The sequence below is a fragment of the Mycobacterium shunyiense genome (assembly GCF_058270035.1).
Genome location: NZ_JBZDPT010000040.1, coordinates 293,796 through 395,623 on the forward strand (window position 1 = coordinate 293,796; position 101,828 = coordinate 395,623).

102 protein-coding genes, 1 pseudogene and 2 riboswitches are annotated in these 101,828 nt (G+C 66.7%); of the genes and pseudogenes, 54 read left to right on the forward strand and 49 right to left on the reverse strand.

The genetic code is table 11. The features are described 5' to 3' along the window. Nucleotides 1–204: 204 nt before the first annotated feature. On the reverse strand, nt 205–507 hold the full coding sequence (locus tag AC4ELS_RS22740; RefSeq protein WP_499049397.1) for a hypothetical protein: 303 nt from the start codon (nt 505–507) through the stop codon (nt 205–207). 294 nt (nt 508–801) lie between these two features. Between AC4ELS_RS22740 and imuA' the strand changes: the two genes are divergently transcribed. Both imuA' and AC4ELS_RS22750 read left to right on the forward strand, forming a co-directional pair. After that, nucleotides 802–1,509, forward strand: a complete 708-nt coding sequence (gene imuA' / locus AC4ELS_RS22745; protein WP_499049399.1) for a DnaE2-dependent mutagenesis accessory factor ImuA' — start codon at nt 802–804, stop codon at nt 1,507–1,509. Nucleotides 1,510–1,512: 3 nt separating this feature from the next. Then, on the forward strand, nt 1,513–3,099 hold the full coding sequence (locus tag AC4ELS_RS22750) for a DNA polymerase Y family protein (protein WP_498885305.1): 1,587 nt from the start codon (nt 1,513–1,515) through the stop codon (nt 3,097–3,099). 7 nt (nt 3,100–3,106) lie between these two features. On the opposite strand, the gene AC4ELS_RS22755 is transcribed toward AC4ELS_RS22750, so the two are convergent. From AC4ELS_RS22755 to AC4ELS_RS22765, 3 genes are all read right to left on the reverse strand, one after another. After that, nucleotides 3,107–4,141 (reverse strand): nucleoside hydrolase, encoded by a 1,035-nt coding sequence (locus AC4ELS_RS22755; protein WP_448446041.1) that lies wholly within the window; start codon nt 4,139–4,141, stop codon nt 3,107–3,109. 90 nt (nt 4,142–4,231) lie between these two features. Further along, the gene (locus AC4ELS_RS22760) at nt 4,232–4,549 is read right to left on the reverse strand and encodes an SMR family transporter (protein ID WP_448445682.1); all 318 of its coding nucleotides are present in this window, start codon (nt 4,547–4,549) and stop codon (nt 4,232–4,234) included. Nucleotides 4,550–4,565: 16 nt separating this feature from the next. Then, nucleotides 4,566–5,312 (reverse strand): SDR family NAD(P)-dependent oxidoreductase, encoded by a 747-nt coding sequence (locus tag AC4ELS_RS22765; RefSeq protein WP_448445680.1) that lies wholly within the window; start codon nt 5,310–5,312, stop codon nt 4,566–4,568. 51 nt (nt 5,313–5,363) lie between these two features. Between AC4ELS_RS22765 and AC4ELS_RS22770 the strand changes: the two genes are divergently transcribed. Continuing rightward, nucleotides 5,364–6,011, forward strand: a complete 648-nt coding sequence (locus AC4ELS_RS22770) for a TetR/AcrR family transcriptional regulator (RefSeq protein WP_448445678.1) — start codon at nt 5,364–5,366, stop codon at nt 6,009–6,011. A 1-nt stretch (nt 6,012) separates the two neighbouring features. Here the strand turns inward: AC4ELS_RS22770 and AC4ELS_RS22775 are convergent, their stop codons facing one another. Continuing rightward, nucleotides 6,013–8,040, reverse strand: a complete 2,028-nt coding sequence (locus AC4ELS_RS22775; protein ID WP_448445677.1) for an SDR family oxidoreductase — start codon at nt 8,038–8,040, stop codon at nt 6,013–6,015. A gap of 69 nt (nt 8,041–8,109) precedes the next feature. On the opposite strand from AC4ELS_RS22775, the gene AC4ELS_RS22780 reads away from it, so the two are divergent. The 3 genes from AC4ELS_RS22780 (at nt 8,110) to AC4ELS_RS22790 (ending at nt 11,524) form a co-directional block, all read left to right on the forward strand. Continuing rightward, nucleotides 8,110–8,979, forward strand: coding sequence for a MaoC family dehydratase (locus AC4ELS_RS22780; RefSeq protein WP_499049401.1), 870 nt, complete (start codon nt 8,110–8,112; stop codon nt 8,977–8,979). Nucleotides 8,980–9,092: 113 nt separating this feature from the next. After that, nucleotides 9,093–9,983, forward strand: coding sequence for a universal stress protein (locus AC4ELS_RS22785; RefSeq protein WP_448446039.1), 891 nt, complete (start codon nt 9,093–9,095; stop codon nt 9,981–9,983). Beyond that, the gene (locus AC4ELS_RS22790) at nt 9,980–11,524 is read left to right on the forward strand and encodes an APC family permease (RefSeq protein WP_064878419.1); all 1,545 of its coding nucleotides are present in this window, start codon (nt 9,980–9,982) and stop codon (nt 11,522–11,524) included. The genes AC4ELS_RS22785 and AC4ELS_RS22790 overlap by 4 nt, the downstream gene beginning before the upstream one ends. A gap of 88 nt (nt 11,525–11,612) precedes the next feature. Here AC4ELS_RS22790 and AC4ELS_RS22795 read toward each other — a convergent pair whose 3' ends face one another. Further along, complete coding sequence (locus AC4ELS_RS22795; RefSeq protein ID WP_499049403.1) at nt 11,613–12,614, reverse strand: hypothetical protein; 1,002 nt, start codon at nt 12,612–12,614, stop codon at nt 11,613–11,615. Between the two features lie 141 nt (nt 12,615–12,755). Between AC4ELS_RS22795 and AC4ELS_RS22800 the strand changes: the two genes are divergently transcribed. Continuing rightward, nucleotides 12,756–16,040 carry an error-prone DNA polymerase gene (locus AC4ELS_RS22800; RefSeq protein ID WP_499049405.1) on the forward strand — a complete coding sequence of 1,095 codons (3,285 nt, stop codon included), beginning with the start codon at nt 12,756–12,758 and terminating at the stop codon, nt 16,038–16,040. Here the strand turns inward: AC4ELS_RS22800 and AC4ELS_RS22805 are convergent. After that, nucleotides 16,023–17,030 (reverse strand): hypothetical protein, encoded by a 1,008-nt coding sequence (locus AC4ELS_RS22805; protein ID WP_499049407.1) that lies wholly within the window; start codon nt 17,028–17,030, stop codon nt 16,023–16,025. The genes AC4ELS_RS22800 and AC4ELS_RS22805 overlap by 18 nt on opposite strands. A gap of 263 nt (nt 17,031–17,293) precedes the next feature. On the opposite strand from AC4ELS_RS22805, the gene AC4ELS_RS22810 reads away from it, so the two are divergent. Continuing rightward, nucleotides 17,294–17,866, forward strand: coding sequence for an XRE family transcriptional regulator (locus tag AC4ELS_RS22810; protein WP_499049409.1), 573 nt, complete (start codon nt 17,294–17,296; stop codon nt 17,864–17,866). A 146-nt stretch (nt 17,867–18,012) separates the two neighbouring features. Next, entirely contained in the window at nt 18,013–18,666 is a 654-nt protein-coding gene (locus tag AC4ELS_RS22815; protein WP_064880188.1) for a nitroreductase family protein, read from the forward strand. Between the two features lie 111 nt (nt 18,667–18,777). Here the strand turns inward: AC4ELS_RS22815 and AC4ELS_RS22820 are convergent, their stop codons facing one another. Further along, complete coding sequence (locus AC4ELS_RS22820) at nt 18,778–19,242, reverse strand: tRNA (cytidine(34)-2'-O)-methyltransferase (RefSeq protein WP_448448561.1); 465 nt, start codon at nt 19,240–19,242, stop codon at nt 18,778–18,780. A 331-nt stretch (nt 19,243–19,573) separates the two neighbouring features. Here AC4ELS_RS22820 and AC4ELS_RS22825 point away from each other — a divergent pair, with 331 nt between their 5' ends. From AC4ELS_RS22825 to AC4ELS_RS22845, 5 genes are read left to right on the forward strand one after another with little or no spacing between them, the layout of a single operon-like run. Beyond that, the gene (locus tag AC4ELS_RS22825) at nt 19,574–22,558 is read left to right on the forward strand and encodes a HAMP domain-containing sensor histidine kinase (RefSeq protein WP_499049411.1); all 2,985 of its coding nucleotides are present in this window, start codon (nt 19,574–19,576) and stop codon (nt 22,556–22,558) included. Further along, on the forward strand, nt 22,555–22,962 hold the full coding sequence (locus tag AC4ELS_RS22830; protein WP_019346515.1) for a roadblock/LC7 domain-containing protein: 408 nt from the start codon (nt 22,555–22,557) through the stop codon (nt 22,960–22,962). The genes AC4ELS_RS22825 and AC4ELS_RS22830 overlap by 4 nt, the downstream gene beginning before the upstream one ends. Nucleotides 22,963–22,996: 34 nt before the next feature. Then, a complete protein-coding gene (locus tag AC4ELS_RS22835; protein ID WP_082448780.1) occupies nt 22,997–23,362 on the forward strand; it encodes a DUF742 domain-containing protein in 366 nt (121 codons plus the stop codon). Then, nucleotides 23,343–23,954: a GTP-binding protein gene (locus AC4ELS_RS22840; protein WP_003882325.1), complete on the forward strand. Its 612-nt coding sequence runs from the start codon at nt 23,343–23,345 to the stop codon at nt 23,952–23,954. The genes AC4ELS_RS22835 and AC4ELS_RS22840 overlap by 20 nt, the downstream gene beginning before the upstream one ends. A gap of 3 nt (nt 23,955–23,957) precedes the next feature. Then, nucleotides 23,958–24,521: a pentapeptide repeat-containing protein gene (locus tag AC4ELS_RS22845; RefSeq protein WP_499049413.1), complete on the forward strand. Its 564-nt coding sequence runs from the start codon at nt 23,958–23,960 to the stop codon at nt 24,519–24,521. Between the two features lie 286 nt (nt 24,522–24,807). On the opposite strand, the gene AC4ELS_RS22850 is transcribed toward AC4ELS_RS22845, so the two are convergent. After that, nucleotides 24,808–27,465 carry an FHA domain-containing protein gene (locus AC4ELS_RS22850; RefSeq protein ID WP_499049415.1) on the reverse strand — a complete coding sequence of 886 codons (2,658 nt, stop codon included), beginning with the start codon at nt 27,463–27,465 and terminating at the stop codon, nt 24,808–24,810. Nucleotides 27,466–27,541: 76 nt separating this feature from the next. On the opposite strand from AC4ELS_RS22850, the gene AC4ELS_RS22855 reads away from it, so the two are divergent. Next, a complete protein-coding gene (locus tag AC4ELS_RS22855; protein WP_499049417.1) occupies nt 27,542–29,302 on the forward strand; it encodes a BamB-related PQQ repeat family beta-propellar protein in 1,761 nt (586 codons plus the stop codon). On the opposite strand, the gene AC4ELS_RS22860 is transcribed toward AC4ELS_RS22855, so the two are convergent. Together AC4ELS_RS22860 and AC4ELS_RS22865 are read right to left on the reverse strand one after the other, a co-directional pair. Further along, on the reverse strand, nt 29,299–30,183 hold the full coding sequence (locus tag AC4ELS_RS22860; protein WP_064880195.1) for a hypothetical protein: 885 nt from the start codon (nt 30,181–30,183) through the stop codon (nt 29,299–29,301). The genes AC4ELS_RS22855 and AC4ELS_RS22860 overlap by 4 nt on opposite strands. A gap of 23 nt (nt 30,184–30,206) precedes the next feature. Further along, on the reverse strand, nt 30,207–31,430 hold the full coding sequence (locus AC4ELS_RS22865; RefSeq protein ID WP_064960809.1) for an NADH:flavin oxidoreductase: 1,224 nt from the start codon (nt 31,428–31,430) through the stop codon (nt 30,207–30,209). Between the two features lie 37 nt (nt 31,431–31,467). Between AC4ELS_RS22865 and AC4ELS_RS22870 the strand changes: the two genes are divergently transcribed. Further along, nucleotides 31,468–32,319, forward strand: a complete 852-nt coding sequence (locus AC4ELS_RS22870) for a bifunctional methylenetetrahydrofolate dehydrogenase/methenyltetrahydrofolate cyclohydrolase (protein WP_064880194.1) — start codon at nt 31,468–31,470, stop codon at nt 32,317–32,319. After that, on the forward strand, nt 32,316–32,609 hold the full coding sequence (locus AC4ELS_RS22875; RefSeq protein ID WP_055109665.1) for a DUF3017 domain-containing protein: 294 nt from the start codon (nt 32,316–32,318) through the stop codon (nt 32,607–32,609). The genes AC4ELS_RS22870 and AC4ELS_RS22875 overlap by 4 nt, the downstream gene beginning before the upstream one ends. Nucleotides 32,610–32,683: 74 nt before the next feature. Here the strand turns inward: AC4ELS_RS22875 and AC4ELS_RS22880 are convergent, their stop codons facing one another. Together AC4ELS_RS22880 and AC4ELS_RS22885 are read right to left on the reverse strand one after the other, a co-directional pair. Next, a complete protein-coding gene (locus AC4ELS_RS22880) occupies nt 32,684–33,307 on the reverse strand; it encodes an ATPase (RefSeq protein ID WP_499049419.1) in 624 nt (207 codons plus the stop codon). Between the two features lie 9 nt (nt 33,308–33,316). After that, nucleotides 33,317–33,661 carry a type II toxin-antitoxin system Phd/YefM family antitoxin gene (locus tag AC4ELS_RS22885; protein WP_064880174.1) on the reverse strand — a complete coding sequence of 115 codons (345 nt, stop codon included), beginning with the start codon at nt 33,659–33,661 and terminating at the stop codon, nt 33,317–33,319. Nucleotides 33,662–33,766: 105 nt separating this feature from the next. On the opposite strand from AC4ELS_RS22885, the gene AC4ELS_RS22890 reads away from it, so the two are divergent. Both AC4ELS_RS22890 and AC4ELS_RS22895 read left to right on the forward strand, forming a co-directional pair. After that, nucleotides 33,767–34,390, forward strand: a complete 624-nt coding sequence (locus AC4ELS_RS22890; RefSeq protein ID WP_498885288.1) for a TetR/AcrR family transcriptional regulator — start codon at nt 33,767–33,769, stop codon at nt 34,388–34,390. Then, on the forward strand, nt 34,387–35,934 hold the full coding sequence (locus AC4ELS_RS22895) for an FAD-dependent monooxygenase (RefSeq protein ID WP_064880170.1): 1,548 nt from the start codon (nt 34,387–34,389) through the stop codon (nt 35,932–35,934). The genes AC4ELS_RS22890 and AC4ELS_RS22895 overlap by 4 nt, the downstream gene beginning before the upstream one ends. On the opposite strand, the gene AC4ELS_RS22900 is transcribed toward AC4ELS_RS22895, so the two are convergent. Continuing rightward, nucleotides 35,924–36,343, reverse strand: a complete 420-nt coding sequence (locus AC4ELS_RS22900; protein WP_498885285.1) for a nuclear transport factor 2 family protein — start codon at nt 36,341–36,343, stop codon at nt 35,924–35,926. The genes AC4ELS_RS22895 and AC4ELS_RS22900 overlap by 11 nt on opposite strands. Nucleotides 36,344–36,425: 82 nt before the next feature. On the opposite strand from AC4ELS_RS22900, the gene AC4ELS_RS22905 reads away from it, so the two are divergent. Then, nucleotides 36,426–36,929 (forward strand): winged helix-turn-helix transcriptional regulator, encoded by a 504-nt coding sequence (locus AC4ELS_RS22905; RefSeq protein WP_064880191.1) that lies wholly within the window; start codon nt 36,426–36,428, stop codon nt 36,927–36,929. A gap of 11 nt (nt 36,930–36,940) precedes the next feature. Here the strand turns inward: AC4ELS_RS22905 and AC4ELS_RS22910 are convergent, their stop codons facing one another. Genes AC4ELS_RS22910 through AC4ELS_RS22920 form a run of 3 tightly spaced genes read right to left on the reverse strand, consistent with a single transcriptional unit; the run spans nt 36,941 to nt 40,136 of the window. Next, complete coding sequence (locus tag AC4ELS_RS22910) at nt 36,941–37,666, reverse strand: class I SAM-dependent methyltransferase (RefSeq protein WP_064880169.1); 726 nt, start codon at nt 37,664–37,666, stop codon at nt 36,941–36,943. After that, nucleotides 37,663–38,793 (reverse strand): homoserine O-acetyltransferase MetX, encoded by a 1,131-nt coding sequence (gene metX / locus AC4ELS_RS22915; RefSeq protein ID WP_064880167.1) that lies wholly within the window; start codon nt 38,791–38,793, stop codon nt 37,663–37,665. Before metX ends, AC4ELS_RS22910 begins: the two co-directional genes overlap by 4 nt. A gap of 20 nt (nt 38,794–38,813) precedes the next feature. Next, nucleotides 38,814–40,136, reverse strand: a complete 1,323-nt coding sequence (locus tag AC4ELS_RS22920; RefSeq protein WP_448448568.1) for a bifunctional o-acetylhomoserine/o-acetylserine sulfhydrylase — start codon at nt 40,134–40,136, stop codon at nt 38,814–38,816. A gap of 170 nt (nt 40,137–40,306) precedes the next feature. Continuing rightward, nucleotides 40,307–40,426, reverse strand: a riboswitch (SAM riboswitch). Nucleotides 40,427–40,704: 278 nt separating this feature from the next. Between AC4ELS_RS22920 and AC4ELS_RS22925 the strand changes: the two genes are divergently transcribed. Beyond that, nucleotides 40,705–42,945 (forward strand): NADP-dependent isocitrate dehydrogenase, encoded by a 2,241-nt coding sequence (locus AC4ELS_RS22925; RefSeq protein WP_448448569.1) that lies wholly within the window; start codon nt 40,705–40,707, stop codon nt 42,943–42,945. A gap of 85 nt (nt 42,946–43,030) precedes the next feature. Here AC4ELS_RS22925 and ephH read toward each other — a convergent pair whose 3' ends face one another. Beyond that, entirely contained in the window at nt 43,031–43,858 is an 828-nt protein-coding gene (ephH, locus tag AC4ELS_RS22930) for an epoxide hydrolase EphH (RefSeq protein ID WP_448448570.1), read from the reverse strand. A gap of 88 nt (nt 43,859–43,946) precedes the next feature. Between ephH and AC4ELS_RS22935 the strand changes: the two genes are divergently transcribed. Then, a complete protein-coding gene (locus AC4ELS_RS22935) occupies nt 43,947–44,738 on the forward strand; it encodes an exodeoxyribonuclease III (protein ID WP_499049488.1) in 792 nt (263 codons plus the stop codon). Here AC4ELS_RS22935 and AC4ELS_RS22940 read toward each other — a convergent pair. Then, complete coding sequence (locus tag AC4ELS_RS22940; protein ID WP_499049422.1) at nt 44,729–45,346, reverse strand: TIGR03086 family metal-binding protein; 618 nt, start codon at nt 45,344–45,346, stop codon at nt 44,729–44,731. The genes AC4ELS_RS22935 and AC4ELS_RS22940 overlap by 10 nt on opposite strands. Nucleotides 45,347–45,374: 28 nt before the next feature. Here AC4ELS_RS22940 and AC4ELS_RS22945 point away from each other — a divergent pair, with 28 nt between their 5' ends. From AC4ELS_RS22945 to yhjD, 3 genes are read left to right on the forward strand one after another with little or no spacing between them, the layout of a single operon-like run. Further along, the gene (locus tag AC4ELS_RS22945) at nt 45,375–45,812 is read left to right on the forward strand and encodes a MarR family winged helix-turn-helix transcriptional regulator (protein WP_499049424.1); all 438 of its coding nucleotides are present in this window, start codon (nt 45,375–45,377) and stop codon (nt 45,810–45,812) included. Nucleotides 45,813–45,846: 34 nt separating this feature from the next. Beyond that, nucleotides 45,847–46,860: a tryptophan--tRNA ligase gene (gene trpS, locus AC4ELS_RS22950; protein ID WP_064879329.1), complete on the forward strand. Its 1,014-nt coding sequence runs from the start codon at nt 45,847–45,849 to the stop codon at nt 46,858–46,860. Nucleotides 46,861–46,884: 24 nt separating this feature from the next. Then, entirely contained in the window at nt 46,885–47,901 is a 1,017-nt protein-coding gene (gene yhjD / locus AC4ELS_RS22955) for an inner membrane protein YhjD (RefSeq protein WP_448448572.1), read from the forward strand. Between the two features lie 172 nt (nt 47,902–48,073). On the opposite strand, the gene AC4ELS_RS22960 is transcribed toward yhjD, so the two are convergent. Further along, nucleotides 48,074–48,391, reverse strand: a complete 318-nt coding sequence (locus AC4ELS_RS22960) for a DMT family transporter (RefSeq protein ID WP_499049427.1) — start codon at nt 48,389–48,391, stop codon at nt 48,074–48,076. A gap of 12 nt (nt 48,392–48,403) precedes the next feature. Then, nucleotides 48,404–48,468: riboswitch (guanidine-III (ykkC-III) riboswitch) on the reverse strand. A 31-nt stretch (nt 48,469–48,499) separates the two neighbouring features. Between AC4ELS_RS22960 and AC4ELS_RS22965 the strand changes: the two genes are divergently transcribed. Further along, on the forward strand, nt 48,500–49,348 hold the full coding sequence (locus tag AC4ELS_RS22965) for a nitronate monooxygenase (protein ID WP_499049428.1): 849 nt from the start codon (nt 48,500–48,502) through the stop codon (nt 49,346–49,348). Between the two features lie 97 nt (nt 49,349–49,445). Here AC4ELS_RS22965 and AC4ELS_RS22970 read toward each other — a convergent pair whose 3' ends face one another. From AC4ELS_RS22970 to AC4ELS_RS22995, 6 genes are all read right to left on the reverse strand, one after another. Continuing rightward, entirely contained in the window at nt 49,446–50,702 is a 1,257-nt protein-coding gene (locus tag AC4ELS_RS22970; protein WP_499049430.1) for a glycosyltransferase, read from the reverse strand. Next, nucleotides 50,703–50,933: a F0F1 ATP synthase subunit C gene (locus AC4ELS_RS22975; RefSeq protein WP_165617822.1), complete on the reverse strand. Its 231-nt coding sequence runs from the start codon at nt 50,931–50,933 to the stop codon at nt 50,703–50,705. A gap of 7 nt (nt 50,934–50,940) precedes the next feature. Then, nucleotides 50,941–52,212 carry a glycosyltransferase gene (locus tag AC4ELS_RS22980; RefSeq protein ID WP_499049432.1) on the reverse strand — a complete coding sequence of 424 codons (1,272 nt, stop codon included), beginning with the start codon at nt 52,210–52,212 and terminating at the stop codon, nt 50,941–50,943. Beyond that, the gene (locus AC4ELS_RS22985) at nt 52,209–52,838 is read right to left on the reverse strand and encodes a TetR/AcrR family transcriptional regulator (RefSeq protein WP_064936397.1); all 630 of its coding nucleotides are present in this window, start codon (nt 52,836–52,838) and stop codon (nt 52,209–52,211) included. Before AC4ELS_RS22985 ends, AC4ELS_RS22980 begins: the two co-directional genes overlap by 4 nt. Nucleotides 52,839–52,887: 49 nt before the next feature. After that, entirely contained in the window at nt 52,888–53,499 is a 612-nt protein-coding gene (locus AC4ELS_RS22990; RefSeq protein ID WP_499049435.1) for a hypothetical protein, read from the reverse strand. Nucleotides 53,500–53,772: 273 nt separating this feature from the next. Next, nucleotides 53,773–54,987 (reverse strand): D-alanyl-D-alanine carboxypeptidase family protein, encoded by a 1,215-nt coding sequence (locus tag AC4ELS_RS22995; protein ID WP_499049437.1) that lies wholly within the window; start codon nt 54,985–54,987, stop codon nt 53,773–53,775. Between the two features lie 274 nt (nt 54,988–55,261). On the opposite strand from AC4ELS_RS22995, the gene AC4ELS_RS23000 reads away from it, so the two are divergent. Next, nucleotides 55,262–55,468 carry a winged helix DNA-binding protein gene (locus AC4ELS_RS23000; protein WP_448448579.1) on the forward strand — a complete coding sequence of 69 codons (207 nt, stop codon included), beginning with the start codon at nt 55,262–55,264 and terminating at the stop codon, nt 55,466–55,468. On the opposite strand, the gene AC4ELS_RS23005 is transcribed toward AC4ELS_RS23000, so the two are convergent. From AC4ELS_RS23005 to AC4ELS_RS23015, 3 genes are all read right to left on the reverse strand, one after another. Then, complete coding sequence (locus AC4ELS_RS23005) at nt 55,465–56,463, reverse strand: SMP-30/gluconolactonase/LRE family protein (RefSeq protein WP_448448580.1); 999 nt, start codon at nt 56,461–56,463, stop codon at nt 55,465–55,467. The two genes, AC4ELS_RS23000 and AC4ELS_RS23005, sit on opposite strands and share 4 nt — an antisense overlap. 89 nt (nt 56,464–56,552) lie before the next feature. Further along, nucleotides 56,553–57,941: an aspartate aminotransferase family protein gene (locus AC4ELS_RS23010; RefSeq protein WP_064879349.1), complete on the reverse strand. Its 1,389-nt coding sequence runs from the start codon at nt 57,939–57,941 to the stop codon at nt 56,553–56,555. Next, complete coding sequence (locus AC4ELS_RS23015; RefSeq protein WP_038566321.1) at nt 57,938–58,453, reverse strand: Lrp/AsnC family transcriptional regulator; 516 nt, start codon at nt 58,451–58,453, stop codon at nt 57,938–57,940. The genes AC4ELS_RS23010 and AC4ELS_RS23015 overlap by 4 nt, the downstream gene beginning before the upstream one ends. 123 nt (nt 58,454–58,576) lie before the next feature. Between AC4ELS_RS23015 and AC4ELS_RS23020 the strand changes: the two genes are divergently transcribed. The 11 genes from AC4ELS_RS23020 (at nt 58,577) to AC4ELS_RS23070 (ending at nt 69,300) form a co-directional block, all read left to right on the forward strand. Then, nucleotides 58,577–60,064: a gamma-aminobutyraldehyde dehydrogenase gene (locus tag AC4ELS_RS23020; protein ID WP_064879351.1), complete on the forward strand. Its 1,488-nt coding sequence runs from the start codon at nt 58,577–58,579 to the stop codon at nt 60,062–60,064. 28 nt (nt 60,065–60,092) lie between these two features. Continuing rightward, on the forward strand, nt 60,093–61,241 hold the full coding sequence (locus AC4ELS_RS23025; RefSeq protein WP_498886175.1) for an FAD-dependent oxidoreductase: 1,149 nt from the start codon (nt 60,093–60,095) through the stop codon (nt 61,239–61,241). 238 nt (nt 61,242–61,479) lie between these two features. Continuing rightward, nucleotides 61,480–62,073 carry a type II toxin-antitoxin system RelB family anti-toxin gene (gene relB / locus AC4ELS_RS23030; protein ID WP_003882365.1) on the forward strand — a complete coding sequence of 198 codons (594 nt, stop codon included), beginning with the start codon at nt 61,480–61,482 and terminating at the stop codon, nt 62,071–62,073. A gap of 73 nt (nt 62,074–62,146) precedes the next feature. Beyond that, a complete protein-coding gene (locus AC4ELS_RS23035; protein ID WP_498885267.1) occupies nt 62,147–63,271 on the forward strand; it encodes an ABC transporter substrate-binding protein in 1,125 nt (374 codons plus the stop codon). 14 nt (nt 63,272–63,285) lie between these two features. Then, nucleotides 63,286–64,173 (forward strand): ABC transporter permease, encoded by an 888-nt coding sequence (locus AC4ELS_RS23040; protein ID WP_499049439.1) that lies wholly within the window; start codon nt 63,286–63,288, stop codon nt 64,171–64,173. Beyond that, nucleotides 64,170–64,970: an ABC transporter permease gene (locus tag AC4ELS_RS23045; RefSeq protein WP_236734645.1), complete on the forward strand. Its 801-nt coding sequence runs from the start codon at nt 64,170–64,172 to the stop codon at nt 64,968–64,970. Before AC4ELS_RS23040 ends, AC4ELS_RS23045 begins: the two co-directional genes overlap by 4 nt. After that, nucleotides 64,960–66,048 (forward strand): ABC transporter ATP-binding protein, encoded by a 1,089-nt coding sequence (locus tag AC4ELS_RS23050; RefSeq protein ID WP_499049441.1) that lies wholly within the window; start codon nt 64,960–64,962, stop codon nt 66,046–66,048. The genes AC4ELS_RS23045 and AC4ELS_RS23050 overlap by 11 nt, the downstream gene beginning before the upstream one ends. 53 nt (nt 66,049–66,101) lie before the next feature. Then, nucleotides 66,102–67,520, forward strand: coding sequence for an NAD(P)/FAD-dependent oxidoreductase (locus tag AC4ELS_RS23055; RefSeq protein WP_499049443.1), 1,419 nt, complete (start codon nt 66,102–66,104; stop codon nt 67,518–67,520). Between the two features lie 4 nt (nt 67,521–67,524). Next, nucleotides 67,525–67,875, forward strand: a complete 351-nt coding sequence (locus tag AC4ELS_RS23060; protein WP_499049445.1) for a cupin domain-containing protein — start codon at nt 67,525–67,527, stop codon at nt 67,873–67,875. A gap of 22 nt (nt 67,876–67,897) precedes the next feature. Next, entirely contained in the window at nt 67,898–68,806 is a 909-nt protein-coding gene (gene sigJ, locus AC4ELS_RS23065; protein WP_064879364.1) for a sigma-70 family RNA polymerase sigma factor, read from the forward strand. After that, nucleotides 68,806–69,300 (forward strand): PPOX class F420-dependent oxidoreductase, encoded by a 495-nt coding sequence (locus tag AC4ELS_RS23070; RefSeq protein WP_499049447.1) that lies wholly within the window; start codon nt 68,806–68,808, stop codon nt 69,298–69,300. Before sigJ ends, AC4ELS_RS23070 begins: the two co-directional genes overlap by 1 nt. 3 nt (nt 69,301–69,303) lie before the next feature. On the opposite strand, the gene AC4ELS_RS23075 is transcribed toward AC4ELS_RS23070, so the two are convergent. The 4 genes and pseudogenes from AC4ELS_RS23075 to AC4ELS_RS23090 form a co-directional block, all read right to left on the reverse strand. Then, nucleotides 69,304–70,095: a phosphatidylethanolamine N-methyltransferase family domain-containing protein gene (locus AC4ELS_RS23075; RefSeq protein WP_064879367.1), complete on the reverse strand. Its 792-nt coding sequence runs from the start codon at nt 70,093–70,095 to the stop codon at nt 69,304–69,306. Between the two features lie 126 nt (nt 70,096–70,221). Then, nucleotides 70,222–70,836, reverse strand: a pseudogene (locus AC4ELS_RS23080) (carboxymuconolactone decarboxylase family protein); the annotation flags it as partial. A 79-nt stretch (nt 70,837–70,915) separates the two neighbouring features. Continuing rightward, a complete protein-coding gene (locus AC4ELS_RS23085) occupies nt 70,916–71,338 on the reverse strand; it encodes a nuclear transport factor 2 family protein (protein WP_448448590.1) in 423 nt (140 codons plus the stop codon). Nucleotides 71,339–71,347: 9 nt separating this feature from the next. Continuing rightward, complete coding sequence (locus AC4ELS_RS23090; RefSeq protein ID WP_448448591.1) at nt 71,348–72,082, reverse strand: SDR family NAD(P)-dependent oxidoreductase; 735 nt, start codon at nt 72,080–72,082, stop codon at nt 71,348–71,350. Nucleotides 72,083–72,208: 126 nt separating this feature from the next. On the opposite strand from AC4ELS_RS23090, the gene AC4ELS_RS23095 reads away from it, so the two are divergent. Beyond that, nucleotides 72,209–72,805, forward strand: a complete 597-nt coding sequence (locus AC4ELS_RS23095; RefSeq protein ID WP_448448592.1) for a TetR/AcrR family transcriptional regulator — start codon at nt 72,209–72,211, stop codon at nt 72,803–72,805. 5 nt (nt 72,806–72,810) lie between these two features. On the opposite strand, the gene AC4ELS_RS23100 is transcribed toward AC4ELS_RS23095, so the two are convergent. Next, the gene (locus AC4ELS_RS23100) at nt 72,811–73,278 is read right to left on the reverse strand and encodes a MarR family winged helix-turn-helix transcriptional regulator (protein WP_448448593.1); all 468 of its coding nucleotides are present in this window, start codon (nt 73,276–73,278) and stop codon (nt 72,811–72,813) included. A 98-nt stretch (nt 73,279–73,376) separates the two neighbouring features. Here AC4ELS_RS23100 and AC4ELS_RS23105 point away from each other — a divergent pair, with 98 nt between their 5' ends. Genes AC4ELS_RS23105 through AC4ELS_RS23120 form a run of 4 tightly spaced genes read left to right on the forward strand, consistent with a single transcriptional unit; the run spans nt 73,377 to nt 76,350 of the window. Further along, entirely contained in the window at nt 73,377–73,997 is a 621-nt protein-coding gene (locus tag AC4ELS_RS23105; RefSeq protein ID WP_448448594.1) for an NADPH-dependent F420 reductase, read from the forward strand. 29 nt (nt 73,998–74,026) lie between these two features. Continuing rightward, nucleotides 74,027–74,989, forward strand: a complete 963-nt coding sequence (locus tag AC4ELS_RS23110; RefSeq protein WP_499049450.1) for an SDR family oxidoreductase — start codon at nt 74,027–74,029, stop codon at nt 74,987–74,989. Between the two features lie 28 nt (nt 74,990–75,017). Next, entirely contained in the window at nt 75,018–75,443 is a 426-nt protein-coding gene (locus tag AC4ELS_RS23115) for a nuclear transport factor 2-like protein (RefSeq protein ID WP_499049452.1), read from the forward strand. A gap of 58 nt (nt 75,444–75,501) precedes the next feature. After that, complete coding sequence (locus tag AC4ELS_RS23120) at nt 75,502–76,350, forward strand: type IV toxin-antitoxin system AbiEi family antitoxin (RefSeq protein ID WP_499049490.1); 849 nt, start codon at nt 75,502–75,504, stop codon at nt 76,348–76,350. Nucleotides 76,351–76,420: 70 nt separating this feature from the next. On the opposite strand, the gene AC4ELS_RS23125 is transcribed toward AC4ELS_RS23120, so the two are convergent. Genes AC4ELS_RS23125 through sdhC form a run of 4 tightly spaced genes read right to left on the reverse strand, consistent with a single transcriptional unit; the run spans nt 76,421 to nt 79,853 of the window. Further along, the gene (locus AC4ELS_RS23125; RefSeq protein WP_064879385.1) at nt 76,421–77,206 is read right to left on the reverse strand and encodes a succinate dehydrogenase iron-sulfur subunit; all 786 of its coding nucleotides are present in this window, start codon (nt 77,204–77,206) and stop codon (nt 76,421–76,423) included. Between the two features lie 2 nt (nt 77,207–77,208). Then, the gene (gene sdhA / locus AC4ELS_RS23130) at nt 77,209–78,963 is read right to left on the reverse strand and encodes a succinate dehydrogenase flavoprotein subunit (protein WP_055109597.1); all 1,755 of its coding nucleotides are present in this window, start codon (nt 78,961–78,963) and stop codon (nt 77,209–77,211) included. A 3-nt stretch (nt 78,964–78,966) separates the two neighbouring features. Then, nucleotides 78,967–79,389: a succinate dehydrogenase hydrophobic membrane anchor subunit gene (locus AC4ELS_RS23135; protein ID WP_003882378.1), complete on the reverse strand. Its 423-nt coding sequence runs from the start codon at nt 79,387–79,389 to the stop codon at nt 78,967–78,969. A 47-nt stretch (nt 79,390–79,436) separates the two neighbouring features. Next, complete coding sequence (gene sdhC, locus AC4ELS_RS23140) at nt 79,437–79,853, reverse strand: succinate dehydrogenase, cytochrome b556 subunit (protein WP_082448777.1); 417 nt, start codon at nt 79,851–79,853, stop codon at nt 79,437–79,439. A gap of 214 nt (nt 79,854–80,067) precedes the next feature. Between sdhC and AC4ELS_RS23145 the strand changes: the two genes are divergently transcribed. From AC4ELS_RS23145 to AC4ELS_RS23165, 5 genes are all read left to right on the forward strand, one after another. Then, a complete protein-coding gene (locus tag AC4ELS_RS23145; RefSeq protein ID WP_064879387.1) occupies nt 80,068–80,466 on the forward strand; it encodes a cytidine deaminase in 399 nt (132 codons plus the stop codon). A 49-nt stretch (nt 80,467–80,515) separates the two neighbouring features. Next, nucleotides 80,516–81,817, forward strand: coding sequence for a thymidine phosphorylase (locus tag AC4ELS_RS23150; protein WP_499049454.1), 1,302 nt, complete (start codon nt 80,516–80,518; stop codon nt 81,815–81,817). Nucleotides 81,818–81,928: 111 nt separating this feature from the next. Further along, on the forward strand, nt 81,929–83,017 hold the full coding sequence (locus tag AC4ELS_RS23155; protein ID WP_064879391.1) for an adenosine deaminase: 1,089 nt from the start codon (nt 81,929–81,931) through the stop codon (nt 83,015–83,017). A 127-nt stretch (nt 83,018–83,144) separates the two neighbouring features. Beyond that, on the forward strand, nt 83,145–83,417 hold the full coding sequence (locus tag AC4ELS_RS23160; protein ID WP_499049456.1) for a hypothetical protein: 273 nt from the start codon (nt 83,145–83,147) through the stop codon (nt 83,415–83,417). Nucleotides 83,418–83,491: 74 nt separating this feature from the next. Continuing rightward, the gene (locus tag AC4ELS_RS23165) at nt 83,492–84,898 is read left to right on the forward strand and encodes a DUF1254 domain-containing protein (RefSeq protein ID WP_499049458.1); all 1,407 of its coding nucleotides are present in this window, start codon (nt 83,492–83,494) and stop codon (nt 84,896–84,898) included. Nucleotides 84,899–84,913: 15 nt separating this feature from the next. Here AC4ELS_RS23165 and AC4ELS_RS23170 read toward each other — a convergent pair whose 3' ends face one another. From AC4ELS_RS23170 to AC4ELS_RS23195, 6 genes are all read right to left on the reverse strand, one after another. Continuing rightward, complete coding sequence (locus tag AC4ELS_RS23170) at nt 84,914–85,723, reverse strand: alpha/beta fold hydrolase (protein WP_499049460.1); 810 nt, start codon at nt 85,721–85,723, stop codon at nt 84,914–84,916. A 45-nt stretch (nt 85,724–85,768) separates the two neighbouring features. Beyond that, a complete protein-coding gene (gene satS, locus AC4ELS_RS23175) occupies nt 85,769–87,043 on the reverse strand; it encodes a protein export chaperone SatS (protein ID WP_499049462.1) in 1,275 nt (424 codons plus the stop codon). 72 nt (nt 87,044–87,115) lie between these two features. Continuing rightward, nucleotides 87,116–88,243: a C40 family peptidase gene (locus AC4ELS_RS23180; RefSeq protein WP_498885249.1), complete on the reverse strand. Its 1,128-nt coding sequence runs from the start codon at nt 88,241–88,243 to the stop codon at nt 87,116–87,118. A 3-nt stretch (nt 88,244–88,246) separates the two neighbouring features. After that, nucleotides 88,247–88,552: a hypothetical protein gene (locus AC4ELS_RS23185; protein ID WP_498885247.1), complete on the reverse strand. Its 306-nt coding sequence runs from the start codon at nt 88,550–88,552 to the stop codon at nt 88,247–88,249. A gap of 175 nt (nt 88,553–88,727) precedes the next feature. Next, nucleotides 88,728–89,465, reverse strand: a complete 738-nt coding sequence (locus AC4ELS_RS23190) for an SDR family NAD(P)-dependent oxidoreductase (RefSeq protein ID WP_448448606.1) — start codon at nt 89,463–89,465, stop codon at nt 88,728–88,730. Between the two features lie 19 nt (nt 89,466–89,484). Continuing rightward, nucleotides 89,485–90,123: a sigma-70 family RNA polymerase sigma factor gene (locus AC4ELS_RS23195; protein ID WP_499049464.1), complete on the reverse strand. Its 639-nt coding sequence runs from the start codon at nt 90,121–90,123 to the stop codon at nt 89,485–89,487. Nucleotides 90,124–90,281: 158 nt separating this feature from the next. On the opposite strand from AC4ELS_RS23195, the gene upp reads away from it, so the two are divergent. Beyond that, the gene (gene upp / locus AC4ELS_RS23200; protein WP_064879401.1) at nt 90,282–90,905 is read left to right on the forward strand and encodes a uracil phosphoribosyltransferase; all 624 of its coding nucleotides are present in this window, start codon (nt 90,282–90,284) and stop codon (nt 90,903–90,905) included. Here the strand turns inward: upp and AC4ELS_RS23205 are convergent. From AC4ELS_RS23205 to AC4ELS_RS23215, 3 genes are read right to left on the reverse strand one after another with little or no spacing between them, the layout of a single operon-like run. Continuing rightward, the gene (locus AC4ELS_RS23205) at nt 90,902–92,407 is read right to left on the reverse strand and encodes a hypothetical protein (RefSeq protein ID WP_499049466.1); all 1,506 of its coding nucleotides are present in this window, start codon (nt 92,405–92,407) and stop codon (nt 90,902–90,904) included. The two genes, upp and AC4ELS_RS23205, sit on opposite strands and share 4 nt — an antisense overlap. Nucleotides 92,408–92,418: 11 nt before the next feature. Continuing rightward, entirely contained in the window at nt 92,419–94,035 is a 1,617-nt protein-coding gene (locus tag AC4ELS_RS23210; RefSeq protein ID WP_448448610.1) for a phospho-sugar mutase, read from the reverse strand. Further along, nucleotides 94,032–94,478, reverse strand: coding sequence for a MarR family winged helix-turn-helix transcriptional regulator (locus AC4ELS_RS23215; RefSeq protein ID WP_499049468.1), 447 nt, complete (start codon nt 94,476–94,478; stop codon nt 94,032–94,034). Before AC4ELS_RS23215 ends, AC4ELS_RS23210 begins: the two co-directional genes overlap by 4 nt. 109 nt (nt 94,479–94,587) lie before the next feature. Between AC4ELS_RS23215 and AC4ELS_RS23220 the strand changes: the two genes are divergently transcribed. After that, nucleotides 94,588–95,694 carry an AbrB family protein gene (locus AC4ELS_RS23220; protein WP_499049492.1) on the forward strand — a complete coding sequence of 369 codons (1,107 nt, stop codon included), beginning with the start codon at nt 94,588–94,590 and terminating at the stop codon, nt 95,692–95,694. Nucleotides 95,695–95,707: 13 nt separating this feature from the next. Here AC4ELS_RS23220 and AC4ELS_RS23225 read toward each other — a convergent pair whose 3' ends face one another. After that, on the reverse strand, nt 95,708–96,856 hold the full coding sequence (locus AC4ELS_RS23225; protein ID WP_498885240.1) for an FAD-dependent oxidoreductase: 1,149 nt from the start codon (nt 96,854–96,856) through the stop codon (nt 95,708–95,710). 100 nt (nt 96,857–96,956) lie between these two features. Between AC4ELS_RS23225 and AC4ELS_RS23230 the strand changes: the two genes are divergently transcribed. Continuing rightward, nucleotides 96,957–97,502 carry a TetR/AcrR family transcriptional regulator gene (locus tag AC4ELS_RS23230; protein WP_064959617.1) on the forward strand — a complete coding sequence of 182 codons (546 nt, stop codon included), beginning with the start codon at nt 96,957–96,959 and terminating at the stop codon, nt 97,500–97,502. Here AC4ELS_RS23230 and AC4ELS_RS23235 read toward each other — a convergent pair. Beyond that, nucleotides 97,499–98,290 (reverse strand): purine-nucleoside phosphorylase, encoded by a 792-nt coding sequence (locus tag AC4ELS_RS23235; protein ID WP_498885238.1) that lies wholly within the window; start codon nt 98,288–98,290, stop codon nt 97,499–97,501. The two genes, AC4ELS_RS23230 and AC4ELS_RS23235, sit on opposite strands and share 4 nt — an antisense overlap. A gap of 47 nt (nt 98,291–98,337) precedes the next feature. On the opposite strand from AC4ELS_RS23235, the gene AC4ELS_RS23240 reads away from it, so the two are divergent. From AC4ELS_RS23240 to AC4ELS_RS23250, 3 genes are all read left to right on the forward strand, one after another. Beyond that, nucleotides 98,338–99,522 carry a M20 family metallopeptidase gene (locus tag AC4ELS_RS23240; protein ID WP_064879411.1) on the forward strand — a complete coding sequence of 395 codons (1,185 nt, stop codon included), beginning with the start codon at nt 98,338–98,340 and terminating at the stop codon, nt 99,520–99,522. After that, the gene (locus AC4ELS_RS23245; RefSeq protein ID WP_064879413.1) at nt 99,519–100,685 is read left to right on the forward strand and encodes a M20 family metallopeptidase; all 1,167 of its coding nucleotides are present in this window, start codon (nt 99,519–99,521) and stop codon (nt 100,683–100,685) included. Before AC4ELS_RS23240 ends, AC4ELS_RS23245 begins: the two co-directional genes overlap by 4 nt. Before the next feature lie 146 nt (nt 100,686–100,831). Continuing rightward, nucleotides 100,832–101,722: a hypothetical protein gene (locus AC4ELS_RS23250; protein ID WP_499049470.1), complete on the forward strand. Its 891-nt coding sequence runs from the start codon at nt 100,832–100,834 to the stop codon at nt 101,720–101,722. Nucleotides 101,723–101,828: the final 106 nt, after the last annotated feature.

Sequence of the window (101,828 nt, forward strand, 5' to 3'; positions counted from 1 at the left end):
CAATCCTGGTGGATTCCCACTACCTGCAACGCAAAGTGGTGGCCAGTCCCATCCCGAAGCGGGTGCTGGTGAACCGAACTCTAACTTAAGGTCCGCGTGGTCGCAGAGCCATTTGCTGCAGGCACTGCCGATCGGGGTGTGACGGGACGACGTTGCTTGCCGGGCATGTGGCGCCAGGGCCCGGCAAGCCGCCGGAACCGCGTTCTACCCGGAGTTCGACCTGTTGCCGGGGATGGCGGTCGGTGCCGCCGGTGCCTTCACGCCGGGGGTGAAGAGGTTGCCGCCGGTGGGGTTGATCGACTTCTCGGTCGGCTCGACCGTTGGCGGCGGGGCAGGAGTGGCCGGGGTGGTCGTGGTGGTGGTTGTCGTGGTGGTTGTGGTCGGCGTGGTGGTCTCGGGGCCCTTCTGCTCTTCGGTACCGCATGCCGCGGTGAACGAGATCATCCCGATGACTGCCGCACCGCCTGCGATGACGGTGAGCCGACGAGTCAACTGCCCAGACTTCATGATGCTGTCCTCACTGTCCCCCGTGCTGTTACAGATACTTGCCTTCGGCGAATCGCTGCGGATTCCCGCTACCTGCAACGCAAATGGCGGCCCAGTCCCATCCCGAAGCGGGTGCTGGTGGGGCGAACTCTAACTCAGAGTCGGCACGGCCGCAGAACGGTCCCGGCCGGCCCCGCCTTCCCGGGGCGGTCGCCGGTGGGCGCGGCTTGACGCTGTCGGGGGGTAGGTGTTTACTCGAGCCATCGAACATACATTCGAAAATCATTCGATACAGATGGTGCGGGAGGTGTTGTTGTGACTGTTGCGGCTGAGCGTGATTTGCGCCTGCTTACCCGCTCTGAACAGGTAGAACACCTCCGTCGCAAGATTGCCTCGGTATCGGGGAAGGTCGGTCCGGTGCATCGCGGCGCGCCCCGGTCCGAAGCGATGGTACCGGCTCCCGAATCTTTGCTGGAGCCGCCTGAAACCCTGGTTGAGGCGTTGCCTGAGGGCTTACCGACGATGCTGCCTCGCGGGTCTGTCGCGGTGGCTGCGGGTGCCCGGTCGCTGACGCTGGGCATGGTGGCGGCTGTGACATCCGGGGGTGGGCATGCGGTGATCATCGGCCAGCCCGATGTCGGCCTGTTGGCCGCGGTGGAGATGGGCGCCGATCTGAGCCGGCTCGCGGTGATCCCCGATCCGGGTGCCGACCCGGTCGAGGTGGCCTCGGTGCTGATGGACGGGATGGATCTGGTGGTGCTCGGGTTGGGTGGGCGTTCGGTGCCTCCGAGTCGGGCCAGGGTGATGGTGGCGCGGGCCCGGCAGAAAGGCTGCACGCTGCTGGTCACCGACGGTGACTGGCGGGGCGCATCGGCACGGCTGGAGGCCCGGGTGTGCGGTTATGAGGTGGCCGGTGCGGGCCAGGACGCTCCGACACCTGGGCGCGGCCGGATCAGCCGGGTCCGGCTGGCCATGCGAGCCAGGGGGCGGGGCGTCGGATCGGCTTGTGCGGCAGGCGGATAGCTCGTGCCAGCTGATTCCAGGGTGCTTGCCCTCTGGTGTATGGACTGGCCGGCGGTGGCCGCGGCGACGGCAGCGGGTCTGGCTTCGACGGTGCCGGTCGCGGTCACTCTGGCCAACCGAGTGATCGCCTGCTCGGCGTCGGCACGTGCGGCCGGGGTCCGGCGCAGGCTGCGTCGGCGTGAGGCGCAGGCCCGGTGCCCACAACTGCACGTCGTCACTGCGGACCCGGCCAGAGACGCCCGCCATTTCGAGAACGTGACGCTCGCCGTCGATGATCTGGTGCCGCGCGCCGAGGTGCTGCGTCCGGGACTGCTGGTGCTCTCGGTGCGTGGCGCGGCGCGGTACTTCGGGTCCGAACCGGTTGCGGCCGAACGGTTGATCGATGCTGTCGCCGCGGCGGGGGCCGAATGCCAGGTCGGTATCGCCGACCAACTTTCCACCGCGGTCTTCGCCGCCCGGGCTGGTTGCATCGTCGAACCCGGGAACGACGCGCGGTTTCTGTCCGGCCTGTCGATCCGGCAACTGTCCACTGAACCGGCCCTGGCTGCCCCAGGGCGCGAAGAGCTGGCAGATCTGTTGTGGCGGATGGGTATCCGGACCCTAGGGCAGTTCGCCGAGTTGTCCCGCACCGACGTCGCCTCCCGGTTCGGGGCCGACGCGGTGACGGCGCACCGGTTCGCCTGCGGAGAGCCCGACCGTGGCCCCTCCGGGCGGGATCCGGCCACCGAACTCGATGCGGTGATGAACTGTGACCCGCCGATCGAAAGAGTGGACGCCGCGGCTTTTGCGGGACGGTCCCTCGCCAGTGATCTGCATCGGCATCTGGAGGCAGCCGGGGTGGGTTGTACCCGCTTGGCCATCCACGCCATCACCGCCAACGGTGAAGAGCTGGAACGGGTCTGGCGGTGTGCCGAACCCTTGACCGAGGATGCCACCGCCGACCGGGTGCGTTGGCAGCTGGACGGCTGGCTGAACCGTCGCACCTCCGAGCGGCCCACCGGCCCGGTCACGGTGCTGCGCCTGCGCCCGGTGGAGGTGGTGTCGGCGGCGGCGCTGCAATTGCCGCTGTGGGGCGGGCTGGGGGAGGAGGATCGGCTGCGGGCCCGGCGGGCGCTGCTGCGGGTTCAGGGGCTGCTCGGTCCGGAAGCGGTGCAGGTTCCGGTGCTCAGCGGCGGGCGCGGGCCTGCCGAGCGCATCACCCTCACGCCGTTGGGGGACGAACCGGTACCGCGAGCCGATCCACGCCAGCCCTGGCCTGGCCAGTTGCCCGAGCCCTCACCGACCGTGCTGCTGGATGATCCGGTGGAATTGCTTGATGGACAAGGAAATCTGGTGCGAGTCACCAATCGCGGATTGTTTTCGGCAGATCCTGCGCAGCTGGCCGGTGCCGGCCGCCGTGACGGCAGGCTGCGCTGGTGGGCCGGGCCATGGCCGGTCGACGAGCGGTGGTGGGATCCGGAGAACCGAGGGGCCGGACGGACGGCGCGGGTCCAGGTGCTGCTGGGCTCTGGAGGCAGGGAAGGGGACGATCTCGCACTGCTGCTGTGTTATCGGCAGCGTCGGTGGTATCTGGAGGGCGCCTATGAATGAGGGCTGATCAGCTCAGGCGTTGTGCGAAAGCCCCGACCCGGCTGATGAACCGGTCGAAGAATGCTGTGGGGTCTACCTCGGTACCGATCAGCGCATTCGGTGGACGGCCCCAGTGTCCCCGCCAGTCGGCCACAGTCATGCCGCGGGTCAGGGTGCCGCTCAGCTCCACGTCGACGGTGGTTTCCCGGTAGCTCACCAGTTCTGGATCCAGGGCGACCGCGGCGGCCAGCGGATCGTGCAGGTGCGCCAGGTACCCGTCACCGGTGTCGAAGTGGAATTCGAAGTAGAACCGCATGGCGTCCTCGAGGGCCCGGATCAACGGGTTGTCGGCGCTCGATCGGGTGCCCCGCTCGTCGAGCACGCTCATCGGCGTCGACGGTGACCCAGCTGCGGAAGCCAGCCGGTTCAGCAGCGCGGGTGTCATCGCGATGTTCTCGGTGAGGTTGAGGCCCAGCACGATTGGAACATGGGTGGCTTCGTCGAGACCCCAGGCGGCGTTCCAACCGCTGAACACCTCGGCTGCGGATTCGGGGTCTACGCTGATGTTCCATTCCGACACGGGTGTGGTGTTGCCCCGGTAATCGAATGCCCCACCCATGATCACCAGCCGGCGCAGCAGCTTGGGCAGGGTGGGTTCGGCGCGCATGGCCAGCGCCAGGTTGGTCAATGGGCCGGTGGCCAGCCCGATCAGCTCACCGGGGTAGGCGCGCGCGGCCCGCGCCCAGGCCTCGGCGGCGTCGTGGGCGGTGAGCAGCCGGTCGCCGGCCGGCAGCTCCGCATATCCCAGGCCCTGCGGCCCGTGGGTGTCCTCGGCTGTCCGCAGCGGAGCGCTCAACGGCTGTTCGGCTCCCTTGGAGACCGGTACTCCGGTCACCCCGCACAGCTCCAGCAGGCCGAGGTTGTTGGCGCAGACCTGTTGTACCGGAACATTTCCCGCGGTCGAGGCGATACCGACCAGCTCGGCTTCCGGGCTGGCCAGCAGATACGCCAGCGCCATGGCGTCGTCGACGCCGGTGTCGACGTCGGCGAACACGGGCAGCATCGATTCGCTGCTCGGCGGCTCGGTTGATTCGCCGCTCGGCGGCGGTGGCGTCACGGCGTCAACGATATGCCAACGCCATGGCGTATCGGCTCACGACTCGACGAACCGCAGTCCGACAAGGCCAACCACGATCATCGCGATGAACGTCATTCGCAAGGGCGTCAACGCATCGCTGAACATCACCACTCCCGCGATGGTGACACCGACCGCGCCGATGCCTGCCCAGACCGCGTACGCGGTGCCGACGGGCAGGTGTCTGACCACCATGGCGAGAATCACGAAGCTGGCCACCGCAGCCACGACGCACACCACACTCCACCACAACCGGGTGAACCCATCCGACTGCTTGATAGCCAGTGCCCACACGATCTCCAGCAGGCCGGCGAAGACCAGCAATGCCCACGACATCTTTGTCTCCACGGGGTCAGGCGTTGTAGCCGCCGTCGACGGTCAGGGTTGCGCCGTTCACGTACTGCGCATCCGGACCGGCGAGGTAGGCGACAGCGCCGGCGATTTCGCCGGCCTGAGCGAAGCGTCCCAGTGGAATGTTCGGTAGATCGGCGAGAGCTTCTGTGCTGTCGGCCGGATTCATCTCGGTGTCGGTATTGCCTGGCTGCACCACGTTGGCGGTGATTCCACGGGGCCCGAGATCGCGGGCCAGTCCTCGGGCGAGCGCGCCGACGGCGGCCTTGGTCGTCGAGTACAGCGTCACCCCGGGAAAGGGGGTGCGGTCGGCGAGATTGCTACCGATCGTGATGATCCGGCCGCCTTCGCTCATGGCTGTCGCCGCGGCCTGACTGAACAGGAAGGGCGCGCGGATGTGCAGATCGATCGCCTGGTCGATGTCGGTGGCTGTCACTGTCTCCAGCGGACCGTTGGGGAAAACTCCGGCGTTGTTCACCAGGATGTCCAGCCGGCCGAACGTCTCGACGACGGCGTCGACCGCGCGCCGTGCTGCGTCGGGTGCAGCGCTGTCGATCTGCAGGGCAAGGGCTTTCGCGCCGACGCCGGTGATCGCGTCGACCACTTCGGCCGCCCGCTCGGGCGATGAATGGTAGGTGAAGGCCACGTCGGCGCCTTCGGCTGCGAGGCGGCGCGCGATTGCCGCACCGATTCCGCGGCTGCCGCCGGTGACGAGTGCGGCCTTGGATGTCAACGCCTTCAACGCCATACCTGGCTCCAATCAATTTTGTAATGGATACTACAAATATAGACTGTTGGCATGCCCCGTCAACCCGCTGCCCGCCGCGGCCGGCCACGTGCGTTCGACCGTGACACCGCGCTGCAGGCAGCAATGGACGTGTTCTGGGAGCGTGGCTACGAAGGCACCCGGGTGAGTGACCTGACCGGCGCGATGGGGCTCAACGCGCCGAGCCTGTATGCGACCTTCGGCTCCAAGGAGGACCTGTTCCGCGAGGTGGTCGCGTATTACGGTGCCCCGGAACGTTCGCCGCTCATGATGGCGCTGCGACGTCCGGTTCCGATTCGGGACGCGGTCGAGGCCATGTTGCGCGACAGTGTGCGCCAGTACGCCGACCCTGACAGTCCACCCGGCTGCCTGATCGTGCTCGCGGGGATCGCGTATTCGACCGAGACCGAGACCTTGCGCGACCTGCTCAAGCGCTACCGGGACGAAGATCGCGCGCAGTTGCAGGCCCGGATCCGGGCGGCCGTGGCCGACGGCGAGCTACCCGCTGATGTGGATCCGCAGCGGCTCGCGTCGTTCCTGATCACCGTGCTTCACGGGCTGTCCATCCAGGCGAGGGACGGCACATCCCGGGCCGGCATGGATGCGGCCGTGGACCTGGCAATGCTGGCCTGGGACGGCGCGGTCGGGAATGCCGGCGCGAAAAGGTTTGGTACGCCGTGACTTACCAGTGCACGCCCGGCACCAGCCGGACCGCCCGCTTCACCGGGCGGGCCACCGTACGCGGGACCCGCAGGCTTCGGGCGCTGCGGACCGGCCGCTTCGGCCGCCGCTGCGTCAGTTCGACCGCCTGCGACTGAGGGCTCTCCCCGGCCTCGCCGCGCGCGGCCGCCGAGTCCGGGTAGCCCAGATACAGCTGGTGCAGGACGCGACGAGACAGTTTCGGGGTCAGGTAGTTACCGAAATCGGCGACGGTACCCAGCGGGGTGTCGATCCGGGCCGGCTTGTCCACCAGGCCGCGCACCACCATGGCAGCGGCATGCTCGGCCGAGATCGGCGGCACCGGATTGAGCTTGCGCGACGGCGCGATCATCGGCGTCTTCACCAGCGGCATATGGATATTGGTGAAGGTGATGTGATCCGAGAGGGTTTCGGTGCCGACCACCTCGGAGAAGGCGTCGAGCGCCGCCTTGGAAGGCAGGTAGGCGCTGTACTTCGGGGTATTGGCCTGCACGCCGGCGCTGGACACGTTGACCACATGGCCGAACCGGCGTTCTCGCCAGTGCGGCAGCAGCGCCAGCACCATGCGCACCGAACCGAAGTAGTTGACCGCCATCACCCGCTCGTAATCGTGCAACCGGTCCGTCGAGTTGGTCACCGAGCGGCGGATCGACCGGCCGGCGTTGTTCACCAGATAGTCGACGTGGCCGAACCGGCCGAGGATGTCCTTGACGGTGTGCTCGACCGACGCGGAATCGGTGACGTCACAGGTGAATGCGTAAGCCTGCCCGCCCGCTGCGCGAATCTCGGCGACCAGGTCGTCGAGTGCCTCACCGCTGCGGGCCAGGGCGAAGACGCAGGCACCGCGTTCGGCCACCGCGATCGCCGAGGCTCGGCCGATGCCGCTGGAGGCTCCGGTGATGATGACGTGCTTGCCGACCAGGGGGCCGGCCGGATCATCGCGACGGGCCCGGTCGGGATCGAGGTGTTCAGCCCAGTACCGCCATAGTTTCGGTGCGTACGAAGAGAATTCGGGCACGGAGATCCCGGTGCCGCGCAGCGCAGCGGTGGCGTTGTCCGCGGTGAAGGTCGGCCGTAACTCCGCCACGTCGAGCACGTCACCCGGAATGCCCAGCTGGGTGGCGACGATGTTGCGCACCGCCTTGACCCGGCCCCGCGCCCGCAACACGGGTGCCGCGGTCGCCCGCGGCAGCGAGCCGCGCAGCGGCGGCAGCCCGGCCTCGGCGGCCACGCCACGGTAGATGTCGCGCAGCCCGATGGTCTCGGGTGCGGTCAGGTGGAACGCCTCACCGTCCTTGCCGTCGGTATGCATCAGCGCGACCATCGCTTCAACGACGAAGTCCACCGGCACCACATTGGTCCGGCCCGAGTCGGGCAGCATCATCGGCGTGAACTTCGGAAGCGCCGCCAGCCGGGCCAGCACGCCGAAGAAGTAATACGGGCCGTCGATCTTGTCCATCTCGCCGGTTTGGGAATCGCCGACCACAACGGCCGGGCGGTACACCCGGTAGCGCAGGCCTGGCGTCGACCGCACCAGCAGTTCTGCCTCGAATTTGGTCTGGTGATATGGCGTCGGCAGGTCCTGGGCGACGTCGAAATCGTCCTCGGTGAACACGCCCCGGTGGTTTCCCGCCACCGCGATCGAGGACACGTGGTGCAACGTGGCGTCGAGGCGACGGGTCAGCCCGATCACCGCGCGGGTGCCCTCCACGTTGGCCGCCCGCTGTTCGGCTTCGCCGACCGTCATGTCGTAGATCGCCGCGCAGTGCACCACATGCGAGACGTCGCCCAGCTCGGCGATATCGGCGTCGGATAGCCCCAGGTCGGCCACTGTCAGGTCGCCGACCAGCGGTTTCACCCGCTCGTCCCAGTGTTCGGCCAGCCGCTCGAACCGCGTCAGCGACTCGCGGCGCACCAGCACCCACACCTCGGCGTCGGGTTCACGGGACAGAATCCGGCTGATCACTCGACGGCCAATAAACCCGGTACCGCCGGTAACGACATAACGCATGCGAGCCATCGTGGCCTTAGATCGGGCAAACGTCAACAAGGCCGGTCGACTCAACTATCGTCGGCACGCATGCCCCTCAATCCGGACGCCGTTGGCGAGACAACCGATCCGATTCCGTTCGACTGGACCGACCGCGACACCCTGCTGTACGCCATCGGCGTGGGCGCGGGCACCGATGACCTCGCCTTCACCACCGAGAACAGTCACGAGATCGAACAGCAGGTGTTGCCGACCTATGCGGTGATCGCCTGCTCGGCCTTTCCGGCGGCACTCAAGATCGGCACGTTCAACTTCGGCATGCTGCTGCACGGCTCGCAGGAGATCCGGTTGCACCGGCCACTGCCCCCGGCCGGGAAGCTCAGCGTGATCTCCGAGGTCGTCGACATCCAGGACAAGGGCGAGGGTAAGAACGCGGTGGTCATGCTCAAGGGCATCGGCACCGATCCGGCCAGCGGCGAGGTCGTCGCGGAAACCCTTACCACCGTGGTGATTCGGGGCGAAGGCGGGTTCGGCGGGCAGCAGGGGCAACGCCCCGTCGCGCCGCAGATTCCCGATCGCGACGCGGACGCCCGCGTGGCGTTGCCCACCCGCGAGGATCAGGCGCTGATCTATCGACTCTCGGGGGACCGCAACCCATTGCACAGCGATCCGTGGTTCGCGAAGAATCTGGCCGGGTTCCCGAAGCCGATCCTGCACGGTCTGTGCACCTACGGTGTGGCCGGGCGGGCGCTGGTCGCCGAACTCGGTGGCGGCGACGCCACGAAAGTCCATGCCGTCGCGGCGCGGTTCAGTTCTCCCGTGTTTCCGGGGGAGACGCTGACGACGTCGATCTGGCGCACCGAACCGGGGCGGGCCGTGTTCCGCACCGAGGCGGCCGGGCCCGACGGTGCCGATGCTCGACTCGTACTGGAGGACGGTGTCGCCGAGTATTCCGACTGATCCGGCAGGCGCAGCAATTTCGTAGAAGCGGCTGCATACCGCGTGGTGGATTGACAGGATCGAACCACTGAGGTCGCACGGCGGTGCGGGAATGGTGGTGGCAGATGACGCAGGTGAACCTGGTCGTTGGGTATCTGGCCACTCCCGGTGGCGCCGACGCACTCGCGTTGGCGGTTAGGTTCGCCCGAACGCTGGCCGCCGAGGTCCATGTCTGCATCGTGCTGCCACCCGACAACGCCCCGCCGGGCACCGTCCCCAAGGGTGGCTACGAGGAAGTACTGGCCGAGCAGGCGCAGGGCTGGCTGGACGATGCCCTGGGCCTGGTGCCCGACGACGTTGTGGCGCACACGCATCTGAGTTTCGACGAGTCGTACACCGACGGTCTGATCCGCGAAGCGCTGCGGCTTCAGGCGGTCGCAATCGTGGTCGGCGGTGCCGGTGGCGGGTTGATCGGCAGCTATTCGCTGGGATCGGTGGTCAACGAGCTGTTGCACGCCTCGCCGGTGCCGGTCGCGGTGGCGCCACGCGGAACCCGCGATTCGAAGGTCGAACGGGTGCATGAGATCACCTGTGCCATCGGTCAACGTCAGGGTTCGGATCTGTTGCTCGCCACCGCGGTACGGGCCAGCCGGGCCGCGGAGATCCCGCTGCGGTTGGTCTCGCTGGTCGCGCTCGATCCGACCTTCGGCTCGCTGCGCGGCGACACTGAAGCCGTGCGAGCCCACGCACTCGCGCACGCCGAACGGACCTTGGAGGCCGCCAGAAATGAACTGCCGGCGGATTTTCCGGTGTCCTCGACCATCGTGACCGGTCCCAGCGTCGAGGCCGCCGTCGAACAGTTGGGTTGGGACGACGGTGACATCATCATGGTCGGATCCAGCCGGCTCAGCGCGCCGCGACGGATCTTCCTCGGTTCCACGGCGGCCAAGATGTTGCGGGTGTTGGACGTGCCCATGGTGGTTGTGCCCCGGGACGAACTGAAAGACGGCGAGGATCACTCATGACGGAATCCGCGTCGCATCAGAAGCTCGAAGCCGCCGAGCACTCTGCCGGGCTGGTTTCCAAGGGCCTGGCCGCGGGCAAGGTCGGCACCTTCTCCGGTGCGATCCTCGGCATCTCGTGTGTGGCACCCGGATACACGCTGACCGCGAGCATCGGGTTGATCGTCGCCGCAGTCGGACTCAAGATGCCCGCGATCTTCATCGCCGGGTTCATCCCGATGTTCCTGACTGCCTACGCCTATCGCGAACTGAACTCGCGCGCACCTGACTGCGGGGCGTCGTTCACCTGGTCCACCAAGGCATTCGGCCCGTATGTCGGCTGGATGTGTGGGTGGGGCATGGTGGTCGCGTCCATCATCGTGCTGTCCAACCTCGCCGCCATCGCGGTGGAGTTCTTCTATCTGTTCATCGCTCGGATCACCAACCACCCGTCGATCGCCGAGCTCGCCGACAACAAGGCCATCAACATCATCACCACACTGGTGTTCCTGGTCATCGCGACTCTGGTCGCCAGTCGCGGCATCACCACCAGTGAACGCGTGCAGTACGTACTGGTCGGATTCCAGATGGTGGTGCTGTTGGCGTTCGCGGTGATGGCGTTCGTGCATGTGGGGCGCGGCGATGCGCCGGCCGGACTGTCATTCGACCTGGACTGGTTCAATCCGTTCAACGGACTTGCGCTGAGCGCCTTCGTGGTTGGGGTAACCGGATCGATCTTCGCCTTCTGGGGTTGGGACACCTGCCTGACCCTGGGGGAGGAGTCCAAAGATCCGACGAAGGTGCCGGGCCGGGCCGGGCTGCTGTGCGTTCTGTCCATCTTGGCGACGTATCTGCTGATCGCTGTCGCGGTCATGATGTACGCCGGTGTCGGGGAAACCGATCTGGGGCTGGGCAATCCGGACAATGCCGAGAACGTTTTCGCCGCGTTGGCGGATCCGGTGCTCGGCACCTATGCCGGGCCGCTGCTGTTTTTGGCGATCCTGGCTTCGTCGGTGGCCAGCCTGCAGACCACGTTCCTGCCTGCCGCACGGGCGATGTTGGCGATGGGCGCCTACAAGGCGTTCCCGCCGCGTTTCGCCGAGGTCAGCCCACGCTATCTGGTGCCGGTGTTCGCAACCGTCACCGCCGGCGTGGTCACCGGGGTGTTCTACACCGTGGTGAGCCTGCTCTCCGAGAGTGCGCTGCTGGATACCATTGCCGCTCTTGGCATCATGATCTGCTGGTACTACGGCATCACGGCGTTTGCCTGTGTCTGGTACTTCCGCCGTGAGCTGTTCGACAACGCCCACAACATGGTGTTCAAGTTCCTGTTTCCACTGCTCGGCGGAATCGTGCTGGCTGCGGTCTTCGTGATCTCGATCAAGGAGAGCATGGACCCGGAGAATGCCAGCGGCGCGGCGATCGGCGGCATCGGCCTGGTGTTCTTCATCGGCTTCGGCGTGCTGATCCTCGGTGCCGTGCTGATGATGGTCTGGCGGTCTCGCAGTCCCGCGTTCTTCCGGGGCGAAACCCTGCGGTACGACACGCCTTCACTCGTGGAGTAGAGCCCACCCCGGGACCGCGAAATCAACGAAATGGTCGCCCCCAGAAGGTTTTGCGACCACAGCGTTGATTTCGCGGTGAAGGTGCGGCTCAGCCGGCCGCGCCGCCGATGCCGGAGTTGCCCTTGTTGTGTGCCAGCTCGAACGGATCCAGCAGGTCCCACACCGTGGTCACGGCCTGGACCTTGAGTTCGGCGCCGGGCTCCTCCAGGTTGATCAAGTCGGCGATGATGTCGTAGCCGTAGTACACCGCTGACCCCGGCGGCGTGGTCTTGATCAGCTCGTTGATGATGGTCTGCCGGGCATCTCGCGCGGCGGGATCGTCACCCAGCGCGGGGGCCAGGCTGGGCAGAATCTTGCTGATCGGGATCACCGCGTTCACCCACGGCACGATCTGGGTGCCCCGGTAGATCTGCTCGGTCGCCTCGCGCACAAGCGGTTTGAGCTCGTTCGGCGCGGCGCCCATCAACGCATCCCGCAGATTCAGGATCTCGGGGGGAATGTCTTTCGGCTCGGGATCATTGTCGCGCAGCGGGTTGGGGTCCCACGGCGTAGCTGCCTGATCCTGGACCGCCGCGACCTTCGGGGTGACCGAGGTTTTGCTCGTCGGCTGCGCGACTGTCCGGGTATCCGGCTTTTCCGCCACCACGGGCGCCGGCTTGAGAGTTGCGGCCTGCTTGGGGGAGAACAGGTCCTTGAGCTTGGCGACCTCGCCGGCCTCGAACTCCTCGGCAGTGGGCTTCGGTTTGGGCGCGGCGGCCACCGGCTTGGCGGACTTGACGGTGTCGGTGACCTGGGCAGCGGCTTTGTCGATCTTGCCGGCACGCTTCTCGAGGTCGTCCCTGACGTTTTCTTTGACCTTGGCCAACGGGACCTTGGACAACGGCTTGGGGCGCTTGACCTCGCCGGCCTTGGCAACTCCGCGCTTGGGCCCGGCGTTGACGTGCTGGGATGTGCTGCCGGTCGACTCCTTGGGCGCACCGTCCGTCGAATCAGCGTGAGCAGTGCCCTGGCCGGCCACGGCGATCGCCGCGCCGACTCCTGCCGCCACCGCGACACCACCGACATAGCCGATGTATTTCGTTGACGCCATTGCCGTCCTTTCACAGCCGATCCCCAGCCCAGAGGCATCGTAGGGGGCTACGGCGTGATCGGCATCTCTTGGGTTGCATCGGGCTACACCTGGTGCCGCATACCGACCAGGCATCGAACAGACGTTCGATACACTGGTGAAGTGGGATGGCACAACGGGCCGCCGAGCTGGTCGGAGATGGAGCGGGTACTCACCGGCAAGCCCCGCCGTTCCGGCCTGCCATTGGGGCCCGCCGGCGACGGTGGGGACAGCCCGGCCTGGTCGCGCAAACGCGGCAGCTACCAGCCACCCGAGGTTTCCCGCACACCCGGCTCGGTGCCGTATGCCGAGCTGCACACGCACAGCGCCTACAGCTTCCTCGACGGGGCGAGCACGCCGGAGGAGTTGGTCGAGGAGGCGGCCCGGCTGAACCTGCGGGCCATCGCGCTGACCGATCACGACGGGCTCTACGGCGTGGTCCGGTTCGCCGAGGCGGCCCGGGAGTTGGACGTGGCCACGGTGTTCGGCGCCGAACTGTCGCTGGGGAACGTTCCCCGCACCGAGGATCCGGACCCACCCGGCCCGCATCTGCTGGTGCTGGCCCGCGGCCCGGAGGGGTATCGGCGGTTGTCTCGCGAGATCGCCAAGGCACACCTGGCCGGTGGTGAGAAGGGTAAGCCCCGCTACGACTTCGACGGGCTCACCGAGGCTGCCGGTGGGCACTGGCACATCCTCACGGGCTGTCGTAAAGGCCATGTCCGCCAGGCACTCTCGGAAGGCGGTCCGGAAGCTGCCGCCGCCGCGCTGGCGGATCTGGTGGACCGGTTCGGGGTCGACCGGGTCAGTATCGAACTCACCCATCATGGCCATCCATGTGACGACGAACGCAATGCCGTCCTGGCCGGGCTCGCGACGCGGTTCGGGATACCGGTGGTGGCCACCACCGGTGCGCACTTCGCGGCACCCGACCGAGGCCGGCTGGCCATGGCGATGGCGGCGATCCGGGCCCGCAACTCGATGGACACCGCGGCGGGCTGGCTGGCCCCGCTCGGCGGGTCCCACCTGCGTTCCGGGGAGGAGATGGTCCAGCGGTTCGGTACTGAGATCGTGACGGCCGCAGCCAATCTCGGTGAGCAGTGTGCCTTCGGCCTGGCGCTCATCGCTCCGCAGCTGCCGCCGTTCGACATCCCGGCCGGGCATACCGAGGACAGTTGGCTGCGGCATCTGGTCATGGCGGGAGCAGCCGAACGCTACGGGCCCGTCGACAATGCGAAAAAGGCCTATTCGCAGATAGAACACGAGTTGCGCATCATCGAGCAGCTGAAGTTTCCCGGCTATTTCCTGGTGGTGCACGACATCACCCGGTTCTGCCGGGACAACGACATCCTGTGTCAGGGCAGGGGATCGGCGGCCAACTCGGCGGTCTGCTACGCGCTCAAGGTCACCAACGTCGACCCGATCGCCAACGAGTTGCTGTTCGAACGGTTTCTGTCCCCGGCCCGCGACGGGCCGCCCGATATCGACATCGACATCGAATCGGACTTGCGCGAGAACGTTATCCAGTACGTCTACGAGCGTTACGGCCGTGACTACGCCGCCCAGGTGGCCAACGTCATCACCTACCGCGGACGCAGCGCGGTCCGCGACATGGCCAGGGCGTTGGGCTTCTCCCAGGGCCAGCAGGACGCCTGGAGCAAGCAGCTCAGCCGGTGGAACGGACGTCCGGACTCGCCGGAGGCGGAAGACATCCCGCAACCGGTGATCGAATTGGCCACTCAGATCGCCAATCTGCCCCGGCACCTCGGCATCCACTCGGGCGGCATGGTGATCTGTGACCGCCCGATCGCCGACGTGTGCCCGGTGGAGTGGGCCCGCATGGCCAACCGCAGCGTGTTGCAGTGGGACAAGGATGACTGCGCGGCAATCGGTTTGGTGAAGTTCGATCTGCTCGGCCTCGGCATGCTCTCGGCGCTGCACTACGCCATCGACCTGTTGGCCGAGCACAAGGGCATCGTCGTCGACCTGGCCAAATTGGATCTGTCCGAACCGGCGGTCTACGCGATGTTGCAGAAGGCCGACTCGGTAGGGGTGTTCCAGGTGGAGTCACGCGCGCAGATGGCCACCCTGCCCCGGCTCAAGCCGCGGGAGTTCTACGACCTGGTGGTCGAGGTGGCGCTGATCCGGCCGGGCCCGATCCAGGGCGGCTCGGTGCATCCGTATATCCGTCGCCGCAACGGACTTGAGCCCGTCACCTACGACCATCCGTCGATGGAGTCCGCACTGCGCAAGACGCTGGGCATCCCGTTGTTCCAGGAGCAGCTCATGCAATTGGCAGTCGACTGTGCGGGTTTCACCGCGGCCGAGGCCGACCAGCTGCGCCGGGCGATGGGTTCCAAACGCTCCACCGAGAAGATGCGGCGGCTACGCAGCCGGTTCTACGACGGCATGGCCGAGCTTCACGGGATCACCGGCGACGTGGCCGAGCAGATCTACGAGAAGCTGGAAGCGTTCGCCAATTTCGGTTTCCCGGAAAGTCATTCGCTGAGTTTCGCGTCGCTCGTCTTCTATTCGTCGTGGTTCAAGCTGCACCATCCGGCGGCGTTCTGCGCGGCTCTGCTGCGGGCTCAGCCGATGGGGTTCTACTCGCCGCAGTCCCTGGTTGCCGACGCCCGTCGGCACGGGGTGGTGGTGCACGGCCCTGACGTCAACGCATCCTTGGCCTATGCGACGTGCGAGAACCGCGGGATGGACGTGCGGTTGGGGCTGGGCAGTGTCCGCCACATCGGTGACGAGTTGGCGGGCAGGTTGGTCGATGAGCGAGATGCCAACGGGCCGTTCACCACCCTGATCGACCTGACCAACCGGGTGCAGCTGTCGGTGCCGCAGACCGAGGCGCTGGCCACTGCCGGTGCGCTGGGTTGTTTCGGGATCAGCCGGCGCGAGGCGCTGTGGGCGGCAGGTGCGGCGGCCACCCAGCGGCCCGACCGGCTGCCGGGGGTGGGCTCGTCCTCGCACGTGCCGCCGCTACCCGGGATGAGTGCGCTGGAGCTGTCGGCCGCTGACGTGTGGGCTACCGGTGTCTCACCGGACAGTTACCCCACCCAGTACCTGCGCGCCGACCTCGACGCCCTGGGCGTGATTCCCGCCGACAAGTTGCTGGACGTCGTCGACGGGACCCGAATTCTGGTTGCCGGGGCGGTGACTCACCGCCAGCGTCCGGCGACCGCGCAGGGGGTGACGTTCATGAACCTGGAAGACGAGACCGGGATGGTCAATGTGCTGTGTGCGCCGGGGGTGTGGGCGCGCTACCGCAAGCTGGCGCAGACGGCACCGGCGCTGGTGGTCCGCGGCATCGTGCAGAACGTCAGTGGTGCGGTCACCGTGATCGCCGACCGGATGGGGCCGGTAGAGCTGAGAGTCGGCTCCCGGTCACGAGACTTCCGCTGAGCGCGGAGTATCCGCGCTCAGACCGACTGGGTCGCTGTCCGGGTCGACGGTCGGAGCGGCGCTGTCCTCCAGCCCGGTCCGCAGCAGCGACCAGGCCAGCCGCCGCGCGGCGGTGGCCCGCTCGTGCAGGAGATGCTGGACGGCCGGGATGGGGTTGGTCTCCGGGGTCCGGCCCTCGACGACATCGGCGTGCAGATCCTCGGCGACCTGGATCGCCATCAGTACCGCGTCGTTGACCCGGTTGAGCGCATCCTGCAGGCGGTCGTCCTGGCTGAGCAGGTGGGCGTTGTCGAGCTCGACCGAAACGTCGCTCACCACCTGGCTGATCTGCCCGAAGAGCGCGTTCATCGCGGCTTCCCGTTCGGCGCGGTCAGGGTTGCGCAGCTGCGTCGCGCCTTCGGTCCACAGCGTCGCGAGCATCCGGGTGTGTGCGCCCACCGCGCGGGACACCTCGATCATCGCCTGCTTCTGCAGTTGTTCCAGCAGGTTGTTGCGTTCGATGCGGGCGAGTTCGTGCTGGGCCACCAGTTCGGCGTGGTGCAGTTTCTGCTGCGATTCCATCTGGGCCCGATGCCATTTCTGGGTCAGGGCGAGTTCCAGCGCCGACCGCTCGTCGGCGGCCGCCAGCTCACGGCGCAGCCGCTCGTCGGCCTGGGCGATGTCGTTCTTGGCCTGACGCTGGATGGTGAGGGTCAACCACATCGTCACCATCACGACGACGAAGACGACGCCACCGAAGAACCACTCGGCCTTACTGCCGGATGCTCCCGGGCCGAACACCAGATAACCGACGATCGCCAGGCCCGTCAGGCCGCCGCACACCAGCCATCCCTTGTTCGCCTTGGTGTCGACCGACGTCGGGTTGGGGGAGGCGGCTTGACCCACCACAGCCACCCGCATCGGCTCGGTCACCTCGCCCACCTGGTCGTAGTCCGGCGGGGCGCCCACTGAAGACTCAGCGGCCCTTGTCGATTCAGTTAGTCCGGCCATGTCGACCTCCCGTCGGCCAAGCCTGCCACCGTGCCGGCGTTCAGAGTAAGGCCACCCTCGACGCCGTGTGTTACCGGCCGGTGCACCCGCACCCGCATACCCTGTTTTTCGTCATTCTTCAAGTGCCCCTAGCGATGACGTGCCGCTCCGAAACCGCTAGTGTCATCGGCGTGCTCACCGTGAGCGGCGGTGAATCGGACCCGATGGTCCGGCAATCGGCCGCCCACTTTCTGTTGATCTGTTCGCTTGAGAATTGAGGGCCCATGGGACAAAACGCGACGCTGGAAGGTGATTCGGCGGTCATCGTCAGTCTGTCGGAAGCGGCGATGCACATGTATTCCGCTGCTATCGACGCACTGCCCTTCCCCGAGGACAAGAAGTTCCACAAGCGCGCCGACGTCGTCCTGTCCGGCCTGCGCAAGCTGCGTGCCTCGCTGGCCGAGGCGGCCAGCAGCAACCGGCCGTCTCCTGCGGTCATCGTGGCGCTCAGCGGGGTTCGTCAGCGCTATGACTCGCTGATGGCCCACGCCGCATCGGCTCCGGGTTCCTCTCTGGGACAGCAGATCTACGTCACCCGCGTCCACGCCAAGCTGTCGGCTCAGGAAGTCGCCAACGGCGCCGGTCTGCGCGACGGACTGCTCGACGAACTCGAGGCCGGCGCAACGCCGACCGATGCCGAGGCCGCCAAGATCCGCGACACCATCGCCGCGCTCGGCGGGTTGCCCGGCGACGATCACGGCATCCACGCCGTCCCGTCCTCGGTTGACTACGCGTCATCGGACGAGTCGCAGGCCAACGGCTGGGAGCCGGTCCTGGTCTCGGAGAACGCCGGCTGAAAAGCCCGTGCGCCGTCGTCGGTCAGGCGTCGGCGCGCAACCTCCATCGGTTAGCTGAGTTGTAGTGCAGCGCACGATGATTGGAAGCTCCCCAGCAAACTGCTGGGGAGCTTCTCTGGTTCGGCGAACGGTTGTAGTCTCGCGGCATGACAGCCGAACCAGACCTGAACTTGACCGTTGACGAACTCCTCACCACCACGCGCTCGGTGCGCAAACGTCTCGACTTCGAGAAGCCGGTCTCGCGCGAGGTGCTCATGGAATGTCTCGACCTGGCGCTTCAGGCCCCGACCGGGTCGAATGCACAAGGCTGGCAATGGGTTTTCGTCGAAGACCCGGCAAAGAAAAAGGCTCTGGCTGACATCTACCGGGCCAACGCGAACCCCTACCTCGACCTACCCAAGCCGCAGCGCGGCGACATCCGCGACCAGCAGATGGATGCGGTGACGAGTTCCGCCAGGTACCTCACTGACAACTTCGAGAAGGCGCCGGTGCTCATGATCCCGTGCCTCGAGGGCCGTCCCGACGGTGCACCCGCCGGCATGAGCGCATCGTTCTGGGGTTCCCTGCTCCCCGCGGTGTGGAGCTTCATGCTGGCGCTGCGGTCGCGGGGGCTGGGATCGGCCTGGACGACGCTGCACCTGCTCGGCGACGGCGAGAAGCAGGCTGCCGAACTGCTGGGCATCCCGTTCGATCGGTACGCCCAGGCGGGTCTGTTCCCGGTCGCCTACACCGTGGGCACCGATTTCAAGAAGGCCAAGCGTCTTCCCGCCGAGCAGTTCTCGCACTGGGACAGTTGGTGAGTCCGGGCGCCCTGGGGCGCCTGATGTCCGAGATGAAATTGTGAAGCCGGAGTATGAACACTCTGTGGGATTCGGGCGTGGGTCGCGTGTCGGCCCACGCCCGCGGCGTAACTAGACGCCGCCGGCGAACCCGTGTTGGCGCCAGGCCTCATAGGCGGCGACGGCCGCCGCATTCGACAAATTCAGCGACCTCCTGCCGGAGAGCATCGGAATGCGCACCTGCGCGGTGATATTGGGATCGGCCAGAGTTTGTGCATCCAGTCCGGTGGGTTCCGGGCCGAACATCAGTACGTCGCCGGGTTGGTAGGAGACGTCGGTGAACGACGTCGACGCGTGCGCGGTGAACGCGTAGACCCGGGCCGGCATCAGTGCGTGCCACGCCGCCGCCAGGTCAGCGTGCACCGTCACCGATGCCAGGTCGTGGTAGTCCAGGCCGGCCCGGCGCAGCTTGGGTTCGGACAGATCGAAACCCAGCGGCTCGACCAGATGCAGCTCGCATCCGGTGCCCGCCACCATCCGGATCGCATTGCCGGTGTTGGGTGCGATACGGGGAGAAAAGAACATCACCCGGAACATCCGATGATGATCGTATGGGGGACCGCCCGGTGACGAATCGGGATGCAATTCCAGGCGTGAATCAGCCTGCGAATCGGAGCGGGAAATCGGCAGGTGTTTGGGCAAGCACATCGCTGTTTGCTCGATTACCACACAACTCCGCTACAGCTCGGTCACGAACTCTGTCTGTTCAGTAAGAATTGTGGAAACGCTCGCGAGCTGCTGTCATACTCGTGCAATTGCCAAGGCGTTTGACGCCCGCCCCCGCGTGGGCGGAAACAGCAGGAAGTCTTATGAATCACGCCCCACGAGTAAATTGCGGCCACGCAGCCGGTAGTGCGGTTGGGCGCCGATGACTGCCTTTACGCAGCTGAAACAGGCTGACGGCACCCTCGTCGAATTCTCCCCAGCACCATCGGCTCCGGCCAAGCGCCCTTCGCGCTGGTCTCCGGCCAACTGGCCGGTCAGCCGGAAAGTCCTTGCCATCGTCCTCGTGCCGCTGATCCTGGCCGCGACGTTCGGTGGCTTGCGCATCTATGCCAGTGCCAGCGCTGCCGGAGATCTCCGGTTGGCCGCCGACCGGGCCGAATTGATTCCCGGTATCGACGACTACATGGCCGCCATGGAGGGTGTGCTCATCGCAGCTACCGAGGGTGGCGATGGGCAGGCCGCGATGTCCACTTTCAATGACCGGAAATTGGACCTGCAGCAACGTCTGGAAGCAACCGAGGTGGCCGAAGACGTCGGCCAGGCGGTGGGCAGTCTGCTCACCAAGGGGCCGGAACTCGTCGATGCCGTGATGTCGAATTCGATCGACCTCCGTCAGCGCATCCTCAACTACGGCCCGCTGCTGCTGACTGGGGAAGCTGCCATCACCGGTTCGGTGCACAGCAACCAGCAGTCGCTTCAAGCTCAGGTCGAGGCGCTGGCCCGGGCGGTCGGCGCGCGCGGGCAGATGGCCATCCAGCAGATGCTGGTCACTGCGGGCGGTGCCGAGCCGGAACCCTTGCTGCGTACCTCGATGATCACGATGGCCGGTACCGAACCGTCCACGGTCGCGGCACTGACCAAGGTCCTCGGAGGTGGCTCCGAGGAGGCGGCCACACTTCGCGCCGAGATGGTCAAGCGCATGGCGATGATGTCCAACCCGGGCATTCCGCTGGTCGGTAACCCGGACATGCTGGCCTCGCTGCAGGCCACCGACAAGATCGCCGGGCAGATCATCGAGAACACCACCTCGGCGATTCCGGCCGCGGTCGAGGCCCAGGCCAACGACGCCCGCAACGACGCGATCCGCGACGCGATCCTGGTTGCGACCGCCATCGTCAGCGCGATGGTCATCGTTTTGCTGGTGGCCCGCTCGCTGGTGCGTCCGCTGCGGACCCTTCGGGACAGCGCCCTACGGGTGGCCCATCAGGATCTGGCCAAGGAGATCGAACGGGTCCGCGCCGGCGGCGAGCTGGTTCCGGTCACCCCGATCCCGGTGCAGACCACCGAGGAGGTCGGCCAGGTGGCCCACGCCGTCGATGAGCTGCACGAGCAGGCGGTGTTCCTCGCCGGCGAGCAGGCGCAGCTGCAGTTGCAGGTCTCCGACATGTTCGAGACGTTGTCGCGGCGCAGCCGCTCACTGGTCGATCAGCAGTTGACGCTCATCGATCAGCTGGAACGCAACGAGGACAACCCGGAGCGCTTGGAGAGCCTGTTCCGGCTCGACCACCTGGCTGCCCGCATGCGCCGAAACGGCGCCAACCTGTTGGTGCTGTCCGGATCCAAGCTGGCCCGCGAACACAGCCGCCCGGTCCCGCTGGCGACGGTGATCAACGCCGCGGCCTCGGAGGTGGAGGACTACACGCGCGTCGTCACCGCTTCGGTGGCCGACGTCGAGATTGCCGGTGCCGTAGCCGGCGACTTGATCCACATGCTGGCCGAGCTGCTCGACAATGCGCTGCGCTATTCGCCGCCGATCTCGCAGGTGCGGGTGTCGGCCGTGCACGCCGCCAAGGGTGCGTTGGTGATCGAGGTCAGCGACGTCGGCCTCGGCATGACCGAGGCCGACCTGCGGGTCGCCAACACCCGTCTGCAGTCCGGCGGCGAGGTCAACCCCTACACCGCACGCCACATGGGTCTGTTCGTGGTCGGACGACTGGCCACCCAGCACGGTCTGGTGGTGCGGCTGCGCAGCACCGTCGCCGAGGAACCGAGCTCGGGCACGACGGCGGGGGTGTACGTTCCGGCGACGCTGTTGGCTCGCGACGGCGGCGACGCCGTCGACGAGCTGCCCTATGGCATGCCCGTCGATGCCCATGCCGGGATCGCCACGGCGTTGTCGTTGGACGCCGATCCCGCCGACACCTCTATGTTCGGCTCCGGTCTCGACGAGCCTCATGTCAACGGTGCCGATGTTCCGTTCGACCTGCTGCCTCAGCGCAGTCCGGGAGCCAGCGGTATCTCGGAACTACCGGGCACGCTGGCCCCCCAACCGGAACCCGAGGCCGAGGAACCGGCTGAGGAGTCCGAGGACGAACCGGTCAGCGAGTGGCCGCAGCAGTGGCCGGTGCACACCGAAGAGAGTGCGGCCCTGGCCAAGGGCCAAATCGGCGCAGCGGCGGAGCCGGCTTCGGACACAGCCGCGGACACAGGGGCCGACACCGCGGCCGACGAAGACGCGGAGCCCGGACGTCTGTCACCCACCAACACGTCGTCGTTCTTCGCCTCGCGCGGCCAAGCCGCCACGAACGGCGTCAACGGTCTCAATGGTGTCAACGGTCTGAATGGCCACGGCGACCTCAACGGCCACAGCGACCTCAACGGGGTCAACGGTGTGCACATACCGGATCCCGGCGAGGGACCGGAAGAACCCGTCGAAGCGCCCCAGTCCGAAAGCGCAGAGGTCGAGGGCGACTCGATCTATCAGTCGATGGTCTCGGAATTCGAGATCGACCCGACGACGCACGTGCGCAGCGCCGACCTGGACTGGAAGACCGTCTGGGAGAAGGGCTGGTCGGTGGCTGCCGCGGCGCAGGACGCGCCCGTCGAGGAGCACACCGAGGAAGGCCTGCCCATGCGTACGCCGGGCGCCCGGCTGGTGCCGGGTGGCGTCGCCGCCGCGGTCGGGGTGGCCGGCGAGTCCAACGGTCGTCACCGCAACGGTGGAGTACACCGCACCGACGACGGCTTCGAGGCGGTAGCATCGGCAGACGAACCTGACAGCGGCATGTTCGCGGCGTTCAAACCGCGTGACCCCGAGGCTGTCCGTACGAGCACCAGCAACCTTTTCGGAGGCGTGCACGCCGGACGATCGCATGCCCGTGAGACCAGAGGAACCGATAACGAATGACCCGTCCGACGCAGCGCGACTCCCTGGACTGGCTCGTGTCCAAGTTCGCCCGCGAGGTATCCGGGGTGTCCCACGCGGTGCTGGTTTCGGCCGACGGACTGCTGATGGCTGCCAGCGAACACATGCCGGTCGAGCGGGCCGACCAGCTCGCCGCGGTCTCCTCCGGCCTGGCGAGCCTGGCCACCGGTGCCTCCCAGTTGTTCAACGGCGGTCACGTGATGCAGTCGGTGGTCGAGATGGAGAACGGCTACCTGCTGCTCATGCGGGTGGGCGACGGCTCCAACCTGGCTACCCTGACCGCCCCGTCGTGTGACATCGGGCAGGTCGGCTACGAGATGGCGATTCTGGTCGAACGGGTCGGCGCGGTGGTGCAGTCTTCGCGCCGTACACCGCAGCCGTCCTGAGTCCCCGACCCCTTCTGCCCTTCGCGAGGTGCCTGTGGACGAACCGGAAACTACTGACCGTCCGAGTCTGGTGCGGCCGTACACGCTGACGGCCGGCCGCACCGACTCGCGCGTGCACCTTCCGCTGGAAGCGCCGATACAAAAAACCGACACGACACGTGAACCGCGCTGGACTGGGCACGATGTGCGCGCACAGATCGTAGAGTTGTGCACCGGCAGTCCATCGGTTGCCGAGATTGCCGCTCATTTATCTCTCCCGCTCGGCGTGGCGCGCGTGCTGATCGGGGACTTGGTGACGCAGGGTTATCTACGGGTGGAAGCCACCCTTGATGATTCGGCTAGCTTCGACGAACGCCGCGAATTGATTGGAAGGACCCTGCGTGGCCTACGAGCACTCTGAACCCCGCTCGGCCTCCGGCGGCGGCGCCCCCCGACGTGGGGCCGCCTCGACGAAGATCGTCATTTCTGGCGGGTTCGGGGCAGGGAAGACGACATTCGTCGGTGCGGTCTCCGAGATCATGCCGCTGCGCACAGAAGCGTTGGTCACCAACGTGTCTGAGGGCGTCGACGCCCTGGACGGCACCCCGGACAAGCGCACCACGACGGTCGCCATGGACTTCGGCCGCATCACGCTGGACGAGGATCTGGTGCTCTACCTGTTCGGCACCCCCGGCCAGCGACGGTTCTGGTTCATGTGGGACGACCTGGTGCGCGGCGCGATCGGGGCGATCATCCTGGTCGACGTGCGGCGCCTGCAGGACAGCTTCGCGGCGGTCGACTTCTTCGAGGCCCGCAAGCTGCCGTTCATCGTCGCGGTGAACGAGTTCGACGACGCGCCAAAGCATCCCACCCAGGCAGTCCGCAAGGCTCTGGCACTGCCGGAGCACATCCCGGTGGTCGCCGTGGACGCCCGTGACCGCAACTCGGCCAAGGCTGCGCTGATCGCGGTCACCGAGTACTCGTTGACGACGATGTCGGCGTTGCCCGGCTGAGGCGTGGTAGCTGACGAAACCGCCTGGGCGGATAGGGAATTCACAGGTCACGACTTCCGCGAGGAAGATCTGAGCCGGTTGCGCACCGAGCGGGTGGTGTTCACCGAGTGCGATTTCAGCGGTGTCGACATGTCCGAGTCGCAACATTTCGGCTCGGCGTTCCGCAACTGCACGTTCCGCCGCGCCACGCTGTGGCACAGCGAGTTCACCAACTGCAGCCTGCTGGGTTCGGTGTTCACCGAGTGCCGGCTGCGGCCGATCAAGATCGTGGAATCGGACCTGACGCTGGCCGTGCTGGGCGGCTGCGATCTGCGCAACGTCGACCTGTCGGACTGCCGCTTGCGGGAGGCCAGTCTGGTCGGTGTGGACCTGCGCGAGGCGGTGCTACGGCAGGCGGACCTGACCGGCGCACGCGTGCAGGACGCCAAGCTCGATGAGGCCGATCTGCGTGGTGCCCGCGTCGACCCCACCTTCTGGACCACTGCGAAGCTGCGCGGCGCCAAGATCGACATCTCCCAGGCGCTGGCCTACTCCGCTGCCCACGGCCTCGACGTCCACGGCGGCTGACCTTTCCGCGCTGTTGGCGCGCAACCATTGGCGCGTCGCGCCCGCGCTTTGTCGCGCCCCGCTTTGTCACGCCCCGCTTTGTCGCGCCCCGCTTTGTCACGCCAGAGTGGCTCTCGGCGCCGAGCGTCACGCCAGAGTGACGCCCCGGCACGCTCCGACACCGCTTTGTCACGCCAGAGTGGCACCCGATGCCGAGCGCCACTCCAGCGTGACAATGGGGAACCAGCGGGTTAGCAGCAGCGGGGCAGACAGCGCCGCACCCAGCGGGTCGGGGGACCGAAGCGCGTCAGGCCGATTTCAGCCGGATCCGCCAGCGGACGAACCCGGTGTAGACGATGCAGATCAGCACGAGGATGCCGATGTTGATCAGCCACACCGACGGGGTGTGCTTCCAGTGCGAGTCGGCGGGCAGCAGCGGTGGCGGCACCAGGCGGGTCAGGTCGATGGTCGATGCCGAGGCTGCGAAGCCCCAGCGCGCCGGGGTGATCCAGGACAACTGATCCAGCACGACCCGGTCGGTCACCGGGATCATGCCGCCGGAGAACACCAGCTGGCTCATCACCGTCACCACCAGCAGCGGCATGATCTGTTCCGCTGAACGGGCGAGTGCCGAAAGCGCGAGCCCGACCATCGCCGAGGCCACACACGTCATCGAGATGTCGATGAACAATTCGAGGTTGCGGCCGCCGAGGAACGCACCTCTGTCGACGGCGCCAGGGCCCCAGCCCTTTCCGAGGATCGTGATCACCGTGACGATGGCGGACTGGATGACCGCGAACACCGCGAAGACTGCGATCTTGGCCATCAGGTACGCCGTCGTCGACAGGCCGACGGCCTGTTCACGCCGGAAGATCGCCTGCTCACCGATCAGTGCCCGGATGGTCAGCGCGGTGCCCATGAAGATTGCGCCGACGTTGAGCATCACCAGGATCTGGCCCGGTTCGTTGGGCGCTTCACCGCCTTGGACGGCCGGCACCGGCAGACCGAACCCGACATCACCGGGCACCGACAACGACAGCACACCCATGATGAACGGCAGCATCAACAGGAACGCGGTGTAGCCGCGGTCGGACACGATCAGCCGGACTTGTCGTCGGGCGATCGTGGACAGCTGGCGGAACAGGCTGGTGTGCGTCGGCTCGCCGAGGCTCTCCGGTTTCTCGGCGGGCGGTTTCGGCGGCGGAGGGCCGTGCTTGGCGAGGTACCGCTGCTTGGCTCCTTCAGGGTCGCCCGCGACGGTGCTGAAGATGTCGGCCCAGTTGGTGGTGCCGAGTTCCTCGCCGATCTGGTCGGGTGGCCCGCAGAATGCGGTCTTCCCACCGGGCGCCAGCAGCAGCACCTGATCGCACACGTCCAGATACGTCAGGGAGTGGGTGATGACGAGCACGACGCGGCCGGCGTCGGCGAGCTGACGCAGCATCGTCATGACCTGGCGGTCCAGCGCCGGGTCCAGTCCCGACGTCGGTTCGTCGAGGATCAGCAGCGACGGACCGGTCAACAGTTCCAGGGCAACCGAGGCGCGTTTGCGCTGCCCGCCGGACAGCTTCTCGACCCGAGTGTCGAGATGTTTGGTCATCTCGAGTTCTTCGAGCACCTGCATGACGACCTGTTCACGGTCGGCTTTGGTGGTGTCCGGCGGGAGTCGCAGTTCGGCGGCGTACATGAGTGCCTGCCGGACGGTGAGCTGGCCGTGCACGACGTCGTCCTGAGGCACCATGCCGATTCGGGATCGCAGCGAGGCGTACTCGGCGTGGACGTCGTGGCCCTCGAACGTGACCGTGCCGCTGGTCGGATGGGTCAGGCCGGCGACCTGGCGGGCGAACGTCGACTTGCCCGCACCTGACGGGCCGATGACGGCGGTCAGCATGCCGGGTCGTGCGTCGAGCGAGATGTTCTCGAGCAGCGTCTTGTTGCCCTCGATCGTCCAGGTCAGGGCCCGGACCTCGAGCCCCCCGGTACGGGTGTCGGCCTCGGTCTCGCTGCGGCGCACCAGGGTGCCGCCGGAGAACACCAGGTCGACGTTGCCGATGGTGACCACGTCGCCGTCATGCAGGATCGCGGAGTCCACGCGGGCGCCGTTGACGAACGTGCCGTTGATGCTGCGTTCGTCGCGGATCGCGGTGCCGCCGGTCATCGGGATCAACGTGGCGTGATGCCGCGAGGCCAGCACATCGGGGATGACGATGTCGTTGTCGGTTTCGCGGCCGATCTTCACCGCGCCTGCCGGGGCCGGGCTGGGGCGTCCGGGGCGCAGGATCTTGAGCATGCTGGTCGCGATGTTGCCGCCGGACTCACTGCTGCCGCGGACGCTGGCGGCCGGCCCCATCGTCGTCGGCGCCGCGCCCGGGTTCGAGTTGCGAACGGGAGGGGGCTGATAGGCCTGTGGACCGCTGGGGTGGCCGGTCTGCGGGCCACTCGGGTAGCCGGATTGCGGCCCGCTCGGGTAACCGCCCTGTGGGCCGCTGGAATACCCGGTGGGTGGCGTCGGGTAGCGAGGTTGTGGGCCCGACGAGAAGCCGGGGCGCTGGGCGGCGGGCGGCTGGCCGTACTGCTGTCGGCCGGGCGCGGCCTGGGTGGGCCAGGCGCCGCTCGGCCGGTTCGCGATCGGTACTGCCGCTGTCGGCGTGCGGCCGACGGACCCCTCCTGGACCCGGCCGACCTCGAAGGTCAGCTGTGGTCCGTCCGGGTTGCCGATGTTGACGACCTGGCCGTCATGGATGTCGAGCGTGGGCACCCGGCGGCCGTTGGCGTACATGCCGTTGAGGCTGCCGTTGTCGATCGCGACCCATCGGCCTTGGTCGAAGCGCAGCACCAGGTGGGCACGCGAGATCAGCGGGTGGGCGATGCGGACGTCGGCGCGGAGGTCTCGGCCGATGACGACATCGTTGCCCGGGGCAAAGGTACGGGTCGACCCGTCGTAACGAACGGTCAGCGCAGGGCTCATCGCGCTCAACTCTATCTGTTGTTCTCACCGGGGCTGGGCCGTTGCGGGGGTGTGGCGGCGTGTGACGATGGCACGCATGGGTTCTGAAGGGGCGCAGAAGGTGGCCGTCCGGGTGCTCGGCGCGCTGCGGCAGGTGGGCATTGTGCTGGCCGGTGCGGCGGCGGTGTGGTTGGTGTGGGCCTTGGCGCTGAGCGCCTGGGCGCGGCTGGTTGCGCCGCGCAGTGCAGGTGAAAGCGCCTGGTACACGCTCAACCTGCACCGCTGGGGCGACGCGTTGCCGAATCGGATGGCGCTGGTGGTGACCATGATCGTGGTGGTGCTGATCGCGGCGATGGCCTACAGCGTCTGGCGCGGACGCACCGACCGTGATCTGGCGGCCACCCCGGCCGGCGCCGCGGGTGTGGCGGCATTACTGGTCATCGCTTACGTCAGTCAGGGCATCCCGGCGTTCTACCGCCGGGTGATGGACAGCGCCCCGGTCACCGCGGCGTTGCCTCTCGGTGCGGCGTCGTGGTGGTTGTGCCTGGCCGGTGCGGCGGCGACGTTCCTGGCCGCGCGAGCGTTCCCGCGGTTGGAACGCGGCTCGGTGAAGTTGCTGGCGGTCGGCGCAGCGATCGCCGTCGTGGTTGCCGCGGTGGTGACCGTCGGCGCCTCACGCGCCGGTGACGACGGGCGCTTCGTCGACGCGTCGACGGCGGCAGCTACCGATGTGCCCGCGATTCCCGCCGCGTTGGGGAAGCGGACGTTCACCGTGTCGTTGCCTGACGCGTTCGGCGACAAACACGTGTCGTTATACGACATCGATTCGGCCGGAGCCGGTTTCGTCGTGTATCAGAACGGCCGCATCACGGCCTACGGTTCCGACGGCAAGGAGCGGTGGCACTACGCCCGTACCGGGCCGGCGGAGATCGGCGTCAATGGGATGCGGGTGGTCGACGACGGCGCCACGGTGTTGGCGTTCATCGATGGTGGCCTGGTCGGTCTGGATGCAATCACCGGTGAGCAACTGTGGACCAGTGGCGATGACGCCCTGACCACGGCGGCCCGCGGACGTTTTCGCGCCGCGACCGGGCCGTTCATCGTGGCGTGGAACGACGAGCGCATCTGGTCCCGGTACGACGGCCGGACCGGCCGCGCGTTGTGGAGCGTGCCCGCTCCGCATCCCGGATGCGGAATGGTCGAACCCGTGGTGGCCGCCTCCGGCGTGGTGTCCGCAGTTCAATGTGAGGACGGCAAGGTCTGGTTGAGCGTGCTCGATCCCGAGACCGGCCAAATCGGTTGGGACACATTGCTGACGGAGCGAAAGATCGACCCGAAGGCGCCGCTCGAGCAGCGCTATCTGAGATTGTCGGACCGGCCGGCCAACGGCATCGGAGTCTTCATTTCCATTCTGGGATCCGGAACACCCGCGGATGTCAGGTATGCCGATATCGTTCACCGCACTGTCAGCCCGTTGCCTGCGGATGAGCGTCTGGCCGAGTCCTATGGTCCCGGTGATGATTTCGTGGTGTGGTATCTCGACGATCGGGCTACCCGGCTGACCCTGTTCGGTGCTGACGGTCGTCAACGGTGCCAGCTTCCCGACGGCCTCGAGCCGGCTCGCTCGACGGTGCCGAGTCGGCGGGTCGATCAACCTGCCTACGTGGCGTTCCCCGACACCCTGGTCCTCGCCGACCGGGGCGCCGCGGGATCACTGCGCACCTTCGACTCGAAGACCTGCGCTGAGACCGCAACGGTGCCAGCTCAATCGGTGGAGGGCTTCGTCCCGTCCCCGGGTGCGGTGTTGGTGTTGCGGAGCGAGGGGAAGACGCTGCAGATCGACGGGTACAGCGGCTAAGCCGGCGTAGTGGCCAGGGCCGGCACGGCTTCTGCCGGGTAGCGGTCCTGGGCGTCCCAGACGTCCCAGGTCTGCACCGCCCAGAACACCGCGAAAAGCACGATGAGGATGAGTTCGACGGTGATCACGCCGAAATGCCATCCCAGGATCAGCAACACGACGCCGGCCACGACGGTGACGAGCATGAGCGCGGCGATGGTCGCGTAGAACCGGGCCAGGTGCTGTCGCACCGCGGCCCGCGCGTAGCACGCGTGGTAGACCGCCACGAGCGTGATGGCCAAGAACATCGCCACCGCGGCAATGACGTGTGCATGCTCGGCGAACCAGTCCCACAGCATCAGCGGGGCGCCGGCGATCGCGATGGCCAACAGCGCTGTCGGGAGCCACTTTTCGACCCGAAGCAGCGCAGTGGCAACGGTCTTCCACAGGGTGGCGGCCTCGGCACAGGACGGTTCGGACGGCACGGGCGGCACTTGCGGGCGCCGCCAGCGGTCCAGCGCCAGATACATCCCGGTGCCGACGGCGACGGCCACGAACAACGCGGCGACATTGTTGGCGACGCCGCCGAAGGGGTCGGCCACGCTGGGAAGCCATGGCTGACACAGGTCGTCGCCGGGGCCGGTCGGTACCAGCGCCACGATGAAGGCCATGAAACCGGAGTAATTGAGCAGTGCGTCCTCACCCACCCGGCTGCCCTTGTAGGCGATCAGGCAGATGCCGATGGCGCACAGGGACGCCAGGAACACCGCGTGGGTGCGGGTGTAGAAGAACGCGCTGATCGACCCCTGCGGGCAGGTGTGTGCCCAGGTCAATGCCAGCGAGGTCAACAGGAACACCACCAGCGCCACCAGGCCGACCCGCACGTAGCGGTAGGTCACCATGGTGTCGCTGACGGCGTCTGTGCTCACTTCACGAGTGTGTCCGGGGCTCCCGTCACCACGCAATGGGTATGGCTGTAGATCGTCGGCATGCACTCGTTGCAGTGCGTGCAAAGCGATTTGACCGAACCCTTTTCGTCCTCTGCCTTGATCCGGTTGAGCAGATCGGGCTCGGCGAGTAGTGCGCGGCCCATCGCGACAAAGTCGAAACCCGCCGCCATCGCCCGGTCCATGGTCTCCCGGTTGGTGATGCCGCCCAGCAGGATGATGGGCATGGTCAGCTCGGCGCGGAACTTCTCGGCGTCGCGCATCAGATACGCCTCGTGGTACGGGTATTCGCGGAAGAACTTGTTGCCGCTCATCCGGATGCCCCAGCTGATCGGTGGCTTGAAGTTGGCCGCGAACTCCTTGACCGGAGCGCCGCCGCGGAACAGGTACATCGGGTTGACCAGCGAGCTACCTGCGGTGAGCTCGATGGCGTCCAGTCCGCCGTCCTCCTCGAGCCACTTCGCGGTCTGCAGCGACTCGTCGATCGGGATACCGCCGCGGATGCCGTCGCTCATGTTGAGCTTGGCGATGACGGCGATCTTCCTGTCGCCGTGCTTGTCGACGGCGTCGCGCACCGCGCGCACCACACCGCGGGCCACCTTCGCCCGGTTCTCCAGTGAACCGCCGAACTCGTCGGTGCGTCGGTTGATCAGGGGGGACAGGAACGAGCTGGCCAGATAGTTGTGGCCGAGGTGGACCTCGACCGCGTCGAATCCGGCGTCGATGGCCAGCCGTGCGGCATTGGCATGTGCTTCGGTGACATCGCGGATGTCCTCGATCGAGGCCTTCTTGGCGAACCGCATCGACAGCGGGTTGAAGAACCGCACCGGCGCCAGCGCCTTGGCCTTGTTGGTGCGCGAGTTGGCGACCGGCCCGGCGTGGCCGATCTGGGCACTGATGGCCGCGCCCTCGGCGTGGATGGTCTCGGTGAGTTTGGTGAGTCCGGGCACGGCCTCGGGCCGCATCCAGATCTGCCAGCCGTCGGTGCGGCCGCCGGGGGAGACCGCGCAGTACGCGACGGTGGTCATGCCGACGCCGCCGGCCGCGGGCAGGCGGTGATAGTTGATCAAATCATCGGTGACCAGCGCATTGGGTGTGGATGCTTCGAAGGTGGCGGCCTTGATGATGCGGTTGCGCAGCGTCACCGGGCCGAGTTTGGCCTCACTGAATACGTCAGTGAACACATTGGGCTGGGTGTTCATATGCTGAGCCTGCCACGCGGCTGACACAATGGCACCCGTGGGTTCCATTGTGTTGGACGGTAAGGCGACGCGCGACGAGATCTTCGTTGATCTCAAGCAGCGCGTCGCGAAATTGACCGAAGCGGGCCGGACGCCCGGGCTCGGGACCGTGTTGGTCGGTGACGACCCCGGTTCGCAGGCTTACGTGCGCGGCAAGCATGCCGACTGCGCCAAGGTCGGGATCAACTCGATCCGCCGCGACCTGCCTGCCGACATCACCCAGGCGCAGCTCGACGAGACCATCGACGAGCTCAACGCCAACCCGGAGTGCACGGGCTACATCGTGCAGCTTCCGCTGCCGAAGCATCTGGACGAGAACGCCGCGTTGGAGCGCATCGATCCGGCCAAGGACGCCGACGGTCTGCATCCGACCAACCTGGGCCGGCTCGTGCTGGGCAAGGAAGCGGCTCTTCCCTGCACGCCTCGCGGCATCGTGCACCTGCTGCGGCGGTTCGACGTGCCGATCGCCGGAGCGCATGTCGTGGTGATCGGGCGCGGGGTGACGGTCGGCCGGCCGATGGGCCTGTTGCTCACCCGGCGCTCGGAGAACGCGACGGTCACGCTGTGCCACACGGGTACCCGCGATCTGCCCGCTCTGACGCGGCAGGCCGACATCATCATCGCCGCGGTCGGGGTGCCGCACATGGTGACCGCCGACATGGTCAAGCCCGGTGCCGCCGTCGTCGACGTCGGTGTGAGCCGGGTGGACGGCAAGCTCACCGGTGACGTCGCGCCCGACGTCTGGGACGTGGCCGGGCACGTGTCACCCAACCCGGGCGGGGTGGGGCCCCTGACGCGGGCGTTCCTGCTGACCAACGTCGTCGAGGCCGAAGAGTCGAAACTGGCGTGACAGTGAACGAGTTCGTCCGCAAGGTGTTCGCCGGCCAGTGGCCGATCCTCGTGGTCGGGCTGATCTTCATCGCGGCCTTCGCCTTGGTGGTGGCGGGCTATTGGCGCCGCGGCGCGCTGGTCATCGGGATCGGCGTGGGCGCGGCCGCAGCGCTCCGGCTGGCCCTGACCGATGACCGGGCCGGACTTCTGGTGGTGCGTTCGCGGACCATCGACTTCACGACCACCGCGACGGTGAGTGCCATCGTGCTCTACATCGCGTGGACCATCGACCCGCTCGGCACCTCGTAATTCTCTCGACCGAGTGGCCAGTTATTGCACTGAACTGACGAAAGTCCGTGTCATAACTGGCCTTTCGGCGCGGATCAACTCAATTTCAGCGCGGCCGCCACGATCGGCTTGGCCCACTCCAGCGTGTTCGACAGATCGGCCGGACCGACGATCTCGCCGCGGGCCACATGTAGCACCAGGACCGGCAGTGGCGCGTGCTCACCGGCCGGATCGGCGTCCGCGGAGTTGTCGTAGACGCGGAGTTCGGTGACCACCGGGAGTAACTGCACGAGGTTCTGCCTGCTGTGCCGCCACCGGCGCCGGATCGACGATTCCGGGATGTCATGACCGCCGGCGCCCACCCGGTGCCGGACCCGCTCGATGTGCAGCTCGGGGGAGGCCAGCCCGACGTACCAGATCCGCACCTCGAATCCCGCGGCGATGGCTTCAGTCAACAGTCGGGGGATGGTGCTGCCGGCGAGGGTGGATTCGATGGCCAGGTCGAGCTTTTCGGCGATGGCGCGTTCCAGTAGCCGCTTGCCCTGATGCCAGGCCAGGCTGTTCGCCCGGGTCTGGTCGAGCTCGGGATTGGCGGCCATCAGCTGGCGAGCGGCTTCGTCGGGGTTGAAGTAGTCGCCTCCGAACGAGCGGATGGTGGCACCGCCGATGCTGCTCTTGCCGGCGCCGTTGACCCCGGCAAGGACGTAGATGCAAGGCACCTGAGGGGCTCAGCCTCGTTGTGCCGATTGCGCCGCGGCGCCCAGCTGTTCGGGTGTTGCGTCGAATGCAGCAGCCATGGCTGTCTTGGATTCGGGCGTCTGCATGCGTTCCAGCAGGGTGTCGAATTCCTCGGTCAGCTCGTCGAGGGCCGGGGCGTTGGCGCGGGTGAGCGCTTCGAACTCGGCGTAGGACACGAGCACTGCCTTGGGGGCGTTGTGTTTGGTGATCGTGACGGCGCCGCCGAGGGCAGCCTGTTCGACGATCGCGGCGAACTCGTTCTTGAACCGGGTAGCCGCGACGGACGGTACGTCGACGAGCTCGCCGGCGCGGTTGCGGAAAGTCAGAGTTGTCATATGGCCATTTTAGCCATTTTGGCTATTTCAGCCACCCTGATACTCACAGGAAATGCCCAGTAGGCAATCTTGCCCAGTAGGCAATAATTCGCCTACCGTGGTGGCATGGAACCGGGACTGCGGGAACGCAAGAAGCTCGACACGCGACGGGCGCTGAGTGATGCGGCGCTGACGCTGGCGTTCGAGCGGGGCCTCGAGAATGTCACCCGCGAAGACATCGCCAATCTGGCCGGGGTCTCGCTGCGCACCTTCACCAACTACTTCGCCGGCAAGTTCGACGCGCTGGCCTACCGGCAGCAGGAGCGCTTGCGGCGCAGTATCGACCTGTTGCGCTCGCGCCCGGCCGATGAACCGTTGTGGACCGCCATCACCGAATCGGTGGTTAATCCGGTGGACGCCGACATGTCCGACGTCTACGGTGTGGAGAACGCGCTGCCGACGCGTCAGCAGTTGGCCGAGGTCCGAAAACTGCTGATGATCCCGGAGATTCGCGATGCGACCTTCCGGGGGATGTCCGACGAGTGGGTGGCGGCAATCGCCGAGCGGACCGGCACCGACCCGGAACGTGACATGTACCCGCGGCTGGTGGCCGCCGTGGTGCGTGCCGTCGGCGATGTCGCGATGGACGAGTACGGGATCGCCGATCCGCCAGTGTCTTTCACATCACTACTGCGTAGAGGGTTCGCGGCGGTGGCCGCGGGCCTGCCGGAACCAGGAGGGAACTCATGAACGAGAACAAGGTGGACGTCGTCGTCTCCGGTGCCGGACCCAACGGTCTGCTGGTGGCCGGTGAGTTGGCGCTGGCCGGTGTGCGGCCGGTGGTGTTGGAGCAGCTGCCTGAGCCTAGTGAGGAGCTCAAGGCGAACGGCATTGTCGGGCAGGCCAACCGCGTGCTCGACCTGCGGGGCCTGTACCGGACGCTCAGCGGAACGGACGATGCTCCGGAGCCGATGGGGGGCTACATCTTCGCGGGCATGCAGGTGCCGTTCGCCGATGTCATCGACAATCCGATGTACGGCATGCTGATTCAGCAGCCCAAGGTCGTGCGCCAACTCGTGGAGTGGGTACAGGGGCTGGGGGTCGAGATCCGGTGGGGGCATGAGCTCGTCGATCTCCGGCACGAATCCGACGGCGTCACCTTGGAGGTCGCCGCACCCGCGGGGAACTACCGGCTGTCGACCACCTATCTCGTCGGCGCCGACGGGGGCCGCAGTCCGGTCAGGAAGAAGGCCGGCATCGAATTCCCCGGGCTGACCACCGAGATGGTCGCGAGAGTGGCCCACATCAGCCTGCCGGATGAGTTGCGCGCGGGCTACGGCCAACTGAACATCCCTGGAGTTGGACGAATCCCGTTCGGACACAATCGCTTCGACAATGGTGTGCTGATCTACGCCGAGTTCCAGGAGGGGCGGTCGATGCTGGGGACCATCGAGTACGGCTCCGTGCTGCCCGAGGATGCACCGGAGCTGACGATCGACGAGTTGCGCGCGAGCGCGAGGCGAGTGGTCGGTGCCGATCTGCCGATCGAACCCCCAGACGGGCCGGGACCGCATGCTCTGCGACGGATCAACGGCCAGAACACCCGTCAGGCGGAGCGGTACCGCGCCGGCAACGTCTTCCTGGTGGGAGACGCCGCCCACGTGCATTCGGCGATGGGCGGCCCTGGTCTGAACCTGGGACTGCAGGATGCGATGAACCTCGGCTGGAAACTGGCCGCCACAGTGCAGGGCCGGGCACCTGACGGCCTGCTGGACAGCTATCACAGCGAGCGCTGGCCGGCCGGGCAGCGGGTGATGATGCACTCGATGTCCCAGGCCGCCCTGATGGCCTCGGGGCCCGAAGTCACCGCGCTGCGACAGCTTTTCGGCGAACTCCTGGCGACGCCGGACGGCGCGGCGCACATCGCCGGGGTCCTGGCCGGCTCGGACGTCCGGTACGACGTCGATGACGAGCACCGGCTGTCCGGATACTTCGTGCCTGATTTCGTCCTGGATGACGGGCGCCGTATCGCCGAGCTGCTGCAGTCGGGGAGGCCGTTGTTGCTCGACCTGTCCGGCGGCGATTGCGCCGACGTGATCGAGGGCTGGCGCGACCGGCTGGACGTGACGGTGGCGACCGCACAAGACCGGCCCGCTGCGTTTCTGCTGATCCGGCCTGACGGCTATGTCGCCTGGGCGGCAGACGAACTCGCCGAAACCGACCAGGACCGGCTACGTGGTGCGCTGCAGCGTTGGTTCGGGCCGGAAGCGGAACTGGATGCGCTCAGCGCCTGAGGGCGCGGCGCAAGACGGCGGGGTGGCGGGCGATCTTCGGTCCGAGCAGGAGTGCGAAGACCGTGGTCGCGAGCCACGGCCGCAGGTGCGGGCGCAGTCGCCGAATCTGGCCGTTGTCGTCGAGTTCGAGCACCAGCGCGTCGGTGATGGTGACGCCTGCGACCCTGCCTTCGCTGACCGCCACGCGAATCGGTCCCTCGCCGATCGGTTCCTGCCATGACAGCTGCCCCAGGCCTCCGTACACCCCGGTGAGCAGCGAGCGGAGATCGTCGTGTCCGCGGAACACCATCCGGCCGGACAACGGCGAGATGAGTTCCGCGTCCGGGGCCAGCGTGGCCATCGCCCGGTCGATGTCGTTGGTACGGGTGGCCTCGCAGAACGCGTTGACCGAGTCTGTCGTCGTTGTCATCGCCCCATCCTTCAGTCACTTGCGAATTGCAACCCACCCTAATCTCTGTTCATTGCAATTCGCAATGGACTACGGTTCGGGTGTGCCCAAACAGTCCTTCGGCGATATCGCGTGCTCGATTGCGCGCGCGGTCGACGTGGTCGGGCAACGCTGGACTCCGTTGATCTTGCGTGACCTGTTCGCGGGGTTGACGCGGTTCGAGGACATCCGCCGCGACCTCGGTATCGCGTCGAACATCCTGGCCGCGCGTCTCGACGAACTCGAAGGCCACGGAGTCGTGGAACGACGGCAGTATCAGAGCGCGCCACCGCGGTACGAGTACCTGCTCACCGACAAAGGCCGCGATCTCTACCCGGTGATCGCAACGCTGGTGGCGTGGGGGGACAAGTGGCTGGCCGGGTCGGATGGACCGCCGGCCGTACTTGTTCACGACGAATGTGGTTGTGTCACAACAGCGAAGACGGTATGCGCCCAGTGTGGCGGAGAACTCAGCGCAGACACCACCACCGCCACGGCCGGTCCAGGTGCGCGGCCCGGCCCGGGCACCGCCGTCATCGGCGAGTTCATCGGGGGCCGCGACGCCTAGCTCGGTCGACCTCAGTCGAGCGTGGCTCCGATACACACGGTGACGTAGGGCAGCGCCAGGCCCGACGAATGGGCCAGCGCCGGGTGGGTGGACAGCAGTTCGCGGACCTGCTCCAGTGTCTGGGTGCGCACCCGCTCCGGTGAGGTGATGCAGTAGCTGCGCGAGGCCACCAGATCGATGAGTGCCTGGGGCGTCAGATAACTCGTCCACTCCACCTGGTGACGTTCGATCGCGCCGAACGGTTCACCCAGTGCCACCTCGCTGTTGGGATCATGTTCGGGCCCGATGATGCGGCCCAGATCCTTGACCCAGCCCGACCGCTCGTCGCGGGTGTTCCACACCAGACCTAGTCGACCGCCCGGGCGCAGCACCCGGCTGACCTCCTTGACCGCCCGCTCCGGGTCGAACCAGTGCCACGCCTGGGCCACCAGCACCGCGTCGACGCTGTTGTCGGCCAGTGGAATCTCCTCGGCGGTACCGAGCAGTGCCGGGGTGTCCGGCAATGAGTTCGTCAGCAGCTCAAGCATTTCCGGAATGGGGTCGACGGCGATGACGTCCAGCCCGCGCTCGACGAGCCGGGTGGTCAGCTTGCCGGTACCTGCGCCCAGATCCAGCACGTCGTGGGCACCCTCGGGTAGCAGCCAGTCGATCGCCTCCGGCGGATACGACGGCCGGCCGCGTTCGTAGGCGGCGGCCTCTGAGCCGAAGGACAGGGAACGCGCCTTGGGTGAACTCACCGCTGTGCCAGCTCCAGTGTGCGGCGGATCAATTTACCCACCACCTCCGTCTCGACCAGGAAGCCGTCGTGGCCGAACGCTGAGTCGACCACGTCGAGGCCGTTGCAGCCCGGCAGCAACTCGGCCAGTTCCTGTTGCAGCCGGATGGGGTAGAGCCGGTCGGAGGTGATCCCGCCGACGATGACGGGCACCGGACAGCTACGCAGTGCGCTGGCGACTCCGCCGCGTCCGCGGCCCACATCGTGGGTGGACAGCGCATCCGAGAGAGTCACATAGGTGCCAGGGTCGAATCGGCGGGCCAGTTTGCCGCCCTGGTACTCGAGGTAGCTCTGCACCCCGTAACGCCCGCCGTCGGTCGGGTCCTCGTCGCCCTGGGCGTCGTTTCCGAAGCGGTCGTCGAGTTCCTCTTCACCGCGATAGGTCAGGTGCGCGAAGCGCCGGGCGATCTCCATTCCGGCCGACGGTGACCGGCCGGTGTCGTAGTAATCACCGCCCTGCCAGTCCGGATCGGCCTTGATCGCGGCCACCTGGGTGCTCTGGGTGCCGATCTGGTCGGCGGTCGCACGGGCCCCGACGGCCAGTACCAACCCGGCCCGAACCTCGTCGGGGTGCCCGACGAGCCATTCCAGCGCTCGGGCGCCGCCCATCGACCCGCCGACCACCGCGGCGACCTCGGTGATACCGAGGGCGGCCAGTGCAGCCCGGTCGGCCTCGACCTGGTCGCGGATTGTGATCTGGGGAAACCGTGAGCCCCATGGCTTTCCGTCGGGGGCAAGGGAACCCGGTCCGGTCGAGCCCTGGCAGCCGCCGAGCACGTTGGTCGAGATCGCGCACCACTGGTCGGTATCGATCGGGGCGCCCGGTCCGGCCACCCCGTCCCACCAACCCGCGGTCGGATGGCCGTCGCCGGCCGGTCCGGTGACATGGGAGTCGCCGGTCAGCGCGTGCAGCACCATCACCACGTTGTCGCGTGCGGGGGACAGCTTGCCCCAGCGCTGCACGGCGATCGACACGTCGGGCAGGACAGTGCCGTTCTCCAGCGTCAGGGCACCGATGTGCACCACGCTGATCTCGCCTTCGGCGGGCAACGGGACGGTGGACACGGCGGGTTCTTCGGTGATCGTCATGCCGGTCTTCTCTCGCCGTCCTACACCGTCGCCGCAGTCTGCGCGACGCCGCTGAACGGACGGGCGGCGGCGAATCCCTGCTCCAGGTCGGCCAGGATGTCGTCGATGCCCTCGATACCGACGGCCAGCCGCACCAGGCCGGGGGTCACGCCGGTGGACAGCTGCTCCTCGGGGGAGAGCTGTGCGTGCGTGGTCGAGGCGGGGTGGATCACCAACGAGCGCACGTCACCGATGTTGGCGACGTGGCTGTGCAACGTGAGGGCGTTGACGAACGCCTTGCCCGCTTCCACACCGCCCGCCAACTCGAATGCCAGCACGGCGCCGGTGCCCTTGGGTGCCAGCTTCTGCCCCAGCTCATACCAGGGAGAGGTGGGGAGTCCGGCGTAATTCACCGAGGTGACGCCGGAGTGCCCGGCCAGGTACTCGGCGACCTTCTGCGCATTGGCCACGTGGCGTTCAACACGCAGCGACAGCGTTTCCAATCCCTGCGCGATCAAAAAGGCGTTGAACGGCGACAGGGCGCTGCCCAGATCGCGCAGCAGCTGCACGCGGGCCTTGAGCGCGTAGGCGGGTGCGCCGAGCTCGGCGAAGATCACGCCGTGGTAGCTGGGGTCCGGCTCGGTGAACCCCGGGAAGCGTCCGTTGGTCCAGTCGAAGTTGCCACTGTCGACGATCACACCGGCAATCGCCGAACCGTGCCCGCCCAGGTACTTGGTGGCCGAGTGCACCACGATGTCGGCGCCGAGGGCGATGGGCTGGATCAGGTAGGGCGTGGCGATGGTGTTGTCGACGATCAGCGGGACACCGTTCTCGTGTGCCACGGCGGACACGTTCGGGATGTCGAGGATGTCGATCTGGGGGTTGGAGATCGTCTCGGCGAAGAAGGCCTTGGTGTTCGGCCGCACGGCCGCCCGCCATGAGTCGGGAGCATCAGGGTCTTTGACGAAGCTGACCTCGATGCCGAGCTTGGGCAGCGTGTAGTGGAAGAGGTTGTACGTGCCGCCGTACAGGCGTGGGCTGGACACGATGTGGTCACCGGCGCCGGCCAGGTTGAGGATGGCGAAAGTCTCGGCGGCCTGCCCGGAGGACAGCAGCAGCGCGGCGACGCCGCCTTCGAGTGCGGCGATGCGCTGCTCGACCACGTCGGTCGTGGGATTCATGATCCGGGTGTAGATGTTGCCCGGCTCGGCCAGCCCGAACAGGGCGGCCGCGTGGTCGGTGTCGCGGAACGTATAGGACGTCGTCTGGTAGATCGGCAGGGCGCGGGCGTTGGTGGCGCTGTCCGGCGTCTGACCGGCATGGACCTGCTTGGTCTCGAACGACCAGTTTTCGGCGGTTGTCATGGCTTGATGTCTCCTCCGGGTGAGGGGATGAGGAAGGTAGGGGTGTGGGTCGGCTACCGGACGTCTCGCTCGTCGACTACGACGACACGCGAACATCGACAGTTCATGGACACATACACATGGCTGGCCTCCATCAGGTTTCCCTGTCTGTCTGGGGGCCCGTACCTTCGGACCCGCGCTTGCCTTACAGCCGCGAACGACTGCTCAACCTGGTCATCACCCGGGGCACCCCACCGCGGTTGGAGGGTTGCCGGCCAGCAAGCCGGGGCTTGATGCTGACACTCATGACCGGCCTGCAGCTTATCGCAACGCGCTGAGGCGGTGCCAGTCGGTTCTTCAGCGTGTTTGCCGGTTCTGCGCGGACGGGACTGAAACACGTTCGGTTCGGCGGGTGCGTGGAGGTGTCGGGCGCCTGAACGTAAGCCAAAGTTACTGGTCAGTAATGAAAGCTGCTCCTTCGCGGCGATCCGCTCCCTTGTAGTCTGGCCCGCGATAACAGAGCAGCGAATAACCGCGGGTGAGAACGAGTGATCCTCGTCCAACCCAGACTGACGCCGGGAGAGCAACCATGACTGCCCAGCAGCCGACCATCATCTACACGCTGACCGACGAGGCGCCGCTGCTTGCGACGTACTCCTTCTTGCCGATCATCCGCGCCTTTGCAGAGCCGGCGGGTATCGATATCCAGACCAGTGACATCTCGGTTGCGGCCCGCATCCTGGCCGAATTCGGTGACTACCTGACCGACGACCAGAAGGTCCCGGACAACCTGGGCGAACTGGGGCGTCTCACTCAGCTGCCCGAAACCAACATCATCAAGCTGCCCAACATCAGCGCGTCGGTCCCGCAGCTCGTGGCCGCGGTCAAGGAGTTGCAGGAAAAGGGCTACGCGGTGCCCGACTTCCCGGGCGACCCGAAGACCGACGAGGAGAAGGCGATCCGCGATCGCTACTCGAAGATCCTCGGCAGCGCAGTGAACCCCGTTCTGCGTGAAGGCAACTCGGACCGCCGCGCTCCCAAGGCGGTCAAGGAATACGCGCGCAAACACCCGCACAGCATGGGCGAGTGGTCGCAGGCGTCGCGTACCCACGTGGCCACCATGAAGACCGGCGACTTCTACCACGGTGAGAAGTCGATGACCCTGGACAAGGCGCGCAACGTACGCATGGAGCTGGAGACGTCCGGCGGCGAGACCATCGTGCTCAAGCCCGAGGTGAAGCTCGACGAGGGCGACGTCATCGACTCGATGTACATGAGCAAGAAGGCGCTGATCGAGTTCTACGAGGAGCAGATCGAGGACGCCTACAAGACGGGCGTGATGTTCTCGCTGCACGTCAAGGCGACCATGATGAAGGTCAGCCACCCGATCGTGTTCGGCCACGCCGTCAAGGTCTTCTACAAGGACGCCTTCGCCAAGCACGAGAAGCTGTTCGACGAGCTCGGGGTCAACGTCAACAACGGTCTGTCGGATCTCTACAGCAAGATCGAGGCGCTGCCGGCCTCGCAGCGGGAAGAGATCATCGAGGACCTGCACCGCTGCCACGAGCACCGGCCCGAACTGGCCATGGTGGATTCGGCCAAGGGCATCTCGAACTTCCACTCGCCGTCGGACGTCATCGTCGACGCGTCGATGCCGGCCATGATCCGCCTCGGCGGCAAGATGTACGGCGCCGACGGCCGCACCAAGGACACCAAGGCGGTCAACCCGGAGTCGACCTTCTCCCGGATGTACCAGGAAGTGATCAACTTCTGTAAGACCCACGGTCAGTTCGACCCGACCACGATGGGCACGGTGCCCAACGTCGGCCTGATGGCGCAGAAGGCCGAGGAGTACGGCAGCCACGACAAGACCTTCGAGATCCCGCAGGCCGGTGTCGCCAAGATCGTCGACATCGATTCCGGTGAGGTGCTGCTGAGCCAGGAGGTCGAGGAGGGCGACATCTGGCGGATGCCGATCGTCAAGGATGCCCCGATTCGCGACTGGGTCAAGCTGGCCGTCAACCGGGCTCGGTTGTCCGGTATGCCTGCCGTGTTCTGGCTCGATGACGAGCGCCCGCACGAGAACGAGCTGCGCAAGAAGGTCAAGGCCTACCTCAAGGAAGAGGACACCGAGGGCCTGGAGATCACGATCCTGCCGCAGGTCTGGGCCATGCGCTACACCCTGGAGCGGCTGATCCGCGGCAAGGACACCATCTCGGTGACCGGCAACATCCTGCGTGACTACCTGACCGACCTGTTCCCGATCCTGGAGTTGGGTACCAGCGCCAAGATGCTCTCGATCGTGCCGCTGATGGCCGGTGGCGGGCTGTACGAGACCGGTGCGGGCGGCTCGGCCCCCAAGCACGTCCATCAGCTGGTGGAAGAGAACCACCTGCGTTGGGACTCGCTCGGCGAATTCCTGGCGCTGGGCGCCAGCCTGGAGGACCTCGGCAACAAGACCGACAACGCCAAGGCCAAGGTGCTGGCCGCCGCGCTGGACACCGCGACCGGAGAGTTGTTGAACGAGAACAAGTCTCCCTCGCGCAAGACCGGTGAGCTGGACAACCGCGGCAGCCAGTTCTACCTGGCGCTGTACTGGGCGCAGGCACTGGCCGAGCAGACCGAGGACAAGGAACTGGCCGCGCACTTCGCGCCGCTGGCCAAGTCTCTCGGCGAGCACGAACAGGCCATCGTCGCCGAACTCAATGCGGCGCAGGGCAAGCCGGCCGACATCGGCGGCTACTACTACCCGGATGCCGAGAAGACCGCTGCGGTGATGCGTCCGAGCAAGACGCTCAACGACGCGTTGGCGGCTTCCGAGAAGGCTTAGGTGGCAAGTCAGGGCGGCGACGGGATATCCCGGCGCCGCCCGGACTGCTGTCTGGCGGTCAGTCCTTGGCGCCTGCGGACGCGGGCTAGCCTGTCGCGCGCGTTTGGTCCGTGTGCCGGTCGACGAACTCGGTGATCAGCCGGGTGATGGTGTCGGGTGCCTCGAACATCGGGACGTGTCCCACACCTTTCAGCGTGGTGACCACGGCATCGGGTGCCAGGCTCTTGGTGAAGTGCCGGGTGAATCGAGGCGCGGGCAGCACCCGGTCCTTCTCGCAGATCACGAGTTGGGTTGGGGTCCGCGAGTTCTTGATCTCCATCAGTCCCGCGGTGGTCAGTGCCTTGAGCATGAGCTTGAAGTAGGCCGGGCAGTGTGCCAGATCGTCGATCAGATCGCGACGGTCGCTGTCGTTGAGTACCTCGGGGGTCGCGCTCACGGCCAGATATGAGATCTGCTTCGTCATCGGGAGTTTGAGCAGCTGCTGGCGCAACACCGCGGTGGACAGCACGACCGGCAGGGCCGCCATGAACTTGGCGATGATCTCGTACTTCGCCGGGGTGAACCGCGACCAGCCTCCCGCGGGAGCGATGCCGGTCAGCGTGCGGGCCCGGCCACGGCGTTCCAGTTCGAAGGCCACCCAGCCGCCGAGCGAGTTCCCGACGATGTGCGCGGTGCACCAGCCCAGCTCGTCGAGCCGGCGTTCGACGTCGTCCGCCAGGGTTGCGACGTCGAGAAGCATCGGGGCATGCGGACCGCCGTGGTGGCCGGCCATGGTGGGCGCGAACACCTCGTAGCGCCCGGTCTGCGCGAGTTGGGGTGCGACGTACTTCCACACGCTCTGCGACAGCAGGAACGGGTGCAGCAGCAGGATCGGTTCGCCTGATCCAAGGTGAATGGGGGCACGTTCAGCCATGTCGCCCGACATTAAGGTGATACCGCCGGTACCGCAAGGGCCTGTCGGTGCGGATCGGTAGGGTCTGGGCGTGGCATCTCCGGCACCTCTGACTGTCAGCACCATCAACGTCAACGGCATTCGCGCCGCGGTCAAGCAGCGGTCCACCGAGAATCTGGGCCTGCTGCCCTGGCTGAAGGAAACCGAGGCGGAGGTGGTGTGCCTGCAGGAGACCCGCGCCGACGACGAGCAGCTCAACGATGCCCTGGCCCCAGCTCTGGCCGACGGGTGGAATCTGGCCTCGGCCGTCCCGCATGTCAAGGGCCGCAACGGGGTTGCGGTGTTGTCCCGGCACCCCATCGAGGCTGCGCGACTGTTGATGTCCGACGAGTTCGAGGCCCACGGCCGCTACCTCGAGGTGGACACCGCGGGAGTGACGGTGGCCAGCGTGTACGTCCCGACGGGCGAGGCGGAGACGGACCGTCAGCTGGAGAAGGAACGGTTCATGGCCACCGTCGCCGCCCGGATGGCCGAGCTGCTGGAGCATGACGCGGTGCTGTGCGGGGACTGGAACATCGCCCACACCGAGAACGACATCAAGAACTGGAAGGGCAACGTCAAGAAGGCCGGCTTCCTGCCCGGTGAGCGGGCCTGGCTCACCGAACTCTTGGGCACCGGCTGGGTGGATGTGGTGCGGGTGCTACATCCCGACGTGGCCGGACCGTACAGCTGGTGGTCGTGGCGCGGTAAGGCTTTCGACAACGACGCCGGCTGGCGCATCGACTACCACCTGGCCAGCCCAACCTTGGCCGGCCGGGCGACCACAGCCCGGGTGGACCGGGCCGAGTTGTACGCGCTGCGGTGGTCGGATCACTCACCCGTGACGGTCAACTACGGCTGAGGCCAGCTCGGCCTCCGGCCGAGATGCAGCAGGACCTTCTCGAAATCCGTTGCGGCCGCGGCGTCGACCGCGCGGTCGAACGGTGAGGCCGCACTGTCACGGAAGTCCCCGTCGGGAATCCCCATGACCAGTGGCAGCAATGCGGTGACAGCGTCGTCGGGCAGTTGGTACGGCATACCCATCGAAGCCGCGACATCCCACCCGTGGACGGCGTAGTCGACGAAGTGGAAGCCGATCGCCAGGGCGCCGGGGAACGTCGCATCCGGACCGAACTCGGGCAAGGTGAACGTTGCCTCGGTGATTCCGTCGGCGGCGAACGCGTCCAGCACCTCGTGGGCAGCGGCGGCATAGGTGCCGGCCGGGTCGGCGCGGACGGCGTCGGCCACCGTCGCCACCTGCCATACCGCTTCGTCGGCGCCATTTCCGCGCGCGGCCGCGGCGAATCCGTGGTGCTGCACGGTCATGTGGGCCAGCAGGTCGGCGAGCGTCCACCCGGTGCAGGGAGTGGGCCGGTCCAGGTCGGACGCGCGGACCGCGTCGACGGCTTCGACGGAGCGCAGCACGGCGACGCGGTGAAAGGTACGTGGGTCTATTTCAATAGTAGGCATACGCTTACGATAAGCGTGAGCACATCATATGGCAACGCCTACGCTGATCAGGGTGTCGAAGCGTCCGGATCTGGCAGCCATGCTCGCCCCGCTGTTGCGGGAGCTGATGGCCGCCGAACAACCGGTCCTCGACGCTCACGGTGTGTCGATGTGGGGTTACGTCGTCCTGCTCGCCCTCGACCGGTCCTCGGTGCGGACGCAGGCGGCGCTGGCCGAGTCGATCGGCGCGGACAAGACCCGCATCATCCGCACCCTCGATGACCTGCAGCAGCAGGGCTTCATCGAGCGCGAGGCCGATCCCGACGACCGTCGGGTCCGGCTGTTGGGCATCACCGAGGCGGGCCGGGCCGTCAAGGATGCGGTCCAACGGGAGATCCAGCGCGGGGAGGAGCGCTGGCTGGGCGAGCTGACTGCCGAGGAGCGAAAAGTGTTCTTGCGGGTCCTGCAGCGGCTGACCCCTGAATAATGCGGATGACGCCAGTGCGAAAATCAACAGCATCATGAGTAGCGGAAGCAAACAGGTCGTATTCTCGGGCGCTCAGCCCACCTCGGACTCCCTGCACCTCGGTAATGCCCTGGGTGCCGTCACGCACTGGGCGCAGCTACAGGATGGGTACGAGGCGTTCTTCTGCGTCGTCGACCAGCACGCCATCACCGTGCCGCAGGATCCCGAGACCCTGCGTCGGCGCACGCTGGTGACCGCCGCGCAGTACCTGGCGCTGGGCATCGATCCGGCGCGCAGCACCGTGTTCGTCCAGAGCCATGTCCCCGAGCACAGCCAATTGGCTTGGGTGCTCGGATGTTTCACCGGCTTCGGCCAGGCATCGCGGATGACACAGTTCAAGGACAAGTCGCAGAAGCAGGGTGCGGACGCCACCACCGTGGGCCTGTTCACCTATCCGGTGCTGATGGCCGCCGACGTCCTGCTCTACGACACCGATCTGGTGCCGGTCGGAGAGGATCAGCGTCAGCACCTGGAGCTGGCCCGCGACCTGGCGCAGCGGTTCAACGCCCGGTTCCCCGACACGTTCGTGGTGCCCGAGGCGATGATTCCGAAGGCCACGGCCAAGATCTACGACCTGCAGGATCCGTCGGCGAAGATGAGCAAGTCTGCGGCGTCCGATGCCGGGCTGATCAGCCTGCTCGACGATCCGAAGGCCACAGCCAAGAAGATCCGCTCCGCGGTGACCGACAGCGAGCGTGAGATCCGGTTCGATCAGGAGAACAAGCCGGGTATCTCCAACCTGCTCACCATCCAGTCTGCGGTGACCGGGGCCGACATCGACAAGCTGGTCGAAGGCTATGCGGGCCGCGGCTACGGCGATCTCAAGAAGGAGACCGCCGAGGCCGTGGTCGAGTTCGTCACGCCGATCAAGACCAGGGTCGATGAACTCCTGGCCGATCCGACCGAACTCCAGTCGGTTCTGGCCGCCGGGGCGGAACACGCCCGGGAGGTCGCGGGGAAGACCCTCGCCCGGGTTTACGACAAGATAGGGTTTCTCCAGCAAACGTGATGAGTGGCCAGGGGAGGGTCGGCGGTGAACGAGCCGGAGAAGCCGGGATTACTGGCACGGGCCCGCGCCCGCTTCCCCTGGTTCGACCACGTGATGCGGGCGCAGGAGCGCTATAACGACTGCAACGGCAACTTCTACGCCGCTGGCATCACCTATTTCACGATCTTCGCCCTGTTCCCGCTACTGATGGTCGGGTTCGCCGCCGGTGGCTTCCTGCTGTCGCGCCGTCCGGATCTGCTCGAAGAAATCGAGCATCGGATCCGTGAGGCGGTGTCCGGTGACCTCGGCCAGCAACTGGTCACGCTGATGGACTCGGCCATCGCCTCGCGCGGCACGGTCGGCGTGATCGGCCTTGCGACCGCGGCGTGGGCCGGACTGGGCTGGATGGCCAATCTGCGTGAGGCACTGAGCCAGATGTGGGAGCAACACGCCGAGTCCAGCTTCGTCGGCAACAAGCTGTCGGATCTGCTCGCACTGGTGTCGGCGTTCCTGGCGATGGTGGTCACCATCGGGCTGACCGTGCTCGGGGACCCCTCCTTGATGCGGAAGATATTGCGCTGGATCGGCCTTCACGACGGCGCCCTACTCGGCGGCGGGTTGCGCGTCATCTCGATCGCGGTGTCGGTCTCGATCTCGTGGCTGTTGTTCACCTGGATCATCTCCCGGTTGCCGCGCGAACCGGTGCCGTTCCGCCGGTCGATCCGGGCCGGCCTCCTGGCTGCCGTGGGTTTCGAGATCTTCAAGCAGGTGGCGTCGATCTACCTGCAGTCCGTGCTGAACGGCCCGGCTGGGGCGACGTTCGGCCCCGTGCTGGGCTTGATGGTGTTCGCCTATGTCACCGCGCGGCTGATCTTGTTCGCGACGGCCTGGGCGGCGACGTCCACGGAGAGCCTGGCCGAGGCGCCGGTGCCACCGCCGGATCCTGCGCAGATCGTCACCAGGGTGCAGGTCCACGAGGGGATCGGGGTGACCGGAGCCTTGGCCGCGGCCGCCATGGGAGCCATTGGTGCTCTGGGGCTTTCGCGCCTGCTGCGCCGCTAGTGGCGGACGGCCGGTGGTCGGTGGCTGCGGCTCACCCACGGCTTTGTCACGCTGGAGTGGCGCCGGCGGTCGAGCGTCACGCTGGAGTGCGCACCCGCCGCACTTTGTCACGCTGGAGTGGCGCCGGCGGTCGACAGCCACGCTGGCGTGACAAAGCGGGGCGGGAAGACGTCTAGTGGCTGACGGCCTTGAGGCCCACGATGCAGCCGACGACGCCGAGCATCAGTAGAACCTTGATGACCGACGCGGACTCGGCGCCGGTGATCATGGCGAAGGCGATGGTGAGCACCGCGCCGATGCCGACCCAGATCGCATAGCTGGTGCCGGGCGGCAGGCTGCGCATCGCGATTGCCAGCCCGATCATCGACAACACAAGGGCCACACCGAAAATCACCGACGGAACCAGACGGGTGAAACCCTCTGTCTTGCTCAGGGCAGTCGCCCAGACCGCTTCCAGGACACCTGAGACGACGAGAATCAGCCATGCCATGGCACACCTCCAAACACCCCGTCTTGTCGCTGGCCGGGTACGGGTGCGCCTCGTCCGGTGCCATGTGCTGGCGACTCCCATTGTAACAACGACGTAACATTGCGGGCTGTGAGCTTGGCAACCACCTGGTCGCGGTCGATCGGCATCGATGTCCCAATCGTCAACGCGCCGATGGGCGGTGCGGCAGGAGGCCGGCTGGCCGCCGCGGTCTCGGCTGCCGGCGGTCTGGGCATGGTCGGCATGGGCAGCTCGGCGACAGCTGACCAGTTGACCGCCGAGTTGGCTCAACTCGACGGGCAGCGATTCGGAATTGGCCTGGTGCACTGGGTTGCCCAGGATCGGCCCGATCTGTTCGACGTGGCCTTGGCCGCCCAGCCGGCGCTGTTGAGCGTGAGCTTCGGGGATGACTGGCACTGGGTGCGTCGGGCGCATGATGCGGGCCTCACGGTGACAACCCAGGTGGCGACGGTCGATGCCGCCCGGCGTGCAGTCGACGCCGGTGTCGACGTGGTGGTGGCCCGGGGCGCCGAAGGTGGCGGCCACGGTGAGCCAACGGTCGGGACGCTGCCGCTGTTGACCGAGGTACTCGACGCCGTCGACATACCGGTACTGGCCGCCGGCGGGATCTCCTCACCGCGCGCGGTGGCTGCGGTGCTGGCGGCGGGAGCGGATGCCGCCTGGGTCGGCACGGCATTCGCGGCGTGTGTCGAGGCGCTGACGCCGGCGCCGGCGCGTGATGCGTTGCTGGCCGCGGCGGGTGACGACACCGAGCTCACCACCGGCTACGACGTCGCCGCCGGCTATCGGTGGCCGGCGACGATTCCCGAGCGAGTGCTGCGTGGATCGCCCGTCAACGCGGGACAGGGCGTAGGTGCGGTGCAGCGGGAGGCCGGTGCTGCCGAAATCGTGCGGTCGCTGTCCGACGGCGCCGAGCAGCTACTGCGACGTTGGCAGTGATGAGCCTGCCAAACCGCCGAGAGCGGCGGCGGATTGGCAGGCCCGGGACGTATTTAACTCGCTCGGCAATTATGTGTCAGCCGAATCGGCGAATTCGTTACCGGTAGCTGAGAGCCTCCTCCACGATCGAGGCCACCTTGCCCGCACCGTCCTCGGCGTTGATCTGGACGGCAAGGCTTTCGGCGCTGTCTCGAAATGTATTGGTCGACAACACTGTTCGAATCGATGTGGCCAGATTGTCGGGGTTGAGGCGATTCTGCCGGAGCGGTGGCGGGCTGACGCCGAGTTCGACGAGCCGTTGTGCCCAGAACGGTTGGTCTCCGAAGCCGGCCGGGACCGCAATTGTTGGTACGCCCGCCCGCAGGCCGGCGGCTGTCGTGCCCGCGCCGCAATGATGTACGACGGCTGCCGCCCGTGGGAACAACCAGTCGTGTGGCACCTCGCCGACGGCGAGCACGTCGTCGCCGCAGGCATCGAGTCCCGACCATCCGGCCTGGATCACTGCCCGGGTGCCTGTGGTTCGAACGGCCTGCGCCACAACGGTGGACAAGGTCTCGGCCGCGACGCGGCTGTTGACGGTGCTGCCGAAACCGATGACAACCGGCGGTGGGCCGGCGTCGAGGAACCTCACCAGTTCGGCGGGTGGTTGCCACCCGACCGGGCGGGCCGGCCACCAGTAGCCGACGACGTCGATCCCCGTTCTCCAGTCCGACGGCCTCGGCGCAACCGCAGGGGAGTAGCCGTACAGGATGGGCCAATGAACGTCGCTGCGTTGCCGTCGTAGTGATCGAGCCGAGGCCTTCGACAGACCGAGTCTCTCGCGAAAGTGGTTGGTAGTCCTGCCGTATAGGCCGTCGATCATCGTCTCGCCGATCCGCGCCGCCGCCCGGTTTCCGTACCGACCGGCGGTCCACGCTCCCATCAACGCCGGCGGGTGGTCCGCAGTCGTCGACATGGGCTGCAACCGCACGCCGATGCTGGGGATGGCGAGCGCCTCGGCCAGCGGATGGCCGACCAGTTCGGCGAACGGCGACAGCAGCAGGGCGTCGATCCCCTCGTCGCCCACGGCGGCCAGCACGCCCTCGCCCAACCCTCGCATGCCGCGTGGGGAGAGGAACGCTGCCATCGCCTGCGCGGCCTGGCGTGCCGACACGTCCGATAGATCGGCTGTGTTGTCGTCGGGGCCGTCGTCGAGGCCGCGGAACTCCAGCCCGCATCCGGTCACCAGATCGGCGAATGCCTGAAATGCCAACATGATCACGCGATGGCCGGCTTGCCGCAGCCGCATACCGACCCCGGTCAGCGGTGCGACATCACCGCGACTGCCGATGGCGATGATCGCGATGGTCGCCACTTACCCTCCCGGGGTGGCGAACACGAACAACGCCATGAAGGCGATGTTGATGAAGAACGTGGCCTCCACCAGGCTGACGGTGATGAAAAACGGTGTGTACAAACGTGCTTGGGCCTCTGGCTGGCGCGCGACACCGGCGATGAATTGCGAGCCGGCCAGCCCGTCGCCGATTCCGGCGCCGATCGCGCCGCCGGCGAGCACGATCCCGCCGGCCAGCAGGGCGTGGCCCATCAATTCCTCACTTGCCATGGTGCACCTCCTGTGATCGATCGAGCAGTTTGGTGATGACGGCGGCGGCGTTCGCGGCACCGTCCTCGCGATCGAGCTGCTTCGAGAGTTCCTGGGCCCGAGCGCGGTACGACCCGGTGGTGACAACGTCGCGGATGCTGCGCGACAAGGACTCGGCGTTCAGCGATCGGCGCTGCATCGGCAGGGCCGCCACACCGAGTCGGTGCATTCGCGCGGCCCAGAAGGGTTGGTCCATGATTCCTGTCACCGGCACCGACGGGATACCGGCGCGTAACGCCGCTGCCGTGGTGCCCGCGCCGCAGTGGTGGACCGCCGCCGACATCTGAGGAAGCAGCCAGGAATGCGGGACGTCACCGATCGTGATGACCTCGTCACTGTCGCACCGAAGACCGGCCCAGCCGCGCTGGACCACGGCCCGAACCCCTGCACGGCGGACCGCGGCCCCGATGATCTCTGAGAGTTGGGGACCGTGCGCCGTTGCGGTGCTTCCGAGTCCGATGTAGACCGGCGGCGGTCCGGCCTGCAGAAAATCGGTGAGCCGTGTTGGTGGCTGCCATCCGCCGGGGTGCTGTGGCCACCAGTAGCCCGTCACGTGGAGATGCGGCGGCCAGTCCCCGGGCTTGGGCACGATGTGTGGGCTGAAGCCGTGCAGGATCGGCCAGCCGGCCGTACGTCGCCGCTGGTAGTCCGTGCGTGATGTGGCCGTCAGGCCCAGGCCGGCGCGAAGCTCGTTGATCACTGGTAGATAGGCCTTTTCGCCGACGGCGCCGATACGCCCCAACATTCGATTGCCACAACGGCCGAAAGATCTCGCGCTGAGCACCGATGGTGGGAAGTCGCCGGTCGGTGCGGTGGGCTGGAGAAACACACCGGCGCTCGGGATGCCGAGTCCCTCGGCCACGTGGTATCCCACGACCGCTGCCACCGCGGGCAGCAGAAGCAGGTCCGCGTCGGCCGCGGTATCGGCCAGGGCCACACCCAGATCGCGCATGTCCGAGCGCATCTCGTCCAGCAATCGAGTCGATGGCCGCATTCGGCCACCATCGACGAAAGCTTGTGCCGCGGGGGAGTTCCTGGTCGCCTGTTCGGTGTCCCCGGGCAGCGGTCGGAAGTCGACACCGGTGTCGGTGACGAGCGCGCGGTAGGGTTCCTGCGCGGCGATCACCACCTGGTAACCGCATTCGATCAGGTGTCGGGCCAGCCCCGTGTACGGTGCGACGTCGCCGCGGGTGCCGAACGCCGCGATCATGACGGTGGTCATCGTGCCGTGGCCTTCGCGAAGATCTCGACAAGCACCTCGCCGTGGCCGATCACGTCGTAGTCGGGATCTCGGGCGTACTCTTGCGCCGCACTGTCCAACGCGCCGCGCAGGATGTTCTTCATGAACAGCGGTGACAGTTCCCGGAATTCGCCGTCGTTCATTCCGGCCTCGAAGACGGTCAGCGGGTCCAGGGCGGCCAGATCCCCGGTCGGCGGATGGTCTTGAACGGCTTTGGCGGCCGCTTGGTCAACCCGTAGTCCGTTTGCGTCCCGGTAGCCGGAGATGAGCTCGAGCATTGCCACGGCCGCGGCTCGGTTGGCCGCGACGAACGCCACGTTGGCCCGGATGTAAGCGGAAAGCTTTGCCGCCGCGGTGGTTTCGGCATTCACCGCGGGCACGATCACTGCGGCACCACGCGTGAAGATCTCGGTGAAGACCGCCTCGACGACTTCGGACTTGCTGGTGAAGTGGTAGAGCACAGCGCTTTTCGCGATCCCGATGTGCTCGGCGATGCGCGCCAGGGAAGCCTGCGGATAGCCCTGTTCGGCGATCACCTCCAGGGCGCCCTCGACGATCTGCCGGCGCCGGGCCTGTTCGGTAAACGTTTTCGTGCGTTCAGACCGCATGGTCTGAGATTAGACCGATCGGTCAGACATTGGCAAGGGTGCGCCGTTGCTAGGTGCGCGAGGCCTTCGCCGCACCTCGCTTCGCCTTGGCGATGAACCGGATGATCAGCGCGGCCAGGACAATCATGAGGAACGGTCCGTAGAAGTCCGTGTAGGTGACGCCTCGACGCCAGTAGGCGATGAAGAACGTGAACCAGATGACGTAGCTGCCGGTGAGGTGCAGGTTCTTCCACGTCGAGTACTGCATGCGCTTGGAGATGCGGTCGAACGAGGTGATGGTCATCGCGATGATGAATCCGTAGGCGATGAAGTCCAGGACAAAGACACCGTGGGGGGTGGGATCGACGACGCGGGTCTCGAACCGCTGTTGGTTCAGAACGATTGTCGTGACGATGAATGCGGCGTGGACGAAGTGAGATCCGGCGAAGCCGACGCCGAGATAGCGTCGGTTGCGGCGGATCCACTTGGTGGTGTTGTTCGGCCACAACTGGTACAGCGACGACGCGGTGAAGGCGAGCAGGAACAGGATCGCCGATGTCCGGGCAGTGATGCGGATGCCGAGGTTGGCTCCGTTGACGCCGCCCACCACCCACGCCGCGAGGGTTGAGCCGACGGCGATCGCCACGATGAGGAACCACGTCAATGTCCAGCCTGAAAGCATGGACTTGAGTGGGGCGCGGGGGGCCGGTGCAGCGTTTTCGGCGTCAGATAATTCGGTCGACACTTCTAGAACTCCTCCTGCTGAGACGGGCCTTGTCCGAAGATCACGCCATCTAGTCGAACACGATTGAGTCATCGCATCCAACGAGCGTTTTCGATGGATGTCATCTACATAGCAGATGAAGGTGTCCATCCCGGGGCGCACTATGGCCGGCTGCGTGCAATCCGAAGAGGTTGCCGCCGAAGCATTTCGCAGATGCCGATAAATCGCAGATCAGCGAATGGTTCGGCGGTTCAGTGACCGTGCGCCCATCATCAGCATCAACACGATCAGGGCCCCGACGATCCCGACGCCGACCCGCACGGGCAGGGCATCTGCCGGAGGCAGCACCGAAGCCGCTTGCGCAGCGGCCGCTGGGTCGGCCTTGGGGGCGGTCAGGGACGGATCGGGGTCGACGAGAGTTCCGACCTTGGTTCCCGGGGGAGTGGCGAACCCGTAATCGAGCAGGTGTGCGGCTTGCTCCCACGGCGCGATCGGGACCCGGGTGCCCTTCATGAGGATGGCCACCAGGCGGCGGCCGTCACGGTTGGCCGCGCCCACGAAGGTCTGCCCCGCGTCATCCGTGTATCCGGTCTTGCCGCCCATCGCGCCCGGGTAGTTGTAGAGCAGCTTGTTGTCGTTCTCCACCGGGTAGGACGGATTGCCGTCACGGCCTGGGAAGTCGTAGGTCTGGGTGGCGACGATGTCGGCGAATGCCGGGTTCTGCCAGGCGTAGCGGTAGAACAGGGCGATGTCGTAGGCAGAGGTGCTCATGCCGGGGCCGTCCAGGCCAGACGGGGTGGCCGCGCGGGTATCGCGCCCGCCGAGCTTGCCCGCCAGGATGTTCAGTTTCTGTAGCGCGGGGTCCATGCCGCCCAGCTGAACCGCGAGGGCATGTGCGGCGTCGTTGCCGGAGTGCATCAACAGACCGTGCAGCAGGTCGTTGATCGTGTACTGACCGCCGGGCCCGACGCCTACCCGGGTGCCCTCGGAGTTTGCGTCGTCCTGGGTACCGGCAACCAACTTGTTGAGGTTGAGTTCGTTGAGCGCAGCGGTGGCCACCAATACCTTGATGATGCTGGCCGGGCGGTGCCGGCCGTGCGGGTCGCGGGCGGCGATGATGTCGCCACTGTCGAGGTCGGCGACCACCCAGGCCTCGGCGGAGACATCGTTGGGCAGTGGCGGAGTGTTTGCGGCGGTGATCACTCCGCAGCCTGAGAGCGCCTCACCGCCAACCGTCTTGGCGGGTACGGGCAGTGGTCCCGGTGTGACCTCGCCTGGCTTGGGCACTTCCGAGGCGTCGACCGCAGGGGGAGTGGTGACCTTGTACGGGCATTCGGGCGCCGGGTCAGCATTGGCTACGCCGGCCGTCATCAGGGGTGCCGTCAGCATCGTCAGTGCCGCAAACACGGACACTGCGCGCTGGGTAGTCCTCCGCAAGGTCGCCATCGTGTCCGAAGATTAGGTGACTCGGACACAATTTCCCGTTTGCCACGCTGTGACGTGTGTGGTTTGTGTGACAAATGTGAACGTGCTGTATGCGGCGGTGGGCATGCGTGGTCGGCTCGGCATGTCGATCCGGGCAGACATTCGGGCCCCGCGGAGGATGGGACCCGAATGCTTGCCGGTTACCCGGCGTCCCCCGACCCGGAGGAAGCTCGGCAGCGCTGTTGGCGGGTCTGGCTTTACTTTGCAGAGGAGGCCTCGCCTGGAGGAACGAGGATTGGTCCGCAGGTTTCGTAGCCGCGAGGACAAGCGGGGAATCGCCGTCGGGATCACCCGGCAGGGTCAGGACTATCTGCGGCCGGTGCTGCGCACATACGCCATGCTGGTGCGGCAGTTCTATCTCGCGCCGCTGGACCGGGAACAGATGAACGCTCTGGGGGACAGCGCCAGACGCGTCGGCGATGCCTTGAAGAACCGCAACTAACCCAAGTCGCGAAGGTCGGCACAGGCCAGCGCCGGGAAGGCGATCGTCGACATCCACAGCCTGCCTGCGGATTCCACGACCCCGGTGACAGTGCCGAAATCCGGCCGGGTGGTACGCAGCCCGGCGAGCGCCTCGCCGGAGTCGGCGTCGAAGGCCAGCACCCACACCTGGGGACGGATCTTGGGTTGGAGTCGGTCAGGCAACTGCCACAGCAGTTTTCGGATCACCGGCGCGCGCGGTGCGAGGGCCTCTGCGGCGGCGTTGGGCGGAGACACCATCGCCACCCAGATCCGGCCGTCGGCGCCGGTGGAGATGTTGTCCGGGTACCCGGGCAGGTGCACCGCCAGCGGCGTCACCGACCCGGCCTGCGGCCCGCTCAGCCAGTACTTCGACAAGCGCCGGCCCTGAGTTTCGGCGAACACCAACGCCGACTCGTCGGCGGTGGTGGTCACGCCGTTGGCGAAGTACAGGCCGTTCAGCAGTGTGGTGACCGAGCCGTCGGTATTCAACCTGAACAGGCTGCCGCGGCCGCGGGCTTCCATGACGGCGCCGGCGAAATGCTCGAAATGGAAATGACTGGTCGACTCGGTGAAATAGATTGTGCCGTCGGCCGTCTCGGTGACATTCGAGCAGAACCTCAACGGGCGGCCATCCACCGATTCCACCAGCGTGGACAACACTCCGGTAGCAGGTTCCAATGCCAGCAGTCCGCGGTGGCTGTCGCAGATGAGCAACCGGCCGTCGCGGGCGACATGCAGGCCCAGCGGACGTCCGCCGGTATTGCCCACCACTTCAGCCGCTCCGTCGGGCGACACCCGCACGATGCGTCCATCGACCAGCCCGGTCCACAGTTGCCCGGAGGCGTCGACCACGACATCCTCGGGCCCGTCGCCAGGCAGCGGGACGATGGTCAGTTCGGCAGGGCCGAAGTTCGGCAACTCGTCAATGGGAGGCGGAGTCCAACGAACCGGATCGATCGGGGGTTTACGTGGCACGCCGCCAGTCTGCCGTCGAAACGGCATTCCGGCAGAGAGTTACTCGAACTTCTTCTGCCGGAATGCCGTTTCGACGCAAAGGGGTGGGGCTACAACAGCTTTCCTGCCTCGGACAGCACGCCGTGCAGGATCTCGTAGATCGCGTCGAACTCGGCCTGCCCGCTGATCAGTGGCGGGGCCAGCTGGATCACTGGGTCGCCACGGTCGTCGGCGCGGCAGTACAAGCCGGCCTCCCACAGTGCCGGCGTCAGGAACCCGCGCAGCAGGCGCTCGGACTCCTCGTCGTTGAACGTCTCCTTGGTGGCCTTGTCCTTGACGAGTTCGATCCCGTAGAAGAAGCCCTCGCCGCGGACGTCGCCGACGATCGGTAGGTCGTAGAGCTTCTCCAGGGTGGCCCGGAACGCCGGGGCGGCTTGCTTGACGTGGTCGTTGATGCCCTCGCGCTCGAAGATGTCGAGGTTGGCCATGGCGACCGCGGCTGAAACCGGGTGTCCGCCAAAGGTATAGCCGTGGCCAAAGACGGTCTTGCCGTCGTTGAACGGTTCGAAGAGGCGGTCACTGGCCACCATCGCCCCCAGCGGTGAATAGCCCGAGGTCAGGCCCTTGGCGCTGGTGATGATGTCGGGCACGTAGCCCAAGTCGTCGCAGGCGAACATCGACCCGATGCGACCGTAGGCGCAGATCACCTCGTCGGACACCAGCAGCACGTCGTACTGGTCGCAGATCTCGCGGACCCGCTCGAAGTAGCCGGGCGGGGGTGGGAAGCAACCCCCCGCGTTCTGCACCGGCTCGAGGAACACCGCAGCGACGGTCTCGGGTCCCTCGAACTCGATGGCCTCGGCGATCCGGTCCGCGCAGTAACGGCCGAAAGCCTTTTCGTCGTGCGCGTATTCGGCAGGTGCCCGGTAGAAGTTGGTGTTCGGAGCGCGGAAGCCGCCGGGGGTCAGCGGCTCGAACGGAGCCTTGAACGCCGGGATGCCGGTGATCGCCAGCGCGCCCTGCGGGGTGCCGTGGTAGGCGATCGCGCGCGAAACCACTTTGTGCTTACCGGGTTTTCCGGTCAGCTTGAAGTACTGCTTGGCCAGTTTCCAGGCGCTCTCGACGGCCTCGCCGCCGCCGGTGGTGAAGAAGACCCGGTTCAGGTCGCCGGGGGCGTAGTTGGCCACGCGTTCGGCGAGTTCGATGGCCGGCGGCGTGGCGTAGGACCACAGCGGGAAGAAGGACAGCTTCTCGGCCTGCTTGGCGGCAGCCTCGGCAAGTTCCTTGCGGCCGTGGCCCACCTGGACGACGAAAAGGCCGGACAGGCCGTCGATGTAGCTCTTGCCCTTGTCGTCGAAGATCCGGACACCCTCGCCGCGGGTGATGATGGGCGGTGTGATGCCTTCGCCGTGTCGGGCGAAGTGTCCCCACAGGTGGCGGTTCGCCTTGGCGGCCAGATCTGTGGTGGAGGTGGTTGGTGCGTGTTCTGCGATAGTCATCGCGTTCCCCAATTGTATTGCTGTTTGACGAGTTTCAGGTAAACAAGGGTTTCGGTGGTTATCACTCCCGGCAGCGAGCGGATCTGGGTGTTGAGAAGTTCGAGCAGGCTGTCGTCGTCTTCGCAGACCACTTCGCAGATGGCGTCGAACGATCCCGCGGTCAGTACCACGTAGTCGACGGCGTCGATGGCGGACAGTTTCTCGGCCAGCTTGAGGGTGTCGCCGGTGCACCGGATGCCGATCATCGCCTGGCGCGCGAACCCGAGTTGCAGCGGATCGGTGACCGCGACGATCTGCATGACACCCGCGTCGACCATGCGTTGCACGCGTTGGCGCACCGCGGCCTCGGACAGGCCCACGGCCTTACCGATCCCGGCATACGAACGGCGGCCGTCGGCCTGCAGCTTCTCGATGATCGCCTTCGACAGGTCGTCGAGTTGAAAGGCGGTGCGAGAATTGTTGTTCACCCGCAGCGGGACGGGCTGAAGGTCGTCACCCTCAGGGTTGCTCATGCCTCCGATTGTGCACGGAATCCGTCGTTTGTGGCAATCGAATCGATGAAATCCCTTGTTTGAACCGGGTCCAACGCGGGATTGCGTAGAGAAGAAATGTGGCATCGGTTACCGTGGGGCTCCATGAGCGTGGCAGTGAATGTGACAAGCAGCTGGATCAACGGGGCGCCCGTGGCGACCTCCGGGCCGACCCACCAGATCATCGACCCGGCCACCGGGCAGGCCGTTGCCGATTACGCCCTGGCCACCCCGGACGACGTCGACAACGCCGTCGCTGCCGCCCGCCAGGCGTTCCCCGGGTGGTCCAAGGCGACACCCGCCGAGCGGTCCGCGGTGCTGGCCAAGCTGGCCAAGCTCGCCGACGAACATGCTGATCAGCTGATTGCCGAGGAGGTCAGCCAGACCGGCAAGCCGGTGCGCCTGGCCACCGAGTTCGACGTGCCGGGCAGCATCGACAACATCGACTACTTCGCCGGTGCGGCCCGCCACCTGGAGGGCAAGGCCACGGCCGAGTACTCCGGTGACCACACCTCCAGCATTCGGCGCGAAGCCGTCGGCGTCGTCGCCACCATCACCCCGTGGAACTACCCGCTGCAGATGGCGGTGTGGAAGGTCATCCCGGCGCTGGCGGCCGGCTGCTCGGTCGTCATCAAGCCGGCCGAGATCACCCCGCTGACCACCCTCACTCTGGCGCGGCTGGCCACCGAGGCCGGGCTGCCCGACGGAGTGTTGAACGTGGTCACCGGTGGTGGCGCCGACGTGGGCAACGCCCTTGCCGGGCACCGCGACGTGGATGTCGTCACCTTCACCGGCTCGACCGCCGTCGGCCGCAAGGTGATGGCGGCCGCCGCCGTCCACGGCCACCGCACCCAGCTTGAGCTGGGTGGCAAGGCGCCGTTCGTGGTGTTCGACGACGCCGATCTGGACGCCGCGATCCAGGGGGCGGTGGCCGGTTCGCTGATCAACACGGGCCAGGACTGCACCGCTGCGACCAGGGCGATCGTGGCCCGGGACCTGTACGACGACTTCGTCGCCGGCGTCGCCGAGGTGATGAGCAAGATGGTCGTCGGAGATCCGCACGATCCCGACACCGACCTGGGCCCGCTCATCTCGTTCGCCCACCGCGACAAGGTCGCGCAGATGGTGGCGCGCGCACCCGAGCAGGGCGGCCGCGTCGTCACCGGCGGGGTTGCGCCCGATCTCCCGGGTGCGTTCTACCGGCCCACCCTGATCGCCGACGTCGCCGAGACCTCCGAGGTCTATCGCGACGAGATCTTCGGTCCGGTGCTCACCGTGCGGCCGTTCACCGATGACGACGACGCGATCCGGCAGGCCAATGACACCGTCTATGGTCTGGCAGCCTCGGCCTGGACCCGCGACGTGTACCGCGCCCAGCGCGCCTCTCGCGAGATCAACGCCGGATGCGTGTGGGTCAACGACCACATCCCGATCATCAGCGAGATGCCGCATGGTGGCGTCGGCGCGTCGGGCTTCGGCAAGGACATGAGCGATTACTCGTTCGAGGAGTACCTCACCATCAAACATGTGATGAGCGACATCACCGGGGTTGCCGAAAAAGAATGGCACCGAACGGTTTTCAACAAGCGCTGACGCATCTGGAGGGAATGCCGCCGTGGCCATGAAGTGCGTGGTGATCGGCGCCGGCGCCTGGGGTCTGCCCACTGCGGCCGAACTTGCCCGCCGCGGGCACCGGGTGACGCTGATCGATCGCTACGGCCCGCTCAACACGCTGTCGTCATCCGGAGGGTCGACCCGGTTGTGGCGGCTGGCCGATCCCGACCCGCTCCGGGTTCGGTTGGCGCAGCGTGGAGTTGACGCGATGCGGCGCCTGGCCGAACGCGCCGGCACCCCGGTGTTCCTCACCCATGGCCTGCTGTGGCGTGACGACCAGTCACTGCCTGGCGTGCAGTCGACGCTGGACGCTCTCGGGGTGTCGTACACGAGCGTGGCTCCTGGCGATGTGGGCCGGTTCTTCCCCGGTCTGCGCGGCGACGGGCGCCATGCCCTGTGGCAGCCGGTGGCGGGTGTCGTCCTGGCCGGAGAATCGCTCAGGGCGCAGCTGAGCCTCTTCCGGAGTGCTGCCGGCGCAACGGTTCTGGAGCGGGATGTGGCTGCAGTCGAGACGGTGGCCAACGGCGTGCGGGTGGTCCTGGACGACGGTGACACCATCGACGCCGACGTCGTGGTGATCGCTGCGGGGCCGGGGTCGGGGCCGCTGTTGTCGCCGCTCGGCCTCGAGCTGTCGCTGCACCCATACCTGGAACAGGTGGTGTACTTCGGTGATCCGGCGGATCCTGCTGCCACCGACGACTTTCCGTGCCTGTTCGACGGGCCGGGTGAGGACCGCCCCGGCATCTATGCCATGCCCTCGCCGGGCGCGGGGTACAAGATCGGTTTGGACAAGCCCTTGCGGGACTACCGTGCCGGCGACATCGATCGGACGCCCGATGCCGAGCGGACTGCCGTGCTGCGTGACCGGGTGTGCGCCGATATGTCCTCGGTGGATCCGACGGTTCTCGACGCCCAGGTGTGCAGTTGGACCGACTCTCCCGACGGCACCTTCGTCGTCGATCGGCTCGCCGGTGGGATCGTGGTCGCCTGCGGGGACTCGGGGGAGGGCTTCAAGTACTCCGCGCTGATGGGCGAGGTGCTGGCGGATCTGGCCGAGGGACGCGTGCCGGACGCCGATGTGGCCGCCTGGTCGTTGGCGCGCTTCTCTCAGGGCGTGCCCGCGCGCACCGGCCCGCATGTGCTCGGCAGGCACTAGAAGGCCTGCGGGCGTTCTACGGAATCAGTCGTTGGCGGCGTATTTGACCGGGCTGATCATCGGTATTTCTGCCGACAGCTGCTGATAACGCGCCAGTGTGTCCTATCCCACAAAGTGTGGGGAATGTGATCCAGGCCTTGCGCGCGCACTCGAAGCAGACATAGGGTTCGGCCGGAGCGAACAAAGTGTTCGCTGAAAACAATCCTCTTGCTCTTATGAGACGAACGGATGTTTCGATATGAGTGCGACTGTCGAGCCCGATCCCGCTGGGACGACGGCAGACACCGTGGTCGGTGCCCGGATCCGGCAGTTCCGCGCCGCGCGGAAGATGTCTCTTCGGCAGCTGGCCGACCGGGCCGGTATCTCCCCGGGCTTCCTCAGCCAGGTCGAGCGCGGCCAGGTCAACGCCAGTGTCGGAACGTTGCGCCGATTGGCGCAATCACTGGGCATCGTCCTGCCCGACCTTTTCACCGACGACGAGGTCAGCGACGTCCGCATTCTCCGGAAGGCGGCCCGTCCCACCATCGAGGTGTCGGAGCTGAGCTCGAAGTACCTGTTGTCGCAGAAGCCGCTTCGCAACCTCGAGGTGTACGCGGGGGAACTGTCGCCCGGCTCGAGTGCGGGCGAGGCGTATGTGCACGGTGACGCGCAGGAGATTCTCATCGTCATCGCCGGTACTCCGACGCTTGAGCTCGACGGCGAGCGCTACCTGCTCGAACCGGGCGACAGCGCGGAGTACCGGACATCCATGCCGCACACCGTTCACAACTTGAGTGACGCGCCGGTCGAACTCATCTGGATCGTCAGCCCCCCGACTGACTGGCCGACCTGACGGGCCGCTCGCCCGCTGCGGATGTGACCGCATCCGCGAACACCTTTCCGCCCAGATCAAAGGAGATCCGCAAATGAACAAGTCACGTGTAGCCCGCAGTGTGCCCGCCTTGATCGCCGCAGGCGTCCTCCTGGCCACCGCGTGTACCCCGGCAGGTCCCGGCCAGGCCGCCGACGTCGACCTCGGGAGCGGACCGCCGCAGGCGGGCACCATCAAGGAGGGTGCGCTCAAGGGCACCACGATGACGTTCGTCTCCTACGGCGGCATCTTCCAGGACGGTCAGGCGAAGGCCGCGATCGAACCGTTCGCGGCGCAGTCCGGGGCAAAAGTGTTGCAGGACGGGCCCACCGAGAATTCGAAGATCAAAGCCCAGGTCGACTCCAAGAACGTGACCTGGGACGTGGTCGACAGCACGAACGTGTTCACCGCCAAGAACTGCGGCAAGCTATTCATGCCGCTCGACACCAGCATCGTGGACATCAGCAAGCTGCCCGCGGGGACCAAGACCGACGACTGTTCCGTTCCGGCAATGGGTTACGGCCTGATCGTGGTCTACAACACCAAGAAGTACGGTGCGAACCCGCCGAAGACGTGGGCCGACTTCTACGACACCGCGAAGTTCCCCGGCAAGCGGGCCATCGAGGGCGTGCCCGGTGAGCTTGACCCCGGAGTGCCCGAGGGGGCCCTCCTCGCCGACGGTGTCGCACCCGACGCGGTCTACCCGATCGATCTCGACCGCGCGCTCAAGAAGATGAACTCCATCCGCAATGACACAATCTTCTGGACCACCGGCGCACAGTCTCAACAGCTCATCGAATCCGGCCAGGTCGACATGGCGCTCGTGTGGAGCGGTCGCGCCTACTCGGCGGTCAAGAACGGCGCGCCATTCGCTCCGATGTGGGACCAGTGGATGCCCGAGGCCGACACGATCGCCGTGCCGATCGGCGCCCGGAATCCCAAGGCGTCCATGGCGTTCATCAACTTCTATCTCGGTGCGCAGCAGCAGGCCAAGCTCGCTGAACTGACGTCGTACAGCCCGATCAACGTCGATGCCAAGCCTCAACTCGATGACCTCGCCCGGTCGTATCTGACCACCACGCCGGAGCGGGAGAAGGACAAGTTCCCGCTCGACCTCGATTACTGGGCCGAACACCAGGAGGACATCGCCTCCAAGTACACGGCCTGGCTCGCGGGCTAGGAGGGTTTCGTCGTATGTCGATGGTCGATGTTCTGGCCGGTGGTGCGCCACCCAAGATCCAGACAACCGCCCCGCCTTCGGGGCGGAGATTGGGCGACGTCGGGTTGTTGCTGCCGTCGATCCTGCTCGTGGCCGGGGTGTTCGGACTGCCGCTGGCCATCATGTTCTGGCAGGCATTCAGCGATCCAGAACTCGGCTTCGGCAATTTCGCCTGGTACCTGGGCGATTCCGTGCAACGCAGCGTTCTGTTGCGCACGTTCACCACGGGCCTGGAGGTCACGGCGATCTGCCTGGTTCTCGGCTACCCGTACGCGTACGCCATGGTCGCGTTCGGACCGGCGGTGCGTATCGCGCTGACACTGATCGTGCTGGTGCCGTTCTGGACCAGCCTGATGGTGCGCACCTTCGCCTGGGTGATCCTGCTGGAGGACGGCGGACCGATCCAAACCCTGCTGTCCTTCGTCGGGCTGGGCGGTGTGCCGTTGCTGCGCACCAATCTGGGCGTGGTCATCGGGATGAGCCAGATCCTGCTGCCGTTCATGGTGCTGCCGCTGTACGCCGTGATGTCCGGTATCGACCGCAGGCTCGTGCTCGCATCGTCGAGTCTCGGTGCGCGACCGGTGATCTCGTTCGCCAGGATCTGGGTTCCGTTGTCGATGCCCGGCGTGGGAGCGGGCTGCCTGATGGTGTTCATCAGCAGCCTCGGCTTCTACGTCACCCCGGCGTTGCTCGGCGCTCCGGATGACGCCCTGATCAGTCAGCAGATCTACGTGCAGGTCACGAGCCTGCTGGCCTGGGGCAGGGGAGGTGCGATGGGCGTGGTCCTGCTGCTCGTCACCTTCTTGGTCCTCGCGGCCCTGATGTACCTGCTGCGCCGAAACCGGAAGGAGCGCACGACATGACACGGCACATGAAGACGTTCTGGAACGTTCTGCTCGGACTGTTCTGCGCGGGTGTCGGATTATGGCTGGTCGCACCGTCGTTGATCGTGGTGCCGCTGAGCTTCACCGACCGGCCCTCGTTCGCGTTCCCGCCGACCGGATGGTCGACGCGGTGGTATCACACGTTCTTCGAGGACCCGGCGTGGATCTCGGCCCTGAAGGCGAGCCTGGAAGTCGGCGTCCTGGTGGCCGTGTTCGCCACCTTGTTCGGCACTGCCGCGGCGGTGGCGCTCAGCCGCACTTCGCTGGCCGGCCGGCAGGGGATACGCGCATTCCTGTTGGCTCCCATGGTCGTTCCGGTGATCGTGGTCGCGGTCGGCCTGTACGCGTTGTTCCTGAGGTTGAACCTGCTCGGGACGGTGTTCGGCTTCGTCGTCGCACACAGCATGTTGGCGCTGCCCTTCGTCATCGTGCCGGTGATGGCCAGCCTGCAGGGGTTCGACCGGCGCCTGGAGGATGCCGCGGCGATCTGTGGTGCCGGCCGCTGGACCACCTTCCGTACCGTCACACTGCCGTCGGTGGCCCCAGGGGTGCTCTCGGGTGCGCTGTTCGCGTTCGCGACGAGCTTCGACGAAGTGGTGTTGTCGCTGTTCATCCAGAACCCGTATCTGCAGACGTTGCCGGTCAAGATGTATGCCTCGGTCACCCGTGACACCGATCCCACCATCGCTGCGGCCGCCACCCTCATCCTTGCCCTCACGACGTGTCTGACGGTCGTCGCGGGCATCTATTCGCGCAGGAGGAACCGTGTCCACTGACCAAACCCCGCACGGAGCGTCGATCACCATGCGGCGCCTGACCAAGACCTACGGGTCGGAGACCGTCGTCAACGCCATCGACCTCGACGCGCGGCCGGGTGAGTTCCTCACCCTTCTCGGCCCCAGCGGGTCGGGAAAGACCACCACGCTCAACATGATTGCCGGTTTCGCCGACGTCACGGAGGGCGAGCTGTTGATCGACGGGCGGCCGGTGGCCGATCTGCCGCCGTACCGCCGCAACATCGGCATGGTGTTCCAGCACTACGCGCTGTTCCCGCACATGACGGTGATCGACAACGTCGAATACCCGCTGCGGCAACGCAAGATGGCCAAGGCTCAGCGTCGCGAGAAGGTGGCCGCCGCGCTGCGGACGGTCGGCCTCGACGGCTACGGCAAGCGGATGCCCAAGGAACTGTCCGGTGGTCAGCAGCAGCGGGTCGCGTTCGCCCGCGCCATGGTCTACGAACCGCGCGTGCTGCTGATGGACGAACCGCTCGGTGCGCTGGACAAGAAACTGCGCGATTCGCTGCAACTGGAGATCAAGCGTATCCACGGCGAACTCGGCACCACGTTCGTCTACGTCACGCACGATCAGGACGAGGCCCTGGTGCTGTCGGACCGCATCGCGGTGTTCAACAAGGCCAGAATCGAACAGATCGGTTCGCCCACAGATCTTTATGAGCGCCCGAAGAGCATCTTCGTGGCCCGGTTCCTCGGGGAGTCGTCGCTGTTCTACGGAAAGCTCGAAGACGGGCTCGCGGTGAACGCCTATGGGCGGCGGATCGTGGCCGGCCGGGGCGATGCTGCCAGTGGTGACGCTGTGGCCGTGGTGGTGCGTCCGGAGCGGATCCGCATCCTCACCGGCGACGGGGAGCCCGAGGCCGTCAATGCGGTGCCGGGCACCGTGATTCAGGAAATCTACCTGGGCTCCTCCCGCAAGGTCGAGGTCAGCCTGCCCGACGGCGCCGTCGCGCTCGTCCGGGAAAGCGCGGACAGCATCACGCCGACCCAAGCGGGGCAGAAGGTCTGGTTGACCTTCGATCCGGATGTCGCCACGATCCTGCCCGCCGACACATGACGTCGGCCGGCGTATCCATCACTGACAACAGCCACAAGTACAGGAGAACCAAGATGTCCCCCGACGGTCGCACGACCAGCGGTCTCGCCAATGACTTCGTGAACGGCAGTGTGTCGTTCTGGTATCGCGCGGCGGGTTTTCCGAAATCGAGACCGCCCTTGCCGGGGTCGCTCGAAGCCGACGTCTGCATCGTCGGGGCGGGGCTGACCGGCTTGTGGGCAGCGTATTACCTCAAGCGGGAGCAGCCTGACCTGCGAATCGTGATGCTGGAGAAGGAGTTCGCCGGATTCGGGGCGTCCGGTCGTAACGGTGGATGGCTGTCTGCGGAACTCGCCGGGTCCCGCGACGCCTATGCCTCCACGCACGGTCATGGCGGCGTCGTGGAACTCGTGCGGGCCATGCGGGGTGCCGTCGACGAGGTCATCGACGTCACGAAATCCGAGGGTATCGAGGCCGACATCGTCAAGGACGGTGTGCTGCACGTGGCACGCAACCAGGCCCAGATGGGCAGGCTGCGTGAGTCGCTCGACTACGAGCGGAGCTGGGGTGCGACCGAGGACGACTTCGTTGTGCTCACCGGTGACGAGTCCAACGCCCGCATCCGGGTAGAAGGCGCCATGGGTGCGTTGTTCACCCCGCACTGCGCACGGGTGCAGCCGGCCAAGCTGGTCGGCGGCCTGGCCCGCGTGGTGGAGGGCATGGGCGTCGCCATCTACGAGCAGACCGAGGTGACCGACATCAAGGCTGGTCGTGCCATCACGGCGCGCGGCGATGTCCGCGCCCCCGTGATCCTGCGCTGTCTCGAAGGTTTCACCGCGACCATGCCGGGACAACGCCGCGCGTGGCTGCCGATGAATTCGTCGATGGTGGTGACCGAACCGCTTCCGGAATCCGTGTTGCAGGAGGTCGGCTGGAAGGGGGCCGAGCTCCTCGGCGACTACGCGCACGGCTACATGTACGCCCAGCGTACGGCGGACAATCGAATTGCCCTGGGCGGCCGTGGAATTCCCTACCGGTACGGCTCAGCGCTCGACCATCGCGGCGCCACCCAGCAGTGGACCATCGACGCTCTCGGGGCGCTCGTTCGCGACATGTTCCCCGCGACCCGCGATGTTCCGATCGAGCACGCCTGGTGCGGTGTGCTCGGAGTGCCACGCGACTGGACCGCCACCGTGGACTTCGACCAGGCCAGCGGGCTCGGCACCGCGGGAGGGTATGTCGGCAGCGGTCTGACCACCACCAACCTGGCCGGGCACACACTTGCCGACCTCGTCCTCAAGCGTGACACCGCGCTCACCCGGTTGCCCTGGGTGGGGCGACGGGTCCGCAAGTGGGAACCGGAGCCATTCCGGTGGCTCGGGGTCCAGGCGATGTATGCGCTGTACCGCACCGCTGACCGTCGCGAGTCGACCCGCGGGCTGGCCGGTACCAGTGGGCTGGCACGGGTGGCCAACAAGATCACGGGGCGCTGACGCCATGGAGACGACTGTGAACCTGCTGCATGTTGACGCCGCAACTGCCGAACTGCCCGAGCCGCAACCGAAACCGACGAGTGTCAGCGGTCAGCTGGAATCTGCGATCAGTGTCTGGGCCGATGCGGTGACCGACACCGGGGTGTGGGAATGCGGCCCGGGGGAGTTCACCGCGGACCGTTCGAGTGCGACAGAGGTCTGTCACATCATCTCGGGCGCCGGCAGCGTGGTCGGCGAGGACGGAACGAGCGCCGACATCGGGCCGGGCACGCTGCTGGTCCTGCCCCGAGGGTGGCGCGGGACGTGGTTCGTCACTGAGGCGATCCGCAAGACGTACGTCATGATCGGTGTCTGAGGGCGCGCCCTAAACTGGGGGCATGACCGCGAGCGCTCGGGTCGGCGAGTTCGAGGAGTTGCGGCCACATCTGCTTGCCGTGGCCTATCGCCTCACCGGAACCTTCGCCGATGCCGAGGACATCGTCCAGGACGCGTGGATCCGCTGGGAATCCAACCAGACCACGATCGCCGACCTGCGGGCCTGGCTGACCACTGTGGTGAGCCGGCTGGGTCTGGACCGGCTGCGCTCGGCTGCCCACCGCCGTGAGGCCTATTACGGGGAATGGCTGCCGGAGCCTGTCGTGACCGGGCTCGACGCCAACGACCCGCTCAACGCGGTGGTGGCCGGGGAAGACGCCCGGTTCGCCGCGATGGTGGTGTTGGAGCGGCTCACCCCGGATCAGCGTGTGGCGTTCGTGTTGCACGACGGGTTCGGCCTGCCCTTCAGCGAGATCGCCGGCGTGCTCGGTGTCAGCGATGCCTCGGCCCGCCAGTTGGCTTCGCGGGCGCGCCGCGCGGTGTCCGACAATCCGCCTGCTTCGTCGCCCGACGACCTGCACAATCAGGTCGCTGGCGAGCTGATGGCCGCCCTGGCGTCGGGGGAGCTCGATGCCGTCGTCCGGCTGCTGCATCCCGACGTCACGTTCACCGGTGATTCGAACCGTCGTGCCCCGACCGCTGCCCGCGTCATCCACGGGCCGGACAAGGTGGCCCGGTTCATCCTCGGTCTGTCCAAGAAGTATGGCCCGAACTGGTTGGCAGGCAGTCAATTTGCGCTCGTCAACGGCCAGCTGGGGGTCTACACGGCAGGCGCTCCCGCCGGTGACGGCTACCCCGAGATGATGCCGCGGGTGACGATCTTCACCGTTCGCGACGGCTTGGTCTGTGCGGTCTGGGACATCGCCAACCCTGACAAGTTCACCGGATCGCCCCTGCGAGGTGCTCAATGATGCCGAACGAACCGGGCACCTTGGCCCACACATTGAGCCGAATGATGTTCCGTGGCATGGACAAGATGCGCCATCGCGACGCCTTCGACATCGGCGCACCGACCGGATCGGACTTCACCGGGTTTGAGGACTACCGCCAGATCGTGTTGGTGACCTTCAGGCGATCAGGTGAGGCGATGCCCAGCCCGATCAACCACGGTGTGGCCGGCGGCAAGATCTATGTGCGCACAGATCCGTCGACCGGGAAGGTCAAGCGAATCCGCCACAACCCGAAAGTCCTTGTGGTCGCGAGCAATCTGCGCGGGAAGCCCAGTGGGCCCGTCGTTGCCGGCGTGGCGCGCATTTTGCCCGAGGCCGAACACGCCCACGCCGAGGCGGTCATCGCCGCCAACTGGAGTGCTCCGATGAAGGTGTTCGAACGCAGCCTCGACTACGGCAGTCAACTGGCCGGGGTACCCACGGCTTACATCGAGATCACGCCCGCGGAGGCGTGACGCTCACAGGACGTAGGGGATCAACGCCTTGCGATCGGTGGGGTACTCGGGGAACTTCTCCTGGTACCAGCCGTGGGTGCCCAGCGCCCGGGGAACCAGGTTGCCTGCAGTGATCAGCAGGATCGCGACGCCGGGTAGGGCCCAGGTCAGTAGCGCGAACCCGGACCAGGCGATGATCTCGCCCAGATATGCCGGGCTGGTGACGAATCGGAAGCCGCCGCCGAACGGGATCCGGTACTCGGCAACGCCGGGGTTGTTCTTCTCACGCAGGTTTCGCACGATCGACTCGGAGTTGACCAACAGCGCGAACCCGCACAGGTAGATCACCAACCCCACCAGGAATCGCGGGTCGGTCAACCACGCGGTGGTGTACTGCCCGAAGAAGTCATGGCTGAACAGGGTCCCGTTGAGGTAGCCGTGCATCGATGTGACCAGCATGCCCATCACGATCACCGAGACGTTGAAGGTGCCGCGCTTGCCTGGCATCTGGCGGATCGCCAGCGGGAAGAACCAGCCCCGGTTGGCGTAGTGCAGCATCCAGATTCCGGCCAGTACCAGGGACGTCGGCTCGAACCGGTTGGGCCCGGCCAGGTAGCTGATCAAGAACACCACGGTCGCGGGGATCTCCATCAGCCACCAGCCGAGCTTCGGGTTCAGGTTGAGGCCGAGTTTCGTTGTCGAGAAACGTCCGTACGAGCTCTGCGCGAAGAAGCCGCCGATGATCACGAACACGGCGAATGCGAAGGCCGCGGTCAGCACGGTGTCGTAGAACGTGTTGCCGGTGTACCAGTGCATGGGCGCTCCTCGCTGAGCAGGTGGTTTCAGCAGCGGGGGCCACTGTTTCTGTAACGTGTTCTACCACCTGGCCGCATCTTGGAGCCAGCCCCCCGACGTTCACTCCGGAGTCACTGCTCCCCGCGCTCACTCCGCCCAAGGCACCCGGCACGCATCGCCGGAGTTGAAGCCCTGCTCGGTGATGCCCAGCGCCGCGTACATCCGCGACCGCATGTTCTCTACTCCGATCTGATAGGTCAGCTCGATCACGCCGTCGTCGCCGAACCGGCGTTGCAGATCGGCCACCTGCTCGTCGGTGACGGTGTGCGGGTCGGTGGTCATCGCGTTCGCATAGGCGATCGCGGCGCGCTCGTCGTCGGTGAACAGCGGCGAGGTGGCGTAGTCGTCGATCGACTTGAGCCGTTCCACGTCGAGGTTCTCCAACCGCATCAGCATGGAGCCGAAGTCCACGCACCACGAGCAGCCGACGGTGCGGGCGGTCCAGAACACCGCGAGCTCGCGAACGGTGGCGGGCAGTTTCTTGGAGCCGCCCTGCAGCAGCATCTCGTGGACACCGTTGGCGACCAACAGACGCGGATGGTGAGCGGCCACCGCGAACGGCTCAGGCACCTCACCGAACTGGCGCTTGGCGTACCAATACATGGCGCGGGTCAGCAGGCCGGCTTGTTTGGGGGTTACAGCGGGGATTCGTGTCTTCGTCTCGGTCATATCCGTTAGACGAGATGGCCCCGGAATGTGTGACAGGCGAGCCTGAGCTTATGTGTGAGTTTTCGCTGGAATCTCGCACACAAGCTCAGGTTCGGCGGGCGTAGCCCGGCGGTCAGAGTGGGGTGAGGAGTTCCCACGGCTTGACGCCGAGGAGACGGGCAAGGTGCCCCTGCATCTGGACGCCGGCAGGCAGCGGGCGCCACCATATCGTCACCTCGGCGATCCTGCCGTCGGCGTCGAGCCGGAAGCAGTCCATACCGTCGACCATCGCGTCGTCGACCTGGAGCCGGAAGTGCGCGGCGTGGTGTGTCGTTCCGCTGAGGACTTCCTTGTAGGTGAGGTCGGCGGCCACCGCGCTGACGGTCTGGATGGCTTCCAGCACTGCCTCGCGGCCGGTGACCGGCTCATCGCCGAGCGGGCCGTACAGCACCACGTCCTCGGCGAGAATCGCGGAAAGAGCGTCTTTGTCGGCGCCGCCGTGCATGCAGTCGACGAACGCCTCCACGGTGTCGCGGTGTGCGGCGAATGTGGTCATGGTCGCTCCTCAGATCACCGTCGTGCCGCCGTCGACCACCAGTTCCATGCCGTTGACATAGCTCGAGTCGTCGGAGGCGAGGAACAATGCGGCCGAAGCGATCTCCGTTGGGTCGCCCATCTCTCGCCGTGGGATCACGGACTCGAACTGCGCCTTCATCTCCTCGTCCATCACCTCCGCCAACATCGGCGAGGCGACCTGGCCGGGGGTCAGCACGTTCACCCGGATCTTCCGGTCCCTCAACTCCGACACCCACACCCGTGCGTAGGCGGGCAGCACGGCCTTGCTTCCCGCGTAGACACTCCAATTTGGGTAGCCCCGCAGCGATGCGTTCGACCCGGTCATGAAGATCGAGCCGCCATCGTTGAACAGCGGCAGCGCCTTCTGGACCGTGAACAGGGTGCCGCGCGCGTTCAGCCAGAAAGCGTCGTGAAAGTCCTCCTCGGTGATGTCACCGAGCCTGCTCTGCTTGCCCACCCCGGCGCTCGCCCACAACACGTCGATCGCGCCCTTCTCCCGCTTGACCGTGTCGAACAAGTGGTCCATATCGTCGAGGTCGGCGGAATCACCCTGTACGCCAGTCGCATTCCGCCCGATCTGTTCGACGGCTTCGTCCAGTGCATCCTTCCGCCGCCCCGAGATGAAGACGTGGGCTCCCTCGTCGGCGAACAACTTGGCACCGGCCAGTGCCATCCCACTCGTCGCGCCGGTGATCACCGCGACCTTGCCATCAAGTTTTCCCACGATCGCTCCATCTCTCCGAGACTGCCGATGTTAGGTACACCGATCTGAGTGCTTAACTTAATGGAAGGCGATGTCGAGCGCAAGCTATGCACACCGATCGGTACCCGATTGGGCTACGCTGGGCATATGACGGAGCTGGAGAAGGGGCCGCGAGGCCTGCGCCGCGGCAGGGGCGCACGAGAGCGCATCCTCGGCGCGTCACGACAACTGTTCCGCGATCAAGGCATCAACAGCACCGGCATGGACGAGCTCTGCGCGGTGGCCCAGGTGTCCAAGCGCACCTTCTACCAGCACTTCACCAGCAAGGACGAGCTGATCGCCGAACATCTACGCCGTTTCGATCCCGACGTCCTGCCCGAGGTGTTCGACCGCACCGACCTCACCCCCCGCGAACGGCTACTGGCCGTCTTCGATATCCACGCGCCCCTGTGCCCGTTCATCGCGGCGGCTGTCGAAATCAACGACCCGGGCCACCCGGCACGCCTCCACGCCCGCGACTATAAGTTGGCCTTTGCCGCGCGGCTCGTCGAAACCGCCCGCGAGGCCGGTGTCACCAACCCCGAACAGCTCGGCGAACAGCTGGCGCTGCTCCTGGATGGCGCGTCGGCCCGCAACCGGGTCCTCAATACCGAAACCTTCGCCACCGCAGCCGCTATCGCAGCCGTTCTGATCGACAAGGCCATCCCGGCGGCAGCGCCAACGTCCGGCGTGGGCGAGAACTAGCCGCCTCAGCGGGGCGGGTCGTCGTCCTCGGTCAGGTGCTGCAGGATTCGTTCGTTGAGGTCGGCGAGCATGTCGAGCTCGGTTGGGGTGAACAGGTCGATGAAGTTGCGGCGGACATCCTGCACGTGGCCGGGTGCAGCCTGCTCGATGGTGGCGCGGCCGGCCGGCAGCAGGCAGACCATGGTGCTGCGGGCGTCGTCGGGGTTGGGTTCGCGGTTGATCAGGCCGTCCTTCTGCATACGCCGCAACTGGTGGGAGAGGCGGCTCTTCTCCCAGTTCAGGGCATTGCAGAGGGCGTGTGCGGGCATGCGGTCTCCGTCGAGGGCCGAGAGTGCCGCGAGGACCTCGTAGTCGGCTCCGGACAGTCCCGATTCCTGTAGGCGTCGGCTCAGGTGGGCTTCGATCTGTTGATGGGCGTGTATGAACGCTCGCCAGGCGCGGTCTTCGCGAGGGTTCAGCCAGTTCGGCTCCATGGGCCTTGATGTTACCGCGATTGGTTGACGCATCATCAAAATCCGGCTTAATGTTGACACGTCAACCTTTTTGATCGTCAATCACGATGGGACACCTCATGAGCAGCATCAGCATCATCGGCCTGGGAAACATGGCCCGCGCCTTCGCGGACCGGGCGCTCGCCGGCGGCAACGCCGTCGAGATCATCGGCCGCGACCCGGTGAAAGCGAAGGAATTGGCTGCCGAACTCGACGGCGCCACAGTAGGGATGGCCGGCAATGGCCCGACGGGGGACATCGTCGTCCTCGCTGTGCCGTATGCCAGCGCGGCGGCGGTGGTCAGCGAGTACGCGGATGCCCTGCGCGGCAAGGTCATCGTCGACATCACCAACCCTGTCGCGGCCGACATGACGGGCTTCGTCACCCCCGACGGCAGTTCCGGCGCGCAGGAGATCGCCAAGGCTGTCCCCGCCGGCGCGCACGTCGTCAAAGCGTTCAACACCCTGTTCTCCAACGTTCTGTCCGACGGCCGCCCGGTGGACGTCTTCATCGCCGGCGACGACGCGCAGGCCAAGGCGCGCGTGTCGGCGTTCATCGAGAGCCTGGGGCTGCGTCCGCTGGACGCCGGGCCGCTGCTGATGGCGCGGGCCCTGGAGAGCGCGGGCCTGCTGGAGATAAGCCTCGTCAACCACTCCGTCGGGCACACCAACTTCTTCCTCGGCGTCAACGCCCTCAACTGATCTGCCGCTACCCTGAAAAGGACAGTCACATGCGTGTTTTCGTCACTGGCGGGACCGGTCATTCCGGTACGCACATCATTCCCGAGCTCATCGCGGCCGGGCACGAGGTCACCGGGCTGGCTCGATCCGACACGGCTGCGGCGGCCGTGTCCGCACTCGGCGCGAAGGTGCGTCGCGGCAGCCTCGAGGACCTCGACGGGCTCAAGGAGGCGGCCGCGGACTCCGACGGCGTCATCCACGTCGCGCACCGGCAAGATCTGCTGCCCGCCGGCGGGATCGACGCGGTGACCGCCGCGGAGGTCCCGGTCATCCACGCCTACGGGGAGGCACTCGCGGGAACCGGAAAGCCGTTGGTCGCGGCGGGCAGTATTGCCTCGTCGTCATTCGGGAAGCTGGGGCGCCCGGCCACCGAGGAGGACCCGGCCCTGCCCGCCGGGCAGGAGTACTCGGGCACCCTGCGATTCCGTAACGCCGTGGAACTCGCCGTAATCGGACTCGCCGAGCGGGGAGTGCGGTCGTCGATCGTGCGGTTTCCCACCATCGCGCACGACACGACCGACACTGCCGGGTTCCTCCCCGGCCTGATCGCACTTGCGAAGGCGAAGGGTTTCGCTGCTTACCCCGGCGATGGCGCGAATCTGTGGAATGCGGTGCACATCAGCGATATCGCCACCCTGTTCCGGTTGGCGCTGGAGAAGGGTCCGGCCGGCAGCTACTGGCACGCGGTCGAGGACGAGGGAATCGCGTTCCGCGACATCGCCGAGGCCATCGGCAGCCGTCTGGGCCTGCCCACCGTGAGTGTGCCGGTGGACGCACTGATGCTGCCGGGATACTTCGGCATGTTCACGAATCTGGTCACGATGAACCTTCCGGCCTCCAACCTCATCACCCGCCAGGCCCTGGGCTGGGAACCCGCTCAGCCCAAACTGCTCGCCGACTTGGACAACGGCCACTACTTCTCGGAGATAAGAAGATCTGTTGCCCACCAATGAATTTCGCCCGATGCCACGAGGAGTATCCGTGACCACATTCGCCCCGCACCGCGACACCTTGGCGTCCTTCGTCGACTGTATCAACGGCGGCGCAGACGAAGACGCCCTCAGCGGTCTGCTGGCCGAGGATGTGGTGCTGTACGGCCCGTTCGGCGATGAGCCGATCACCGGCCGCGAGGTCGCGGTGGGAACCATCAAGGCCGTCAACGGACTCGCGTCCGATGACACCTACATGGAGGTGCTCAGCGGCGACACCCACCACGCCGCGCACTTCCGCCTACAAGTCGGAGACGCTGCAGTCAACGGGGTATTTCTCGTCCTGCTCGACGCGGACGGCAAGATCGCCGAGGTCAACATCTTCTACCGCACGCTGCCGGCCGGTGTTGCGCTGCAACGGAACCTGGCGGAGGTCATCGGCATGCAGCCCTGGGAGTTACGCACGATCGGGGAGTAGCGCCGAACGCGGTTCGGTGCGCGGGGAACCGGCGATGAGCCCTCGGCGTCGTAACTACATGCCGTTTCTGGGTTCCGAGGCGCTGGCGTCCGGCAAGCTCAACCGGTACCAGCTGCGCACTCGGTACGACGCGGTGTACAGGGGCGTTTACGTCCCGCGGGGCACCAACCTCACTCCGGAAGACAAGGCAGTGGCGGCCTGGCTCTGGTCGGGCCGGCGCGCGACGGTGGCAGCCCTGTCAGCCGCTGCGCTGCACCGTTCGGAATGGATCGACGCCAAACACCCCGCCGAACTCAACCAACCCAGCCAGCACAAGACCGCTGGCATCGTGTTGCACAGTGATGCTCTCGCCGACGATGAGATCTGCCTGGTGCGCGGCATCAAGACCACAACTCCCCACAGAACGGCCTTCGACCTCGGCCGTCGGCGTGGACTCACGACAGCTGTGATTCGTGTGGATGCGCTGCTACAGGCCACTTCCCTGAAGATCTCGGAAGTGCACCCGCTTGTGTTGCGGCACAAGGGGATGCGCGGTCTCGTTCAGCTCCGCGAGGTGCTCGACCTCGCCGATGACGGTGCGGAATCGCCACAGGAGACCCGGCTGCGTCTGCTGTACACGGAGGCAGGCATGCGTCCATCGCACACTCAGATCAACGTCTTCGATGAGTACACCTTCATCGGCCGTATCGACATGGGCTGGCCGAGGTGGAAGGTCGGGGTTCAATACGACGGGATCCAGCACTGGACCGATCCGCGACAACGCACCAAGGACATCGACCAGGACGCGCAGTATCGCGAACTTGGCTGGCGGCTGGTCCGGGTCGGGGCTGACTTGCTGAAGAATCGTCCTCGCGCAGTGATCGACCGCACCCGCCACGCGTTGCAGGCGGCCGGCGCTCCCTACTGACGAAACTGAGCTTGTGTTCGAGATTCTCGCGAAATCTCGTACACAAGCTCAGACTCGGGAAAAGAGAAACCTAGCGCGCGAACATCAGAGCGCGCTTGACCTCCTGGATCGCCTGGGTCACCTGGATGCCACGAGGGCAGGCCTCGGTGCAGTTGAACGTGGTGCGGCAGCGCCACACACCGTCGACCTCGTTGAGGATGTCCAGCCGCTCGGCGGCCGCCTCGTCACGCGAATCGAAGATGAACCGGTGCGCGTTGACGATCGCGGCCGGGCCGAAGTACGACCCTTCGCTCCAGTACACCGGGCAGCTGGTGGTGCAGCACGCACACAGGATGCACTTGGTGGTGTCGTCGTAGCGGGCCCGGTCGGTGGCGCTCTGGATGCGCTCCTTGGTGGGCGGGTTACCACTGGTGATCAGGTACGGCTTCACGGCGCGGTAGGCGTCGAAGAACGGCTCCATGTCCACCACGAGGTCCTTCTCCACGGGCAGGCCGCGGATCGGCTCGATGGTGATGGTGAGCTGCTTGCTCGCCTTCTTGGGCAGCAGGTCACGCATGAGCACCTTGCAGGCCAGCCGGTTCACACCGTTGATCCGCATGGCATCCGAGCCGCACACACCGTGGGCGCAGGAGCGTCGGAAGGTCAGCGTGCCGTCCAGGTAGCCCTTTACGTACAGCAGCAGGTTGAGCAGCCGGTCCGAGGGCAGGCACGGAACCCGGAAGCTCTGCCAGCCTGCGGCGTCGGGGTCCTCGGGGTTGAACCGGGCGATCTTGAGGGTGACCATGACCGCGCCCTCGGGGACCGGGGGCAGCGGCGGATCGCCGGCTTCGGGCTTGTCGATGACAGGTGCACTCACGGTCAGTACTTCCTTTCCATCGGCTCGTACCGGGTCTGGACCACGGGCTTGTAGTCCAGCCGGATGTCGGACAGCAGCTCGCTGCCCTCCTTGTAGGCCATGGTGTGGCGCATGTAGTTGGTGTCGTCGCGGTCGGGGTAATCCTCACGCGCGTGCCCGCCGCGGGATTCCTTGCGGTTTAGCGCACCGACCACGGTGACCTCGGCCAGCTCCAGCAGGAAGCCCAGCTCGATCGCCTCGAGCAGGTCGCTGTTGTAGCGCTTGCCCTTGTCGTGCACGGTGATTCGGCTGTACCGCTCCTTGAGTGCATGGATGTCGGTCAGCGCCTGCTTGAGCGTCTCCTCGGTGCGGAACACCGCGGCGTTGTTGTCCATCGACTGCTGCAGGGCAGTGCGGATGTCGGCGACGCGCTCGTTGCCATGCTCGGAGAGGATGTCGCCGACCCAGCCGACCACCATGTCCGCCGGGTTCTCCGGCAGGTCGACGTGGTTGTGGTTGGCGGCGTACTCGGCGGCGGCGATCCCGGCGCGACGGCCGAACACGTTGATGTCCAGCAGCGAGTTGGTGCCAAGGCGGTTGGCGCCGTGCACCGACACGCACGCACATTCACCGGCGGCGTACAGGCCCGGGATGACGTTGGTGTTGTCGCGCAGCACCTGGCCGTGGATCGTGGTCGGGATACCGCCCATGACGTAGTGGCAGGTCGGGTACACCGGCACCAGTTCGGTCACCGGGTCCACACCCAGGTAGGTGCGGGCGAACTCGGTGATGTCCGGCAGCTTGGCTTCCAGCACTTCCTCGCCGAGGTGGCGCACGTCGATGTAAACGTAGTCCTTGTTCGGTCCGGCGCCTCGGCCTTCGAGCACCTCGAGCACCATCGAACGGGCGACGATGTCACGCGGCGCAAGGTCGACGATCGTCGGCGCGTAGCGCTCCATGAACCGCTCGCCCTCGCCGTTGAGCAACCGGCCGCCCTCGCCGCGCACGGCTTCGGAGATCAGGATGCCCAGGCCGGCCAGGCCGGTCGGGTGGAACTGGTGAAATTCCATGTCTTCCAAGGGAAGTCCCTTGCGGAAGATGATGCCCAGGCCGTCACCGGTCAGCGTGTGGGCGTTGGAGGTGGTCTTGTACATCCGGCCCGAACCGCCGGTGGCGAAGACGACCGCCTTGGCGTGGAAGATGTGGATGTCGCCGGTCGCCAGCTCGTAGGCGATGACGCCGGTGGCCACCGGGCCCGTCGGGGTGTCGGTCAGCGCGATGTCCAGTGCGTAGAACTCGTTGAAGAACTCCACGTCGTGCTTGACGCAGTTTTGGTACAGCGTCTGCAGGATCATGTGGCCGGTGCGGTCGGCGGCGTAACAGGCCCGGCGCACCGGGGCCTTGCCGTGATCGCGGGTGTGCCCGCCGAACCGGCGCTGGTCGATGCGGCCCTCGGGCGTCCGGTTGAACGGCATGCCCATCTTCTCGAGGTCCAGCACCGCGTCGATGGCCTCCTTGGCCATGATCTCGACGGCGTCCTGGTCAGCGAGGTAATCGCCGCCCTTGACGGTGTCGAAGGTGTGCCATTCCCAGTTGTCCTCTTCGACGTTGGCCAATGCGGCGCACATGCCGCCCTGGGCCGCGCCGGTGTGGGACCGGGTCGGGTACAGCTTGGTGAGCACTGCGGTACGGACGCGCGGGCCGGCCTCGACGGCAGCGCGCATGCCGGCGCCGCCGGCGCCGACGATGACGACGTCGTAGCGGTGTTCCTGAATCATTGGTTAACCCCCAATATTCGGGTCGAAGGTGACCAGGACGTAGGTACCCAGAACCAACGTGAACCCTGTCGCCAGCAGCAGCAGCGAATTCAGGTAGAACTTCGTGACGTTCTTACGGGCATAGTCGCCGATGATGGTGCGCAGGCCGTTGGCCCCGTGGATCATCGCGAGCCACAGCAGGGCCATGTCCCAGATCTGCCAGAACGGGGAGGCCCAGCGCTGTGCGACGTAGTTGAAGTCGATGCGGTACACGCCGTCCTGCCACATCAGCATGATGAACAGGTGGCCGAGCGCGAGGAACACCAGCGCCAGGCCGGAGAACCGCATGAACAGCCAGGCGTACTTCTCGAAGTAGGGGATACCGCGGGGGCGACGGGGTGCGCGCGGGTGGTCCAGCGCGGCCGGCCGGTCGTGCTCGCGTTCCATCACCGGCGCCGGACGGCCCAACCGCGACTCGCCCGCTCCTGGCGCGCTCACAGGAACCGCTCCGCCATGTGCATACCGAGAACTCCTAGTGCTGCGATGAGGACCACGGCAAAGACGCCGACGGCGACCGCGAGCATCTGCCGCTGGTAGCGGGGACCCTGCTGCCAGAAGTCGATGAGGATGACGCGGATGCCGTTCAGTGCGTGGAAGAGCACTGCGGCGACCAGGCCCATCTCCATCAGGCCGACGATGGGCGTCTTGTACGTCTCGATGACCTCGTTGTAGGCCTGCGGGCTCACCCGGACCAGCGCGGTATCAAGGACATGTACAAACAGGAAGAAGAAAATCGTGGCACCGGTAATACGGTGTAGTACCCAGGACCACATTCCCGGGTCACCCTTGTACAGGGTGCGCCGACGGGTTTTCCTGGGTTGCGGAGCCGGCACCTCCGTCTGAGTACTCATCTCGCCCTCCAACGTCTTCGGTGGACGTTCGGGACCTGCCTGTGAATTAGCCCCAAACCTCGGGGCGACTCTAAACCCATTTGTGCTGGCGAAGGAATTACGGTTGAGCCGTTCTACCGCAAAAAAGCGAGAAAGTTAGGCTTACCTATCTTACTGTGCGGGTCGGGAATTGGGGTTTCGGAATGCATTCAGAACCTTTGCCGGGAGTGGTCGCATGACGGTCGATGTCGACTGGAACCTGTTGCGTTACAAGGCGATCGAGGCTTCATCCCACGCCTACGCGCCCTATTCGGGATTCCCGGTGGGAGCCGCCGCGCTCGTCGACGACGGCCGCGTCGTGACCGGATGCAATGTGGAGAATGTCTCATATGGCCTAGGTCTCTGTGCCGAGTGTGCTGTGGCCTGCGCCCTGCATTCCGGAGGCGGCGGAAGGCTCGTCGCACTGGCGTGTGTGGGCCCCGACGGGGGCGCGTTGATGCCCTGTGGACGTTGTCGGCAGGTACTGCTCGAGCACGGCGGCCCCGAGTTGCTCATCGACCATTCTCAGGGCCCGCGGCCGCTGCGGGAGCTACTGCCCGACGCGTTCGGGCCCGACGACCTGGAGCGCAGGTAAGGCCAAGTGGTCCAACAACTCCGGGTTACTGGCGAGTAGGTTGACGGCCATGTCGCATCTCGACGCCCCCACCGTCATCCGGACCAAACGTGACGGCGGTGTGCTGTCCGACGCCGCGATCGATTGGGTGATCGACGGCTACACCCACGGACAGGTCGCCGACGAACAGATGTCGGCGCTACTGATGGCGATCTTCTTACGCGGGATGAACCCGGACGAGACCACCCGCTGGACCGCCGCCATGATCAATTCCGGGGACCGGTTCGACTTCTCTGATCTCCGCCGTGCGGCCGCGCCGAGCCGCCCACTGGCCCTGGTCGACAAGCACTCCACGGGCGGGGTGGGGGACAAGATCACCATTCCGCTGCTGCCGGTGGTGATGGCCTGTGGCGCAGCCGTGCCGCAGGCCTCCGGGCGCGGGCTCGGGCATACCGGCGGCACGCTCGACAAGCTCGAGGCGATTCAGGGATTCACCGCCGAGCTGTCGAAAGACCGGATCCGGCAACAACTTCGGGACATCGGTGCGGCGGTGTTCGCCGCAGGCGAGCTGGCGCCGGCCGATCGCAAGATCTACGCATTGCGCGACATCACCTCGACGGTCGACTCACTGCCGCTGATCGCGAGTTCCATCATGAGCAAGAAGCTGGCCGAAGGGGCGCGGTCGCTGGTGCTCGACGTCAAGGTGGGGCGCGGGGCGTTCATGAAGGTCGAGTCCGAGGCGCGGGCGCTGGCCGCCACCATGGTCGACCTCGGCAATGCCAACGGGGTGCCGACCCGGGCCCTTCTCACCGACATGAACTGCCCGCTGGGCCGGACCGTCGGCAACTCCGTGGAGGTCGGCGAATCGCTGGAGGTCCTGGCCGGCGGCGGGCCGTCCGACGTGGTCGCGCTGACGCTGGCGCTCGCGACCGAGATGCTCGATGCGGCCGGTATCGGTGACTCCGATCCGGCCGAGACCCTGCGGGACGGCAGTGCGATGGATTGCTTCCGTGCGCTGGTGGCGGCCCAGGGCGGGGATCTCACCCGCCCGCTACCGATCGGGACGGCTACGGAGACCGTGACGGCCCCGCACGGCGGCATCATGGGCGATCTCGACGCCATGGGGGTGGCGCTGGCGGCGTGGCGGTTGGGCGCCGGCCGTGCCCAGCCGGGCGAACCGGTGCAGTTCGGCGCCGGCGTGCGGATCCACCGCAAGCCGGGGGAGCCGGTCGCCGCAGGCGAGGCGCTGTTCACCTTGTACACCGAAACGCCCGAGCGGCTGCGGGGTGCTCTTGCTGAGCTCGACGGCGCCTGGACGGTCGGCGACACCGCGCCCATGCAGCGACCCCTGATCATCGACCGGATCGGCTGACGCGGCGCCAATCGGCAGACACTCACGAATAGGCCGCTATTGGTCTGATCGTCACCCGCCACGGCCCGGTTTCGGCGGCGCGGCGGCGCCGCTGACGCGCATGATGGGGGCATGAGTACGCCGCTGAGTCTGGACAAGATCCAGCACGCTCCCAAGGCCCTGCTGCACGACCACCTCGACGGCGGCCTGAGGCCTGCCACGGTGCTCGACCTGGCCGACCAGCTCGGCTATGACGACCTGCCGGCCACCGAGGTCGACGAGCTGGCCACGTTCTTCCGCACCGCCGCGCACAGCGGCTCGTTGGTGCGCTACCTGGAGCCGTTCGCCCACACCGTCGGGGTCATGCAGACTCCGGAGGCGTTGCACCGCGTCGCCTACGAGTGCGTCGAGGACCTCGCCGCCGACAACGTCGTCTACGCCGAGATCCGGTTCGCCCCCGAACTGCACATCGACCGCGGCCTGTCTCTCGACGAGGTGGTCGACGCCGTGCTGGCCGGCTTCGCCGACGGCGAGAAGGCGGCCGCGGCCGAGGGGCGGACCATCACCGTGCGCTGCCTGGTCACTGCGATGCGTCACGCTGCTCGCTCCCGGGAGATCGCCGAACTGGCAATCCGCTTCCGCGACAAGGGCGTTGTCGGTTTCGACATCGCGGGGGCGGAGGCAGGGTACCCGCCCACCCGGCACCTCGACGCGTTCGAATACATGCGAGGAAACAACGCGCGCTTCACAATTCATGCCGGTGAGGCGTTCGGCTTGCCGTCCATCCATGAGGCCATCGCATTCTGCGGGGCTGACCGGCTGGGCCACGGGGTGCGCATCGTCGATGACATCACCGAGTTCGACGACGGTACCCAGCATCTGGGCCGGCTCGCATCCATCCTGCGGGACAAGCGAATTCCGCTGGAGATGTGCCCCAGCAGCAACGTACAGACCGGGGCGGCGCCCAGCATCGCCGAGCATCCGTTCGACCGGCTGGCACGGCTGCGGTTCCGCGTCACCGTCAATACCGACAACCGGCTGATGAGCGACACCACCATGAGCCAGGAGATGCTGCGCCTGGTCGAGGCCTTCGGCTACGGCTGGAGCGACCTGGAGCGGTTCACCATCAATGCGATGAAGTCGGCCTTCATCCCCTTCGATGAACGGCTCGCCATCATCGACGAAGTCATCAAACCCCGGTACGCGGTCCTGGTCGGCTGAGTCACCGCGTCGGGCAAATTCTCCCCACCGAAAATTTCCACTGGAAACGCTGTAACGGCAGCGTTTACGGCTGCGACAATCCAGCAGGCCCGACGCAAGATCGTGCCCGGATCAACAAGGAGACCCCATGGCCCGACCCCTCACCACGGTGTTGTCCGGCGCAGTGCTGGCAACGGCGGCGGTGTTCCTTCCGGTTGTCGCGGTACCGACCGCCGGCGCCGACGTCTGCGCCGGAGCGGACGGACGCCATTTCGCCGCCGGAGGTTGCACCAACATCGCCGGCGATGTTGCTACCGGCGCGGCCATCGCGGCCGCACATGTCCCCTACGTACCGGGCGAAGCCCCGTGCTACACCGTCGAAGGCGTTCCCTACTTCACCCCTCCCGGCGATCCCTGCTGAGAAAGACAATTTCGACTGGCGCGGTAGTGGATCTGCCGCGCCAGTGCCAGTTTCGACTCGATCAGGAGTGATGGATGAAGTATTTGTCGTTCGGACTGACCGCCCTGCTGCTTGCGGCCGTGGTCAGCTGTGGTGGGTCCAAGGAGTCGACCGGTGCGGCGCCGACACCGGAGACGGTGCGCCAGATCGTCAAGGAGGCTTACATATACGGCTTCCCGATGGTCGATTCGTATCGCATCCAGCACGCCTATTTCGTCGACCAGGCCAACTCCCAGTACAAGGGTGACTGGAACCAGACGCACAGCATTGCGCGGGTGTTCACGCCCGAGGACACCACGATCCAGACGCCCAACTCCGATACTCCCTACACGATGTTGGGCGCTGACCTACGCGCAGAACCGTTGGTGCTCACCGTGCCGCCGATCGAGGCAGGCCGGTACTACTCGCTGCAGTTCATCGACAGCTACACCTATAACTTCGCCTACGTCGGCAGTCGCGCCACCGGGAACGGCGGCGGCAAGTACCTGCTGGCCGGCCCGAGTTGGAAGGGCGACAAGCCCGCCGGCATCACCGAGGTGATCCGCTCCGACACCGATTTCGCGTTGGTCATCTACCGCACTCAGCTGTTCGATCCGAAGGACATCGACAACGTCAAGAAGATCCAGGCCGGCTATACCGTCGAGCCGCTCTCGGCCTTCGCCAAGCAGCCCGCACCGACCGCTCCTGCGGTCGACTTCATCGCGCCGCTGACCCCCGACGAGCAGAAGACGTCGCCCAAGTTCTTCCAGATCCTCAACTTTCTTCTGAAGTATGCGCCAGAAGTGCCTTCCGAGAAGGAACTTCGGGCTCGCTTCGCCACCATCGGAATCGGCCCCGACGGCGACTTCAACCCCGACACCATGAGCAAGGAAACCCTGCAAGCCGTGCAGGACGGGATGGCCGACGCCTGGGCCGAGGTCAACACCTTCAAGAAAGACAAGCTGGATTCCGGCCAGGTGACGTCGGCCGATCTGTTCGGCACGCGGGAAGCGTTGAAGGACAACTACCTCTACCGCATGGCTGCCGCGGTGCTGGGCATCTACGGCAACACCGCGCAGGAGGCCATCTACCCGGTGCTGGCCGTCGACTCGACCGGGGCACCGTTGGCCGGAAACAACAACTACACCGTGCGGTTCGCGCCCGGGCAGTTGCCGCCGGTCAACTCCTTCTGGTCGACGACGATGTACAAGATGCCGCAGAGCCTGTTGGTGGCCAACCCGATCAACCGGTACCTCATCAATTCGCCGATGCTGCCGAGCCTGGTCAAAGATCCCGACGGTGGTGTCACGATCTACGTGCAGAATCAGTCGCCCGGCGCGGAGAAAGAGGCGAACTGGCTGCCGGCGCCGGACGGACCGTTCCAGATGATCCTGCGGTTGTACTGGCCCAAGGAGGCGGCGCTCAACGGCACCTGGCAGCCGCCGAAGGTCACCAAACACTGACCGTCGCCGGACAGGTCAGCCGCGCAACACCCCACGGAGTACGTCGGCGAAAGCCCTTGGCGCAGCCATGAATCCACCATGGTCGCCGGGGAATTTCACCGGACGCACGCCCAGCAGGTCGGCCAGTGCCATGGTGGTCCGCTTCGTCAACAGGCGCCCGGACTCCTCACCGAGTCCCAGCACGACCCGTCCGTTCTTCAGCGCGGCGACATCGGGCAGGTAGCGGGTGGTGCCCCGGAGTTCGTGGTTGAAGAAGTGGTCCGTGTCGCGCAGTTCCTGATCGCTCGGCGCGGGCATCTCCGGTGCCCCGGGCGGTACGTCGAAGCCGGCGTTGGCCATGAACTTGCCCCAGCCCGCGAACATCCCGTCGCGGTTGAACGTCGCGATGATGTCGTCGGTCGCGGCGCGTTGCGCGGCGGCATCGGGTAGCAACTCCAGCAGCGGAGGTTCGTGCGCGACGAGGATGCGCACCCGGCCGGGGTGACGGGCCACCAATGACAGACCCGTCACCGCACCGCCGGACGAGCCGAACACGTCAGCGGAGTCGGCGCCCAGATCATCGAGGATCGCAGCGACGTCGTCAGCCCGGCGCTCCGGGATGGAGTTCTCGGTCGGATCGTCGAGGCAGCTGCGCGCGACGCCGCGCGGATCGGCCGTCACCACTGTGCGGTCACCGGCCAGCGCGTGGGCCAGCGGCGCGAATTCGGCGGCGGCCATCGGCGCACCGAGGATCAGCAACAGCGGGCCCTCGCCGCGCACCTCGTAGTGCAGGCGCGCGCCGGGAACCTCGACGGTGTGCGTGGAAAGGCTGGTCGATGCGGTCATGAGTGATCTGACCGCCGGCGCGGCCAGAACTCATCGGCTCGGGGGCTACTCCGCCCGCAGGCGCGACTCCACAAAACGCTCCAACGCGTCCCACTGCTCGACGGCCTGGGCGTACGGCCCGTCGGGCTTGCGGGCGCCCTCGTCGCCGAGCACATAGCTCACGAACTTGCCGAGGGCCTTGGTCTCGGCGAGCGTCTCATCGACGGTCTTGTCCTCGGAGTAGTCGCTGACATCGCGCAGCAGCTCGACGGCCAACTCCAGCTGGTCGTGGTCGACCGCGTCGGGTCCGTCGGCAATGTCGTCGGAGATGCCCGACAAGACGTAGACGTTCTCCTCTGCGACCTCGACCCGCAGGGAGCCATCGGTGGCGGCGGTCCTGATGTCGTCATAGGTGGCCAGGTCGGACAGGTCGTGGTCGTGCTCGTCGGCCAGGTAGCGAGCAAGGGCCCGCTCGGAGCTGAACACGCTGATGCGACCGTTGCGGCCGAGGAAGACCGGATCGTCGTCGAGGTAGCAGCGCAAGGTGTAGACGGTTCCCGAGCCGGTCATGATGCGCACCGGGTCGATACCGACCTTGTGCCAGAAGTCCTCGTCGTCGCCCAGGACAGCGGTGTCGGCAACGCTGCGCGCGGGCTCCGCGTCCTCGTCGTCTTCGTCGTCGCCCTCGGAATCTTCGGTGTCAGCGTCGACGGCGAGGTCGTCCTCGTCCTCCTCAGGGGCGTCTTCCTCGAGCTCGGCCTCGGCCTTCTTGACCGCGGCTTCGTCGATGTCTTCGGGAACGGTGACGATCTCGTCGATGGCGTCGAGCACGCCGTCCCAGCCCCGCGCGATCACGGCTTCGATCTCGGCCCAACGCTTGCGCCCGGAGCGGCCGGTGAAGCCTTCCAACCCACCACCGACGGTGCCGAGCACCGGGTTGCCGTTGAAGAACTTGCTGATGGCCGCCAGTTCACACACCGAGCCGATCGAGGACACCACCACCAGCGTGCGGTGCACCGTCGCGACGGACTCTTCGGTCGGCTTGTCGGCGACCAGGTCCGGCAGCCCGACGATGTCGTATTCACGGTCGTCGGCCGGCTGCAGCTTGTGGGCGTTGGCTGCGGTCAGCTTCTCCCACGCCGGGTGGTCGGCGAGATCGTTGTCGGTGTTGGTGCGGACGAAAGCCGCGAGGTCAGCGACCGATTCGAAGGCGAACAGGGCGTCACCCTCGCCGAGGAAGGCCTCCCACTCGTCACCGGCATCCCGCCAACGCGGAGCCCACAGTGTGTAGAGGTCGCCCTTGGTCAGCCCGAGCCTGATCGGCACGATGTCAGCAGCCATGCGGCACAGCCTAATGGGACGCCTCTGACGCCAGTCAGGTTGTCTCCCGTTCGGGGACCGGTTCGGGTGGTATCACACCGTGGGGCGCCAGAACCCCTGAAAGCCCTGCCCGGCATTCGTCGTTCGGACGGGCGAGAGTTTGACCGGGTCGCCCGCCTCGATCATCGTGTTCTCGCCGACGATCATGGCGACATGGCCGTCCCATACCGCCAGGTCACCCGGGCGCAGGGTCCCCGCCGAGACCGCCTTGCCGATGTCCTGCTCCTGGGCCAGCCGCGGAATGTCCAGCCCGGCTTCGTGATAGGCCCATTGAGTCAGCCCGCTGCAGTCCAGTCCGACGCCCGGTGTCGTGCCGCCCCACCGGTAGGGAACCCCGAGCTGTGTCAGCGCATGTCGCACGGCGCTGGCTGCCACGGCATTGGGGGCTACCGCGGTACTGCCGTCGGGCAGCCGCACCGCCACGCCGTCGCCGAACATCCCCGGGTCACGGAGCCCGGCCGGCGCTTCGGAGCGATCGACACCCGATGCCGCCGGTAGGTCTGCGGCGCCACCCCAGCTGCCCAGCGGTGTGCCTCCCGAGAACCCCGCGCCGGAGAACCCGGCCTCCGTAGGCCCGGCGCCTGGGAATCCCGCCCCTGAGAATCCCGACCCTGGGAATCCCGACGACGTCGGGGCACCGGCCGGGAGCCCCGTCGAGCCCGCGTGCATCCCGGCGGTGACCGCGCCGGCGTGACCGTCCAGTTCAGCGCGCAGTTCGTCGACGACGGCCGACGCCTCAGCGACCGCGCGCCGCGCCTCGGCCTGCAGCTCCTGAGCCACACCGGGTTCGTCGAGATGGGGGATCAACAATGCGGCGCGATCCTCGAAGCGGTCGATGATCGCCTGCAGTCGCGACCTCGCCTCCGCCACGGCTGAGCCCGCACGCCGGGCAGCAGCGCTCAGTACCTGAGCCTGCGCGGCCAGCTCGGTCACCTCCGCCGCGGTACCTGCGGCGAAGTTGGCGGCCGCTGTTGCCGCCGTACCCGACCAGTCGCCGGCGGCGCGTTCCCACGATCGGCCGAGTGCCGCGGCGATATCCGACAATGCGGAATGCGCCGCGTCCAGCGTCGTCACGGTGGGCCCGGTTTCCGGCGGGCCACTGCCCACCAGGTCACGCAGCGCATACAGCGGCGTGGCCAGCGCGGCGGCGGACGCGGGCACGGGCTATACCCGCGGCAACAGTGCGGCCGCCCGCTGACCAGCGGCGTCGTAGCCGGCGGCGGTGGCCCCGGCGCTGACGGCACCCGCGTCGGCCCGGGCACTCAGCGCCGCCACCGCGTCGACGTGGGCGCTGACGGATGCGGCGAACGCGGCTACGAATCGTTCGCCGATCGGGCCGAGGGCGCCTGCCGGTGACGGCATCGACCGCAGGGTTGCCGCCACCGCGCTGAGATCGGCGGCGTGTGCGTCGAAGGCGCCGCCGAGGGCGTGGATGCCCGTCAGGTCGGCGCGCAGGGGGTCGGCGGTCATGTGGTTAGGACGTCCGCCGCCGCTGATCGGTTCCGCGTGATTCGCGCCGCGTTCGGGTGGTCGTGCTCCCGCGTCGTTTCCCACGCCAGGGTTGTTGGTGCGCCGGGGTGGCTGCCCTGGTGTGGAAATCGGCGTACGCCCGGCTGCCCGGCCCGCCGTTCCGGTGCTTGCCCGCTCAGATGGCAGTACCACCGCCGTCGGCATGCAACACCGAGCCGGTGATGAATGCCGCCCGCGGCGAACTCAGGAACAGCACCGCGTGGGCGATCTCCTCCGGGGTTGCCGTGCGTCCCAGGGGCAGGGCGCGGCCGAGTTCCTCGTTGGTGTCGCCCCATTGAGCCGCGACGCCTTCGGTGCGGGTGGGCCCCGGCGCGACACTGTTGACTCGCACTCCGCCGGAACCGAATTCGGCGGCCCAGGTGCGGGTCAGCGATTCGACGGCGGCCTTGGAAGCACTGTAGGTCGAGGCACCTGGCACGCCCTTGGACGCGACCATCGAGGTGACGTTGACGATGCTGCCGCGGCCGCGTTCGAGCATGCCGCCCACCAGCTGTGCGACGAGGAAATAGGTGCCCCGCACGTTGGTGTCGAAAGTCCGCTCGAAGGAGGCGACATCCTGTTCGACGGTGAGTGCTCCGGGGAACGCCGCGGCGTTGTTGACCAGGATGTCGAGCTCGCCGCATTGCTGTGCGAGAGATCGCACCGAGTCGAGGTCGGCGAGGTCGGCGCTGACGAACCGGACGTCCCCACCGAGCGTGGCCGCGGCGTCGCGTCCCCGTTGTTCATCTCGCCCGGTGATGGTCACCGCCGCGCCGGCTCGGGCCAGCAGGTCGGCACAGGCCAGGCCGATGCCCGCGGTGCCGCCGGTGACCAGTGCGCGATAGCCGTTGAGTTCTGTCGATCCGGATTCCATGGTGTCCTCTCGTTGTTCGTCACGCGACATTTCGGGTGCCGCCGTGTTCGTGGGTGATCCAGCGGTCGTCTGCGACATCGGCGAGTGTGGCCCGCAGGCGTTCGCGGCTGCGGGCGATGCGTGACATGACGGTTCCCAGCGGGATTCCCATGCGTGCAGCGACCTCGGCATATGTGCAGCCCTCGATGTCGGCGTAGTACAACACCGTTCGGAAACCCTCGGGCAGTGCCTGCAACGCATCACGGATCCGGTCGTCGCAGAACAGGTCGAGCGCAAGGTCCTCGGCGGAGCGCTGGACGGTCGTGGAATGGGTTGCGCTGCCGAACATGTCGCTATCGGTGAACTCGGGGACGGCGAACGTGTCGGGACGACGTTGCTTCATGCGGTGCGTGCTGATCCACCGGTTGTGCAGGATGCGGAACAGCCACGCACGGAGATTGGTGCCCGGTTCGAACCGGTGGAAACCGGTGTAGGCATTCATCAATGTGTCTTGGACCAGGTCCTCGGCGTCGGCCTGGCTGTGCGTCAGGCGCCGCGCGGTGCGCAGCAGGACGGAGTGAAATGGCATGGCGTCGCGCACGAACCGAGCCGCCAGTTGCGCGTCAGAGTCGGCTACTGACGTGATATCGGCTGACGGGGCGGTTACGACTCTCGTCATGATCAGAACTCCAGCGTTTGAGAACAAGAACGAATGTGTCCTCAGCCTGGTTCGCGAAAGCTCGTAGCGGACCCTTGAGAATCCGTGGTCCTCGTAGTCCGTGGGGTGGACACCGGATAGACATGCACGCCGACGGCGCCGACCGTTAAGGTCAGCGCATGGATGTGCGCGTCGTCGACCACCCCCTGGCCGCCGCGCGGCTGACCACCCTGCGGGACGAGCGGACCGACAACGCAGGGTTCCGTGCGGCGCTGCGCGATCTGACGATGATGCTGGTGTACGAGGCGACCCGGGACGCTCCCTGCGAGCAGATCGCGGTGCGCACCCCGGTGACCGATACCACCGGGTCGCGGTTGGCCAATCCGCCGCTGTTGGTGCCGGTGCTGCGGGCGGGGCTCGGGATGGTCGACCAGGCGCACGCTCTGATCCCGGAGGCACAGGTCGGGTTCGTCGGGATGGCGCGCGATGAGTCGACGCACCAGCCCACGCCCTACCTGGCGTCGCTGCCCGACGACCTGAGTACGCGGTCGGTGTTCGTGCTCGACCCGATGCTGGCGACGGGCGGATCGATGGCCTACACCCTCAACCTGCTGAAAGAGCGCAACGCCGACGACATCACCGCGGTGTGTGTGGTGTGTGCTCCGCAGGGGATCGCCGCGCTGGAGAAGGTCGCCCCCGAGATCCGGTTGATCACCGCGACCATCGACGAGGGCCTCAACGAGATCGCCTACATCGTCCCGGGGCTCGGCGACGCCGGGGACCGTCAGTTCGGCCCGCGCTAAGGCCGCTCAGGCTCGGTCGCGGTCAGGTACGGCCGGGACAACACCAGCGCCGCCGCGGTGGCCAGCATGAGCACATACACCGGCAGCAGATGGATGAAGGTCGTGTACCCGATCGCGTAGTGCACGGCCAGCGCAGGCAACGTGCCCGTCACGAACCCGATCAACAACGACCACCACACCCAGCGCTCGCCGCGGCGGAATCCCCACAGCGCGATCAATGCGATCGCAAGCCCGGAACCGATCAGAGCCCCACCGAATCCGGCCCGGTCGTGGGCGATGAAGCCGAGCAGTTGCGGTTCGGCGGCCCGCAGCGTCGCACCGTGGGTGTGCAGGTAGCCCAGGTCGGTGCTGACGAACACGTCGGTCAGCCCGACGAACGAGATGGTCGCCCCGGCGACGGCGAGCCCGGCGCCGAGTCCGATGAACAGCAACTGTCCCCACAACGCGCGCCGGCGCTGTGATTCCGGGCCGTCCGGCAGCGACCGCCATTGTGGCGGGTCGGGTTTGTTCCAGACCGCGGCCAGCAGCATCGGGAACAGCGTCACGACCACCAGCGTGTGCAGGGGATCGACGAACCCTGTCCCGACGAAGTAGAACAGCGTGAGGAACGCGACGAGGCCCGAGATGAGCAGGGCCGTGCGCGCCCATGCCAAGCCGCGCCTGATTCCACCCCAGGACAGACCGGCGTACAGCATGCCGAGGCCGATCATGTTGCCCGCCATACTGATCCGATCATGTTGGATGAAATGCACCAGGTTGTCGTTGATCTGGCGCAGGTCATCCACCCCGAGACCGAGATAGGAACGGTCATAACTGAGCAACACCGGACCGAGCGTGATGGCGCCGGCACCGGCACCCGCCACCATCAATCCGAGTCCGGCCAGCACACCCCACAGCCAGCCCGGCCAGCGAAACGGGTTGAGCCCGGCATCGGCCAGGCTCGGCGGCGGCGCCGATGTCTGCGAGGCCGCCTCGATCACGCGGTTGAACCAGCCGGGCCCGGTCGCGAGCAGTACGCTCGGCCTGGCCAGCACGATGGCGTCCGGATCCTGCAGCGCCGCAACGGCGGTCGTGACGTCAGGATCCGACAGGTAGCGATCCTCACCGGCTGCACCGACGACTACCTGGTCCACGTCAGTAGCGAGTAGGTCGGCGACCTCGGTGGAATCGACGCGCGCGACGACACGGCAGCGCCGACCCGTGGCGGCTCGACGTACGGTTTCGACGTCAGCGGCGGTCACGGGCGCGATCTCGATGATGCCGGCACCCTGGACCGGCAACACCAGTACGGCGTCGCGCGCCACCGACGGCGGGACCACCGCCCCGAAGCGGCCTATCCACTCCGGCGGGACCGGCGGGTGATCGAAAACCTTTGGGATCCAGCGATACCCGCCGGCCTCGACCAGCATGGCCAGAAACCGCAGCGCCCAGCGCTGGGTGCGATGTTCCCCGAGGACGGCGGACGCGATCGGGCCAAGCGGTTGATAAGTCCAGTCCGGCATTACGTATCCGGCTACCAGCGCGCAGCGGCGTCGGCGAGGTCCTGGCTCAGCTTCTGAGCGTGGGCCCGTGCGGTATCCAGATCATCGGTCGGTGCACAACGAACTTCGGTGTAGGACTTGAGTTTCGGCTCGGTTCCCGATGGACGTACCACCACGCGGACCGAGGTGCCGGCGTCATCACCGGTGAAGATCAGGGCATCGGTGCGTTGTTGTCCACGCCGCTCCAGCAGATCTTCGACGGTGACGGCGATCCCGGCCAGTTCGGTCGGCGGGGCCTCGCGCAATCGGGCCATGGCTGTTTCGGCGTCGTCGACGTGGCGCGTGACCGCGCCCGTCACGTGCACGCCGTGCGCCTTGGCCAGCGCATCCAGGGCGTCGAGCATGCTGCGCCCCTGAGCGCGTAGTGCGGCCGTCAGATCAGCGGCCAGGATGGCCGCGCTGATCCCGTCCTTGTCGCGTACCGAGGCCGGGTCGACACAATGCCCGATCGCCTCCTCGTAGGCGTAGACCAGGGTGTTACCGGGTGACTGGGCGCGGGCCAACCACTTGAATCCGGTGAGGGTTTCCGCGTGCTGGGCACCGTGCGCCGCCGCGATGGCGGCCAGCATCCGCGAAGACACCACGGTGCTGGCGACCAGGGCAGCTTCGCTCACCGGGCCGGGCTCGAGCTGAGACAAGATGTAATCGCCGAGCAGCCAGCCGGTTTCGTCACCGGTGAGCATCCGCCAGCCGTCTGGGCCCGGCACCCCGACGGCGCACCGATCGGCATCGGGGTCAAGGGCTATCGCGATCTCGGCGTCGATGTCGTCAGCCAGGGCGAGTAGCGCGTCGACCGCACCCGGCTCCTCGGGATTGGGGAAGCTGACCGTGGGGAAGTCCGGGTCGGGCGCGAACTGTTCCTCGACCACGTGCACGTCGTCGAATCCGGCCAGGGCCAGGGCGTCAAGCGCGTACTCGCCACCGACTCCGTGCAGGGGCGTCAGCGCCACCCGCACCGAACCTGTGCTGCGACGGACCCGGGCGGCCCGCTCCAGGTATCCGTAGACCTGATGGCGCCCACCGGTTTCCACGGGAGATCGGCGGATTTCATCTGCGTACGGCGCCCGAGCCACCGCTGCCTCGATCTCACGGTCGGCAGGGGAGATGATCTGCATGCCACCGTCGAGAAACACTTTGTAGCCGTTGTCGGTCGGCGGATTGTGCGACGCGGTGATCTGGATGCCGGCAACGGCAGGCAGGTGCCGAACGGTGTAGGCGACGATCGGTGTGGGGACTGCGGCCATCATGAGGACAACCTGGAAACCCTCGGCGGCAAGGACTTCGGCGGCCGCCAGAGCGAACTCGTCGGAACGGTGCCGAGCATCGCGGCCCACCACCACGTGCGACCCGCCCAGGCATCTGTCCTTCAGGACCTGGGCCAGTGCCCAGGTGGTACGGATGACGACGGCCAGGTTCATGGCATCGGGCCCGCCCCGCAACGGTCCGCGCAGCCCGGCGGTGCCGAAGGTCAACGGATTGCTGAACCGGCGGTCGAGTTCTTCGGGAGTGCAAGAGGACAATTCGGCCGCGGTTTGAGGGTCGGGGTCATGCGCGATCCATTCGGCGGCGGCGGTCGCGATGGTGGTCATGACCCAAGTGTGCCCGCAGCGGCGTCGGAGTACGCCAGCTTGCGCAGGACCGGTGCCACCAGCATCAGCAGATCGAACTCCAGATCGGTGAGGTTCTCCCGCATCGTGGCGTGCAGCCAGGCATCGCGTTCGTCGCGGTCGGCCTGCAGCAACGCAGCTCCTGCCGAGGTGATCTCGATGAGCTGACGGCGGCGGTCGTTCTCGTCGGGACGTCGCGCGATCAGCCCACGGCGCACCAGTTCGTTGATGCTGTCGGTCAGTGACTGGGCCCGCACATGCAGCCGCGCGCCCATCTCGGCCGGGGTGGTGGTTCCGCTGCGGCTCGCCTCGCCCAGCAGCTCCAGCTGGCTCAACGTCAGGCCGTGATCCGGACGGTGCCGCCGCATCTGCCGGGTCACCGCCATCATCGACTCGCGCAGGTCAGTCGCCGATGTTGCCGCCATGAGAAGGTTATACCTTGGTATTCGACGCGATTGAAGCATTTGAATACCATTACACCGTGAATATTGCGAAGGTATCCCTTACTATCTCGGTAGGAGGTGCATGACGGGGATGGCGCGGACGCTGCGGTGGATGTTGCTTCTCGTCGCGACCGTCGCCGTCACCGTCCCGCTCACCCTCGTCGACGTGCCCTCGGCCGCACTGTTCGCGGGACTCGCGGTAGGCATCGTGCTGGCGCTGGTCTCGCTCGCCCCGGAACAGATGCCGCGCCCGGCGGGGGTGATCGCCCAGGGTGTGCTGGGCGTGTACATCGGCACGATGGTCCATCGGGACGCCGTCAGTGCGCTCGGATCGGACTGGCTGATCGTGCTGGTGATCACCGTGGCCACGTTGCTGCTCAGCATCCTCGCCGGCGGATTGCTCGGTCTGCACCGCGACGTCAGTCCGCTGACCGGCTCGCTGGCGCTCGTGGCCGGGGGCGCGTCGGGCCTGGTGGCCATCGCCCGGGAACTCGGCGGCGACGATCGCGTCGTCTCCGTCGTCCAATATCTTCGGGTGGCACTGGTCACCGGGACCATTCCGCTCGTGGTGACCCTGGTCTTCCACGCCGACCGGTCGCATCCGCCGTCGGACCCGGCTGAAACTGCTTCGGCACCTTGGTATCTCAGCCTGGCCATGCTTGCCGCGATCGTCGCAGTCGGGGTGGTCGGCGGGCGTTGGGCCAGGTTGCCGGGCGCCGGACTGCTCGGCCCGCTGGCCCTGACGGTGGCACTGCAGCTCACGGGTCTGTCCTTCGGGCTGGCCGTTCCGGTGCTTCTGGTGCAGGCCGCCTACATGGTGATCGGCTGGCAGGCCGGCATCGCCTTCACCCGCGACTCGCTACGGGCGATCGGCCGGATACTTCCGTTGGCGTTGACATTGATAGTCGTGCTCGGCGTGGCGACCGCCGGACTCGGGGTGGTGCTGGCCAACGTCACCGGGATGACGCAATTGGAGGGCTACCTGGCGACCAGTCCGGGTGGCGTCTATGCGGTGCTCGCCACCGCGGTGGAGACGGGGTCCAACGTCACCTTCATCATCGCCGCCCAGGTGCTCCGGGTGCTGCTGATGCTGTTCGCCGCCCCGCTCATGGCGCGGGTCATGGCCCGGCTGGCCCGGCGCCGCGACGAGGCTCACGACCGGGAGGCCGACGAACCGGTGGCCGCCGTCGGGCGATAGCTGATCGGCCTGCTCATCGCCGGTTCAGGCCGGACAACTGCCAGGCAAGCGCGCGGCGGACGGCGGGCAGTTTGCCGGCCAGTCGCATGACGCGATTGCGGAGCGGGCGGCGGCGGGCCGATGCGGTGGCGAGTTCGGTGAGCCGGCTGGTCATCGAGACCACACGACGTGCGGTGTGGCGGCGGGTGGCCGCGTACTCGTCGAGCACGGCGTTGTCGGCTCCGGCGTCCAGTACCTGCGCCAGGTGCTCGCCGAGGACGACGGCATCCTCGATGCCGAGGTTCATCCCCTGCCCGCCGGCGGGGGAGTGCACGTGGGCGGCGTCGCCTGCCAGCAGGATGCGGTGGTCGCGGAACGCGTCGGCAACTCGGTGATGCACCCGGAACCTGGAGCCCCACACCACCTCTTCGACCACCGCGGGCTCGGCCACCGGGCCGCGCTCATCCAGCAGCGACTGCACAAACGCGACGTCCGGGTGCTGCGGGGCTTCGTCCACCGTCGCGACGATGCGGTACATCCCGTCGGGCAGTGGTGCGACGACGACCAGCCCGGCCGGCGAGAAGTACAGGATCACCTCGTCGGCCGGCACGCCGCCGGACAGCCGGACATCGGCCAGCGCGAACGACTCGCCGTAGGTGCCGCCGTTGAACGCGATCCCGGCGTGTTCGCGGACGGTGCTGTGCATGCCGTCGGCTCCGATCAGGTACCGGGCCCGGATCTGCTGGCCATCGGCGAACGTGGCCATCGCCTGGTCGGCGGTCTGCTGGATCCCGATGACCGAAGCGGGGCGGACGACCTTGCCGCCCAGCTCCTCGAGCCGATTGAGCAGGAACGCCTCGGTGTCGGCCTGCGAGATCATCAGTGTGTACGGGTAGCGGGTCGGCAGCTGGCTGAACGGTACCGCGATCAGGAGATCGTCGCGGTCCCGGATGGCGAAGGTCGGCGTGTGCACGCCGCGAGCGACGAGGTCCGCGACCACCCCGTAGGGCTCCAGCAATTCCAGGGTGTGCGGGTGGACCACGGCGGCCCGCGAGGTGTTGGTGCCCTCGGCCTGTCGATCCACGACGGTCACCTCGTGACCGTGCTGGATGAGCACGATGGCGGCGGTCAGGCCGACGGGTCCGGCTCCGACGATCAGGACGTCGGTGGTGAGCGCTTGCATCTTCGACTCCTTTGTCAACAACTGTTGGTCAACGCTTGTTGACATCAAATTAGGCCTGTGGGGACTGGATGTCAACGGTTGTTGACCTACACTTGTTGACATGCGACGACCGGCAGCCGAGACCAAGTCCGTGATCCTCGCCGCGGCTCGGGAGCGCTTCGCCGCCGACGGATACGAGCGCGCGACGATCCGGGCGATTGCGGCCGACGCCGGGATCGACCCGGCGATGGTGATGCGCTACTACGGCAACAAGGAGCGGCTGTTCGCCGCGGCCGCCGAATTCGATTTGGAACTACCGGATCTCACGCGGATCCCACGCGAAGAGATCGGCGCCGCGCTGGCCGCGCATTTCCTCGAACGCTGGGAGCGCGACGAGGCGCTGTTGATCCTGTTGCGAGCCGGCGTCACCAACGAGGCAGTGGCCGAGCGGATGCGCACGATCTTCGCCGCACAACTCGCCCCGGCGATAGCGCAGACCACTGGCGACGCTCCCGACACCCCGGTGCGGGCCAGCCTCGCCGCGTCCCAGGTACTGGGCATGGCGTTGTGCCGCTATGTCCTGGAATTCCCGCCTCTGGTCACCATGTCGCGCCAGGAGGTCGTCGACTGGATCGCACCCACCCTGCAGCGGTATCTCGTCGGCTAGATCTGTCTGATCACCGAAGCCAGCAGGGAACCCATCCGGGTTGCGGACTGACGCCCGGCCTCGAGGACCTCGGTGTGGCTGAGCGGTTCACCCGTCATCCCGGCAGCCAGGTTGGTCACCATCGAGATGCCCAGCACCTGCAGGCCGGCGGCCCGGGCAGCGATGGTCTCGTGCACCGTCGACATGCCGACCAGATCGGCTCCCAGGGTGCGCAGCATCCGGATCTCGGCCGGTGTCTCGTAATGCGGGCCGGGCAGCCCGGCGTAGACGCCCTCGGCCAGGGTCGGCTCGATCTCTCGGGCCAGCGCTCGAAGTTTGGGGGAGTAGGCGTCGACCAGGTCGACGAACTGCGCACCTACCAGCGGCGACCGCGCCGTGAGGTTGAGGTGGTCATTGATCAGTACCGGCTGGCCCACCTGATACTCGGCACGCAGCCCGCCGGCCGCGTTGGTCAGAACCACGGTGGACACGCCCGTTGCCGCAGCCGTCCGGACCGGATGCACCACATGCTGCAGGTCGTGGCCCTCATAAGCGTGGATGCGCCCGGCCAGCACCAGCACGCGGTGACTCCCGAGGCGCACCGAGTGCACCAGGCCGCCGTGGCCGGTCGCGGTCGGCGGGGTGAAGCCGGGGAGATCGGCCATCGGCACCGTTGCCACCGGCTCGCCCAGCTCGGTTACCGCGGGTGCCCAACCCGATCCGAGCACCACCGCGACATCGTGGCGTTCGACGCCGGTCCGTTCGGCGATGGCGGCGGCTGCCTGGCTGGATGCCTGGGGATCGGTCACGATAGGCGAGCTTAACCGCCGGAAACGGGCAGTGAGATACTGCGAGGATGCCGTCTGCCACCGCCTCGCTGAGCGTCGAGGACGCCATCAACCGGCGTCGTGGCGACCTCGTCGAACTCTCCCACTCGATACATGCCGAGCCTGAGTTGGCGTTCGCCGAGCACCGCAGCTGCGCCAAGACCCAGGCGCTGGTGGCCGAGTACGGCTTCGAGATCACCGCGGCAGCCGGCGGGCTGGACACCGCGTTCCGGGCCTCCTACGGCAGCGGCCCGCTGGTGATCGGGATCTGCGCGGAGTACGACGCCCTGCCCGAGATCGGGCATGCCTGCGGACACAACATCATCGCGGCCTCGGCGGTCGGCGCCGCGCTGGCTCTTGCCGATGTCGCCGACGAGCTCGGCCTGACCGTCGTGTTGATCGGCACCCCGGCCGAGGAACTCGGTGGCGGAAAAGTCTTGCTGCTCAATGCCGGTGTGTTCGACGACATCGCCGCCACGGTCATGCTGCATCCCGGGCCCGTGGACATCGCCGCGGCGCGCTCGCTGGCGCTCTCCGAGGTGACGGTGAATTACACCGGCCGGGAATCGCACGCCGCCGTCGCGCCCTATCTGGGTGTCAACGCCGGTGACGCGGTCACCGTCGCGCAGGTCGCGATCGGGCTGCTGCGTCAGCAGCTCATGCCGGGGCAGATGGTGCACGGCATCGTCACCCACGGCGGGCAGGCCACCAACGTCATTCCCGGTCGGGCCGAAATGAGATACACGATGCGGGCCACCGACATGTCGGCCCTGCGCGAGCTGGAAGACCGGATGGCGGGCTGTTTTTCGGCCGGGGCACTGGCGACGGGCTGCGAGCACCAGGTCACCGAGATCGGCCCGGCCTACGCCGAACTTGTGCCCGATCCGTGGCTCTCGGAGACCATCCGCGCCGAGATGCTGCGCCTGGGCCGTAACCCGTTGCCGGAGAACGTGGAGGCGAGTGTGCCACTGGGCAGTACCGACATGGGCAACATCAGTCAGGTGATGCCCGGCATCCATCCGGTGATCGGTATCGACTCGGGCGGCGCCGCGATCCACCAACCGGCGTTCACGGCTGCCGCGGCGGGTCCGAGTGCTGACAAGGCCGTGTTGGAAGGTGCAATCATGTTGGCCCGCAGCGTCGTTCAGCTGGCCGAGACGCCTGCGCAGCGGGACCGGGTCCTGGAGGCGCTGCAGAGGAGGCAGGCGTCATGAGTGTGCTGCAGCACGCGGCTGCCCGCTGGTTGTCGGCCAACTACGACGAGATGGTGTCGTGGCGGCGGCACCTGCACGCCCATCCGGAACTTGGTCGCCAGGAGTTCGCGACCACCGAGTTCGTGGCCCGCCACCTGGCCGAGGCCGGGCTGAACCCCAAGGTGCTACCCGGCGGCACCGGGTTGACGTGTGACTTCGGGCCGGAGGACCGCCCGCGGATCGCGCTGCGCGCCGACATGGACGCCCTGCCGATGGCCGACCGCACGGGCGCGTCCTACGCCTCCACGGTGCCCAACGTCGCGCACGCCTGCGGGCACGACGCCCACACCGCGGTACTGCTCGGCGCTGCGATGGCGTTGGCGTCGGTGCCGGAGCTGCCGGTCGGCGTCCGATTGCTGTTCCAAGCGGCCGAGGAGCTGATGCCCGGCGGCGCGATCGACGCGATCAACGCGGGTGTGCTGACCGGGGTGAGCCGGATCTTCGCTCTGCACTGCGACCCTCGGCTGGTCGTAGGCCAGGTCGCCACTAAGCCCGGACCGATCACGTCGGCTGCAGATTCCATCGAGATCACCCTGCACTCGCCCGGCGGGCACACCTCCCGGCCGCACCTGACCGGTGACCTGGTCTACGGGCTGGGAACGTTGATCACCGGGCTGCCCGGCGTGCTGTCCCGTCGCATCGACCCCCGCCACGACACCGTGATGGTGTGGGGCGCGGTCAATGCGGGTGTGGCCGCCAATGCCATCCCGCAGATCGGCACCCTGGCCGGGACCATCCGCACGGCAAGTCGCGATACCTGGCTGACGCTGGAATCGATTGTGGAAGAGACGGTTACGTCGCTGCTCGCGCCGCTGAACATCTCGCACAGCCTCAATTACCGGCGCGGCGTGCCCCCGGTGGTCAACGAAGAGGTGTCCACCCGCATCCTCACGCACGCCATCGAGGCCATCGGCCCCGACGTGCTCGCCGACACCCATCAGTCCGGCGGTGGCGAGGATTTCTCGTGGTACCTCGAAGACGTGCCCGGTGCCATGGGGCGGCTCGGCGTCTGGAGCGGACAAGGGCCGCAACTCGATCTACATCAGCCGACGTTCGACATCGACGAACGTGCGTTGGGCGTCGGTGTCCGGACGATGGTCAACATCGTCGAGGCCTCGGCCTAGCCACCTTCCACCGCGAGCGTGCGTGTCTGCTGGTCAACGCGCCGCGCAGCATCGGCATTTTGGCGTCACTCGCCGGCTGCGAGCGCCCATAGGCTGTCGCTATGACACCTGCCCCTGACGACCAACTCGCTGCGGCCATCGCCGCGGTGCGGCAGGCCGAATCAATCAAGCGCCAACTCAACGCCGCGCAGTTGCACGCCGAGGAGTCCGCCACCCGCGCACAAACAGCCGGCCGCCGGGTGCTTGCAGAGGATCGGGACGTCCACAAGCTGGAATCCTTCTCGCTGACCAAGATCTGGGCAAATCTCAAGGGTTCCCACGAGGATGACGTGGCCCGCGAAACTGCTGAGCGCCAATCCGCCCACTACGACTACCTCACTCAACGGGCCCGCGCCGATGCCGACCAGCGTCATGTCGAGCAGCTCACGGAACGCCTCGCGGCACTTGGTGATGTCGGGATTGAGTTGGAGCGGGCGTTGGACGCGAAGGAACGCTGGCTACAGGACAACGATGGCCCGGGCGCGGCCAGACTTCTTGAAATCTCTGGAATGCGTGGGCAATTGACGGCCGAACTCAGGGAGCTCGAGCAGGCGCGTTCCGCCGGGCAGCGGGCGTTGAAAGAGCTGCGCAGTGCCGCCGCGCAGCTCGACAGCGCCCGGTCCTGGTCGGCGTACGACACCTGGTTCGACGGCGGATTCATCGCCAGCATGGTCAAGGAAGACAAACTCGACGTCGTTGCGGCGTCACTGCGTTCGGCCGACACTGATCTCAAGCGGTTCAGCACCGAACTCGCCGATGTGCACTTGGAAGGCGTCCGACTCGTCGAACTCAGCTCTTTCACAAGGGTCTTCGACGTGTGGTTCGACAACTTCTTCACCGATTTCGCCGTTCGTGACCGCATTATCGAGGCCCAGGAGAAGGTCGACCAAGCGATCACCGGTGTCAAACGGATCCTCAGCGACCTCGACCAGCGCACCCGAACCGGCACGCGCGAGTTTAACCAGCTGACCGTGGAGCGTACGGACCTCCTCGCGTAACCCTTTCACCGCGAGCATTGCTCCTATGTCAAGCGGCGGCGGGTTGGGGGTCGTTGAGGCGTGCTTGTTCGTCGGTATGGAGTCGGCGGTAGACGATGCGGGCGAG

What these genes read in the sequence shown, in the direction of transcription:
- AC4ELS_RS22740 (WP_499049397.1), bottom strand. Translation starts at nt 507, where the DNA reads ATGAAGTCTGGGCAGTTGACTCGTCGGCTCACCGTCATCGCAGGCGGT.
- AC4ELS_RS22775 (WP_448445677.1), bottom strand. Translation starts at nt 8,040, where the DNA reads ATGCGTTATGTCGTTACCGGCGGTACCGGGTTTATTGGCCGTCGAGTG.
- AC4ELS_RS22900 (WP_498885285.1), bottom strand. Translation starts at nt 36,343, where the DNA reads ATGACAACGACGACAGACTCGGTCAACGCGTTCTGCGAGGCCACCCGT.
- sdhA (WP_055109597.1), bottom strand. Translation starts at nt 78,963, where the DNA reads ATGATTCAGGAACACCGCTACGACGTCGTCATCGTCGGCGCCGGCGGC.
- AC4ELS_RS22865 (WP_064960809.1), bottom strand. Translation starts at nt 31,430, where the DNA reads ATGAACACCCAGCCCAATGTGTTCACTGACGTATTCAGTGAGGCCAAA.
- AC4ELS_RS22895 (WP_064880170.1), top strand. Translation starts at nt 34,387, where the DNA reads ATGAACGAGAACAAGGTGGACGTCGTCGTCTCCGGTGCCGGACCCAAC.
- AC4ELS_RS23160 (WP_499049456.1), top strand. Translation starts at nt 83,145, where the DNA reads ATGGCCCGACCCCTCACCACGGTGTTGTCCGGCGCAGTGCTGGCAACG.
- trpS (WP_064879329.1), top strand. Translation starts at nt 45,847, where the DNA reads ATGAGTAGCGGAAGCAAACAGGTCGTATTCTCGGGCGCTCAGCCCACC.
- AC4ELS_RS22975 (WP_165617822.1), bottom strand. Translation starts at nt 50,933, where the DNA reads ATGGGCCACGCCCTGCTGGCCGGCGGGATCGTGCTCGCCGGCGGCGCG.
- AC4ELS_RS22860 (WP_064880195.1), bottom strand. Translation starts at nt 30,183, where the DNA reads ATGGTGACCTACCGCTACGTGCGGGTCGGCCTGGTGGCGCTGGTGGTG.
- AC4ELS_RS22825 (WP_499049411.1), top strand. Translation starts at nt 19,574, where the DNA reads ATGACTGCCTTTACGCAGCTGAAACAGGCTGACGGCACCCTCGTCGAA.
- AC4ELS_RS23075 (WP_064879367.1), bottom strand. Translation starts at nt 70,095, where the DNA reads ATGCACTGGTACACCGGCAACACGTTCTACGACACCGTGCTGACCGCG.
- AC4ELS_RS23210 (WP_448448610.1), bottom strand. Translation starts at nt 94,035, where the DNA reads ATGACCACCATCGCGACCGCCGCCGCCGAATGGATCGCGCATGACCCC.
- AC4ELS_RS23010 (WP_064879349.1), bottom strand. Translation starts at nt 57,941, where the DNA reads ATGACTATCGCAGAACACGCACCAACCACCTCCACCACAGATCTGGCC.
- AC4ELS_RS22810 (WP_499049409.1), top strand. Translation starts at nt 17,294, where the DNA reads ATGGGACAAAACGCGACGCTGGAAGGTGATTCGGCGGTCATCGTCAGT.
- AC4ELS_RS22925 (WP_448448569.1), top strand. Translation starts at nt 40,705, where the DNA reads ATGACTGCCCAGCAGCCGACCATCATCTACACGCTGACCGACGAGGCG.
- AC4ELS_RS23025 (WP_498886175.1), top strand. Translation starts at nt 60,093, where the DNA reads ATGAAGTGCGTGGTGATCGGCGCCGGCGCCTGGGGTCTGCCCACTGCG.
- AC4ELS_RS22760 (WP_448445682.1), bottom strand. Translation starts at nt 4,549, where the DNA reads ATGTCGTGGGCATTGCTGGTCTTCGCCGGCCTGCTGGAGATCGTGTGG.
- AC4ELS_RS23040 (WP_499049439.1), top strand. Translation starts at nt 63,286, where the DNA reads ATGTCGATGGTCGATGTTCTGGCCGGTGGTGCGCCACCCAAGATCCAG.
- AC4ELS_RS22780 (WP_499049401.1), top strand. Translation starts at nt 8,110, where the DNA reads ATGCCCCTCAATCCGGACGCCGTTGGCGAGACAACCGATCCGATTCCG.
- AC4ELS_RS23045 (WP_236734645.1), top strand. Translation starts at nt 64,170, where the DNA reads ATGACACGGCACATGAAGACGTTCTGGAACGTTCTGCTCGGACTGTTC.
- sigJ (WP_064879364.1), top strand. Translation starts at nt 67,898, where the DNA reads ATGACCGCGAGCGCTCGGGTCGGCGAGTTCGAGGAGTTGCGGCCACAT.
- AC4ELS_RS23055 (WP_499049443.1), top strand. Translation starts at nt 66,102, where the DNA reads ATGTCCCCCGACGGTCGCACGACCAGCGGTCTCGCCAATGACTTCGTG.
- AC4ELS_RS22995 (WP_499049437.1), bottom strand. Translation starts at nt 54,987, where the DNA reads ATGGCGACCTTGCGGAGGACTACCCAGCGCGCAGTGTCCGTGTTTGCG.
- AC4ELS_RS22795 (WP_499049403.1), bottom strand. Translation starts at nt 12,614, where the DNA reads ATGGCGTCAACGAAATACATCGGCTATGTCGGTGGTGTCGCGGTGGCG.
- AC4ELS_RS23245 (WP_064879413.1), top strand. Translation starts at nt 99,519, where the DNA reads ATGAGTGTGCTGCAGCACGCGGCTGCCCGCTGGTTGTCGGCCAACTAC.
- AC4ELS_RS22920 (WP_448448568.1), bottom strand. Translation starts at nt 40,136, where the DNA reads ATGACAACCGCCGAAAACTGGTCGTTCGAGACCAAGCAGGTCCATGCC.
- AC4ELS_RS23220 (WP_499049492.1), top strand. Translation starts at nt 94,588, where the DNA reads ATGGCGCGGACGCTGCGGTGGATGTTGCTTCTCGTCGCGACCGTCGCC.
- AC4ELS_RS23095 (WP_448448592.1), top strand. Translation starts at nt 72,209, where the DNA reads ATGACGGAGCTGGAGAAGGGGCCGCGAGGCCTGCGCCGCGGCAGGGGC.
- AC4ELS_RS22850 (WP_499049415.1), bottom strand. Translation starts at nt 27,465, where the DNA reads ATGAGCCCTGCGCTGACCGTTCGTTACGACGGGTCGACCCGTACCTTT.
- AC4ELS_RS22885 (WP_064880174.1), bottom strand. Translation starts at nt 33,661, where the DNA reads ATGACAACTCTGACTTTCCGCAACCGCGCCGGCGAGCTCGTCGACGTA.
- AC4ELS_RS23110 (WP_499049450.1), top strand. Translation starts at nt 74,027, where the DNA reads ATGCGTGTTTTCGTCACTGGCGGGACCGGTCATTCCGGTACGCACATC.
- AC4ELS_RS23150 (WP_499049454.1), top strand. Translation starts at nt 80,516, where the DNA reads ATGTCGCATCTCGACGCCCCCACCGTCATCCGGACCAAACGTGACGGC.
- AC4ELS_RS23205 (WP_499049466.1), bottom strand. Translation starts at nt 92,407, where the DNA reads ATGCCGGACTGGACTTATCAACCGCTTGGCCCGATCGCGTCCGCCGTC.
- AC4ELS_RS23170 (WP_499049460.1), bottom strand. Translation starts at nt 85,723, where the DNA reads ATGACCGCATCGACCAGCCTTTCCACGCACACCGTCGAGGTTCCCGGC.
- AC4ELS_RS23190 (WP_448448606.1), bottom strand. Translation starts at nt 89,465, where the DNA reads ATGGAATCCGGATCGACAGAACTCAACGGCTATCGCGCACTGGTCACC.
- AC4ELS_RS22830 (WP_019346515.1), top strand. Translation starts at nt 22,555, where the DNA reads ATGACCCGTCCGACGCAGCGCGACTCCCTGGACTGGCTCGTGTCCAAG.
- AC4ELS_RS22945 (WP_499049424.1), top strand. Translation starts at nt 45,375, where the DNA reads ATGGCAACGCCTACGCTGATCAGGGTGTCGAAGCGTCCGGATCTGGCA.
- AC4ELS_RS22805 (WP_499049407.1), bottom strand. Translation starts at nt 17,030, where the DNA reads ATGGCCGGACTAACTGAATCGACAAGGGCCGCTGAGTCTTCAGTGGGC.
- AC4ELS_RS23070 (WP_499049447.1), top strand. Translation starts at nt 68,806, where the DNA reads ATGCCGAACGAACCGGGCACCTTGGCCCACACATTGAGCCGAATGATG.
- AC4ELS_RS23060 (WP_499049445.1), top strand. Translation starts at nt 67,525, where the DNA reads ATGGAGACGACTGTGAACCTGCTGCATGTTGACGCCGCAACTGCCGAA.
- AC4ELS_RS23230 (WP_064959617.1), top strand. Translation starts at nt 96,957, where the DNA reads ATGCGACGACCGGCAGCCGAGACCAAGTCCGTGATCCTCGCCGCGGCT.
- AC4ELS_RS23145 (WP_064879387.1), top strand. Translation starts at nt 80,068, where the DNA reads ATGACGGTCGATGTCGACTGGAACCTGTTGCGTTACAAGGCGATCGAG.
- AC4ELS_RS22790 (WP_064878419.1), top strand. Translation starts at nt 9,980, where the DNA reads ATGACGGAATCCGCGTCGCATCAGAAGCTCGAAGCCGCCGAGCACTCT.
- sdhC (WP_082448777.1), bottom strand. Translation starts at nt 79,853, where the DNA reads ATGAGTACTCAGACGGAGGTGCCGGCTCCGCAACCCAGGAAAACCCGT.
- satS (WP_499049462.1), bottom strand. Translation starts at nt 87,043, where the DNA reads ATGGCTGCTGACATCGTGCCGATCAGGCTCGGGCTGACCAAGGGCGAC.
- AC4ELS_RS22980 (WP_499049432.1), bottom strand. Translation starts at nt 52,212, where the DNA reads ATGACCACCGTCATGATCGCGGCGTTCGGCACCCGCGGCGACGTCGCA.
- AC4ELS_RS23120 (WP_499049490.1), top strand. Translation starts at nt 75,502, where the DNA reads ATGCCGTTTCTGGGTTCCGAGGCGCTGGCGTCCGGCAAGCTCAACCGG.
- AC4ELS_RS23015 (WP_038566321.1), bottom strand. Translation starts at nt 58,453, where the DNA reads ATGAGCAACCCTGAGGGTGACGACCTTCAGCCCGTCCCGCTGCGGGTG.
- AC4ELS_RS22815 (WP_064880188.1), top strand. Translation starts at nt 18,013, where the DNA reads ATGACAGCCGAACCAGACCTGAACTTGACCGTTGACGAACTCCTCACC.
- AC4ELS_RS23165 (WP_499049458.1), top strand. Translation starts at nt 83,492, where the DNA reads ATGAAGTATTTGTCGTTCGGACTGACCGCCCTGCTGCTTGCGGCCGTG.
- AC4ELS_RS23240 (WP_064879411.1), top strand. Translation starts at nt 98,338, where the DNA reads ATGCCGTCTGCCACCGCCTCGCTGAGCGTCGAGGACGCCATCAACCGG.
- ephH (WP_448448570.1), bottom strand. Translation starts at nt 43,858, where the DNA reads ATGGCTGAACGTGCCCCCATTCACCTTGGATCAGGCGAACCGATCCTG.
- AC4ELS_RS22770 (WP_448445678.1), top strand. Translation starts at nt 5,364, where the DNA reads ATGCCCCGTCAACCCGCTGCCCGCCGCGGCCGGCCACGTGCGTTCGAC.
- AC4ELS_RS22890 (WP_498885288.1), top strand. Translation starts at nt 33,767, where the DNA reads ATGGAACCGGGACTGCGGGAACGCAAGAAGCTCGACACGCGACGGGCG.
- AC4ELS_RS23225 (WP_498885240.1), bottom strand. Translation starts at nt 96,856, where the DNA reads ATGCAAGCGCTCACCACCGACGTCCTGATCGTCGGAGCCGGACCCGTC.
- AC4ELS_RS23185 (WP_498885247.1), bottom strand. Translation starts at nt 88,552, where the DNA reads ATGACCGCCGACCCCCTGCGCGCCGACCTGACGGGCATCCACGCCCTC.
- AC4ELS_RS23100 (WP_448448593.1), bottom strand. Translation starts at nt 73,278, where the DNA reads ATGGAGCCGAACTGGCTGAACCCTCGCGAAGACCGCGCCTGGCGAGCG.
- AC4ELS_RS22855 (WP_499049417.1), top strand. Translation starts at nt 27,542, where the DNA reads ATGGGTTCTGAAGGGGCGCAGAAGGTGGCCGTCCGGGTGCTCGGCGCG.
- AC4ELS_RS22940 (WP_499049422.1), bottom strand. Translation starts at nt 45,346, where the DNA reads ATGCCTACTATTGAAATAGACCCACGTACCTTTCACCGCGTCGCCGTG.
- AC4ELS_RS23035 (WP_498885267.1), top strand. Translation starts at nt 62,147, where the DNA reads ATGAACAAGTCACGTGTAGCCCGCAGTGTGCCCGCCTTGATCGCCGCA.
- AC4ELS_RS23195 (WP_499049464.1), bottom strand. Translation starts at nt 90,123, where the DNA reads ATGACGAGAGTCGTAACCGCCCCGTCAGCCGATATCACGTCAGTAGCC.
- AC4ELS_RS22820 (WP_448448561.1), bottom strand. Translation starts at nt 19,242, where the DNA reads ATGTTCCGGGTGATGTTCTTTTCTCCCCGTATCGCACCCAACACCGGC.
- relB (WP_003882365.1), top strand. Translation starts at nt 61,480, where the DNA reads ATGAGTGCGACTGTCGAGCCCGATCCCGCTGGGACGACGGCAGACACC.
- AC4ELS_RS23135 (WP_003882378.1), bottom strand. Translation starts at nt 79,389, where the DNA reads ATGGAACGCGAGCACGACCGGCCGGCCGCGCTGGACCACCCGCGCGCA.
- AC4ELS_RS22755 (WP_448446041.1), bottom strand. Translation starts at nt 4,141, where the DNA reads ATGCTGCCCGTGTTCGCCGACGTCGACACCGGCGTCGACGACGCCATG.
- AC4ELS_RS23215 (WP_499049468.1), bottom strand. Translation starts at nt 94,478, where the DNA reads ATGGCGGCAACATCGGCGACTGACCTGCGCGAGTCGATGATGGCGGTG.
- upp (WP_064879401.1), top strand. Translation starts at nt 90,282, where the DNA reads ATGGATGTGCGCGTCGTCGACCACCCCCTGGCCGCCGCGCGGCTGACC.
- AC4ELS_RS22985 (WP_064936397.1), bottom strand. Translation starts at nt 52,838, where the DNA reads ATGCGGTCTGAACGCACGAAAACGTTTACCGAACAGGCCCGGCGCCGG.
- AC4ELS_RS22765 (WP_448445680.1), bottom strand. Translation starts at nt 5,312, where the DNA reads ATGGCGTTGAAGGCGTTGACATCCAAGGCCGCACTCGTCACCGGCGGC.
- AC4ELS_RS22990 (WP_499049435.1), bottom strand. Translation starts at nt 53,499, where the DNA reads ATGCTTTCAGGCTGGACATTGACGTGGTTCCTCATCGTGGCGATCGCC.
- metX (WP_064880167.1), bottom strand. Translation starts at nt 38,793, where the DNA reads ATGACGATCACCGAAGAACCCGCCGTGTCCACCGTCCCGTTGCCCGCC.
- AC4ELS_RS23155 (WP_064879391.1), top strand. Translation starts at nt 81,929, where the DNA reads ATGAGTACGCCGCTGAGTCTGGACAAGATCCAGCACGCTCCCAAGGCC.
- AC4ELS_RS22960 (WP_499049427.1), bottom strand. Translation starts at nt 48,391, where the DNA reads ATGGCATGGCTGATTCTCGTCGTCTCAGGTGTCCTGGAAGCGGTCTGG.
- AC4ELS_RS23105 (WP_448448594.1), top strand. Translation starts at nt 73,377, where the DNA reads ATGAGCAGCATCAGCATCATCGGCCTGGGAAACATGGCCCGCGCCTTC.
- AC4ELS_RS23020 (WP_064879351.1), top strand. Translation starts at nt 58,577, where the DNA reads ATGAGCGTGGCAGTGAATGTGACAAGCAGCTGGATCAACGGGGCGCCC.
- AC4ELS_RS23085 (WP_448448590.1), bottom strand. Translation starts at nt 71,338, where the DNA reads ATGACCACATTCGCCGCACACCGCGACACCGTGGAGGCGTTCGTCGAC.